At 59.6% G+C, this 113,181-nt stretch carries 101 protein-coding genes, 1 tRNA gene and 1 pseudogene (2 of these 103 cut by a window edge); 43 read left to right on the top strand and 60 right to left on the bottom strand.

Annotated features, from left to right (window positions below):
- On the top strand, positions 1–939 hold the 3' portion of the coding sequence (locus FHR98_RS02085) for an NAD(P)/FAD-dependent oxidoreductase (protein ID WP_183414961.1). The gene continues 165 nt to the left of window position 1, outside the view; 939 of the gene's 1,104 nt are visible here — the last part of the coding sequence; the start codon falls outside the window, past its left edge; its stop codon occupies positions 937–939.
- Between the two features lie 3 nt (positions 940–942).
- On the opposite strand, the gene glpK is transcribed toward FHR98_RS02085, so the two are convergent.
- Both glpK and glpD read right to left on the bottom strand, forming a co-directional pair.
- Positions 943–2,439 (bottom strand): glycerol kinase GlpK, encoded by a 1,497-nt coding sequence (glpK, locus tag FHR98_RS02080; RefSeq protein WP_183414960.1) that lies wholly within the window; start codon positions 2,437–2,439, stop codon positions 943–945.
- Complete coding sequence (glpD, locus tag FHR98_RS02075) at positions 2,436–3,965, bottom strand: glycerol-3-phosphate dehydrogenase (protein ID WP_183414959.1); 1,530 nt, start codon at positions 3,963–3,965, stop codon at positions 2,436–2,438. Before glpD ends, glpK begins: the two co-directional genes overlap by 4 nt.
- A gap of 209 nt (positions 3,966–4,174) precedes the next feature.
- Here glpD and FHR98_RS02070 point away from each other — a divergent pair, with 209 nt between their 5' ends.
- Positions 4,175–4,978, top strand: a complete 804-nt coding sequence (locus tag FHR98_RS02070; RefSeq protein ID WP_183414958.1) for a phytanoyl-CoA dioxygenase family protein — start codon at positions 4,175–4,177, stop codon at positions 4,976–4,978.
- A gap of 27 nt (positions 4,979–5,005) precedes the next feature.
- Here the strand turns inward: FHR98_RS02070 and FHR98_RS02065 are convergent, their stop codons facing one another.
- From FHR98_RS02065 to FHR98_RS02055, 3 genes are all read right to left on the bottom strand, one after another.
- A complete protein-coding gene (locus FHR98_RS02065; protein ID WP_183414957.1) occupies positions 5,006–6,160 on the bottom strand; it encodes a GGDEF domain-containing protein in 1,155 nt (384 codons plus the stop codon).
- Between the two features lie 107 nt (positions 6,161–6,267).
- Positions 6,268–6,996, bottom strand: a complete 729-nt coding sequence (locus FHR98_RS02060; RefSeq protein WP_183414956.1) for a GntR family transcriptional regulator — start codon at positions 6,994–6,996, stop codon at positions 6,268–6,270.
- A gap of 3 nt (positions 6,997–6,999) precedes the next feature.
- Positions 7,000–10,002, bottom strand: coding sequence for an FAD-binding and (Fe-S)-binding domain-containing protein (locus tag FHR98_RS02055; protein WP_183414955.1), 3,003 nt, complete (start codon positions 10,000–10,002; stop codon positions 7,000–7,002).
- A gap of 511 nt (positions 10,003–10,513) precedes the next feature.
- On the opposite strand from FHR98_RS02055, the gene FHR98_RS02050 reads away from it, so the two are divergent.
- From FHR98_RS02050 to FHR98_RS01995, 12 genes are all read left to right on the top strand, one after another.
- Positions 10,514–11,176, top strand: coding sequence for a hypothetical protein (locus FHR98_RS02050; protein WP_183415199.1), 663 nt, complete (start codon positions 10,514–10,516; stop codon positions 11,174–11,176).
- A complete protein-coding gene (locus tag FHR98_RS16825; protein WP_183414954.1) occupies positions 11,074–11,355 on the top strand; it encodes a tetratricopeptide repeat protein in 282 nt (93 codons plus the stop codon). Before FHR98_RS02050 ends, FHR98_RS16825 begins: the two co-directional genes overlap by 103 nt.
- Positions 11,356–11,567: 212 nt before the next feature.
- Positions 11,568–12,776 carry a pyridoxal-phosphate-dependent aminotransferase family protein gene (locus FHR98_RS02040; protein ID WP_183414953.1) on the top strand — a complete coding sequence of 403 codons (1,209 nt, stop codon included), beginning with the start codon at positions 11,568–11,570 and terminating at the stop codon, positions 12,774–12,776.
- Positions 12,777–12,882: 106 nt separating this feature from the next.
- The gene (locus tag FHR98_RS02035; protein WP_322091203.1) at positions 12,883–13,869 is read left to right on the top strand and encodes a DctP family TRAP transporter solute-binding subunit; all 987 of its coding nucleotides are present in this window, start codon (positions 12,883–12,885) and stop codon (positions 13,867–13,869) included.
- 152 nt (positions 13,870–14,021) lie between these two features.
- Positions 14,022–14,570 carry a TRAP transporter small permease gene (locus FHR98_RS02030; protein WP_183414952.1) on the top strand — a complete coding sequence of 183 codons (549 nt, stop codon included), beginning with the start codon at positions 14,022–14,024 and terminating at the stop codon, positions 14,568–14,570.
- Positions 14,567–15,850, top strand: coding sequence for a TRAP transporter large permease (locus FHR98_RS02025; RefSeq protein ID WP_183414951.1), 1,284 nt, complete (start codon positions 14,567–14,569; stop codon positions 15,848–15,850). Before FHR98_RS02030 ends, FHR98_RS02025 begins: the two co-directional genes overlap by 4 nt.
- Before the next feature lie 28 nt (positions 15,851–15,878).
- Positions 15,879–16,658: an enoyl-CoA hydratase/isomerase family protein gene (locus FHR98_RS02020; protein ID WP_183414950.1), complete on the top strand. Its 780-nt coding sequence runs from the start codon at positions 15,879–15,881 to the stop codon at positions 16,656–16,658.
- A 3-nt stretch (positions 16,659–16,661) separates the two neighbouring features.
- On the top strand, positions 16,662–17,885 hold the full coding sequence (locus tag FHR98_RS02015) for a CaiB/BaiF CoA transferase family protein (protein ID WP_183414949.1): 1,224 nt from the start codon (positions 16,662–16,664) through the stop codon (positions 17,883–17,885).
- 225 nt (positions 17,886–18,110) lie between these two features.
- Positions 18,111–18,971: an FAD binding domain-containing protein gene (locus FHR98_RS02010; RefSeq protein WP_183414948.1), complete on the top strand. Its 861-nt coding sequence runs from the start codon at positions 18,111–18,113 to the stop codon at positions 18,969–18,971.
- Complete coding sequence (locus FHR98_RS02005; RefSeq protein ID WP_183414947.1) at positions 18,971–19,447, top strand: (2Fe-2S)-binding protein; 477 nt, start codon at positions 18,971–18,973, stop codon at positions 19,445–19,447. The genes FHR98_RS02010 and FHR98_RS02005 overlap by 1 nt, the downstream gene beginning before the upstream one ends.
- A gap of 3 nt (positions 19,448–19,450) precedes the next feature.
- Positions 19,451–21,694, top strand: a complete 2,244-nt coding sequence (locus FHR98_RS02000) for a xanthine dehydrogenase family protein molybdopterin-binding subunit (RefSeq protein WP_183414946.1) — start codon at positions 19,451–19,453, stop codon at positions 21,692–21,694.
- Between the two features lie 39 nt (positions 21,695–21,733).
- On the top strand, positions 21,734–21,979 hold the full coding sequence (locus FHR98_RS01995) for a MoaD/ThiS family protein (protein WP_183414945.1): 246 nt from the start codon (positions 21,734–21,736) through the stop codon (positions 21,977–21,979).
- 13 nt (positions 21,980–21,992) lie between these two features.
- Here the strand turns inward: FHR98_RS01995 and FHR98_RS01990 are convergent, their stop codons facing one another.
- Positions 21,993–22,496: a GreA/GreB family elongation factor gene (locus FHR98_RS01990; protein ID WP_183414944.1), complete on the bottom strand. Its 504-nt coding sequence runs from the start codon at positions 22,494–22,496 to the stop codon at positions 21,993–21,995.
- A 132-nt stretch (positions 22,497–22,628) separates the two neighbouring features.
- Here FHR98_RS01990 and FHR98_RS01985 point away from each other — a divergent pair, with 132 nt between their 5' ends.
- The 4 genes from FHR98_RS01985 (at position 22,629) to FHR98_RS01970 (ending at position 27,274) form a co-directional block, all read left to right on the top strand.
- Positions 22,629–24,065: an amidase gene (locus FHR98_RS01985; RefSeq protein WP_183414943.1), complete on the top strand. Its 1,437-nt coding sequence runs from the start codon at positions 22,629–22,631 to the stop codon at positions 24,063–24,065.
- 187 nt (positions 24,066–24,252) lie between these two features.
- Positions 24,253–24,786 carry a peroxiredoxin gene (locus tag FHR98_RS01980; protein WP_183414942.1) on the top strand — a complete coding sequence of 178 codons (534 nt, stop codon included), beginning with the start codon at positions 24,253–24,255 and terminating at the stop codon, positions 24,784–24,786.
- A gap of 132 nt (positions 24,787–24,918) precedes the next feature.
- Positions 24,919–25,608, top strand: a complete 690-nt coding sequence (gene mtgA, locus FHR98_RS01975; RefSeq protein WP_183414941.1) for a monofunctional biosynthetic peptidoglycan transglycosylase — start codon at positions 24,919–24,921, stop codon at positions 25,606–25,608.
- Positions 25,609–25,753: 145 nt separating this feature from the next.
- Positions 25,754–27,274, top strand: coding sequence for an aminotransferase-like domain-containing protein (locus tag FHR98_RS01970; protein ID WP_183414940.1), 1,521 nt, complete (start codon positions 25,754–25,756; stop codon positions 27,272–27,274).
- A 415-nt stretch (positions 27,275–27,689) separates the two neighbouring features.
- Here the strand turns inward: FHR98_RS01970 and FHR98_RS01965 are convergent, their stop codons facing one another.
- Complete coding sequence (locus FHR98_RS01965; protein WP_183414939.1) at positions 27,690–28,091, bottom strand: GFA family protein; 402 nt, start codon at positions 28,089–28,091, stop codon at positions 27,690–27,692.
- 167 nt (positions 28,092–28,258) lie between these two features.
- Here FHR98_RS01965 and FHR98_RS01960 point away from each other — a divergent pair, with 167 nt between their 5' ends.
- Positions 28,259–29,473, top strand: coding sequence for an aromatic ring-hydroxylating oxygenase subunit alpha (locus FHR98_RS01960; protein WP_183414938.1), 1,215 nt, complete (start codon positions 28,259–28,261; stop codon positions 29,471–29,473).
- A gap of 22 nt (positions 29,474–29,495) precedes the next feature.
- Here the strand turns inward: FHR98_RS01960 and FHR98_RS01955 are convergent, their stop codons facing one another.
- Genes FHR98_RS01955 through FHR98_RS01935 form a run of 5 tightly spaced genes read right to left on the bottom strand, consistent with a single transcriptional unit; the run spans position 29,496 to position 36,763 of the window.
- A complete protein-coding gene (locus tag FHR98_RS01955) occupies positions 29,496–30,281 on the bottom strand; it encodes a methyltransferase domain-containing protein (protein WP_183414937.1) in 786 nt (261 codons plus the stop codon).
- A 33-nt stretch (positions 30,282–30,314) separates the two neighbouring features.
- Positions 30,315–32,366 (bottom strand): oxidoreductase, encoded by a 2,052-nt coding sequence (locus tag FHR98_RS01950; RefSeq protein ID WP_183414936.1) that lies wholly within the window; start codon positions 32,364–32,366, stop codon positions 30,315–30,317.
- Positions 32,367–32,419: 53 nt separating this feature from the next.
- Positions 32,420–33,577 carry an aminomethyl transferase family protein gene (locus FHR98_RS01945; RefSeq protein ID WP_183414935.1) on the bottom strand — a complete coding sequence of 386 codons (1,158 nt, stop codon included), beginning with the start codon at positions 33,575–33,577 and terminating at the stop codon, positions 32,420–32,422.
- 1 nt (position 33,578) lies between these two features.
- A complete protein-coding gene (locus FHR98_RS01940) occupies positions 33,579–35,171 on the bottom strand; it encodes a phytoene desaturase family protein (RefSeq protein ID WP_183414934.1) in 1,593 nt (530 codons plus the stop codon).
- Entirely contained in the window at positions 35,171–36,763 is a 1,593-nt protein-coding gene (locus FHR98_RS01935; RefSeq protein ID WP_183414933.1) for a phytoene desaturase family protein, read from the bottom strand. Before FHR98_RS01935 ends, FHR98_RS01940 begins: the two co-directional genes overlap by 1 nt.
- A 212-nt stretch (positions 36,764–36,975) precedes the next feature.
- Between FHR98_RS01935 and FHR98_RS01930 the strand changes: the two genes are divergently transcribed.
- Both FHR98_RS01930 and FHR98_RS01925 read left to right on the top strand, forming a co-directional pair.
- On the top strand, positions 36,976–38,151 hold the full coding sequence (locus tag FHR98_RS01930; protein ID WP_221205670.1) for an acyl-CoA dehydrogenase family protein: 1,176 nt from the start codon (positions 36,976–36,978) through the stop codon (positions 38,149–38,151).
- A gap of 162 nt (positions 38,152–38,313) precedes the next feature.
- Positions 38,314–39,429, top strand: coding sequence for an ABC transporter substrate-binding protein (locus tag FHR98_RS01925; protein ID WP_183414931.1), 1,116 nt, complete (start codon positions 38,314–38,316; stop codon positions 39,427–39,429).
- Positions 39,430–39,509: 80 nt separating this feature from the next.
- Here the strand turns inward: FHR98_RS01925 and FHR98_RS01920 are convergent, their stop codons facing one another.
- Genes FHR98_RS01920 through FHR98_RS01905 form a run of 4 tightly spaced genes read right to left on the bottom strand, consistent with a single transcriptional unit; the run spans position 39,510 to position 43,079 of the window.
- Complete coding sequence (locus tag FHR98_RS01920) at positions 39,510–40,637, bottom strand: ABC transporter ATP-binding protein (protein WP_183414930.1); 1,128 nt, start codon at positions 40,635–40,637, stop codon at positions 39,510–39,512.
- Complete coding sequence (locus FHR98_RS01915) at positions 40,634–41,452, bottom strand: ABC transporter permease (RefSeq protein WP_183414929.1); 819 nt, start codon at positions 41,450–41,452, stop codon at positions 40,634–40,636. The genes FHR98_RS01920 and FHR98_RS01915 overlap by 4 nt, the downstream gene beginning before the upstream one ends.
- The gene (locus FHR98_RS01910; protein ID WP_246377315.1) at positions 41,449–42,378 is read right to left on the bottom strand and encodes an ABC transporter permease; all 930 of its coding nucleotides are present in this window, start codon (positions 42,376–42,378) and stop codon (positions 41,449–41,451) included. The genes FHR98_RS01915 and FHR98_RS01910 overlap by 4 nt, the downstream gene beginning before the upstream one ends.
- Positions 42,375–43,079: a TetR family transcriptional regulator C-terminal domain-containing protein gene (locus FHR98_RS01905; protein WP_183414928.1), complete on the bottom strand. Its 705-nt coding sequence runs from the start codon at positions 43,077–43,079 to the stop codon at positions 42,375–42,377. Before FHR98_RS01905 ends, FHR98_RS01910 begins: the two co-directional genes overlap by 4 nt.
- Positions 43,080–43,291: 212 nt before the next feature.
- On the opposite strand from FHR98_RS01905, the gene FHR98_RS01900 reads away from it, so the two are divergent.
- Positions 43,292–43,891, top strand: a complete 600-nt coding sequence (locus FHR98_RS01900) for an META domain-containing protein (RefSeq protein WP_183414927.1) — start codon at positions 43,292–43,294, stop codon at positions 43,889–43,891.
- 118 nt (positions 43,892–44,009) lie between these two features.
- Here FHR98_RS01900 and FHR98_RS01895 read toward each other — a convergent pair whose 3' ends face one another.
- The 4 genes from FHR98_RS01895 to FHR98_RS01880 form a co-directional block, all read right to left on the bottom strand.
- Positions 44,010–44,453, bottom strand: coding sequence for a DoxX family protein (locus FHR98_RS01895; RefSeq protein WP_183414926.1), 444 nt, complete (start codon positions 44,451–44,453; stop codon positions 44,010–44,012).
- Between the two features lie 198 nt (positions 44,454–44,651).
- Positions 44,652–46,595, bottom strand: a complete 1,944-nt coding sequence (gene acs / locus FHR98_RS01890) for an acetate--CoA ligase (RefSeq protein WP_183414925.1) — start codon at positions 46,593–46,595, stop codon at positions 44,652–44,654.
- A gap of 154 nt (positions 46,596–46,749) precedes the next feature.
- A complete protein-coding gene (locus FHR98_RS01885) occupies positions 46,750–47,118 on the bottom strand; it encodes a Rieske (2Fe-2S) protein (protein ID WP_183414924.1) in 369 nt (122 codons plus the stop codon).
- A 7-nt stretch (positions 47,119–47,125) separates the two neighbouring features.
- Positions 47,126–47,539 carry an EVE domain-containing protein gene (locus FHR98_RS01880; RefSeq protein WP_183414923.1) on the bottom strand — a complete coding sequence of 138 codons (414 nt, stop codon included), beginning with the start codon at positions 47,537–47,539 and terminating at the stop codon, positions 47,126–47,128.
- 238 nt (positions 47,540–47,777) lie between these two features.
- On the opposite strand from FHR98_RS01880, the gene FHR98_RS01875 reads away from it, so the two are divergent.
- Both FHR98_RS01875 and FHR98_RS01870 read left to right on the top strand, forming a co-directional pair.
- Positions 47,778–49,016, top strand: coding sequence for an MFS transporter (locus FHR98_RS01875; RefSeq protein ID WP_246377312.1), 1,239 nt, complete (start codon positions 47,778–47,780; stop codon positions 49,014–49,016).
- Positions 49,017–49,040: 24 nt separating this feature from the next.
- Positions 49,041–49,790, top strand: a complete 750-nt coding sequence (locus tag FHR98_RS01870) for a creatininase family protein (RefSeq protein WP_183414922.1) — start codon at positions 49,041–49,043, stop codon at positions 49,788–49,790.
- Between the two features lie 33 nt (positions 49,791–49,823).
- Here FHR98_RS01870 and FHR98_RS01865 read toward each other — a convergent pair whose 3' ends face one another.
- The 3 genes from FHR98_RS01865 to tsaD are packed head-to-tail and all read right to left on the bottom strand — an operon-like array spanning position 49,824 to position 52,394.
- Entirely contained in the window at positions 49,824–50,792 is a 969-nt protein-coding gene (locus FHR98_RS01865; protein ID WP_183414921.1) for an NAD(P)H-dependent glycerol-3-phosphate dehydrogenase, read from the bottom strand.
- Positions 50,789–51,355: a hypothetical protein gene (locus FHR98_RS01860; RefSeq protein WP_183414920.1), complete on the bottom strand. Its 567-nt coding sequence runs from the start codon at positions 51,353–51,355 to the stop codon at positions 50,789–50,791. The genes FHR98_RS01865 and FHR98_RS01860 overlap by 4 nt, the downstream gene beginning before the upstream one ends.
- A gap of 1 nt (position 51,356) precedes the next feature.
- The gene (gene tsaD, locus FHR98_RS01855; RefSeq protein ID WP_183414919.1) at positions 51,357–52,394 is read right to left on the bottom strand and encodes a tRNA (adenosine(37)-N6)-threonylcarbamoyltransferase complex transferase subunit TsaD; all 1,038 of its coding nucleotides are present in this window, start codon (positions 52,392–52,394) and stop codon (positions 51,357–51,359) included.
- 82 nt (positions 52,395–52,476) lie between these two features.
- Between tsaD and hemC the strand changes: the two genes are divergently transcribed.
- From hemC to FHR98_RS01830, 5 genes are all read left to right on the top strand, one after another.
- Complete coding sequence (gene hemC, locus FHR98_RS01850; RefSeq protein ID WP_183414918.1) at positions 52,477–53,415, top strand: hydroxymethylbilane synthase; 939 nt, start codon at positions 52,477–52,479, stop codon at positions 53,413–53,415.
- Between the two features lie 4 nt (positions 53,416–53,419).
- Positions 53,420–54,136 (top strand): uroporphyrinogen-III synthase, encoded by a 717-nt coding sequence (locus tag FHR98_RS01845; RefSeq protein ID WP_183414917.1) that lies wholly within the window; start codon positions 53,420–53,422, stop codon positions 54,134–54,136.
- A 44-nt stretch (positions 54,137–54,180) separates the two neighbouring features.
- A complete protein-coding gene (locus tag FHR98_RS01840) occupies positions 54,181–55,554 on the top strand; it encodes a COG4223 family protein (RefSeq protein WP_183414916.1) in 1,374 nt (457 codons plus the stop codon).
- Between the two features lie 14 nt (positions 55,555–55,568).
- Positions 55,569–56,996, top strand: coding sequence for a heme biosynthesis protein HemY (locus FHR98_RS01835; RefSeq protein WP_183414915.1), 1,428 nt, complete (start codon positions 55,569–55,571; stop codon positions 56,994–56,996).
- 58 nt (positions 56,997–57,054) lie between these two features.
- Positions 57,055–57,130: transfer RNA gene (locus FHR98_RS01830), tRNA-Thr, on the top strand.
- 33 nt (positions 57,131–57,163) lie between these two features.
- Here the strand turns inward: FHR98_RS01830 and FHR98_RS01825 are convergent.
- Together FHR98_RS01825 and FHR98_RS01820 are read right to left on the bottom strand one after the other, a co-directional pair.
- Entirely contained in the window at positions 57,164–57,544 is a 381-nt protein-coding gene (locus FHR98_RS01825) for a cupin domain-containing protein (RefSeq protein ID WP_183414914.1), read from the bottom strand.
- A gap of 126 nt (positions 57,545–57,670) precedes the next feature.
- A complete protein-coding gene (locus tag FHR98_RS01820) occupies positions 57,671–58,126 on the bottom strand; it encodes a peptidoglycan-binding domain-containing protein (RefSeq protein WP_183414913.1) in 456 nt (151 codons plus the stop codon).
- Positions 58,127–58,350: 224 nt separating this feature from the next.
- On the opposite strand from FHR98_RS01820, the gene FHR98_RS01815 reads away from it, so the two are divergent.
- The 4 genes from FHR98_RS01815 to FHR98_RS01800 all read left to right on the top strand — a co-directional run bounded on the left by FHR98_RS01815 (position 58,351) and on the right by FHR98_RS01800 (position 60,756).
- Entirely contained in the window at positions 58,351–58,782 is a 432-nt protein-coding gene (locus FHR98_RS01815) for a GlcG/HbpS family heme-binding protein (protein ID WP_183414912.1), read from the top strand.
- Between the two features lie 121 nt (positions 58,783–58,903).
- The gene (locus FHR98_RS01810; RefSeq protein ID WP_183414911.1) at positions 58,904–59,395 is read left to right on the top strand and encodes a hypothetical protein; all 492 of its coding nucleotides are present in this window, start codon (positions 58,904–58,906) and stop codon (positions 59,393–59,395) included.
- Positions 59,396–59,424: 29 nt separating this feature from the next.
- Positions 59,425–59,856 (top strand): thermonuclease family protein, encoded by a 432-nt coding sequence (locus tag FHR98_RS01805; RefSeq protein ID WP_183414910.1) that lies wholly within the window; start codon positions 59,425–59,427, stop codon positions 59,854–59,856.
- Positions 59,857–59,997: 141 nt separating this feature from the next.
- Positions 59,998–60,756 carry an SDR family oxidoreductase gene (locus tag FHR98_RS01800; protein WP_183414909.1) on the top strand — a complete coding sequence of 253 codons (759 nt, stop codon included), beginning with the start codon at positions 59,998–60,000 and terminating at the stop codon, positions 60,754–60,756.
- On the opposite strand, the gene FHR98_RS01795 is transcribed toward FHR98_RS01800, so the two are convergent.
- From FHR98_RS01795 to FHR98_RS01745, 11 genes are all read right to left on the bottom strand, one after another.
- The gene (locus FHR98_RS01795) at positions 60,753–61,793 is read right to left on the bottom strand and encodes a hypothetical protein (protein WP_183414908.1); all 1,041 of its coding nucleotides are present in this window, start codon (positions 61,791–61,793) and stop codon (positions 60,753–60,755) included. The two genes, FHR98_RS01800 and FHR98_RS01795, sit on opposite strands and share 4 nt — an antisense overlap.
- Positions 61,794–61,983: 190 nt before the next feature.
- Positions 61,984–62,712 carry a Bax inhibitor-1/YccA family protein gene (locus FHR98_RS01790; RefSeq protein WP_183414907.1) on the bottom strand — a complete coding sequence of 243 codons (729 nt, stop codon included), beginning with the start codon at positions 62,710–62,712 and terminating at the stop codon, positions 61,984–61,986.
- Positions 62,713–62,875: 163 nt separating this feature from the next.
- The gene (locus FHR98_RS01785) at positions 62,876–65,458 is read right to left on the bottom strand and encodes an ABC transporter permease (protein ID WP_246377309.1); all 2,583 of its coding nucleotides are present in this window, start codon (positions 65,456–65,458) and stop codon (positions 62,876–62,878) included.
- Positions 65,459–65,463: 5 nt separating this feature from the next.
- Positions 65,464–66,165 (bottom strand): ABC transporter ATP-binding protein, encoded by a 702-nt coding sequence (locus tag FHR98_RS01780; RefSeq protein WP_183414906.1) that lies wholly within the window; start codon positions 66,163–66,165, stop codon positions 65,464–65,466.
- Between the two features lie 73 nt (positions 66,166–66,238).
- Entirely contained in the window at positions 66,239–66,982 is a 744-nt protein-coding gene (gene phoB / locus FHR98_RS01775) for a phosphate regulon transcriptional regulator PhoB (RefSeq protein WP_183414905.1), read from the bottom strand.
- Positions 66,975–67,733, bottom strand: a complete 759-nt coding sequence (gene phoU, locus FHR98_RS01770) for a phosphate signaling complex protein PhoU (protein ID WP_183414904.1) — start codon at positions 67,731–67,733, stop codon at positions 66,975–66,977. The genes phoB and phoU overlap by 8 nt, the downstream gene beginning before the upstream one ends.
- Positions 67,734–67,781: 48 nt before the next feature.
- Complete coding sequence (gene pstB, locus FHR98_RS01765) at positions 67,782–68,528, bottom strand: phosphate ABC transporter ATP-binding protein PstB (RefSeq protein ID WP_246377362.1); 747 nt, start codon at positions 68,526–68,528, stop codon at positions 67,782–67,784.
- Positions 68,529–68,638: 110 nt separating this feature from the next.
- Positions 68,639–69,931 carry a phosphate ABC transporter permease PstA gene (gene pstA / locus FHR98_RS01760; protein ID WP_183414902.1) on the bottom strand — a complete coding sequence of 431 codons (1,293 nt, stop codon included), beginning with the start codon at positions 69,929–69,931 and terminating at the stop codon, positions 68,639–68,641.
- Complete coding sequence (gene pstC / locus FHR98_RS01755) at positions 69,931–71,310, bottom strand: phosphate ABC transporter permease subunit PstC (protein WP_183414901.1); 1,380 nt, start codon at positions 71,308–71,310, stop codon at positions 69,931–69,933. Before pstC ends, pstA begins: the two co-directional genes overlap by 1 nt.
- Positions 71,311–71,427: 117 nt before the next feature.
- Positions 71,428–72,459: a substrate-binding domain-containing protein gene (locus FHR98_RS01750; RefSeq protein WP_183414900.1), complete on the bottom strand. Its 1,032-nt coding sequence runs from the start codon at positions 72,457–72,459 to the stop codon at positions 71,428–71,430.
- Positions 72,460–72,653: 194 nt separating this feature from the next.
- Complete coding sequence (locus tag FHR98_RS01745; protein WP_183414899.1) at positions 72,654–74,117, bottom strand: ATP-binding protein; 1,464 nt, start codon at positions 74,115–74,117, stop codon at positions 72,654–72,656.
- 170 nt (positions 74,118–74,287) lie between these two features.
- Here FHR98_RS01745 and FHR98_RS01740 point away from each other — a divergent pair, with 170 nt between their 5' ends.
- Entirely contained in the window at positions 74,288–75,169 is an 882-nt protein-coding gene (locus FHR98_RS01740; protein ID WP_183414898.1) for a hypothetical protein, read from the top strand.
- A 35-nt stretch (positions 75,170–75,204) separates the two neighbouring features.
- On the opposite strand, the gene FHR98_RS01735 is transcribed toward FHR98_RS01740, so the two are convergent.
- A complete protein-coding gene (locus FHR98_RS01735; RefSeq protein ID WP_183414897.1) occupies positions 75,205–77,493 on the bottom strand; it encodes an NADP-dependent malic enzyme in 2,289 nt (762 codons plus the stop codon).
- 211 nt (positions 77,494–77,704) lie between these two features.
- On the opposite strand from FHR98_RS01735, the gene mutS reads away from it, so the two are divergent.
- The gene (mutS, locus tag FHR98_RS01730; RefSeq protein WP_183415176.1) at positions 77,705–80,329 is read left to right on the top strand and encodes a DNA mismatch repair protein MutS; all 2,625 of its coding nucleotides are present in this window, start codon (positions 77,705–77,707) and stop codon (positions 80,327–80,329) included.
- 63 nt (positions 80,330–80,392) lie between these two features.
- On the top strand, positions 80,393–83,272 hold the full coding sequence (locus tag FHR98_RS01725; RefSeq protein WP_183414896.1) for a [protein-PII] uridylyltransferase: 2,880 nt from the start codon (positions 80,393–80,395) through the stop codon (positions 83,270–83,272).
- 8 nt (positions 83,273–83,280) lie between these two features.
- Here the strand turns inward: FHR98_RS01725 and FHR98_RS01720 are convergent, their stop codons facing one another.
- The 7 genes from FHR98_RS01720 to FHR98_RS01690 form a co-directional block, all read right to left on the bottom strand.
- On the bottom strand, positions 83,281–83,958 hold the full coding sequence (locus FHR98_RS01720; RefSeq protein WP_183414895.1) for a thioesterase family protein: 678 nt from the start codon (positions 83,956–83,958) through the stop codon (positions 83,281–83,283).
- A gap of 23 nt (positions 83,959–83,981) precedes the next feature.
- Positions 83,982–85,772: an acyl-CoA dehydrogenase C-terminal domain-containing protein gene (locus FHR98_RS01715; RefSeq protein ID WP_183414894.1), complete on the bottom strand. Its 1,791-nt coding sequence runs from the start codon at positions 85,770–85,772 to the stop codon at positions 83,982–83,984.
- Between the two features lie 31 nt (positions 85,773–85,803).
- Positions 85,804–88,146, bottom strand: a complete 2,343-nt coding sequence (locus FHR98_RS01710) for a 3-hydroxyacyl-CoA dehydrogenase/enoyl-CoA hydratase family protein (protein WP_183414893.1) — start codon at positions 88,144–88,146, stop codon at positions 85,804–85,806.
- A 17-nt stretch (positions 88,147–88,163) separates the two neighbouring features.
- On the bottom strand, positions 88,164–89,303 hold the full coding sequence (locus FHR98_RS01705; protein WP_183414892.1) for a thiolase family protein: 1,140 nt from the start codon (positions 89,301–89,303) through the stop codon (positions 88,164–88,166).
- Between the two features lie 16 nt (positions 89,304–89,319).
- Entirely contained in the window at positions 89,320–89,724 is a 405-nt protein-coding gene (locus tag FHR98_RS01700) for a MerR family transcriptional regulator (RefSeq protein WP_183414891.1), read from the bottom strand.
- A gap of 69 nt (positions 89,725–89,793) precedes the next feature.
- The gene (locus tag FHR98_RS01695; protein ID WP_183414890.1) at positions 89,794–91,482 is read right to left on the bottom strand and encodes a long-chain-fatty-acid--CoA ligase; all 1,689 of its coding nucleotides are present in this window, start codon (positions 91,480–91,482) and stop codon (positions 89,794–89,796) included.
- A 206-nt stretch (positions 91,483–91,688) separates the two neighbouring features.
- Positions 91,689–92,960 (bottom strand): OmpP1/FadL family transporter, encoded by a 1,272-nt coding sequence (locus FHR98_RS01690; protein WP_183414889.1) that lies wholly within the window; start codon positions 92,958–92,960, stop codon positions 91,689–91,691.
- A gap of 486 nt (positions 92,961–93,446) precedes the next feature.
- On the opposite strand from FHR98_RS01690, the gene FHR98_RS01685 reads away from it, so the two are divergent.
- Positions 93,447–94,655: a phosphoglycerate kinase gene (locus tag FHR98_RS01685; protein WP_183414888.1), complete on the top strand. Its 1,209-nt coding sequence runs from the start codon at positions 93,447–93,449 to the stop codon at positions 94,653–94,655.
- A 4-nt stretch (positions 94,656–94,659) separates the two neighbouring features.
- Here the strand turns inward: FHR98_RS01685 and FHR98_RS01680 are convergent, their stop codons facing one another.
- The 3 genes from FHR98_RS01680 to FHR98_RS01670 all read right to left on the bottom strand — a co-directional run bounded on the left by FHR98_RS01680 (position 94,660) and on the right by FHR98_RS01670 (position 96,489).
- Complete coding sequence (locus FHR98_RS01680; protein WP_183414887.1) at positions 94,660–95,010, bottom strand: AzlD domain-containing protein; 351 nt, start codon at positions 95,008–95,010, stop codon at positions 94,660–94,662.
- Positions 95,007–95,741, bottom strand: coding sequence for an AzlC family ABC transporter permease (locus tag FHR98_RS01675; RefSeq protein WP_183414886.1), 735 nt, complete (start codon positions 95,739–95,741; stop codon positions 95,007–95,009). Before FHR98_RS01675 ends, FHR98_RS01680 begins: the two co-directional genes overlap by 4 nt.
- A gap of 61 nt (positions 95,742–95,802) precedes the next feature.
- Positions 95,803–96,489: a DUF1684 domain-containing protein gene (locus FHR98_RS01670; protein ID WP_246377306.1), complete on the bottom strand. Its 687-nt coding sequence runs from the start codon at positions 96,487–96,489 to the stop codon at positions 95,803–95,805.
- Between the two features lie 192 nt (positions 96,490–96,681).
- Between FHR98_RS01670 and FHR98_RS01665 the strand changes: the two genes are divergently transcribed.
- Positions 96,682–97,950, top strand: coding sequence for a PQQ-dependent sugar dehydrogenase (locus FHR98_RS01665; RefSeq protein ID WP_221205668.1), 1,269 nt, complete (start codon positions 96,682–96,684; stop codon positions 97,948–97,950).
- 95 nt (positions 97,951–98,045) lie between these two features.
- On the opposite strand, the gene FHR98_RS01660 is transcribed toward FHR98_RS01665, so the two are convergent.
- Positions 98,046–98,531 carry a hypothetical protein gene (locus tag FHR98_RS01660; RefSeq protein ID WP_183414885.1) on the bottom strand — a complete coding sequence of 162 codons (486 nt, stop codon included), beginning with the start codon at positions 98,529–98,531 and terminating at the stop codon, positions 98,046–98,048.
- A 119-nt stretch (positions 98,532–98,650) separates the two neighbouring features.
- Entirely contained in the window at positions 98,651–100,174 is a 1,524-nt protein-coding gene (locus tag FHR98_RS01655) for a YifB family Mg chelatase-like AAA ATPase (RefSeq protein WP_183414884.1), read from the bottom strand.
- A 170-nt stretch (positions 100,175–100,344) separates the two neighbouring features.
- Here FHR98_RS01655 and FHR98_RS01650 point away from each other — a divergent pair, with 170 nt between their 5' ends.
- Entirely contained in the window at positions 100,345–101,502 is a 1,158-nt protein-coding gene (locus FHR98_RS01650) for a tetratricopeptide repeat protein (protein ID WP_183414883.1), read from the top strand.
- A gap of 114 nt (positions 101,503–101,616) precedes the next feature.
- A complete protein-coding gene (locus FHR98_RS01645; protein ID WP_183414882.1) occupies positions 101,617–103,401 on the top strand; it encodes a B12-binding domain-containing radical SAM protein in 1,785 nt (594 codons plus the stop codon).
- A 16-nt stretch (positions 103,402–103,417) separates the two neighbouring features.
- Here the strand turns inward: FHR98_RS01645 and FHR98_RS01640 are convergent, their stop codons facing one another.
- From FHR98_RS01640 to hisB, 8 genes and pseudogenes are all read right to left on the bottom strand, one after another.
- Entirely contained in the window at positions 103,418–103,966 is a 549-nt protein-coding gene (locus FHR98_RS01640) for an NUDIX hydrolase (protein WP_183414881.1), read from the bottom strand.
- A gap of 53 nt (positions 103,967–104,019) precedes the next feature.
- Positions 104,020–104,388: a histidine triad nucleotide-binding protein gene (locus tag FHR98_RS01635; RefSeq protein ID WP_183414880.1), complete on the bottom strand. Its 369-nt coding sequence runs from the start codon at positions 104,386–104,388 to the stop codon at positions 104,020–104,022.
- A gap of 3 nt (positions 104,389–104,391) precedes the next feature.
- Positions 104,392–104,733: a phosphoribosyl-ATP diphosphatase gene (locus FHR98_RS16610; protein WP_246377360.1), complete on the bottom strand. Its 342-nt coding sequence runs from the start codon at positions 104,731–104,733 to the stop codon at positions 104,392–104,394.
- Positions 104,734–104,754: 21 nt separating this feature from the next.
- A pseudogene (gene hisF / locus FHR98_RS01630) lies at positions 104,755–105,510 on the bottom strand (imidazole glycerol phosphate synthase subunit HisF); the annotation flags it as partial.
- Positions 105,510–106,241 carry a 1-(5-phosphoribosyl)-5-[(5-phosphoribosylamino)methylideneamino]imidazole-4-carboxamide isomerase gene (hisA, locus tag FHR98_RS01625; RefSeq protein ID WP_183414878.1) on the bottom strand — a complete coding sequence of 244 codons (732 nt, stop codon included), beginning with the start codon at positions 106,239–106,241 and terminating at the stop codon, positions 105,510–105,512. The gene hisA and the pseudogene hisF, both read right to left, overlap by 1 nt.
- On the bottom strand, positions 106,238–106,801 hold the full coding sequence (locus FHR98_RS01620; RefSeq protein WP_183414877.1) for a GNAT family N-acetyltransferase: 564 nt from the start codon (positions 106,799–106,801) through the stop codon (positions 106,238–106,240). Before FHR98_RS01620 ends, hisA begins: the two co-directional genes overlap by 4 nt.
- A complete protein-coding gene (gene hisH / locus FHR98_RS01615) occupies positions 106,798–107,442 on the bottom strand; it encodes an imidazole glycerol phosphate synthase subunit HisH (protein WP_183414876.1) in 645 nt (214 codons plus the stop codon). Before hisH ends, FHR98_RS01620 begins: the two co-directional genes overlap by 4 nt.
- A 25-nt stretch (positions 107,443–107,467) precedes the next feature.
- Positions 107,468–108,082 (bottom strand): imidazoleglycerol-phosphate dehydratase HisB, encoded by a 615-nt coding sequence (hisB, locus tag FHR98_RS01610; RefSeq protein WP_183414875.1) that lies wholly within the window; start codon positions 108,080–108,082, stop codon positions 107,468–107,470.
- A gap of 207 nt (positions 108,083–108,289) precedes the next feature.
- Here hisB and FHR98_RS01605 point away from each other — a divergent pair, with 207 nt between their 5' ends.
- From FHR98_RS01605 to hslU, 3 genes are all read left to right on the top strand, one after another.
- Positions 108,290–109,615, top strand: coding sequence for a S1C family serine protease (locus FHR98_RS01605; RefSeq protein ID WP_183414874.1), 1,326 nt, complete (start codon positions 108,290–108,292; stop codon positions 109,613–109,615).
- A 69-nt stretch (positions 109,616–109,684) separates the two neighbouring features.
- Positions 109,685–110,251 carry an ATP-dependent protease subunit HslV gene (gene hslV, locus FHR98_RS01600; protein ID WP_183414873.1) on the top strand — a complete coding sequence of 189 codons (567 nt, stop codon included), beginning with the start codon at positions 109,685–109,687 and terminating at the stop codon, positions 110,249–110,251.
- Positions 110,252–110,273: 22 nt separating this feature from the next.
- Entirely contained in the window at positions 110,274–111,593 is a 1,320-nt protein-coding gene (gene hslU, locus FHR98_RS01595; RefSeq protein ID WP_322091202.1) for an ATP-dependent protease ATPase subunit HslU, read from the top strand.
- On the opposite strand, the gene FHR98_RS01590 is transcribed toward hslU, so the two are convergent.
- The 3 genes in view from FHR98_RS01590 to FHR98_RS01580 are tightly spaced (at most 31 nt apart) and all read right to left on the bottom strand, a layout consistent with a single transcriptional unit that may run on beyond the window.
- Positions 111,590–112,504, bottom strand: a complete 915-nt coding sequence (locus FHR98_RS01590) for a DMT family transporter (protein WP_183414871.1) — start codon at positions 112,502–112,504, stop codon at positions 111,590–111,592. The two genes, hslU and FHR98_RS01590, sit on opposite strands and share 4 nt — an antisense overlap.
- Positions 112,504–112,848, bottom strand: a complete 345-nt coding sequence (locus FHR98_RS01585) for a helix-turn-helix domain-containing protein (RefSeq protein WP_437126606.1) — start codon at positions 112,846–112,848, stop codon at positions 112,504–112,506. The genes FHR98_RS01590 and FHR98_RS01585 overlap by 1 nt, the downstream gene beginning before the upstream one ends.
- A gap of 31 nt (positions 112,849–112,879) precedes the next feature.
- On the bottom strand, positions 112,880–113,181 hold the 3' portion of the coding sequence (locus FHR98_RS01580; RefSeq protein WP_183414869.1) for a Smr/MutS family protein. The gene runs 286 nt beyond the window's last position; the window shows 302 of its 588 coding nt (coding positions 287–588); its start codon lies beyond the right edge, outside the window — the gene reads right to left on this strand; its stop codon occupies positions 112,880–112,882.

Below are 113,181 nucleotides of genomic sequence, written 5' to 3'. Positions count from 1 at the left end.
TACCCTCCCGGAAGCTTGAAGGCACGGCTTTGCGTCGCTGGCAAAAAGATGCTTTACACCTACTGCGAACGCCATGGCGTCGGCTACCGACGCTGCGAAAAGCTAGTCGTCGCTTCCGCCGATGACCAACTCCCCGCACTGGATGCGATTGCAAGGCGCGCAACGGAAAATGGTGTCGAGACCCAGCGCCTGACGGCGGACGAAGCCAAAAGCCTGGAGCCTGAGTTGGAAACGGTTGGCGCTCTGCTATCGCCCTCCACGGGCATCATTAATTCCCATGATCTCATGCTCTCGTTGCAAGGTGGCCTAGAGGATTCCGGCGGTTTCCTGGCCTTCAACACCCCGGTCATGGATATCGCGTTGAGCGAAGATGGCCATACCGTCAGAACGGGCGGCGCGGAGCCCATGACCTTGAAAACCAGCATCCTGGTGAACGCCGCGGGGCTTTACGCAGAGCAGATCGCCCGCAAAATGGCTGGCCTGGATCCACGGCACGTCGCCCATCAACGGTTTGCGCGGGGATGTTACTTCACGCTGCAAGGCCGTTCGCCCTTCTCCAGGCTGGTGTACCCAATGCCCGAAGCCGGTGTGCTTGGCATCCATCTGACATTGGACCTTGCCGGGCGCCCCCGTTTTGGCCCCGATATCGAATGGATTGACGAACCTGACGATTACCGGTTGGATCCGTCACGCGCGACGAAGTTCTATGAGTCCGTCCGCAAGTACTGGCCCGCATTGCCGGATGGCGCGCTGGAGCCAGGTTACAGCGGTATCCGCCCTAAGATTCATGCGCCTGGCGAAGCCGTACCGGATTTCCGCATCGATGGCCCGGCGCACCATGGCATAGCCGGGTTGGTCAATCTCTTTGGCATGGAAAGTCCCGGCCTGACATCGTCACTGGCGATTGGAGAATATGTCTGTCAGTTGTTGCGTCGCTAGAACCTAACGGCCGCTGCGCACACGTCCCACCGCATCTTTCCAACCGGCATATTTCGCCGCCCGTTGGTTTTCGTTCATATGCGGCATGAAACGCCGATCCAAATGCCAAAGCTTGGCGAAGTCATCCAAATCTCCATATAGCTCCACCTGGCGGCCGGCCAGGTAGGCAGCGCCCAACGCGGTGGTCTCGAGAATAGTCGGGCGATCCACGGGTGAATGAAGGATGTCGGCCAGGAACTGCAGCGTCCAATCACTCGCCACCATGCCGCCGTCAACGCGCAACACAGTCTTGGCGCCGCTGGCATCCGTCCAGTCACCCTGCATTGCTTCCAGAAGGTCGCGGGTTTGATAGCAGACCGCCTCCAGCGCTGCGCGCGCCAACTCATTCGGCCCGGTTTTCCGGGTCAGCCCGAAGAGCGCACCGCGCGCATCGGCATCCCAGTGGGGCGCGCCCAAGCCCGTAAAGGCTGGCACCAGATAAACCTGCTGCGCAGGATCGGCGAGGTCCGCCATCTCCGCGGTTTGCTCAGCGGAATCGATAACGCCCAGACCATCGCGCAACCATTGAACAGCGGCTCCGGCGATGAAAATCGACCCCTCAAGCGCATAGCTGCGCTTGCCATCGAGCTGGTAAGCAATCGTGGTCAGCATGCGATTGCGGGAGATGACGCTTTGCGGTCCCGTATTGAGCAAAGCAAAACAGCCAGTGCCGTAGGTAGATTTCATCATGCCGGGAGAAAAGCAGGCCTGTCCGACAGTGGCGGCTTGTTGGTCGCCCGCAATCCCAGCAATGCGAATAGCGCCGCCAAACAAATCAGGCAATGACTCACCGAAATCTGCCGCGCAATCGCGCACATCCGGCAGCACGGAACGCGGGACGCGGAAAATCTCCAGCAGTTCCTCGTCCCAATCTCCCTCGTGAATGTTGAACAGCAGAGTTCGTGACGCGTTGGTCGCATCGGTGGCGTGAACAGCGCCGCCGGTCAAACGCCAGAGCAAAAAGCAATCCACGGTCCCAAAGGCCAGATCACCCGCCTCGGCGCGTGCGCGCGCGCCTTCGACGTTATCAAGAATCCAGGCCACTTTGGTGCCTGAAAAATAGGGGTCCAGCAATAGGCCCGTTCTCGCCGTGACCTGTGATTCGAGCCCTTTTGCCTTGAGGGCCTGACAAATCGGCGCGGTTCTGCGGTCCTGCCAAACGATCGCGTTGTGTAGGGGCTTGCCCGACTTCCGATCCCAAACAACAGTCGTTTCCCGCTGATTGGTAATACCTATCCCGGCAATTTCCGACGCCGTTGCCCCCGCTTTTTCCATGGCTTGGCGACAGGTTTCGACGGTCGTGCGCCAGAGATCCTCCGGATCATGTTCAACCCAACCGGAATCCGGAAAGTGCTGGGCAAACTCCTGCTGTGCGGTTGCAACCACGCCGCACGCCGCGTCGAAAACGATCGCCCGCGATGACGTTGTGCCCTGATCGATGGCGAGGATATAGGACGTCATTCTGCTGCGTCTCCTCTTGAGGTTGCTCTACGGCGACTCATCCAGTCGTCTAGCGCAGCTTGCTCTTCTCGCGTCATTCGCAACACCAACTTGCTACGGCGCCATACGACGTCGCGGGCGCTGCAAGCCCATTCGCGATCCATCAGGTAGACGACCTCGGCCTCGTATACGTCGGCGCCGAACTGTTGGCCGAGGTCTTGCAACGACCTCGCCTTCCCCAGCAAGTCACGCGCCCTGGTTCCATAGGCTCGCACCAGACGCTGTGCGAGTTTGCGCTCAAGAAACGGAAAGTCCCGGCACAAGTCCAAAGCGAGCTGCTCCGCACCATCCCACGAGAAATCTCCCCCAGGAAGATGCGACTCCTTGGTCCAGGGCTGGCCAAGCGTCCCTAAACTCGCTTCCAGCTTCTCCAAGGCCGCCTCGGCCAAACGACGATAGGTCGTAATCTTGCCACCGAAAATATTGAGGAGCGGCGCCTCGTTCCCCGTGCCTTGCAGCTTCAGCACGTAATCTCGTGTGGCGGACTGGGCGGCGCTGGCCCCGTCGTCGTAAAGCGGACGCACCCCGGCATAGGTCGTCACCACATCCTCCGCGCTTATCTCAGTCTTGAAGTATCCATTAACCGCATCGATCAGGTATCCGATCTCCTTCCTGGAAATTTCCGCCGTCGCCGGGTCGCCCTCGAAATCCTCGTCGGTCGTGCCTATCAGGGTGAAATCCTGCTCGTAGGGTATTGCGAAAACAATCCGGTTGTCGGAATTCTGAAAGATGTAAGCGCGATCATGCTCAAAAAGCCGGGGCAGAATAATGTGGCTTCCCTTGACCATTCGGACTTTCGCGGCGGCATTGAGCCCCAGACCCTTCGTTAGGAACTCCGTGACCCATGGGCCTGCCGCATTCACCAGCGCACGCGCCCTGATCGTTTCACAATTTCCATTCTCGTCTTCAATTGACAGGACCCACAGCTCGTCTTCGCGGCGGGCCTTCGTGCAACGTGTTCTTGTGCGCAGATCGGCGCCCTTCTCGCGCGCGTCCAGGGCATTCAAGACTACCAGCCTGGAATCCTGAACCCAGCAATCCGAATATTCGAAAGCCCGCGTGTAGGCGTCTTTGAGTGCCGTGCCAGCGATATCCTGACGCAGATTGAGGCTCCGGGTCGCCGGAAGCAACTTGCGCCCACCGAGATGATCGTAAAGGAACAAACCGAGACGGATTAGCCAAGCTGGGCGCAAGCCCTTGTGGTGGGGCAGGACGAATCGCAGCGGCCAGATTATGTGTGGCGCCATGCGCAACAGCACCTCTCGCTCCTGCAACGCTTCGCGTACCAGACGAAACTCATAATACTCCAAGTATCGCAAGCCGCCGTGAATCAGCTTCGTAGAAGCCGAAGAGGTAGCGCTTGCAAGATCATTCTGTTCGCAAAGAAAGACAGCCAGTCCCCGACCAGCCGCATCGCGCGCTATGCCGCAACCGTTGATGCCCCCGCCGACGATGGCGATGTCATAGCTTCTTTGAACTTCTGCCATTGTGGATGTTCACTGCGTCTCTTGTTGATTTTCTATCCCGATATAGGAATTCAGCGTCTTCGTAATGCCCCCGGCAAGGGCAAACCTATCACGAAAACCCGATGTCATGGAAAGAGCCCTTCAGCCGTCGCGATCCTTGCCTGTCATCGATCTTGATGCTGAACTATTCTTTGCCTATGAGAGGGCGTGCTATCGGGAGAAAATGGATCATGAAGCTGACAGGCGAACAACTGAGAACGTTCGAGGAGGAGGGTTATCTTTTCCTGCCGGAGTGTTTCTCCCGGACGGCGGCGGCCTATCTCCTGGAACAGGCACAGAAAATCTACGGCCTGGACCGCAAGGAGGTCTGGCGCGAAAGCAGCGGCGTTGCCCGCACCGCCTTTGCGGCACATCGATACAACGAGGGGTTTCGGCGCTTGGGCGCCCATCCGCGATTGATCGAACCAATCGAGCAGATCCTCGGTGAGCAAGTTTACATGCATCAGTACAAGGTCAACGCAAAGGCAGCGTTCGACGGCGCCGTCTGGCAGTGGCACCAGGACTATGGCACTTGGCAACGTGATGATGCGATGCCTGAACCTCGCGCCATGAACATTGCTGTGTTTCTGGAGGATGTAACTGCCGTAAATGGGCCCTTGATGTTCATTCCTCGGAGCCACAAGAGCGGCGTCCTGCAAGCCGGGCACGATCTGGAAACGACCTCCTACCCCCTCTGGACCCTGGATCGCGAAACCGTTTCGCGCCTGGCTGATGAAGGCGGCGTCGTGGCGCCGCTGGGACCGGCCGGTTCGGTCTTATTGTTCCATGGCAATCTGGTCCACGCCAGTCCGCCGAACATCAGCCCTTACAACCGAACCATCGTTTATCTTAGCCTTTGTGCCGTCTCGAACCACATCCGCCAATTCAAACGGGAAGAATGGATCGCACACCGGGATTTCGACCCGATTATACCGCTTTCCGATGACTGTTTGGATGCATTGCTGGCCGAAGAGGGATATCGCCAACCGACCTAGGGGCTAGCCTGAGAGTACCAAAGAAAGTCACGCCGCCTCTATACGATCACGGCCGCCTTCCTTGGCCCGATACAAAGAGGCATCCGCCTGCCGCAAAATAGAGGCGAGGAGGGTCTCTTCAGTTTCCTCGCTGTCCGCCAAAGGCGGCTGTACGAAGGATAGACCGACACTGATGGTGATTTTTTGCGGTTTTCCGTCTTCCAGGACGAAGCGGTGATTTGCGACCTCCTGCCGCAATCGCTCGCTGACAAGAAGCGCATCGGTGCGATCCGTATCGGGCAGCAGGATCACGAATTCCTCGCCGCCATAGCGAGCCAAAAAGTCGGCTGAACGAACCATGCGCTGACAAACTGCTGAAAACTCTCGCAAAATGCCGTCGCCTTGTTCATGGCCGTAACGGTCATTGATCGATTTGAAATGATCGATGTCCAACAAAAGTACCGCAAAGGGTGAGTCGCTGCGCAGCGCTCGGGCAAAAAGCCTCCTGGCGTGGTCTTCCAAGTACCGGCGATTTGGAAGTTTGGTCAGCTCATCGAACATCGCCTGATAGTGCAAATCGGCAAAAAGCCGCTCAACGGTCAACATCATCAACAAGAAGGCTTCGGTAATCAGGAAGATAAGCAACCAGTACTTGACCGCCAGCGTGGCGGCGCCGCGCATCTCGGACAAGACCCCACCGAGAAGCGATTCCAGCACCATGAAGAAACAGGCGTTGATGGCGAACAAGACCAACGCCGCAGCCCGTAGGATCGAAAAACGTCCGTCGGACTTGTAGATCTGATGCGCGACCAGCACCGAGATCATGGCGGCGATCAAGCCGATAAAGACCGCGCTCGCCTGATGCATGAACGCCAAGGCGCTCACGCCGACCAATCCCCCGAACGTGTAAAGCAGGAAGTTCTTGGAGCGCTTGTCCTGACGCCCCGAGAAACCTTGATGCACCCCAAGAAACACCAGCAAAAGGTGGATCGTCAGACCGCTCTTAAGGAGATTCATCTGCTCCTGACCAATCAGTTTTGGCAGGAAAGAATTAGCCATGGCGATAATCGCCATCGACAGCATGGCCGCGGACCACAATGCCAAGGAAAGAGACGCTTTCTCGACAAACCAGGTAAGGATAAAGGCGCCGGACAACACCATCGTTATCAACGCGATCATAAAATTGATGGCAACGTCATCCATTGAGCGAGCGTTCCACAATATATGGTGGGTTACATTTCAATAATGTACCACAAATGGAGTAATGGCGAAGCGCAAAACACATGACGGTGTTATTGCGCTTGATCCATCTATCGCCCGCTCGCACCCGTTGGGCCACCTTGCCCGGATTCAGCGAGAAGAGCCTCCTTGACCGTTTCGCATTTGTTTTGCAGGTGCTGCTTTAAGATGCGACCTAAGCGTTCCGCGTCGCGTGCGGTCAGGGCTTTGAGAATCTCTTCGTGCTCTTCGACCGCGTGTTTCCAGCGACCCGCAGACATGTTTGCCTGGTAGCGCGCCCGTCTGACGCGACCCGCCAGGCTGCGGTGCTGATCCAGAAGCGTCGCATTCCCGGCAACCGCCATGATTTTCTCGTGTATGGCTTGATTGAGTCGGAAATACTCGGGCAGCTCGCTGCGCTGATAGTGCAACACCATTTGATAGTGCAGCGCCCTGACCTCGGCGAGGTCTTCTTCGGTGACGTGTTTGCAAGCCAGTTCGCCTGCCAAACCTTCCAATGCGCCCAAAACCGGAAACACCTCTTCCAGATCCTCGAGTGTCAGACAGGGCACGACCGCACCACGATGAGGTGTCAGTTCCAGCAAGCCTTCAGACGCCAGGACCTTCATCGCCTCGCGCAAAGGTGTTCGGGAAACCGCAAAGCGCTCGCAAAGAACGCGCTCGGGAACACGGCTTCCCGGCGTTAGATCACCTTCGATCACCATCGACCGTAAGCGTTGGACAAGTTCGTCATGCAGCGACTGACGGCTTATCGGCGCCGAACGATCGGTCTCAACTGTTTCAGAAGCATTGTCGTTCACAGATCAGGCTCCCCCTGGTTGATCTTTGTCGAGGGCCGCAGCAAGGACCCTGGCGACATGGAGTGCCGCCCGCCCCGCACCGTCCGCAATCTGATGGCGACAGGAGGTGCCGTCCGCCACAATCCACTCGTCATCACCCGCTTGCCGCACTTTAGGAAGCAGCGCCGACTCAGCCATCGCCATGGATATAGCATAGGTTTCGGCTTGATACCCGAATGCCCCGGCCATGCCGCAACAAGACGAGGGAATCAAACGCACGTCTGAACCCGGAATCCGCCCAAGAACGCGCTGGACCGGCCCCATGACATTGAAGGCCTTCTGGTGGCAGTGCCCATGCAGCCACAGGCGTTGCGCGGGCAGCGCATGGAGAGGTAGCTTGAGATGGCCTGCATCCATTTCCCGATCCAGAAACTCCTCGAACAGCAACGCCTGCTCTCCGAGCTTGCGGCTGTCATCGCCGGGCAGCATGGCCTGCAGTTCATCGCGCAGCGTGAACAAGCAGGAAGGCTCCAGCCCAATGATGGGAACGTCGCGATCGACATAAGGCTTAAAGGTCGCCACCAGTCGGCGTGCCTCGGTACGCGCCTCATCAACGAGACCTGCTGCCAGAAATGTTCGTCCGCAGCACAAAGGGCGTTTACCGCCCTCGACGGCATCGGCGGGGCGCAGAAGATGCACCCGGTATCCACCTGCGGTGAGCACTCGCAAAGCAGCTTTCAGGTTCTCAGGCTCGAAGGCACGGTTGAAGGTATCCGCGAAAAGAACGACTTCACGTCCCCCGTCTGGACCAAAGGTTTCCCCATCCTGATTGAAGGAGTCCCGGCGCCACTTCGGTAAACGTCGATGCGCCGACAAGCCCAGCAACCGCTCGCTCAACGCAGCCAAGCCCGGCAGGCGGTCGCGTAAGTTGAGAAATGGTCCGAAATGCCGGGCCCAAGGGGCGTATCGCGGCAGATAGGCAACGAGCCTGTCGCGCAGGCTCAAGCGATGAGTCTTGCTGCGTTGATATTGCACTTCAATCTTCATGCGGGCCATATCGACGCCGGTGGGACATTCGCGCTTACAGCCCTTGCAGGAGACGCAAAGATCGAGTGCTTCCCTCATGGCGTCGCTTGTCAACGCGCCGGTGCCCAACTGGCCCGAGATCGCAAGGCGCAAGCTGTTTGCCCTGCCCCTGGTCAAATGCTGTTCGTCTCTCGTGACACGATAGGAAGGACACATAACGCCTGCATCCAGCTTGCGGCAGGCGCCGTTGTTGTTGCACATCTCCACAGCGCCGGCGAAACCGCCCCAATCCGACCAATCCAAAGCGGTTTCCAAGGGCTCGGTCTTGTAGCCCGGCTTATACCGAAAGAGGCTTCGGTCATCCATCTTCGGCGGATCGACAATCTTGCCGGGATTCATCCGACCGTCCGGGTCGAACAGATTTTTGACCTCCTTGAAGGACTCCACCATGCGCGCGCCGAACATCGGCTGGTGAAACTCGGAGCGTACAAGGCCATCGCCGTGCTCGCCCGAGTGCGAGCCTTTGTACTCTCGAACCAACGCGAAGGCCTCCTCCGCGATGGCACGCATCTTACCGACCTCGATTTCGCTTTTCATGTTCAAGACCGGCCGAACATGAAGGCATCCGACGGAGGCATGGGCGTACCAGGTTCCCTTGGTGCCATGCTGCGCAAAAACCTCGTCCAGACGGGCCGTGTAGTCGGCCAAGTCTTCCAGCGCCACTGCGCAATCTTCGATGAAGGACACTGGTTTGCCGTCGCCTTTCATCGACATCATGATGTTGAGGCCTTGTTTGCGGACCTCCCAGATCGATTGCTGGAACTCGGGCTCCAGCGCCTCTACGACACCGCCTCGGAAGCCAAGGTCTCCCATCAACTCACCCAAGGCGGCCAGCCGGCGCAGATTTTCCTCGTGATCGTCTCCGGCAAACTCGACCAGCAGAATTGCCTCGGGCCGCCCTCGCACGAAACGGTCCACCACCGGCCTGAACAAAGGAATCTCACGACCCAGTTCGATCATGGTGCGATCAACCAGCTCCACCGCGCTCGGCCCCAGTTTGACGATGTGCTGCGGTGCGCTCATGGCCTGGTAGAACGAGGGGAAATGGCAAACTCCCAGAACTTTCTTGGTCGGTATCCTCGCCAGTTTCACATCAATGGCGCTGGAAAAGGCCAGCGTGCCCTCCGACCCGACGAGCAAGTGTGCGAGATTGGGCCGCGCGTGTTCCGGCGTGAGGGCATCGATATTGTATCCTCCGACCCGGCGCATGAGCTTTGGAAACCGCGCGTCGATCTCCGCGGCTTCTCGATCGCCCAGAGACAGCAAACGGATGATCAGCTCGCGGACTTGCGATGGTTCATTCCGGCCATATTTAATCTGGTCGCGCCCCACCTCCTCGAAGCGCGCCGGCGTTCCGTCCGCCAGGATGGCGTCGATAGCCGCCACGTTGTCGCGCATTGTTCCGTAACGCAGCGATCTCGACCCACAGGAATTGTTCCCGGACATGCCGCCGATAGTGGCCCGACTGCTTGTGGAAACGTCGACGGGAAAGAACAACCCTTCGGGCTTCAAGAAGGCGTTCAGACTATCCAGCACAATTCCGGGCTGAACACGCGCCGTTGCGGAACCGGGGTCGAAGTCGATGACGTTGTTCAGGTATTTGGAGACATCCAGAACCAAGGCTTCGCCGACCGTCTGACCACACTGCGAGGAGCCGCCGCCCCGCGGCAGCAGTGGCAGCCCTTCTTCACGGGCAATTTCGATTACCGCAGCAACGTCAGCGATCGTCTTCGGAACGACGACTCCCACAGGCTCAATCTGATAGACCGAGGCGTCGGTCGAATAACGGCCCCGACTGAAGGCATCGAAATGGACCTCGCCCTCGATGGCGCGGCCAATCCGGGCTGCTATTCGCGGATCGCCCTTGGCCCCTGCTTGGCGCGCTGATTTTCCGGCGGCACCTTCGGTGTCAGACCTTCCGGCAGTGGACCTAATGGTCATGGGCAGTGAACTCCCGTTAATCAGATCACGCTGATACCATTTTGTATGCAAAATGACAATTCCCGGGAATGCCATTGACAGCGCATCCATAACGCTTTGATTTATCTTTGGTAATTGTTGCTGTGCAAGAGGTCATGGGAATTCCGCGGCAGCGTTTTGTATGCAAAGTGAAATCGCAAGGATGGTCTCAGTCGAAAAATCAACCCGGAGGCAGGGCCGACTTTACGCTCAGTGGCCTCAAAAATCTCCTGCGAAAAGATCTCGTCATCCACTTCCCTACCGAAATGGGTACTGACTTCTGAACTCAAGACATCGCCGTGACAAGGGCCTGTCACCTTGGCAAGATTGGCGTTCGTCGCGCAAAACGAAAAAAGGGTTTGGTCTATGCTGGGGGGGTCGTCGAGTCATTATCCACGCTGGCTTTCATAAAAGTGGCACTACTTTCCTCCAATCGACTCTGTTCGCCAATCGAGGCGTTCTTCAAGAACGCGGTATTGATTATTTCCCCTTCATGACCAACCATAGTTGGCCAATCTATCTACGTTTCGCCGATCACCCCTTGGGGCACCATCTTAGCCTCCGGCACAAGCTTGGATCGAAGGATCACCTGAATCTGGTTCAAGATCTGGTCGAACAATCTCTGCGGCGATTTCTCGCAAACGGCTCGACGAACACCAAGATAATATCTGGCGAGAGCATAAGTGACCTGAGCGAGGCCGCGCTGGAGAGACTGCGAGATTTCCTATTGGAATTCTGCGACGACGTCACCGTTGTGATTTACTGCAGAAACTACTTCGAGTACCTGGACAGCGTCGTTCAAGAGCACATCAAAAACGGCGCTTCCATGGAGGAGGCAAGAAGCGCCCTCTTATCAGGCATGAACCCTCATTCCGACATTTGCATGCCAGGGTATTTTCCAAACTACCGTATTAAGATCGAAAAGTTCGATAACGTATTTGGAGAACCCAACACAGTTGCGCGCGCCTTCCATCCGGAGGCTTTCCACGACGGCGATCTCCTGAGCGACTTCTGCGCGGCCATTGACTTTGAAGGGATTGCATCAACCCTGAATTGTCTGGAAACCGGCCGCAACGCCTCGCAGAGGATCTTCTTGCGCAATCCGACGTTGATCCGGTCGCTTGGCGACAGCTGGGGATCAGCCTTGGCGGGCTGAACCAAATTGAGCAGGCCCGGAAAGCGCTGGCGCGCGCCATCGAGCTCGCACCAAAAGATCCGCAGAATCACTTCCAGTTAGGCAACCTATTGCTCAAAGTAGGGCGCTTTGCCGACGCCGAGCAGGCTATTCGAGCAGCGCTCTCCTTGTCCCCCGGCGATGACCGGTCCAATGAGTAAAGTCGACTGGACCCGACGACTCTAAAGCGTATTCCGCACGATAATTTTTGTATGCAATATATTTTCGGTTCAACAGCCAGTTGGTAATTGGTCTCCTTAGGCTTTGAATTTTACCGACTTTCTGACGTATTCAGGAAAATTCAAAATCCTTGTCGCCCTCCATATTGTATGCATAATTCATTTTCTGCTTTTGCTCTAATCAGAGGGTCGGCATGACGCTGCATACTGGACGCCACTTCCTTCAGATTCCCGGCCCAACGAACGTACCAGATCGAATTCTGCGCGCCATAGACCGACCCACGATCGACCATCGCGGACCGGAGTTTCAGGAACTGGGCGCCAGCGTACTCGCCGGCATCCGGCGTATTTTCCAGACAGAGTCTCCCGTCATCATCTATCCGGCTTCCGGCACCGGGGCATGGGAGGCAGCGCTCGTAAACTGCCTGTCGTCAGGGGACCGGGTCTTGATGGCCGAAACCGGGCATTTTGCCAGTCTGTGGCATAAGATGGCCCAGCGCCTCGGACTGAAGGTGGAGTTCATTCCCGGGGATTGGCGCCGCGGCGTTGACCCGGCCGCCGTCGCCGAGCGCCTTGCCAAAGACAAGGCCCATACGATCAAGGCCGTGTGCTGTGTCCACAACGAAACCTCGACGGGTGTCACCTCGCGCATCGCCGAGGTGCGTAAGGCGATGGATGCTGAACGGCACCCGGCATTGCTCATGGTGGACACAATCTCATCCCTCGGATCCATCGAGTATCGGCATGATGCCTGGGGTGTCGATGTGACGGTCGGCGGCTCGCAGAAAGGTTTGATGCTGCCGCCGGGTTTGAGCTTCAACGCGATCAGCAAGAAAGCCTTGGCTGCCGCCGAGAAAGGCGGCATGGCGCGGTCCTTCTGGGATTGGTCCGATATGTTGGGCCCGAATGAGAAGGGCTTCTTTCCCTACACGCCGGCCACAAACTTGCTTTATGGTTTGCAGGAAGCGATCGCCATGCTCGAAGAGGAGGGGTTGGAGAACGTCTTTGCCAGACACGCCCGCCACGGTGAGGCGACTCGTCAGGCCGTACAGTCCTGGGGGCTTGAAGTTCTTTGCCAGGACGAACGCGAATACTCGGATGCACTGACAGCTGTCGTGCTCCCCGACGGACACGATGCCGATGCCTTTAGAGCGGCCGTTCTGGAAGCCTTCGACATGTCCTTGGGAAGCGGCCTGGGAAAACTCCAGGGCCGCGTGTTCCGGATCGGCCATCTGGGTTCTTTCAACGACCTGATGCTGATGGGAACATTGGCGGGTGTTGAGATGGGATTATCTCTCGCGGGCGTCCCGCACCAAAGAGGTGGAGCTCAGAGGGCTATGGATTATCTGGCTTCCACCTCCGGCAACAGCGCTGCAGAACCGAAATTGCGGGTAAAGGCCTGAAGGAGGCCCGAGGGGAACCCAAGAGTTTATACGAGACCCAAAAGAGCGTGACGCTAAACGCCTAAGATCGATTGCAACGGCCAATTTCAACGGGAGGAAAGAACCAATGTCTATTCGAAAACTGGCACTAGCGATGGGGTTTGCGGCTGCAGCCGCCTTCGCCACAGTCTCCGCCGAAGCGCAAACCGAACTCACCTTCGGTCATGTAGGAGAGCCCGGCTCGCTCTTTGAAGCTTCGGCCAACCACTTCGCCGAGGTTGCCAACGCCAAGCTCGCGGGAACGGGATACAGCGTTGCAACCTACGGATCGAGTCAGCTCGGCAAGGACAGCGAGTTGCTGAGCAAACTGAAGCTCGGCACGGTGGATTTCGCTCTGCCATCGAGCGTGATGTCGTCTGTGGCTCCAGAGTTCGGCGTTTTCGAGATGCCCTATCTGGTAAAGGATCGCGAACACATGAAACGGATCGAGGCCGAAGTATTTTGGCCGCAGATCGCTCCTGCGGCCGAAGCGCAGGGTTTCAAGGTCTTGGCAATCTGGGAGAACGGATTCCGTCACATCACCAACAATGTTCGCCCGATAACGGTCCCCGACGACTTGAAGGGTATCAAGCTGCGGACGCCCAAGGGCGAATGGCGCGTCAAGATGTTCCAGTCCTACGGCGCAAACCCAACACCGATGGCTTTCTCCGAGGTTTTCGTGGCGCTGCAGACCGGGGTCATCGACGGACAGGAAAACCCCTTCGCACAGATTACCAGCGCGAAATTCCAGGAAGTGCAGAAGTACCTGTCCCTGACCGGCCACGTCTACACACCTGCTTACATCACCGTGGGGATGAACAAATTCTCGTCCCTGCCTGAGAATGTGCAGGCACTGCTGAGTGAAGCCGCTAAGGAAACCCAAGCCTTCGTCTACGAGACGGCGGCAAATCTGGAAGTCGAGCTTCTGCAAGTCCTCAAGGACGGTGGCATGGCGGTCAACGATGCGGACAAGGACGCCTTCGTGAAAGCCAGCGCCGGGATTTATGAAGAGTTCGCAACTCAGGTGCCCGGCGGCAAAGAGATGGTCGATAAGGCCCTGTCTCTGGCCAACTGAACCGCGGCTTGATCTCTGGCGGCAATCCTTGGAGCCCCGGTCGGTCTGTCCCTTCCGGCCAGGGCTCCAAGGGCAACCGCAACGACCACTGTCATGGGGGTCGACGATTTCTGCGCTTTCCCAGGCACTCCAGTAAGGGTCCATAAACATTCATGGCTAAGCCTCTGTCGTCCTTCTCACGCTGGCTCGAACGCCTGCTTGTCGGCATCTCTCTTCTGTTGATGGTCGGCCTGACCGCACTGGTCATTATCGCCGTGGTTTACAGAAAGCTCGGCGCATCCCTGTCCTGGTATGACGAAGTGGCTTCGATCATGCTGGCATGGCTCACGTACTACGGGGCAGCCCTTGCAGCTTTGAAGCGCGCGCACATCGGGTTTGATGGCTTCCTGCTTTCCTTACCGCCGCGCATTCGCATGAGCGCGGCTGTGCTGGCCGAAGTCTTCGTTATCGGGTTTTTCCTGATCATGACCTGGACCGGCTGGCAAGTCGTCCAAGTCCTGCAGGGCTCGTCCCTGATCAGCCTGACCTGGGTCTCGCAGCAAATCACTCAATCGGTCATTCCCATAGGTGGAGCGCTTTTCATCCTGACCGAGCTCGTTAGCCTTCCGGCGTATCTGCGAAACTTGATGGACGGCGGCGATAGGATCGATCCGACCGCCCCTAACGTGACGCCCTGCAAGCCAGCGGGGGACTTCCTATGACCCTCCTCCTCATGCTTCTGGGGCTCGTTGCCCTCATCCTGATCAACGTACCGATCGCCGTCGCCCTTGGGGTTGTTGCCGTGGTGGCCATGGTGACGACTCAAGGCCTTTGGATACTGCCGAACGTCGCACTGGTGATGTTCGACGGCGCGACAAACTTTCCGCTGCTCGCCATTCCGATGTTCATCCTGGCAGGCGCGATCATGAACTCAACCGGCCTATCGCGCCGGATTATCGCCTTTGCCTCGGCGTTGTTAGGCTTTGTGCGCGGCGGCCTGGCGATGGTCAACGTGGGGGTTTCGCTCTTCTTTGCGGAGATCTCCGGATCTGCCGTGGCGGATGTCGCGGCCATCGGCTCGATCCTCATCCCGGCGATGCGCAAACGCGGTTACCCCAAAGCTTTCTCGGCCGCACTGACCTCTTCATCGGCCAGCCTCGCCATCATCATTCCACCGTCAATCCCGATGATCCTTTATGCTGTCATGGCGGATAGTTCCGTGGTGCAGCTGTTCGTGGCCGGCATCGTCCCCGGCCTGCTGGGCGGCCTTGGTATGATGGTCATGATCTACTATCTCGCCAAACGTCATAACTGGCCGGTTGAAGAGACCTTCCAGGTGTCCCGTGTCTGGGAGACGTTCAAAGAGGCCTCCTGGGCTTTGCTACTGCCCCTCATTATCCTGGGGTCGATTTTCGGCGGTGTCGTCACGGCGACCGAAGGCGGCGGCTTTGCCGTTCTGGCAGCCATCCTGATCGGCGGCCTGATCTACCGGGAGGTCGATTGGCGGTTCCTGAAGGAAGCCATGGTCGAGGGGGCGATGCAGACTGCGGTGGTCATGCTGCTGGTGGCGGCGTCCGCCCTGGTCGGCGTTTATCTGACCGAGCAGAAACTGCCGCAGCAGTTGGCCAACGGCATTCTGTCTTTCACCGAGAACAAGTACATGATCCTGGCGTTGCTCAACGTCTTCTTCCTGATCATCGGTTTGTTCCTGCATTCGGCGGCCGCCATTATCCTGGTCGTGCCCGTGGTTTTGCCCCTGATCAAGGCCGTGGGTATCGACCCCGTGCACTTTGGCTTGGTCGTTACGCTGAACCTGGCTATCGGCCAACAGACGCCTCCGGTCGCCAGCGTTCTAATCACGGCCTGCTCCATCGCCAAGGCGAATGTCTGGGAAGTCAGCAAAGCCAATGTGCACTTTATCGGCATCCTGCTGTTCGTGTTGCTGATCGTGACCTACGTACCCTGGATACCCATGGCGCTGGTCGAGTACTTCTATCGTTGAGCGGGCGCTGAGAAAGGAAACATGAGCAATGAGCGATGCCATTTTGGTTGAGCGAAAGGGCAACGTGGCGACGGTTACTTTGAATCGCCCGCACAAGCTCAACGCCCTGACCAAACCCCTGTGGCAACGTCTTGGCGACTTATTGATCGAACTGGGCGCGGATGAATCACTTCGCTGTATTGTCCTGCGCGGCGCAGGCGGCAAGGCCTTTTCTCCGGGCAACGACATCAGCGAGTTCGAAACGGACCGGAGCAATCCCGAGCAGGCAAAGGCTTATGGTAAGCTCATGCACAGGACCCTCCAGGCCCTCCGTGATTGCCCGGTACCCACACTGGCGCTCATAGAGGGTATCTGCGTGGGTGGCGGCATGGAGATTGCCGGACTTTGTGATTTGCGCATCTGCGGACGCTCTAGCCGCTTCGGCGCGCCGATCAATCGATTGGGTCTCGTCATGGCCTATCCCGAAATCGAGAGTCTGCGCGATCTTGTGGGCGAGAAGCGGGCGCTTGAGATTCTTCTGGAAGGCCGAATTTTCGGCGCCGAGGAAGCCCAAGATATGGGCATCGTAACCCGCGTGGTCGACGATGATGCGGTAGAATCCGAGGCCTATGCCACCGCTGAAAGAATAGCGGACGGCGCGCCGCTGGTGGCAAGATGGCATAAGAAATTCCTCAAACGCCTGCGAAACGCGGCGCCGCTGAGCGAGGCTGAGTTCGATGAGGGTTTCGCCTGTTACGGAACCGAGGATTTCGGCATCGGCTATCGGGCGTTCCTGGCCAAGGAAAAACCGGACTTCAAAGGACGCTGATCTATGTCTGGCAAGGCAAAGAACCAAGCGCGCAAGGGGCCGCTGAGCGGCCTTCGCGTGATCGAAATGGCGCACATCATGGCTGGTCCGGTTTGCGGCATGATGCTGGCCGACATGGGCGCAGATGTAATCAAGGTCGAAAAGGTTCCCGGCGGCGACGATACCCGACGCATGGTGCCGCCCAAACAGGGCGGTGAGTCGGCGGCTTACATGATGATGAATCGCAACAAGCGTGCGATCGCCGTAGATCTCAAGCAGCCCGAGGGCGTTACACTTTTACGCCGCCTCATCGATGGCGCGGACATCGTCATCGAGAACTACCGAAAAGGGACCATGGAGAAACTGGGCCTGGGTTATGACACTTTGGCCGCGACAAATCCCGGGATCATCTATTGCTCGCTGTCGGGCTTCGGCCGCAGCGGCCCCTTCGCCGACAAGGGCGGTTTCGACTTGATAGCCCAGGGCATGAGCGGCCTTATGTCGATCACCGGCGAGGGGCAAGGACGGCCGCCGGTCAAAGTCGGCGCACCGGTCAGTGACATCACTGCTGGAATCCTGGCCGCGATGGGCGTGCTGGCGGCACTTGCTGAACGCGGACGTAGCGGCAAGGGCCAGATTGTCGATACCTCGCTTTTCGAGGCCGGTATCACCCATACCTATTGGCAGTCCGCGATTTGCTTTGCGACCGGTCAATCTCCTGGCCCAATGGGTTCGGCACATCCGCTCAACGCGCCCTATCAGGCGCTTAGAACGGCCGACGGCTATATCAACGTAGGCGCCGCCAACCAGGCGAATTGGGAGCGCCTTCTAAAAGCTATAGACGCCGAACTGCTCTCGAGCGACCCACGCTTCCTCGACAACGCCAGCCGCATGGCCAACCTGAATACGCTTGTCGAGGAGTTAGAATCGGTGTTCGTCCAGCACCCCACCAACTACTGGATGGAGCGGTTAAATTCAGCAGGCGTTCCTGCCGGTCCGGTTCTATCGGTTGGCGAAATGCACACACATCCCCAGACCCTCGCGCGCGACATGGTGGTGGAGTTGCGTCACCCCTCGGCAGGCAGCGTCCGCAGCCTCGGGTTGCCGGTAAAATTCTCGCGCACGCCGGGTGCCGTCGATTCAGCGGCGCCACTGTACGGCCAGCACAATGCCGAAGTTCTAAAGGAGCTTGGCTTGGATGATCGAGCGATCGCCGAGCTCGCCGGCAAAGGCGTTCTTGCCTCCTGACCACGCACGAAGATCGCTGAACGCTTGCTCGACAATGGTCGCGCCTGCTAGCCTCCGGCGCGCGACATTGCCATGCCCATAAAAAGGCGCGACAAATCGGTTGCGCGGCTTGCATCGCCAGGGCTACCACCCCTAACCTGAGTGGAAAAAGATTCAATGCCCCGGGGGGTTGTTCGAGGCGGTTATTTGGGTTCGTTTTAGGTCAGTTCCTTGAGGGATTCTAACATGCGATATGAAGCGCCAAGTTCGATTGAGGGAGCCGTCAAACTCTTGGCGGCCGAAGCGGGTATGGCCCGTGTATTGGCTGGGGGCACCGATCTTCTGGTGCAACTCCGGTCAGGACGCTTCGAACCCGACCTCATTGTCGATCTGAAGCGCATCGACGGAATGCACGACATTCGCAAGGAAAATGGTGGCTACCGGATCGGTGCGGCGGTCAGCGGCGCGGAGTTAAATGAGCACGCAGGCCTGATTGCGCTCTGGCCGGGGGTCGTGGAGGCCGCCGGCCTGATCGGCTCGACCCAGGTTCAGGGGCGCGCCACCATGTCCGGCAACCTTTGCAATGCCTCGCCAGCTGCCGACAGCGTTCCCGCGCTGATTGCCGCTGGCGCCCTTGCGCGGATCGCAGGGCCCGAGGGTGAACGCGATGTTCCTGTGGAAGAGGTGCCCACCGGGCCCGGTAAGACATCGCTGAAGAAGGGCGAGTTTGTGACATCGCTGTTCTTGCCTGGCCGTCCCCCGCATTCAGGCGATGCCTACTTGAGGTTCATTCCACGCACGGAGATGGATATCGCCGTTGTGGGTTCAGGCGTCAGCCTTTCGTTGGATGATGACGGGCGGGTCGCATCTGCGCGTGTTGCGTTGGGCGCGGTCGCCGCACAGGTCTTGTTGGTCGAGGAAGCCGCAGCGGCCATCATTGGCACGAGCCTGGAAGCGGCCGCGTTGGAAAAGCTTGCGAAAGCGGCCTCTGCAGCCTGTAGGCCAATTGATGACAAGCGCGGCACCAAAGAATTTCGGATCAAAGTCGCGGGCGTTCTGACGCGCCGCGCCGCACTGATAGCTTACGAACGCGCGAGGGCAAAGTAATGAAGCAGATGACTGTCTCTACAACAATCAATGGCGACGTGGTGGAGTTTCTCTGCGAGCCGGACGAGACCTTGCTCGATGTTCTGCGCAACCGCCTCAACCTGACCGGCAGCAAAGAAGGCTGTGGCACCGGCGACTGCGGCGCCTGCAGCGTGACGCTGGACGGACGCCTGGTTTGTTCGTGCTTGGTCTTGGGAGCGGAGGTGAACGGGCGCGAGATCGGCACCATCGAGGGTGTCGCCGACGGCGATACCCTGCATCCGCTGCAGAGCAAATTCCTGGAGCATGCTGCCTTGCAATGCGGCATCTGTACGCCGGGCATCCTTGTTGCGGCGAAGTCATTGCTGGAACGCAATCCGGACCCCACGGAGACCGAGGTCCGTTACTGGCTTGCCGGCAACCTTTGCCGCTGCACCGGTTATGACAAGATTATCCGTGCGGTTCTCGACACCGCCGCCGAGATGAGGGGAGCCTGAGCCATGCCCTTGGACAACAATAATCGCGTATTCAAATCCGTCGGCACCAGCCCGCTGCGGCCCGACGGTCTGGACAAGGTCACAGGACGTGCCCGCTTCGGCGCCGACGCCACGGCCTCCGGCATGCTTTGGGGCCGAATCGTCCGCAGCCCCCATGCCCATGCCCGCATCCGCTCGATCGATACCAGCAAGGCCGAGGCGTTACCGGGCGTAAAGGCTGTGGTGACCCGGGCCGACTTTGCGACCGGTCTGGACGGCGACATCGGCGATATCCTGGAAAATGTCATGGCCAGTGAGAAAGCGCTCTATCAGGGCCATGCCGTTGCTGCCGTTGCGGCCACCAGTCCATCGATTGCGCGTAAGGCGGCGAAACTCATCGTGGTGGATTACGAGGTTCTGCCGCATGTCACCGACGTGGACGAGGCTATGAAGCCGGACGCGCCGGTCCTGAACGAAAAGATATTCACCGAGGGGCTGGCGGAGAAGCCGACGAAACCTTCCAACGTGGTCAAGCGGATCGAGATCGGCCATGGGGACGTGGAAAAAGGCTTCGCCGCCGCCGATGTGATCATCGAACACAGCTTCCGCACCGAGGCAACACACCAGGGCTACATTGAACCGCACGCCTGTCTGGCAAGCGCCGGACCGGACGGCCAGGGCGAACTGTGGTGCTGCACTCAGGGTCATTTCATGGTGCGCGACACCTGTGCCCAACTGCTGGGCATGGATGTCTCCAAGCTGCGCGTCACTGCTTCCGAGATTGGTGGCGGCTTCGGCGGCAAGACCACGGTTTTCATCGAACCGACGGCCTTGGCGCTATCGCGCAAGGCAAACCGCCCCGTGAAGATCGTGATGCCTCGCGAGGAGGTTTTTGTGGCCTCCGGCCCCACCGCTTCAAGCAGTATCGACATCAAGATTGGCGCCACTAAGGATGGGCGCATTACCGCCGCCGATGCGGTTTTGCGGTATCAGGGCGGCGCTTTCCCCGGCTCCCCGGTGGAGATGGGGGCCATGACAGCTTTTGCCTGTTATGAACTGGAGCATGTTCGCTGCATTGGCTTTGAGGTCGTGACCAATCGGCCAAAAGCGGCCGCCTACCGTGCGCCAGGCGCGCCAATGTCAGCCTTCGCGGTTGAAAGCGTCATCGCCGAATTAGCCGAAAAACTGAATATCGACCCGATCGAGCTGCGTTTGAAGAACGCGGTGAAGGAGGGTAGCCGGTCTTCTTACGGGCCGGTCTTTGGGCCAATCGGTCTGATCGAAACGCTGGAGGCCGCGAAAGCGCATCCGCACTATTCCGCACCTTTGGGACCGAACCAGGGCCGCGGCGTGGCCAGCGGCTTTTGGTTCAACTTCGGTGGTCAGACCTGCACCAGCTTGAACGTCAACATCGACGGCACGGTGACGCTGTCGGTCGGCACGCCCGACATCGGCGGGTCACGGGCCTCGATGTGCCTTATGGCGGCCGAGGAATTGGGTATTCCTTATGAGAGTGTGCGCACGATCATCGCCGATACCTCGTCGCTTGGTTACAACGATGTGACGGATGGCAGCCGCGTGACTTTCGCCAGCGGGCTTGCCACCATTGCCGCAGCACGCAACGCCATCAAGGTGCTCTGTGAAAGGGCGGCAAAGATGTGGGGCATTCCCGCCGACGCCGTCATCTGGGAAGAGGGTTATGCCAAGCCCGCCGGAGCGAATGCGGGTGAGTTCGAGCCGTTATCCCTGGCGGATATCGCCAAGGTTGCCGGGAACACCGGCGGCCCGATCGCCGGGCACCATGAGGTTAACATCGAGACTGCAGGACCCAGCTTCGCCACGCACATCGTCGACGCCGAGGTCGATCCGGAAACCGGACGCACCCAGATCACACGCTACACCGTGGTTCAAGATGCTGGAAAGGCCGTTCACCGCGCCTACGTGGAGGGCCAATTCCAGGGCGGCGCCGTACAGGGTATCGGCTGGGTTCTGAACGAATGCTACATCTACGGCGAGGACGGCGTGCTTCAAAACGCAGGGTTCCTGGATTATCGCATCCCGGTGGCCTCGGACCTGCCCATGATAGATACCGTGATCGTGGAAGTGCCGAACCCCGGCCATCCTTACGGCGTCCGTGGGGTCGGCGAAACAAGTATTGTGCCGCCGTTGGCTGCGGTTGCGAATGCCGTCTCCGCAGCAGCGGGCGTGCGTCTGACGGAGTTACCAATGTCGCCGCCTCGCATCCTCGTAGCCTTGGAGGAGCGGTAAGCGCGCGCTTGGACCAGCGACGCAAAAGGACCGGTTGAGATGATCAAGGTGGTGCTGCAAGGAAGTCTGAAAGCAGCCGCGGGCGGGCGCAGCGAATTCGCGCTTGAGGCCACCAACATCCGTCAGTTGCTCGATCGCCTGGGAGAAGCCGATCCGGCCTTACTGCCCGTTTTGGAGCGCGGCGTCGCGGTTTCCATAGACGGGCAGCTTTACCGGGACGCCTGGTATCAGGCGATCCCGCCGGACAGTGAAGTTTTCTTGTTCGGCAAAATGGCAGGCGGATAGCCGCCACACCCCGCTAATCGGCAGGATAGACGAACGACAGAACCTCCAGTTCAACATCCCCGCTGGGCTTCTTCCAGATCACAAGATCACCGGCGCCAGCGCCTAACAGCGCCTGGGCGAGAGGAGACACATAGGAAATAAGGCCGGCTTCCGGATCGGCTTCGTCCTCGCCGACGATGCGATAGGCATGCTCTTGGCCCTGGTCGTCGGCAACGGTCACCAATGCACCAAAAGCAATCTCATCATCCGTTTGGTCCGCATGATCGATTCTGATGGCACGTTTGATTCTCTCTTCGAGGTAATGCAGGCGGCGCTCGGTTGTGGCCAGCAGTATTTGGCTATCGATCTCATCTTTGCGAGCGCGCAATGCGGCCAGTTCGTCCGCCGCCTGATCAAGAGCAGCCTGCAGCTTGCGCAGCCCGGATGCCGTCACGTAATTCGGATGAGGGCTTTGCGGTAGATCGGGGAGTTGCTCACCCTGCGATCCATCGTCTTCCTTCACGAATGCCCGACTCATCTGCCTGTCCTTTCTTCTACCGGTAAGAGTCTCGCGCCTTTTGGGGGTCGGTGACAAGGGCATCGCTTGCGGCAAACCCTCGGAGTTATCTATGGTTGGGAATAAAACTCTGGCTGGAGCCTACGCCAAATCATGTCGGACCTTTGCGACCTCACCGCCCTTGAGCTGCAAACGAGCATTGCCAAGAAGGCGATCTCACCTGTCGATTTATGGAACGCTTGCGTAGCAAGGATCAAGACCACCAACACCGCACTTAACGCCGTTGTTACGCTCGACGAGGACGCTGGCCGCAAGGCTGCCAAGGAGGCGGAAGCAAAGGTGGTGCGCGGCGATCCTCTGGGCCCTCTCCACGGCCTCCCGATTGGCATAAAGGACCTGAACGAAACCAAAGGCCTGCGCACGACTTGGGGTTCCGAGCTGTTCGCTGACCATATTCCGGTCCGCGACGATACGCTCGTCACAAGCATCCGTGCGAACGGTGGGATTATCGCGGTAAAAACCAATACTCCGGAGTTTGGCGCAGGTGCAAACACCTGGAATCGCGTGTTCGGCGCGACCGGCAATCCCTTCAACACCTCCTTGACCTGCGGCGGCTCTTCCGGCGGCTCGGCCGTAGCTCTCGCTGCATCGATGGTGCCCTTGGCGAGCGGATCAGACCTGGCTGGTTCCCTGCGCACGCCTGCCGCGTTTTGCGGCGTGGTCGGCATGCGGCCGACGCCGGGTTTGGTCCCAACCACAGATAGCGTGCTTGCATTTTCACCCTTGGCGGTCGAGGGGCCGATGGCGCGCAACGTCCGGGATTTGCACCTTTTCCTCCAAGCGATTGCCGGCAACAACCATCTCGATCCCTTCAGCCGCCCTGCCGACAGTGGAACCGGAATCGCAGAACTGAAGCCTGCGAACCTGCGCGGGCTGAAGGTTCGATTCAGCACGGATCTCGGTTTTGCCCCGGTCTCCAACAATGTCCGAGCCTTGTTCGGAACCAGGATCGCGGCATTGGAGGGGTGTTTCGCGAGCCTGGAGGAACGCGACCCTCCCATGCAGGGAGCCGACGAAACATTTCAGGTATTGCGTGCCGTTCGATTCATTGCCGCTCACCTGGATCGCGTTCGGAACCATGCAGCCAAGGTGGGGCCGAATGTCACCTCGAATGTCGAACTGGGGCTGACCTTCGACGCCGAGCAGATTGCACGGGCGGAAGCGGCCCATAGCGATCACTACCGGCGCTTCATTCGCTTCATGGACGATTGTGACCTGTTGATTACCCCTGTCGCCGCCGTTCAGCCCTTCGACAAGACCCAGAACGCGCCGACAGAGATCGATGGGCAGACCTTGCAGAACTACGTGTCATGGCTTGGATTGGCCTTCGGTATAACCATGACCGCTCACCCGGTGATATCCCTGCCCTGCGGCCATGACTCCCAAGGCCTTCCCTTCGGATTGCAGTTGATTGGGAAGCGACATGGTGACCAACGCCTGCTGGAAATCGCCCTGGCGCTTGAGGACGTTCTGGCAAACAGTATTGAAACCCGGCGTCCTCTCGTCGATTTTGCTGGGCTCGCCGGATAGCCGGGAACCCTGGCGTTCCGGCCCCCTAACAACGATTCTTTGACGCAGCGCAACTTTCCTGCTGCGATTCTCCAAAATTTGAAATCATTTTCTGTTGAAATTCAATCTTGAAACCACTATTTCATAATCATTCTAATTCGCATGCTGCACTGCATCGACTGTCTGACATAGCAAGGAGAAGACGCAAATGATTGGCCGCACCGTTCCCCAGGTAACCTTCAAGACCCGTGTCCGCGACGAGTCTATTGAAGGCCCGAACCCCTACCGCTGGCAGGACGTAACCAGCGACGATTTCTTCAAAGGCAAGCGCGTCGTGATGTTCTCGCTGCCTGGCGCCTTCACGCCGACTTGCTCGACGTACCAGCTTCCCAACTTCGAAAAGCTGGCCGAGACCTTCAAGGAGAAGGGGATTGAGGATATTTATTGTATCTCTGTCAACGATGCCTTCGTGATGAACGCGTGGGGTAAGCAGCAGGGACTGACGAACGTGAAGCTGATTCCCGACGGCTCGGGCGAGTTCACCCGCAAGATGGGGATGTTGGTTTGCAAGGACAACTTGGGCTTCGGCATGCGCTCCTGGCGTTATGCGGCCATTGTCAACGACGGCAAGATCGAATCCTGGTACGAAGAGCCTGGCTTCTCCGACAACTGTGAGACCGATCCGTACGGCGAGTCCTCACCGGAGAATCTGCTGGAGAATCTCGAAAAGCTCGCAGCCTGATCTCAGGGTGTAACGAGGCAACGGTTTTGTTTTGAGCGCCGATCCGCGAGAACCGCGGGTCGGCGTTCTTTCTTTAACGCGCGCGCCTGCCTATGCTTGCCCAATGACGGCTATAGGCGATAACTCCGAACCATGAAGCGACTCTTCAAACGCTCCGCACGATTCCTGCTTCGTGGCGCCCTTCTTTGTTTCGTCGTCTCGCTGCTCTGGGTAGGGCTTTATCGCATTGTCGATCCGCCCGGCACACCCTTGATGGTGATCCGCTGGGTCGAGGGCCATCCGCCCCATCGTGACAGGGTAGCGCTTAGCCAGATATCACCACACCTGGTTCGGGCCGTGATCGGCGCAGAAGACAGCCGATTTTGTCTGCACAGCGGATTCGATTGGCAGGCAATAGAAAGGGCCTGGGATAACAATCAATCCGGCGGGCGCCTGAAGGGTGCTAGCACGCTTACGATGCAGACCGCCAAGAACCTGTACCTTTGGCCCGGTCGAAGCTGGTTGCGCAAGGGACTTGAGGCTTACTTCACACTCCTGGTCGAAGCGGCCTGGAGCAAATCCCGTATCCTGGAGTTGTACCTGAACAACGCGGAATGGGGGCCGGGAATTTATGGTGCTGAGGCGGCGGCACGCCATCACTTTTCCCGTAGCGCCGCCGACCTGAGCCGCCAGCAGGCTGCCCAACTCGCCGCGGTCCTGCCGTCGCCGCTCAACTGGTCGGCCAGCAACCCCAGCAAGAACGTGCTCAATCGCGCCGCGACCTACCGACAGCGGATGGCCATTGTCGAGCGGGACCGATTGGACGCTTGCTTGCACGATTGAGCCGACAACCAAAGGCTTCAATCAACCCTGTAAAATTGGTTACAAGGCCTCACTCTATGTATTATAAGTTGTGGGTCCAATTTAATGGTGCCCATTGATCGGCCCTACTTGGGTGAATGACCGCGGCAGGAATGAGAAACATAGAATGAGTGGAGCATGGATTTGGATTGAGGACCTGCGCGATGCCCTTCGCCATGACGAAGAACTGCCGCACTACCAAATCCTCAGCAACAGTCTGCGTGACCTTATTTTACAAGGCAATCTCGCACCTGGAACGAAGCTGCCGCCTACCCGCAATCTCGCCGACGATCTGCAATGTTCACGAAATACGGTGATTGGCGCTTTCCAACTCCTCATAGAAGCCGGATTCATTGAAAGCCGTGTTGGGTCTGGCACCTATGTGTCCAAGGTTTTGCCGACGTCCGTGTTGGAGATGCGGCGAGATCAAGCTCCGAAGCATTCGCAGCGCAAGCGTTTCCTTTCCGACCGAGGAGAGCGTTTGTCTCGCTTCACGCCGCCGTTCAAAGGCCCGCGCAAACCTGCATTCATCCCGGGTTTGGCGGATGGCTCCCTTTTCCCTTTCGATGTCTGGGCACGTCTTGTGATGAGCACACAGCAGGAACTCGGCGGTGCGCTCCTAGAGAGTACTAGCCCAAGTGGATACTGGCCGCTTCGCGAGGCCATCGCAGACCACCTCCATAAGACCCAAGGCATTCGACGCTTGCCTCAGCAGATCATAATGACCGGCCTGTCCGTTCAGGCCGTCGATCTCATAGCCCGTATGCTTGCGGATCCCGGCGACAGCATCTGGGTTGAGGACCCTGGGCCACGGCATCTGCGAGAGCCGCTGCTGGCCGCGGATATGGTCATGGTCCCGGTGCCGGTTGACGATGAAGGTTTGATGGTCGAGCACGGCATAGGGTTGGCGCCAGATGCCCGCCTCGCGGTGGTAAACCCTTCCAATCACTTTCCGCTTGGCGTCAATCTTTCATTGAGCCGGAAGCTCAAGCTTTTGGGCTGGGCCGCCGAGACCGGCGCTTGGATCATCGAGGACGGAATACCCGAAGTGCGCGGATCGGGCCACCAACCGGACGATTCTCTGCTGCGTCTGGATACTAGGAGTCGGGGTGGCTACGACCGGGTCCTGCGCATCGGGAGTTTCTCGAGGACCTGCCTGCCGGATATAAAAATGGGCTACGTCGTTGTACCGGAGGATCTCGTAGACTCTTTCGAGCGCGCGCGCGCCGGGGCTGACTACTCGATATCGACACTGATTCAGCCGGCGTTCTCGCGCTTCCTCGATCAAGGCCATTTCGCAGCACACCTCCGGCGCGTGCGGACTCATCTCGCCGAACGACATACGGCGATGGTTGAGGGGTTGGGGCAGCACCTCGACGACCTGCTCGAGCCGGTACCCAGTCAGCCCGGTAGCGAGATTTGCTGTTACCTGACAAATGGGGTTGCCGCCAAAGTCAGCGATGGCGAGATCGAAAAAGCCTGCGCTTCCGCCGGAATTACCGTAACCGCGGTTTCCAAACACTACCTGGAAGCACGTAGAAAGCAGGGATTGGTTCTTGGGTACACAGCGGTACCGGCAGAAAAAATCACAACTTACCTTAAGGAACTTGAACAGGTGATCCGAAAGCTGATCGCGACGAGAGCGTAAAAAAAGCCCCGGCCGAGAAGCCAGGGCTTGAACGTCGAGCATACATCAGGATCGTTGACCGATCTTCTCACGAGATATGCCACCTGACCCCCCAAGGCCCAACCTACCAATGTATGGATTACGGCGACTTTTCTGTTTTGCCCAAACATCGGAAGTTGGCACGGCATTCTCAGTTTTTAATTCCGTCTTGGTCGTCCCCCGTGTGCCGTCTCGTTGTCTCGTCGGTTAGTACTATGCATATAATTTGGTTCTAATCAATACGTTTTTTGTCGTTGTAAAATAGAACCATTGTGTTTGGCTTTACACTGTCCGGATGAGTCGCACTTGGCCCCGCAATACAATGCCGGCCAGGCCTGTTTGATTGTGAGGTCGACCGGATTTAGCGGAGTTCCAAATTTTCAGGTCTGTCTCTCGGCTATTCGTCATGCGGCGGTGGGCCAGGGTACCGCGGCAAGTCGTCCACTAATGTCAACCAATTCAGTTTCCGCGCCGCAAACCCGTGGGCCGAGGGCGACACCTGCTCCGGATCATCCAAACCGGCAATGGCGATGCCGATCGACCGACCCTCGTCGTCCGACATATAGACCTGAGCGCCGCACCTTGCGCAGAAGTGACGGTGACTTCCTGGCGCTGCGGTGAAGTGCCGTACATTGCCAGAAAGCAGTGTGAATTGCGCGGGCGGAACCTGCAGCCAGGCAACCACTGGCGCCCCACTTGCTCGTCGGCAGTAAACACAGTGACAGTAATCCGCGACCCCTCCCGCAGTTTCAATGCTGTAGCGCAGATCGCCGCAAAGGCAGCCTCCCTTGAGCAACATCGATTCAATCCTTCCCATTCCCGAATCATTGCGTCAGTCTATTCCTGTCGTATCATTCGACGACAGATGGAAGTCGGCACTTCACTTGACAAAATCACATAATTTCGCTATACGTTTGTTCAATAAACTTCATTTAATCATAAACCTTACAAACGTTTGAGGGCGCTATGTCATACGATGAGGAGCTTAAGCCGGAAGCGGAAAACGATACGCCGCTGAGGGCCGGGCTGCCTGCCTGGACCTATGGCAACGCCGAGATGCTGGAGCTTGAGTACCAGCGCGTGCTCCTACCGTCCTGGCAGATTGCCTGTCACGTTTCCGACGTGGCCGCCCCCGGCAGCTATTTCACCCTGCAACTAATGCGCGACAGCATTCTGATCGTACGCGATGAGACCGGCGCCTTGCGTGCGTTCCAGAACGTTTGCCGGCACCGCGCCTCCAAGCTGCTGGAGGGAGAAGGCCGCTGCAAAAAGCGGATCATCTGCCCTTATCATGGCTGGAACTATCGCCTCGACGGCCGCCTCGCGGCAGTGCCGTCCGAGGCCAGCTTCCCTGGGCTTGTGAAAGAAGATCACGGCTTGCGTCAGGTCGACCTTGAGGTACTGCACGGCTTCATCTTCGTGCGTGTCGCCGCCGCCGATGATCCCGAAGGTGGGCCCAGCGTCGCCGACATATGGGGTGACTTCGCCAAATTGCTGGCGCCCTACGACATTCCCAGCATGGAACGGCTGGAGGAAAGCTGGGAAGATATTTGGGAGGTCAACTGGAAGGTCGCAATCGACAACAATCTTGAAAACTACCACATTCCAATTGGCCACCCCGGATATCACCGTATGCTGGACAATGACCTGTTGGGCGAAGCGAACGCCCACGGTGTGGCCTATTCGATATCGCGGATGAAAGATCGGCCCTCATCCAACTGGAGCGAACGTCACTATCAGGCGCTATCAGGCAAAGCCTTGTCACACCTGTCCGGCGAGCGCGCCAAACGTTGGATGTTCTTTTCCATGCCGCCCAATCTCGGAATCGACGTCTATCCGGACTGTGTGGATTTCTTCCAGATCCTTCCGCTCGGCCCGAAGCGTTCGAAAGTCCGAACCTTGGTTTACGGCCACGCCGATAGCCGCCGGGAGATGCGCGCGCTTCGTTACCTCAATGGCCGAATAAACGGTCAGGTCGCCGCGGAGGATTTTCAGCTTTGTCACCGCGTGCAGCAAGGCTTGGGAAGTCACGGATACGAACTCGGCCCCCTGTCGGAATACGAAACCTCGGTTCGGCATTTCCATGACTTGATACATGAAGCCGTTCCTGGTTCCCGATTGCCGGAGCCTCCGGCCCCCGGCGAACTTGCAAAGCTGGACCGCGAGCACTATCAGGACTGAATGGCTGGTTCTCCGTCCCTGGCTAGGCTGGTTTCCTAGCGCGCAGGTGGTGCGGGCAATGTTCGCCGCTGCGCAGGACTTTCAGCATCGATTCCCAGGTTCGAATGTTGTGATCGACCGTTTCCCGGCCCGCCGCCTCGCAGGCCGGTCCGTAAAGCTCCCCGGCGATGGCGGATAGCTCGCGCTCCGCCACCGATCGGTACCAGGCATTCCGATTGCTGAGCGCAACCTCGACAAACCCGGCGCTTTCGAGCGCTTTGGCATAGCGCTGCGGAGAGGCCATGCCAAAACTCAAGCCCTCCAGTGCTACGTAGGCTTTCATGTCGTCCGATGGTTCGCCGTCGTGACTGATGAGCCAGTCGCTGGCAACAAACCAACCGCCGGGCTTGAGGACCCGGAAGACGTCGGCAAAAAGGGCCTCCTTGTCTGGTATATGGATCATCGAGTCTTTGCTGAAAACGATATCGAAAGCCGTCTCTTTGAATGGGAGCGGTCCAGGCGCCACCTTGCGCAATGTGATGCGGTCGGCAAGGCCAGCGGCGGCAATGCGTGTCTCTGCGCGTTTGAGAACGCCGGCTTCCACATCAATCCCGACGACAGCCCCCGCCGCATAGCGAGTTACCAACTCCATCGCGATTCCTCCCGAACCGCATCCGATATCCAGCACACGCCGACCAGCAAGAGACAGGCCTTCCAGAATCCGCGAGACCTCCTCGCCACCGCCCGGAGAGAGGTAGCCTTCGCCCCAAACCACCTCCAGGAAATCGATCAGGCTATCGCTGTACTCTTCCTCATGCTGACCACTCATGGTTTTCTCCCTTTGATCCGATTTCCACCCGTTTCATGGGGCGGCTAGCTCACGTCTTGCGGCGTCCCAGGGCTTGGATGCATCGAGTTCCCGGGCGAACCTATGCCCCGCATGTACCGCATGGGCGATCAGCGCCGGCGCCAGACAATCACCGACCCGCTGCAGCAACCTGATCCCCGAGTCCCGCAACGCCGCCGGGTTCTGGATAAGCTGCCGATAGAGTAAATCCTCCGGGCTGCGTGCCGTTACCGTCACAAGCCCGACAGCGGCCAATACTTCTCGACGATCGGAGAAGAGACAAGACACCTCCGCACCCGCGCCATCGAAGGACACAACGGCGCTGCTGGTGCGAAGCGTCACGCCTAGCGATAACAAACGCGCGTTGGTCCGATCCAGCTCCTCGGTGAAATAGGCCCAGGCGGCAGCCGTCCCACCCGTTGTCACAAGCGTTACCGCCCGCCCTCCAAGAGCGAGCTTCTCGGCCAACACCGCCGCCATGTAATAGCGGTCATCGTCATAGATGACGACAGGACCGGGTGGCAGGTCGGGGACCTCAGGTGACATCAGGTCGTCCGGCGTCAAAACGGCCGCCGAGTCGAACCCAGGCTGCGGCGCACGGTGCAGTCGGCCGATGCCGTCACGTCGCCACGCCGCCCCCGTGGCCAGTGCCACCACCGGCGCGCCAAATCCAAGCACATCCGCCGCACTCATGCGGCTCGCCGGATAGACTTGCAGGTTCGGCAGCCCCTTCATCAGTTCCAAACGATGATCGCGTACCCGTCCCCAGGCCGCGAGGCCCGGCAAGCGGCTTTCGCGGGTAACCCGCCCGCCAAGGGTGTCGGAAGCTTCGGCCAAGGTCACCGCATAACCGCGACGCGCCAAGGCGACGGCGGCCTCCAGCCCGGCGGGCCCCGCCCCGACGACCAGAATGGAATCCTTGGAGCCGGCGGGTTCAATCTGTTCAGGGTGCCAGCCACTTCGCCACTCTTCGCCCATCGTCGGATTCTGCGTGCACCGAATGGGGTTGCCGCGCGAGTTCGAGGCATAACAGATGTTGCAGCCAATACACTCGCGAATCTCCTCTAACCGACCTTCCTCGATCTTGCGCGGCAAGAAAGGGTCGGCGATCGAGGGGCGCGCCGCGCCGATGAAATCCAGGACGCCGCGTTTTACCATGCCGACCATGGTGTCCGGCGAGGTGAAGCGACCCACGCCGACCACGGGCTTGCCGAGCAACTGACGCAGGCCCGCCAAGTATGATTCTTGCGCACCTTCCTCGACGAACCGGGAGCTACCCATCTCCAGCGTGTAGTCATCCACCACCAAATCCCAGATATCTGCTAGTGGCCCAAGGATCGACAGCATCTCGCGCAGCTCTTCGGTCGGGGCGCCTTTTCCTCCCAGATTCGCCGCCGTGAAGCGCACCGCCAAGGCACGGTCCGGGCCGATGGCCTCACGGGTTTCAATGAGCAATTCGCGGAGGATGCGCACGCGGTTCTCCAGGGAGCCCCCGTACTCATCCGTTCTTTGATTGCTCACCGGTGAAAGAAAGTGATCAAGCAAGTAGGCGTGGGTCGCATAGACGTAAACAAGGTCGAATCCAGCCTCGACGGCGCGTTTGGCGGCGTCGCTGTGCCAGCGCCGCAGAGCGCGTATATCGTCCTTGTAAAGAACCCGGCTCTGCACCGGATCGGTACGGGAAGGCAGACTCATAATATCGATAGGCGGCTCGCGGCTTGCGAGATTCCCCACATAGTTTCCGCCATGCCACAGCTCTACGCCGGCCAGCGCTCCTTGATCATGAACGGCCTCGGTCATCCGCGCATTGGCCCGCACATCGCCCGCATCCCAAAGACTGGCGTAAGGGTAGGGCGTGTCGTCCGATGAGGGATGGATGGAACAGTATTCGGTATTCACCACGGCCCAGCCGCCCGCGGCCTTCATGGCCCGCATAGCTGCCAATGCTTGAGGCCAAGCCCTTCCCATACCTGAACAGTGTGGCACTTGGTAGAAGCGATTGCGCGCCGTCAAGGGCCCGATCCGAACCGGCTCAAAAAGCACATCGTAACGAGGGTCGCGGGTCATGGTGTTCCTGACTTAAGACTTACGTTGCAAAGACGACCTCCAAACACGCCCAATCAAAGCCGTCGGTGATCCGGCTGATAGAATCTGTGATCCACGACCCTTACCGATGCTTCCACCTTCGCCTGGGTAATCTCTTTCACGTAGTAAATCTCAGCGCTCAACATCGTGCCCGGGGTTGCAAAAGCGGCATCGACCGTTGCCAACGCGATGTTGCGTTTGAGAACCGGCGACCAGGTGGCGGAGGTAACCTGACCGACTTCTCTTTTCCCATCATACAAGTAAGCGCCGTCTGCGGGTTTGCGGCCCTGGATATCGATCCCAACCAAGCGTTTGGGTGGACCGCCCTTTGCCCGTTCCTTGATCAGCGCACGACGGCCGTTGAAATGCGGTTTTTCCAGGTGCACCGCCCAACCCAAACCCAGCCCATAGGGGCTGCGCATCTGCGACTCACGTACAGCAAGATGTGCGGGTACGTACTCCGCACGAACCTGAATATGGCCAGCTTCGATACGGGCCGTATTCAAGGCCCTTGCGCCTATAACCCGAATGTAGCGGCGGTGCCTCATCTCCATGATGCGATCCCAAAGGGCGAGGGCATCTTCCGGCGCCACCCAGAGTTCATATCCCAAATCTCCGGTAAACCCGGTCCGGCTGACCAAGATTCCATGGCTGCCAAAGTCGAAGCGCTCTAACCCGAGGTAAGGAAGACTTGCGGCGCCTTCCAAACCCAGGTCTTGCAAGAGCGCGCGCGAAAGAGGCCCTTGCAGGGCCAATCCCGCGATCTCGTCGCTTTCGTCGCGCACCTGACAGTCAAAACCCCAAGCCGACGCCTCGAACCATGTCAGCAGATGTTCGGCGCAATTGATCCGGAAATCATTTTCTCCCAGGCGGAAAATCGTACCTTCCTCGATCACCCGGCCCTTGCCGTCGCACCAAGGACTGTATGCCGCCCGACCCGGCATCAGCTTGGATATGTCACGCGTCATGATGCGATCAACGACCCGGGCCGCATCACGTCCGGTCAGCCGATACTTGATCATCGGTGATACGTCATAGAGCGAGGCGCCGGTCCGGATACCAAAATACTCGTCCTGCTCCGAATAGAGCACGCTGGCCGTCGTCCAGCCTTGCCAGGGTTCCCAGGCATTGAGGAGATTGAGTGGCGCGATACGCGCGTGGAAGGGTGTCCGCTTGAGAACTGGCGGTTCCACATCAACCTCCTTTTGCGCGTAGTGTCTTGTTCCGGGCCTTGTGGTGCAGTAGCGCCCGATGGGCTGCGTTGGCGCCAGCGGCGCCTTGCAATCCGCCGCCTGGATGGCAACCGGCCCCGCAGAGAAAAAACCCTTCGACTGGCGTGCTGTACTGACCCCAACCGGGCAGGGGTCGCAGAAGATAGATCTGATCGAGCCCCAGTTCGAGATGATGCCAGTGACCGCCGGGTAAACCGTAGGACGCAGCCAAATCCGACGGGGTCTGCATCCTGACGCCTTCGACACAGGCATTGAAGCCTGGATAGGCCTCCTCCAGGCGCCGGAGGATCGATCTCTGAAGTTTCTCTCCCTCTTGCTGCCAACTGGATACCTTGAGGTTCTCCGGGCAGTACTGCGCCGTCACCTGCATGCGGAACGTCCCGGGTTTCTCGCCTGTGGATACGCTCGCTTCGAAAGGCGGATCATCAGGCAGCTCGCCATACTTTGCGCTGTCGTGAGCCGCCTCCAGTGCTCGGATACCGCCGGCAAACACAAAGCGGCGGCGCAGCCATCCAGCAGCGCTTCCCTCGGTCTCGGGCAGGCCGGCAAGCGAAAGAGTCAACGCCGCATTGACCCCACGCCCGCGGGCGTGCTGCAGATTGCGGACCCAATCGGCGTCCATATGCTCGACACCCAAAAGATCTAGGCAGGAGCGGCCGGGGTGCAGGCTCGATAGGATCAGCGGCGCGCCGACTTCTTCGCCACTTGTCAGACGAACCGCGGCAGCACGATCATCGACAAGCAACACGCGCTCGACTTCGGCTTCGGACCTCAGAACGGCTCCCAAGCTGCGCGCCTGGCGCACCAGCGCGCCAACCAAGGCGTGTGCGCCGCCAAGCGGCCGCACAGGCGAACCGCTTGCGCCATCAAAGGCCGTCGCCCAACGGTAAAGGAGCGTGAAGACCGTGTTGGGTGAACGGGGACCGAAGAGATTTCCCAAGACGCCATCGAAGGCGAACAGGCTTTGCGCGGCCTCTGATTCAAAGACTTCTTCGAGCAAGTCTGCCTCATTCATGGCTATGATCCGCAGAAAATCGCGAAGATCGGCCCGGCCAAGGCGCTTCAGGGAAACCCCCAAGCGCAAAAGCTCCAGGCGATCCGCGAGCACCATTTCGGCCAAGCGCGGCGGCGTCCGCTCCAGAAAGGGTTTCAGAGCCGACGCCAAGCGCGTAAGCCGCGCTCTGAAGACCGGCAACCTGTCCGCGTCCCTGGGGCTGAACCGACTCATGACAGCCTGCTGCTGGTCCGCGTCCCCGGCAAAGAGCCTGAAGCTGTCATAGCCTGGATGATGAAATTCCTGATCCAGCCGTTCAGGCTGAACGCTCAGGCCCTGGCTGCTTAGATTCAGACTCCGGAAAACCGAGGGCGAAATCATACCGCTCTGCGCCAGGCTGGGCGCCTGCGGTTGTCCTTCCGCATCAACCTGTGCGGCTAACCCGCCAAAACCACCGCCCGCCTCCAGCAAAAGCGTTGACAGGCCAGCCTTCTGAAGCAATCCCGTGGTCACGAGCCCGTTGATGCCGCCACCGATGATTATTGCGTCGTATTGCGCCATCAGACGACCCTCCGGCCAATATCGACCAGGACTTCCCTCGCGGCATTGGCGCCCGGCGCGCCCATGACACCGCCGCCCGGGTGCGTACTGGAGCCGCACATATAAAGACCGCGCAGCGGCCCTCGGTATTGCGCATAACCCGGCAGCGGCCGGTTAAAGAGCAGTTGGTCAAGCGTCAGTTCGCCCTGAAAGATGTTACCTTCGGTCAAGCCGACCTCATTCTCCAGATCCCAGGGCGTGCGCACCCAACAATCGAGAATGCTTTCCCGAATGCCGGGACAATGGGCCTCGATCGTGGACAGCACCGTCTCGCCAAAAGCATCGCGCTTTTCCGGCGTCCAGTCGCCATCGGCAAGCTTGGCCGGAACGTACTGCACGAAGACGCTCATATAATGTTGATCGGGAGGCGCCATGGTCGGATCGAGCGTGGAAGGCAAAACGATATCGAGGAAGGGCTTCTTCGACCAGGCGCCGCGCTTCCAGTCGTCGTATCCGCGTTCCATGTACTCCATGGACTCGCTGATCATGATGCCACCGCGCTTGAGGGTCGGTTCGTCGCGCAGCGCCGGAAAGTCGGGCAGCCGGTCGAGCGCTATGTTCAGCTTGCCGCTGGAACCCCTTATCTTGAAGTTACGAACGCCCTCCAGGAAATCGGGTGCCAACTCCTTTTCAGGCACCAACTTCAGGAAGGTTCGCTTGAAGTCGAGATTTGAGACAACGTGGCGCGCGCGAATCTCCTCACCATTGGCAAGGACCACGCCTTGAACCTCGCCGTCACGGATCAAGAATTGATCGACTTCCGCTCCTGTCCGGATCTCCGCGCCGTGACTCCCGGCGGCGGCGGCGAGCGCCTGGCTGATGGCGCCCATTCCACCGACCGCAAAGCCCCAGGCCCCAACATGGCCGTCCAACTCTCCCATCACGTGGTGCAGCAACACATAGGCACTGCCGGGCGAATAGGGGCCGAGCGCGGTACCGATGATGGAGTTTCCGGCCAGGCTCCCCTTCAGCAGATCGGACTCGAAGTAGCGGTCCAAAAAATCGCCGCAACTCATGGTCCAGAATTGCATGGCTTGGTAGATGCCATCTTCGCCCAGCTGCCCAAACGCCCTGCCTAGATCAAGCAGTCTCCTGAGATCGCGCGGCTTCATGGACGTCGGGTCGGGCGGTGTCTTCAGCAGCAAAGGGCGGATCAGGCGGCACTGTCGGTAAATATCCCGGTTAAAGGTTTCGTATGCCTCCGCGTCGCGCGGCGAAAGTCGTGCCAGGGAGCGCCGCGTGCGGTCGTGGTCCGCATAGAAACCGACATAGCGGCCATCCCGGCCGAGTGTTGTTGAGTTTTCATAGGGAATGATACGCAAGCCGAAACGCGAAAGCTCAAGATCGCGCATGATCTCTGCCCGTAGAAGGCTGCAAACATAAGAGCAGGATGAATAGAGGAATCCTTCGTGGCGTTCCTCACTAACCGCTGCGCCGCCGACAATATCCCGGCGTTCAAGCACTAGAACCGACAATCCGGCACGCGCCAGATAAGCCGCAGCCGTAAGACCATTGTGACCGGCCCCAACGACGATGGCGTCCCATTGCTTCATGCGCGACGTCCCTCAGACTAGGGGACGGCACCTTAACAGCACCGCACCCCCGTGGCTCCGACATCCCACCATTTGTAGGGCAACTCACCCATACTGTCCAGTCGCTGATTGACCCTTCATTCAATGACTTTTGTTAAAATGTAGTTATTTCATTGTGCTAATCGTAATTTGCTCATAATATTCAAATGTGGATTATTGAGGAGACAAGGCCCTTGGCATACCCCTTGCCCGCATCGGTCCGAAAGCAACAGAAGAGCGTTCGCACGTTCGTGGATCAGGAGCTGATCCCGCACGAAATCTATGCGGAGATGCACGAAGGTGAGTTTCCGCCCGGCGTCCAGGCCCGGTTGGAACGGCAAGTCAGCGATCTCGGCTTGCGGGCAATGAACATTCCGCGCGATCTGGGCGGCGGCGGGCTGAGCTTCCTCGAACAGGCAGTGGTATCCGAGCAGATTGGGCGTGTGACCAACGGCCTGGGATGGATCGTCACCACGCCCGCCCGCTGTATCGTTGAGGCCGCGACCCCCAAGCAGATGAAAACCTGGGTGGAGCCGACAATCCGCGGCGACCGTAGCGAATGCTATGCGATTACCGAGGCCGAAGCAGGGTCGGATGTCGACGCTATACGTACAACGGCGCGACCGAGCAGCGGCGGCTATTTTATCGACGGCGAGAAGTGGCACGTAACAAGTTTCAATCACGCCGACCATCTGATTGTGCAGGCCAAGATCGACGGCGGACCAAACGATGGCGCCCACGCATTGTTTTTCATCGACAAGGACTCACAGGGCGTCGATGTGCTGCGCACGCCGGCCTACAGCCACACCTATAGCCACCATCATCCGGTGGTCGCCTTCAATTCGGTGAAGGTACCCGCCGAGAATCTGATTGGGCGGGAAGGCCAGGGCATGAACTTCACGCATGACTGGTTCCGCTACGAGCGTCTCATGATCGCCGCTCGCTGCTGCGGCGCTGCCGAGCGCCTGATCGACGAGGCCAGCAGCTTTGCCAAAGAGCGAAAGGCGTTCGGTCGGCCGGTCATCGAAAATCAGTTGATCCAGGCCATGCTGGCGGACAGCGTAACGGAGCTTTGGGCGGCGCGCCTCATGACCTATCGTCTGGCAGAGGCCCATGACGCAGGAGAAGACGTGAAGTTGCTGCACGCGCAATGCTCGATGGCCAAGCTCTATGCTTCGGAAATGGCAAACCGGGTCGCCGACAGGGCTGTACAGATATTCGGCGGTCGCGGCTACATGCGCGAGAACGTCGCCGAGCGGTTTTACCGTGAATTGCGGGTCGATCGCATCTGGGAAGGCACAAGTGAAATCCAGCGCATCATTATCGCCGGACAGTTGGCAAAGCGGGGTGCGGGTGCGCTAGTTGGGTAAGGACGAAGAGCCGACGGGCGCTGCCAATTGCGTCCCTTTCACTGAACGATTGGACAACGAAACAACTTTATGGGAAGCTTTTGCCATCATGGGCCGCCGACAAAAGGCAAGAGCAGCAGATCAGCAAACCCAACACATAGGCGGCAAGGGAAGGAGGCTTCGATGAAACGGAGAAACATCCAACAGGCGCTGATGAAGGCGGGCTTGAACCGGCGCGAATTCGGCAAGGTCATGGCCGCTGCCGGAGCGACGCTGGTCGCGACATCGCCAACCGCGCGGCGCGCTTTCGCCGCACCGAACCTGACGGTCTTTGAATGGTCCGGCTACGACGATCCGACGCTCTGCCAAGAGTTCGTCGATAAGCACGGCGAGCCGCCCAACTATGCGATCTTTGCCGAGGAAGAGGAGGCCTACCAGAAGCTGCGCGCTGGCTTCAAGGTCGACATGTCTCATCCCTGCACCCTTTCGGTAGCGCGCTGGCGGGATTCCGGGCTCTTGAAGCCCATTGATACGAGCCGCGTACCCCGTTGGAACGAGATTCCCTCGGATATGCTGGGGGCCAAGGGCATCCAGCATGACGGCAAGATTTGGATGATGCCCTTCGATTGGGGAAATTCCACCATCATCTACCGAGACGACGAGTTGCCTAACGCAGCGCAGAGCTACAATCTCTTGCTCGATCCAGCCTTGCGCGGCCGCGTTTCGATCTTCGATTCGGTTGACGAGGCCTTCGTCATCGCGGCCGGTATCCTGGGCTACGAAAGCCACATGGATCTCAGCGACGACGAGATGCAGAAGTGCGCCGAAGTGCTGCGCGAGCTACATAAGAATATCCGCTTCTACTGGGGCGACCCGACGGCATTGCAACAGTCCATCGCCGCTGGTGAAATTCTCGCGGCCTGGGCCTGGACGGACAGCTACATCTCACTGCGCTGGGAAGAGGTGCCGGTCAAGTTCATGTTCCCGACGGAAGGCCTCTCGACCTGGATGTGCGGTTTCGTGCTGAACGCCGATGGGCCAGGTGACGAGAATCTTGCCTACGAATACCTCAATGCCACGCTGGACCCGAACGTCGGCAAGGTCTTGATCGATGAATGGGGTTACGGCCACGCGAACGCGCAATCCTACAAGATCTCCGAATCCGATCTGGCCAAGGAGCTTGGTCTAACCGACGACCTGACGAAGTTCCTCAAGGGAACTCGGTTCCAGGGTGAGATCGTGCCGGAGAAGCGCGAGAAGATGATTGAAATCTTCGAGACGGTTAAGCTGGGCGGTTGATCCTGTTCAGAGCTGATCGAAAGAGGAAAGGGCCCGGCTTCTAGTCGGGCCCTTTTTCCAAGGGCAGAGACTGCTCCGGCTCACCCGTCCTGATCGGCGGGCAAGACCACCAATGCGTTATCTGACCAGGTGACCCAGACATCGACGCCGGCTTCGAGCCATCCCTCGACGCTACGGTCGGCATTCTGCGCAGAGACCGCCAGGGGACTGTCGACGCCCTCAAGCTTGACGTAGTAGTGGCTGCGGTCGCCAAGGTAGGCCGCCGCGGCGACCTTGCCGTTGACCGAATGCAGGCCCTGGCGTTCGGGCCGCTCGGTGGTCAGACCAAGTTTCTCCGGACGCACGGCCACCATGATTCTGTCGCCAGCATTCCAGGCGTGGCCATTGGCCGAAGCGTTCACCGCCCCGAATCCCGCGGCCTGAACCGCCAGCCGGTCGCCCTCCAGGCCGCGCACTTCGGCCGGCGCGAAGTTCATCGAGCCTATGAACGCCGCGACGCGTGCGCAATTGGGTCGTTCGTAGAGTCCGTGCGGGTCGGCAACCTGGAGGATTTTGCCCGCGTGCATGACCGCGATGCGGTCCGACATGGTCAGGGCCTCTTCCTGATCGTGGGTTACAAACACAAAGGTGATGCCTAGCCGCTCCTGTAACTCTCGCAACTCAAGCTGCATCTGTTCGCGCAGTTTCTTGTCCAGGGCACCGAGCGGTTCATCGAGCAGCAGAACCTTGGGCTGGCGAATCAGCGCGCGCGCCAGAGCTACCCGCTGCCGCTGCCCACCGGAAAGCTGGTCTGCGCGCCGCTCGGCGTAGCCGGGAAGCTTGATAAGCGCCAGCATCTCCTCAACCTGCTTTTGGACATCCGAGGCAGGCAGGCGCAACTTGCGAAGGCCATAAGCTATGTTCTGCCCCACGTTCAGATGCGGGAATATGGCGTAGCTTTGAAACACCATATTCGTGGGACGCAGATGTGGCGGAACCGCCGACATCGGTTGTTGGTCGATATAGATTTCACCTTCACTGGGCGCTTCGAATCCTGCCAGCATGCGCAGCAAAGTCGTCTTGCCGCAGCCGGACGGCCCCAACAGCGAAAAGAACTCGCCGCGACGAATGGTTAAGTCGACGTTGTCCACGGCGCGGACCGCACTGAAGTTCTTGGTGACTTGTTGGATGTCGATGAAGCGCGTGATGTCGCTGGTTTGATTTGTCATAGGGGTGTCTGGCCTCCGATGCCACTGCCGCGACGGCGCACCCACTCCGCAAGCGCCACGACAAAGAATGAGGAGAGGAGGATCAAGGCGCCTAGCGCCAGAGTACCCGGCAGCTTATTCGGGAAGCGAAGCTGGCTCCAGATGAACACTGGCAAGGTGCCTTCGGTTGAAGAAAGGAAGAAGGCTATGATGAATTCATCGAAAGATATCGTGAAGGTCAAAAGCAGGCTGGCGACGATACCGGGCATGACCAGGGGGAAGGTTACCCGCCAGAAAGTCATCCAACCGGTCTCACCCAAGTCCTGGGAGGCTTCTTCCAAGCTTTTGTCGAACCCTTCGAGCCGGGACATCAATACGGCAACCGCAAAAGGCAGGCAGATGAGCGTGTGACCCACCGCCACCGAATGCAGGCCCAGCCCGATCCCGACCTGCGAAAACAGCACCAGCAGTGAAACCCCGACGATAATCTCCGGCATGACCATTGGCAGCATGACCAAGCCCAGAACCGGCCGCTGGCCTCGAAAACTGTAGCGGGTGAATGCGCGGGCCGCGAACATGGCCAGGGCCGTCGAAAGCACGGCAGCGGTAACGGCGACCTTCAATGAGTTCCCAAGCGCTGCATGCATCTGTTCATTCGTCCAAAGCGTTGCGTACCACTTGAACGTCAGGTCCTTAAGCGGCAGGGCTATGTAAATGGAGTCGTTCAACGAAAAGAGCGGCAGAAACAGCACCGGGACATAGAGAAAGCCCAGATAGAAAAAGGCATAACCGCCACGCCAACGCCGTCCTGCTTTCTCGAAAGTCGTGACACTCATCCGATGCGCTCCGTCAGCTTCTTGGCAATCAATACGAAGGCGCAGGCTATCAAGGTCACGGTCACCATCGAGGCAACCGCCAAAGCTGCGCCCAAGGGCCAGTCGTTGGCCTTGCTAAACTGTGTCTGAATCAGATTGGCGATCATCAACCCGCTCGGACCGCCCACCAATGTCGGGGTCACATAGTCGCCGACTGTCGGTATGAAGATAACGATCGAGGCGGCAATCACACCGGGCAACGACAACGGAAAGGTGATGCGCCAGAACCGGGCAACCGGACCATCACCGAGGTCTGTTGCCGCTTCCAGGTAAGAACGGTCGATCTTTTCAAGGGATACGTAGATGGGCAGGATGGCGAAGGCAGCCCAGGCGTGCGCCAGAGTGATGATGACCGCCGTCGGGTTGTAGAGCAAAAACTCAAGCGGTTCTCGTATGACACCAAGCCAGGCGAGGCCGGAATTAATGACCCCGTCATAACCCAGGATAATTTTCCAGGCGAAAACCCTGAGCAAATAGCTGGTCCAAAAAGGCAGGGTTATGAGAATCAGCCAGATAACCTTGCGGCGCTTCACATCGAAGGCAACATAGTAGGCTAACGGATAGGCTAACAGGACGGTGAGCAGCGTCACCAGTCCCGAAATTCCCACCGAACGCAGAAAAACCTTCAGATAGATCGTTCTGGAAGCAATCTTCTCGTAGTTTGCCGTCGTCAGATTGGTATCGATATCGACGTAGTTCTGAGTCCAGAAGCTGTAAAGGACCAGCAGCGCGATAGGCATGGCCAGGAGTGTTACGACGACGAAGAGGGCCGGTGAAGCCAAGGTCAAACCACGCAGCGCCTGGCTTGCTCGGTAGAAACGGCTCAAACGCCGACGAAGGCCGCTTGGCGTTCCGTGACCGGGCTTTGTCATCGCAACATCGCTCATCCATCGCCCTCTGTCTGCAAGCGGTCGCTGTCATCATCAGTGGAGGTCGCACCGGGTTCAGCACTTGGCCGATCGATATGCTTCGGGAAGAGTTGATGGGCGAAAAGGCGACACAAGCGCTTCGAACGCTCGCGGTCAAAACTTGCCGGAGACAGCAGAAGCTCTAGCCACTGTCCGTCAATCAGCGACCGCAATCCCCTGGCGGCGAGGTCCGGATCAACATCATACTTACCTTCCAAGACGATCTGCGTACAAAGGCTCTCCAACATTTGCGCGAAAGCGCCGTCAGCCTTGGCGCTGATTGCCATGTAAATGGGCCTCGATTTCGCCTCACCCCAAAAGGCATACCAAACAGCGATTTTTTTGCGATTACAGACCTGAGGATGAAAATCCGCCTGGATCAAAGCCACCAAACGCTGGGCCGGGCTGTACTCCGGTTTCTCGACGGCCCTTCGCCAGAAGGTCAGGTATTCCTGAGTGAGATGCCGCAGCGTTTCGATCAGCAGCTGATCCTTGCTTTCGAAGTGAAAGTTGACCAGGCCGCGGGAGACCTTAGCGCGCTCGGACACCTTTGAAAGCGTCGTTTCCGCAAAACCGCTGGCCGCTATGCAATCGATCGTCGCAGCGATCAACTGTTGCCGCGTCGCCTCCTTGCGTTCGGCCCGTCTGGTCGGCGCTGTGCCCGCGTTTCTCTGATGCATACTGAGCGTTGATTCCTCCTCTGGTTCCTGGCCCCAGAACACGCCGAGATCATATCTGGAACAGGAAAACACGGCACCATAGCGACTTTCACCGCCTCAGGCATTCATCTATCATCATGCGATAAAGGCCGAAGGGATCAAAGAAAATTTTTGGCTGAATGTTTGTTCAATTATAGAGCCTGTGGTTCACGAACTCGGGGAAGGTAGGGTTGATGCCGCCAACATGGATCACCGCAGCGTCACGAAGCCTGCAACTGCTCTTTGCCCTCCGCTCCGCTTCACATGGATGCCGCTTGATGCTCGCCCTGCCGTTGGTTGCCGTACTCTCCGGCAATATCGCATCAAATGCGCTTGCGGGTGGTGATCCTTTTGAACCCTTTCTCGGCGCTTGGCGCATGGCCGTTCAGCCAAACGCCAACAGCGCCCAAGGAGAGACTGCAGCCAATGAAGAGCCATGGCTGCAACTTGATACCGAAGGCGCTATTCACGGCTGGACGGGGTGCAATCGCGTTACGGGAAAGCTTCGAAGGACGCATGACGGGATGTTGACTGCCGCTCCGCTCGCCACCACGCGGATGGCCTGCTTCGCCAGGGAGGGCACGTCCGAGAAAGAATTTCTCGCTGCACTCGGGAAAATGCGGGACTTGCGGCGTGTGGATGGGCGGTTGGAGTTGCTGGACGGTGCCGGTCGGGTGCTTTTAGCGATGGAGCCGTCGCAGGTCGGCCAAGCCAACGCAGGCACCGGCAAAAATAAGCCTTTTCCAGGGCGTCTCAAGTGCCAAAGCTGCGGCGTGCCGACCGCGGATCCGTGATCGCCGCCGACATCACCACAAACACGGTATCGCGTGAGGTCGCTCGCTCTGTTTTTATGAGTTGAACCTCTCGCGATCCCACTGCTTGGCCCCCGACAATTGTCGTTCGGCGTATCTCCTAAGCCTCAACCCGCTCCGCGGCGACACCTGCCTCCGAAAGGCGAAACGATGGCTTCAAGGCACAGCTACCATCCCCCAAGAGGAACTGACTGACCGACAGCACGACAAGGTACAGCGGGTATTCCCATCCGCCGTTTTGCGCCGTGAACACCCAGCCATTGCCGATGTGAACCCAAGTGGCCCCCACAAGGATTGGCGTCAGAGCCAGCGCCACCCACCGCGCCTGTATGCCTAGGATCAGCATGACACCGCCCACGACCTCCATCGCGAACACGAGATAGGCCAGCGCGCCGGGCAGGCCGATAGAGGTAAAAAACTGTGCGGTTCCAGGCAACGTGAAGACGATCAGCTTAAGGATCACCGAATGGGCGAGGAACATGATCCCCAGGGAGACGCGTAACAGCAACACCGCATGAGGTCCTAACTTTTTATCGAGGGGCATTGTCTCATCCTCCATTAGATGCATTTGCATGTAATATAACGAGGGAGTGCCTCGGCGTCAATATAATTGCAATTGCATATATATTGACGCAACAGAGCCCGCAGGTTTTCCCAAAGGAAAAGGCGGCGGGACTCGATCCCGCCGCCTGTGGGTTCCGTAACAGCAGCGCCTGCGCAGGTCGCTTGCTGCGGAGCGTACTCAGCCTTGGTTCATGCGATTCTCAACCAGATCCGCAACCACGCTCGGGTCCGCCAGCGTCGAGGTATCACCGAGGTTTGAAGCATCGTTCTCAGCGATCTTGCGCAGAATCCTGCGCATGATCTTGCCGGAGCGGGTTTTCGGCAACCCTGGCGCCCACTGAATCAGGTCCGGGCTGGCGATCGGGCCGATATCCTTGCGTACCCACTGAACGAGCTCCTTACGAAGCTCCTCCGTCGGCTCTTCGCCCACGAGCAGCGTGACATAGGCGTAGATACCCTGTCCTTTGATATCGTGCGGATATCCAACGACCGCCGCCTCGGAAACCTTCGGGTGGGCAACGAGCGAACTCTCGACCTCGGCGGTTCCCATCCGGTGGCCCGAGACATTGATTACATCGTCCACGCGCCCGGTAATCCAGTAGTAGCCGTCCTCGTCCCGTCGGCATCCATCCCCTGTAAAATAGCGCCCAGGATAGGTGGAAAAATAGGTCTGTACGAAGCGTTCATGATCGCCGAAGACCGTCCGCATCTGCCCCGGCCAAGAGGTAGTCATGCATAGATTGCCCTCGCAAGCGCCTTCGAGAGGCTTGCCATCGGCATCGACGATCTGAGGCTGCACCCCGAAGAACGGCCGGGTCGCCGAACCGGGCTTCAGGGGCGTTGCGCCAGGCAGGGGCGTGATGAGAATGCCACCGGTTTCGGTCTGCCACCAAGTATCAACAATTGGGCAGCGCTCGTCTCCGACAACCTCGTGGTACCACTTCCAGGCCTCTGGGTTGATAGGTTCACCGACCGACCCCAGCAACCGGAGTGAGGAGCGATCAGTGGATTTCACCGGTTCCTCGCCTTCGCGCATCAAGGCTCGGATCGCCGTCGGCGCGGTGTAAAAAATATTGACCTTGTGCTTGTCGCAAACCTGCCAGAAACGAGAGGCGTCCGGGTAATTTGGGACGCCTTCGAACATCAGTGTGACCGCCCCGTTGGCCAGCGGTCCATAAACGATGTAGCTGTGCCCCGTCACCCAACCCACGTCTGCGGTGCACCAATAAATGTCACCGTCGTGATAATCGAACACGTACTTGTGGGTCATGGCGCTGAACAGCAGATACCCGCCCGTGGTGTGCAACACACCCTTGGGCTTACCGGTGGAACCGGAGGTATAGAGAATGAACAGAGGGTCCTCGGCGCTCATTTCCGCGGCGGGCGTATCCGGCGACGCCTGAGCACAAAGTTCGTGGTGCCAGACGTCCCGCCCGCTCTGCCAGCCTATGTCGCCGCCGGTCCGCTTGACGACGACGCAGTGCTTGATCGACGGACAATTGGCCATTGCCGCATCCGCATTCTTCTTCAGCGGCACCTTGCGGCCACCACGCAATCCTTCGTCGGCGGTGATCAAAATATTGGAGTCGCAGTCCTGAATACGATTGGCCAGCGAATCCGGCGAAAAACCACCAAAAACCACCGAATGAATTGCACCGATCCGCGCACAGGCCAGCATTGCTGCAGCAGCCTCGGGAATCATCGGCATGTAGATGGTAATGCGATCGCCTTTCTTGGCACCCAGTGATTTCAACCCCCCGGCCAGTCGGCAAACCATCTCGTGAAGCTCACGATAGGTGATCTTCTTGTCTTCGCCGGGATCGTCGCCTTCCCAGATAATCGCTGTCTGATCGCCACGCTCAGCCAAATGACGGTCGAGACAGTTGTATGAGGCGTTGAGTGTGCCGTCCTCAAACCACTTGATCGACACATTGTCTGGCTCGAAGCTCGCGTTCTTGACCTTGGTGTACGGCTTGATCCAATCCAATTGCTTGCCTTGTTCGCCCCAAAAGGCGTCTGGGTTCTTGATCGACTTTTCGTACATCTCGAAATATTTGGATTCGTCGATCCAGGCGCGCTGACTTGCGTTGGTTGACACCGGATAGGTCTTGACCTCACTCATGATCGTTTCCTCGTCTGGTTTTCTGCTGCCGTCGCCCAACCCCGAGAGACCATCGGGGATCTTAAGGAACGCCAAAGGCGCCGCAGCCCGTTTCATTCTTTGGCGATTAAAACGGGAAATGTCTCACGAGACAAGGAGGCGCCCGCATCCTGCGTCAATGCGCTTCGGAATCTGCAGGATCGGGCGCGCTAAGGTGGACCGCCCCTTCATCATCGACACGCAACGCAACGGGCTTCAGATTCGAACCGGCGCAGGGGCCGGAAATACAATGGCCTGTCTCCACCTCGAACAGTGCGCCATGGGTCGCACAGAGTATGTAGGAGCCGTCCGCGCTCATGAACTGGTCGGGCACCCAATCCAACGGCGTCCCGATATGCGGGCAGGAATTCACATACCCGAAAAGCGCTTCGCCCTCGCGAACCACGAATATCTCCCACCTCGAATCGCCGCTACCGAAGGTGAACCCCTTGGCTTCACCGTCCTCAATGTCGTGCCGATGGCAAAGATAGCGTGGCGAAACCATTCCTGGATCAAGCCTTCTTGCTGCCCATCTTTAGGATCAATTCCCACTGCGCCTTCGTGACCGGCATGACGGACAATCGGGACTGTCGGATAAGGGGCATGTCAGCCAGCGCTTCGGTCGCTTTGATTTGCGCCAGCGTCACGGGGTTGGCAATCGGCTCCACCATCTTGACGTCGACCATTCCGAAACGGCCGGAAGGATCGCTGTCATCAGGGTAGTATTCCTTCACCACCTCGACAATTCCGACGATCCGCTTCTCGTTTACGGAGTGATAAAAGAAACACAGATCGCCGATCTTCATGGCCTTGAGATTGTTCGACGCCTGGTAGTTACGCACACCGTTCCAGTGCGTTGTACCGTCACGCACCTGATCGTCCCACGACCAAGCGCCCGGTTCCGATTTGATCAGCCAATAGGCCATACTGTCTTCCTTCCCTTCGATCGCCCCCAAATTCGCCCCTCTGATGCCTGCAACACACACGGCCTGGGAAAAATCATCGCGCTTTTGTGAGAAACCCAGTGCGCAGGCATGATGCAAGCTAGCGCCTCAAGTGATAACCAAAAGCTGTAGGGAATCAACCGGGTGAGGGACAGCGTCCGCTCGAACAGGGTTTTTCGCCGGCTCCCAATCGGGTAAAGACCAGGCGAAGAGCGGACATTTGAGGAGAGGTTTCCTGATCGGAACGAAATGGCCTGCGCTATTGTTGCTGGCACTGTCGGAGGTTGCCGCAATGGCTCTATGGTTCTCCGCCTCTGCCGTTCTGCCCGTACTGACGGCCCAGTACGATCTAAGTCCCTTCCAGCAATCCCTCTTCACCTCAGCCGTGCAGGTGGGGTTTGTTTGCGGAAGCCTGGCCAGCGCCTTCTTCGGCCTGGCTGATCGCCTAGACGCTCGCCGCTTCTTCTCCGGCGCGGCAATCACAGCCGCGCTGGCCAATGCCGGATTGCTGCTGGTCGAACCCACCTCGCCCATCGTGCCGCTCTTCCGGTTCATCACGGGCGCCGCCATGGCCGGTGTTTACCCCGTCGGCATGAAGATGGCCGCTTCTTGGGCCAAAGGCGATATGGGACTGCTGGTCGGCCTTTTGGTTGGCGCCTTGACGCTAGGTTCGGCGGCGCCACACCTTTTCAACGCGATGGGCGGGCTGGACTGGCGCTTTACGTTGGGTACCGCATCGATGTCGGCGGTTGCGGCGGCCGTCTCTATACACTTTTTCACGATGGGCCCGAATGTCACCGCCGCACCCCGATTTCGACCGGACAACATGCTTTGGGCCTGGCGAATCAAGCCGCTGAGGCTGACGAATTTCGGATATCTGGGACATATGTGGGAACTCTATGCCATGTGGGCTTGGATCGGTGTCTTCCTTTCGGCGTCCTTCGAACTGTGGGGCGCAGGGAATGGCAACGTGGGGGACGACAGCGCGACCGCCGCCAAGCTCGCAACCTTCGCCACCATTGGCGCCGGAGCCGTTGGCTGTCTGGCGGGTGGCTATCTTGCCGATCGCATCGGCCGGACGGCCCTGACTATGGCTGCCATGACAGTAAGCGGCGCTTGTGCTTTGACAGTCGGCCTGCTGTTCGGCGCGTCCCCCTGGTTGCTGGTGCCGCTCTGCATCGTTTGGGGTATTTCCATCGTGGCCGATTCAGCGCAATTCTCAGCCGCCGTCGCGGAGTTGTCGAACCGCTTTCTGGTAGGCACAATGCTGACCTTGCAGACAGCGGTTGGCTTCACACTGACCTTGGTCACGATTCATCTGATGCCGGTGTGGGTCGACTCTTTGGGATGGCACTACGCCTTCATGCCGCTGGCCATTGGACCCTTCCTCGGTGTCGTGGCCATGTGGCGCCTGCGTTTGCATCGGGATTCACACCGCATGGCCGGCGGCCGGCGGTAACTACTGAAGGACTCGGACCCAATCATGCAGCTACAAACAGCGACCTGGCAGGAAGTTGAAAGCTACCTCAAGCGTTCTTCCGCCATCATCATCCCCATCGGTTCGACCGAGCAGCACGGCCCCAATGGCTTCATTGGCACAGATGCGCTTTGCCCGCAGGTTTTGGCGCAGGGGATCGGTGAGACTACAGGGGCTCTCGTCGCCCCCACGATCTCCGTCGGCATGGCTCAGCATCATCTGGGGTTTGCCGGATCCATAACCCTCCGGCCTTCGACCTTGATGGCGGTCGTGCAGGATCAGGTCAACTCCCTTGCGCGCCACGGGTTCGACCGCATCTACTTCTTAAACGGCCACGGCGGCAACATCGCCACGGTCACGGCTGCTTTCTCTGAAATCTATGCCGAAAGCAGCCTGGGAACGGCGGGACACAATCGGCCGGCGCTGCGCTGCAAGCTCCGCAACTGGTGGGACGCAGAGGGTGTGGCGGAGGTTTCCAAGCGCCGTTTTGGCGCGGCAGAGGGAAGCCACGCCACCTGTTCGGAAGTCTCGCTTACTTACTTCGCTTATCCAGACTTCGTAAAGAAGGTCGCCATGACGCCGGAAATTGCACCCAACGGCCCGATTTACGACGCCGATGATTACCGCCGCCGTTTCGCCGATGGCCGAATTGGTTCGAATCCTGCTCTGGCTTCAGTTGAAGCGGGTGAGGAACTTTACAATGTGGCGGTGCGCGATCTGAGCCGCGATTACCTGGCTTTCGCCCAGGAGGACTGAAACCGGCGACAAAAAGCAACGTCCTGTCGGTCCCTATTCGTTGCGTAACGGACGCGAGAGCAGGCGCTCTATCTGCGGCGCTAACGCAGCCCCGTCGTGAAGGACTGCATGAACGGCTTCGCAGATCGGCATCTCAACGTTTAACGACTTGGCCAACCCAAGGACCGCAGGCGCTGAATAGTACCCCTCCGTAAGCAGCGATGACCGGCTCTCACCGCTAGCCACACAGTATCCCAGGCTGAAGTTGCGGGACTGTCGGGAGTTACAGGAAAGCGTGATGTCGCCCAATCCGCTCAAACCCATCAGGGTTGCAGGGCGGCCTCCTTTCGCGACAGCAAGACGGGTTACTTCCGCCAAGCCCCGCGTGATCAACGCGCTGCGCGCATTCTCCCCCAGTCCCAGCCCTTCGACAATACCACAGGCGATAGCCAGCACGTTTTTGACCGCGCCGCCGATTTCCGCCCCGATCGGATCGTCGCTCGCGTAGGGGCGAAAGCTCCGCGTACCAAGCTGCGCTGCCAGTGCTTCGGCCCTCGTCAGTGTCGCGGAAGCCAAGGTCACTGCGGTCGGCAGCCCCCGTGCGACTTCACCAGCAAAGGTTGGACCCGATAACACCGCACAGCTGTGTCCGGGCAGCTCTTGGGCCGCGACCTCGCTCATCAGCGCGAGGGTCTTTTGCTCAACCCCTTTTGCAGCAAGCAACAAGGCGGCGTTATTGCGGATGACGGGCCGCAACGCCGCAAGAATGGCGCGGGTGGCTTGCGCTGGGACGACGATTACCAGCAGATCGCAGTCGGCGAGATCGGTCATAAGGGCGGTTGGCGCAATCTCAGGCAACAGCGGTACATCCGGCAGATAGCGCACATTCTGCCCGGCTTGGATCATCGTATCGATCAGTTCTTGATCGCGACCCCACAATCGCGTGTTGTTTCCAGCCGCTGCCGCCACCTGCGCCAACGCCGTACCCCAGGCCCCTGCCCCCACGATGCCGATTGTCGTCATGATGCGCGCTGCTCCGGCCAAGCCATCAAGCTAGCGAGCACCGATGACTGCCACAGGACGTGGACAGCATAAAGGCCCGTCAATTCGAATACCGGGATCAGCTCGACCGCAGTCCCGGCGACGGCACCTGCAAGGGCCGCGAGGCCCAACCGTTTGGCAAGATGCGGCAATCTCACCGAACAGAAAAACGGACCCAGGGTGATAATCGCGCCCAGCGCGCCGGCAATTGCACCGCCTGCAGCCAGGGACTCAGATACGCCGCCAATCTCGAGCGCCACAATGTAGGCCACCCAATAGCTCAATACGCTGCTGGGAAAGATCAAAAGTAACCGGCGTCCCGCGTAGGGCCAAAGCCGATGGAGAATCCAATATCCGACACCTGCAAAGATCAGCGACAGGACCCAAAACTGCGGATACAGCAGCGCGAGCCAGTTGTCGCCGGGAAAGCCGCCGTTGCCGAAGATTCGCTCAAGCGGGTCGCCGATCCGCACTCCCAGCAAGCCGCTGACGCTACCGCCGAGCAAGGCGACCGCCAAGTTCGTTTGTTCTCGAGTCAGGCGCATTTCAGGCGTCCCGGGCAAGGGTTGGATCATCCAGGGGCCAGCGCGGCCGCGGCGCAAAATCCAAAGGATCGACCAGCCCAAGCTGTAAGCGCTCCAACCCGGCCCAAGCAATCATGGCGCCGTTATCTGTGCAAAGCGCCGGCGGCGGCGCATGAAACCCGGAGCCGGCCGCAGCCGCGGTTTCCTCCAGAGCGCTGCGCAAGGTCAGGTTGGAGGCCACGCCGCCAGCCACGACCAGCGGGCCTGGCTGTCCGGTTTCCCGAGCAAAACGCCGCAATGCTCCGGTCACCCGGTCGGACAACACTTCCGCAACGGCCTGCTGAAACTCCGCGGCCAGGTCGCTGACCGCCTGCGCGTCTTCCAGGTTCAATGATTCCGCTTGCTGACGCAGCGCCGTTTTCAAGCCTGAAAACGAGAAATCAAGCTCCGGTCGGCCTTTCATCGGGCGCGGCAAAGTGAAGCAGCCCGCCTTGCCACCCGCCGCCGCGCGCTCGACCGCCGGCCCTCCTGGATAACCAAGCCCAAGCATCTTTGCCGTCTTGTCGAAGGCCTCGCCGACCGCATCGTCAATTGTCGAGCCATAGCGGCGATACTTTCCAACACCCTCGACCGCCAGCAACTGGCAGTGCCCACCGGAGATCAGCAAAAGAAGATACGGAAACGCGATGCCGTCCGTCAGCCGGACAGTCAATGCATGCCCCTCGAGATGATTCACGGCCAGGAACGGCAGGCGCCGGGCCGCAGCGATAGCTTTGGCGGTCAGGACGCCGACAAACACGCCGCCGATCAGTCCCGGCCCTGCGGTTGCGGCGATACCATCCAACTCCTCTAGCCGCATCCCCGCCTCGTCCAACGCTTCGGCAATCAAACGATCGAGGTGATCCAGATGACTACGAGCGGCAATCTCCGGCACCACGCCGCCGTAAGGCCGGTGTTCAGCCAATTGTGATAGTACGCGATTGGACAGAATTCTGCGTCCGTCATCCACTATGGCGGCCGCGGTCTCGTCGCAACTTGTTTCCAGTCCCAGAACTCTCATCGGGCAAAGATAGGGGCTGTTGCGCTCGGGTCCAAGCCTTCACCGCTTGCAGATCATCCTCGTTGCTCTTAAAGCTACCTCCATGAGTGAAGGAACATTGAAAATTGGCACCCGCGGCTCGCCGCTGGCTCTGGTTCAAGCCGAGGAGGTACGGCGGCGTTTGACCGAGCTGAATCCGGTCTGGGGTGAGGAGGGCCGCACGGAGATCGTGGTCGTCAGGACAACCGGCGACCGGGTCCAAGATCGCCTGTTGGCTGAAATTGGCGGCAAAGGGCTCTTCACCAAGGAGATCGAGGAGGCGCTCCTCGATGGCACCATTGATATGGCGGTTCACTGCATGAAAGATATGCCAACGGTGCTACCTGATGGACTGGTGATTCCGACGATCCTGCCGCGAGAGGATCCAAGGGATGTGTTCTTTGCCCGCAATGGAGAAAAATCTCTTGCCGATCTGAAAGCGGGCGCGGTCGTCGGCACGGCCAGTCTCAGACGTCAATCGCAGGTCCTCGCAGCCCGGCCTGATCTAACCATTGCACCACTGCGCGGAAACGTCGAAACCCGGTTGCGGAAAATGCATGCCGGAGAGGTCGACGCAACGCTACTGGCGGCCGCTGGTTTGATCCGACTGGGCATGGAATTGCCACCGATTCTGACTTGCGAGGAAATGCTGCCGGCGGTGGGCCAGGGCGCCATAGGTTTGGAGGTGCGTGCGGGCGACAATCGTACGCGGGATATCATAGCGCCCCTGAACGATGTCGAGAGCGCAACAATGGTTACCGCCGAACGGGCCTGTTTAGAGGTTCTGGACGGCTCTTGCCATACGCCCATAGCCGGCCTTGCTGAACGTACAGAGGACAATCGATTACGCCTGCGCGCTTTGATCGCCTTGCTTGACGGCACCCAGGTCATACAGTGTGAACTGTTTGGCGAAATGACACAGGCGCGAGAGATTGGCGAGGAGGCCGGTCACATCTTGCGGTCCAAGGCACCGGAAGAGTTCTTCAGTCAGCTTGGGTTCTAAAGCCATGCGAATTCTCGTGACCCGGCCGCAGCCGGACAGCGCGGCGCTGGCAGCCAGCCTCGAAGCCAAAGGTCACGAGGTTCTGGTTGCGCCGCTCCTGGAGATCGGTCCTTTGGATACGCCGATTGACCTGTCTGGCGTCACAGACCTGGTTTTCACCAGCGTCAACGGCGTGCGAATGTTTGCCGAACGCTGCGCCACGGCACGCGACCTCCCGGTCCATACCGTTGGTGACGCCACCGCCGCCATGGCGCAAGCCTATGGTTTCAAGCGCGTTTTCAGCGCGAACGGCGATGCGGCAACCCTCTATGCGCAGCTTCAAAGAACGCTGCGGCCGGAAACCGCTCGGATTCTGCATGCTTGTGGCAAGCACCGGGCGTTCGATCTAGCCGCAGCGTTGCGTGAAAAGGGCTTTGCGGCTACCTCCGTGGCTCTCTACGAAGCTCATATGGCGCACGCCTTTCCGCCGTACGTACGTGCGGCCCTGGAATCTCGCCAATTAGAGGCGGTATTATTTTTCTCTCCCCGTACGGCCTTGAGCTTTGTATGCTTAGCTGAACGGGACGGCTTGGCGGAGACCTGTACAGGGCTTGTCGCGCTTTGCCTGAGCGACGCAATTGCGCAAGCAGCGAGAGCGCTGGCTTGGGCGGAGATTCTGACGGCGCCTCATCCCAGTCGCGATTCACTCCTGGACTTGCTGAACACGCTAGAACCCAGGTGAAATTCAGAAGCACCAAGGATTAACGGTACGAGGGGCAAGTGGCCATGGACCATAAGGACAGCGGCAAGACGGCGGCGGCTTTGGAAGTTATAGAGGCCTTCGGCGGCATTCGTCCGATGGCGCAGAAGCTTGGCGTCGCCGCAAGCACTGTCCAGGGCTGGAAGGAACGTCTGGCGATTCCCGAGGCCAGGCATGAATTGATTCGCAAAATCGTTGCCGAGGAAGGCATTTCCCTTGCCCCTGAGGTTTTAACCGCAAGCGCCCATCCGCCCGCGGCTGACTCCGCGGGACCGGCGGAAAGCGATGCCAAAGCGTCAAGCTATGCTGGCAGTTCCGACACAGCGTCGGTCGCCTGGACCGGCGCGGACGATGAGGCGGCAGCAATCGCTGAGGCAGACGTTGCCGATAACATCGCGGAAAGACCTGAGGCCGCGGCTGCCGGCACGAAGCCGAGCGCTCCCCACGGAAACGGCTTTTCCTTTTCCGCCTTTGTGCTGGGCGCTCTAGCCGTGTTGGTGATCGTCGGCATCACGGTAATGGCGCGCGGTTTGTGGCTGCCAGCGATCGATGGTTCCGTTGGCAATGACCGGTCCTTGGACCGATTCGAGGCCCGAATCAGCAAACTTGAGGCCCTACCGTCGCTGGCGACGGACCTCGCCAAGCTGGAGGCTGAAGTCGGCGTAGCAAAGGCTGCGGCCAATGCAGCGCGGGAAGAAGCTGCGCGCGCACTCGCGGAAAGCAGCGGCGGTGTTAGCGAATCAAATCTACAGGCCCTGGATGCCCGCCTTGCCGAACGCCTGCAGGTCGAGCTTTCCAAGGTTTCCGCGCGGCTTGACCGCATCGAGAGCCATCAGGTCGTCCGACCGGTTTCGACCGACGATCTGATTTTGACGCTGTCACTCGGCCGTCTGCGCGAAGCAATCCTGCTAGGTGACGCGTTCAAATCGCTACTGGACAGCGCCCGCAGCGCTGCGGCAAGCAACCGTCCGGCTGTCTCGCTGGAGCTAGCCGCCTTGGAGCCCTTTGCGGTAACCGGCGTGCCCCGTATTGTAACTCTACAGAGGTCTTTTGAAGACACGTCCCAAGCCATCGTCGCAGCGGCGGCGGGCGAAGGCGAAAGCGATGGCCTGCTGGCTGGCATCAAGCGTCGTCTGGCGCGGGTGGTGACGGTCCGGCCGCTATCTGCCGAGGCGACAGGCGATGGCACGGCGGCGCGGGTCGCGCGCGCCGAAAAGGCGCTGGAGGGCGGCAATCTTGCCGGCGCAGTGACCCAAATCGAAGGATTGGAGGGTTTGTCGGCGGAGGCAGCGCTGCCCTGGCTGGAAGAGGCAAAACGGCGCCTGGAAGCCGAGATGCGGCTTGCCGCAGCGACTGAAGTGTTCCTAGCCGAGCTGTCCTCGGCACCAGCAAATAATTGAAGGAGAGGCCAGCCATGCGCGCGATACTCTTCTTCTTCATAAAGCTGGCGATTGTCATCGCAGCGGCGATCTGGCTTGTCGAGCGGCCTGGACGGGTGTCCGTGGAATGGTTGGGCTACAGAATCGATTCCTCCGTAGGTGTTCTTTTGCTCGCAGTATTCCTGCTGATGATAGCCGGGACCCTGCTGTATCGATTCCTGGCAACACTCCGACGGGCACCGGGATCCATTCGTCAGGGCTTGCGCGACGGCAGGCGCGAGCGTGGATATTTGGCACTGACACAGGGCATGGTGGCGGTCGCCGCCGGTGACCCCGAGGAGGCCCGGAAGCTGGCAACCCGCGCCAATCGTTTGTTGGATGAGCCCCCCTTGACGCTGCTGCTCTCAGCGCAAGCTGCGCAATTGAACGGGGATGAAGCTGCCGCCGAGCGCTATTTCTTAGCCATGCTTGAGCGGGAGGAAACTGCCTTTCTCGGCCTTCGCGGTTTGGTCAATCAAGCCTTGAAGGCAGGCGATGAGGACAAGGCGTTGCGCTATACCCGTCAGGCACGAGACCTTCGCCCGGAAACGCCCTGGGTTGCGCAGACGCTTTTCGATCTGGAATTGCGCCATGGAAGGCTTGAAGGCGCGGCGGAAGCACTGGCGCTTGTGAAGAGCAGCAACGCCCTGAGCCACGCAGAGTGGAAAAGGCGGCGCGCGGTCCTGCTCACAGAGGAAGGCCGAACGCTTCTGGCTGCCGGCAAGAACGACGAGGCGGCGGCAAAGCTACGCGAAGCCAACCGCCTGGCGCCGACACTGACGCCTGCCGCCGCCTTGTTGGCGCAGGCCTGGGTTGCTTTGGATAGCAAGAGAAAGGCGCAGCGTTTACTGAAGAAATCTTGGACTTTGGCCCCGCATCCCAGCTTGTTGGAGCCCTTCTTCGATCTTGCCCCGGGCGAAGCACCCCTGGCTCGCGTTCGGCGCTTGGAAAAGCTAATGTCCGGTCAACCGGACCACATCGTGAGCCATATGTCGGCCGCACGGGCCGCCTTGGACGCCGAACTCTGGGGCGAGGCCCGCCGGCATCTGGAAAAGGCCGCCCAGCTAGAGACGATCGAAAGCGTATGCCGCCTCATGGCAGAACTTGAAGAGGCAGAGCATGGAAACAGCGCTGCCGCGCGGCAGTGGTTTCAGCGCGCCTCGGGGGCTGCGGCCGACCCCACGTGGGTCTGCTCTAACTGCGGCGCCGCCACATCGGACTGGGGCGCCCATTGCCGGGCTTGCGGCAGTATCGACAGCCTTGATTGGCGCGCGCCTGCTTTTGTGGGTGGTAGCCTTTTACAACCCCTTGAGAGCGACGACGAGGCCGTGGATGAGAGTGGCGAGGGGGAAACCGGTACCACGCGACGGAACTCGACAGCCAAGCCCGTGCTACCACTGGCAGCGGGCCGCTCCGCCGGATAACAGCCCACGATTGACGTACAGCGCGCCCTAGATTAGAAGAAGCCCCGTCGGTTGGTAGGCCGCCATAGCTCAGCTGGTAGAGCGGCGCATTCGTAATGCGTAGGTCGGGTGTTCGAGTCACCCTGGCGGCACCATCCCTTCTTGAAATTCACACCGCCTTTCGGGGTCTAGGGCGCGGCGTCAAGCTCTCGCGTGTCGAACTCGGCGGGGAGGGTGATCTCGATAAGCTCCAGATCATCAGAGTGCGCCACTTCACGGTGATGAATACCGGGCGGCTGATGAACGCAAGAGCCCGGTTCGAGCATTACCTCGCCCACACCCTCGTACCAGAACTTCACCCAGCCCTTCAAAACGTAAACCATCTGGAAATCCAGCCCATGGAAGTGCGCTTCGCCGCTGGCGTGCTTCCCAGGAACTGCGCGTATCACATGTGCGCCCACACGGCCGTCGGTGGCCGCTTTGATCCCAAGGTCCCGATATTCAAAGAAGCCGCGCAGTCCGCTGCCTTCAAAACCGCCGTCCTTAGCGTGACTGATGGAAAATTTCACGTCTCCGCCTCCCTGACACTCTGTTGTCAAAAGGTCAGTCTAGCAGAAACATTCCCCCTTACGAGCCAGAGTCACGCCGCAGCGGTCAAGCCCCGCGCCTAGCGGCGCCTTCACCCTCTTTGGGCCTCAACTTTGGCGGTTGATCTCATCCAGCAACGATTGGGAGGGTCGGCCATCCACCGGCAAGCCATTGTTGGCTTGGAAGGTATTGATCGCCTGCCGGGTCCGCGGCCCCATAACGCCATCCGCCGGTCCCGCGTCGTAACCCAAGCGGTTCAATCCGATCTGCGTGTCGCGGACCATGGAGCTCTGCGCCCCGTCCCTCCAAATCGGCTTGCCGAGATTAACGTCGGATTCATCGGTAAGCGCCCCCGTGGCGCCCCCGACCACCGCGCCGATCGCGGCTCCCTCGAGCAAGCTGAGGCCGGTTACCGCGCCCACAGCGGTACCGGCAGCAGCGCCGATACCCGCGCCGCTAAGCGTGCGGTCTTCCGTTGAGCTACCGCAGGCGGCCAGAACGAGTAATGCGGAAACCGCCAGGGGTGCCGTTACTCGTGGCATGAATATGTTGCGCTTCGTCATCTCGGTTCTCCTTACGACAGGTCGTTGCCCGCATCTGATATTATATCTAATCCGGTTAATGATTTCTTCGAGCATTTTCCTTGGTGATTGGACGCAAAAAACAAGGGCCGCCCGGATGGACATATCTCCACCGGCCCGGCATTCTGCCTTGGCATCACTGGACGCCAGGTTGTTCTTGAACGCCCGGCTTGCCTATCAGAACTCGACACCTGGAGATATTCACCATGCCATCGCTTACGCTTGATCAATGCCGTCAAATCATTGCTGTTGCCTTCGAGAAAGGCGCCGCGCTGAAATTGAAGCCGCTTTCCGTCGTTGTGCTGGATGCGGGTGGTCATTTGAAGGCCTTCGAGCGCCAGGACGGCGCCAGCAATCTTCGCTACCAGATCGCCAATGGAAAGGCTTACGGCGCGCTAGCTGTCGGCATGGGCTCGCGCGGACTTTTCAAGCGGGCCCAAGAGCAGGCTTACTTCGTGCAAGCGCTGAACGGCCTAGCGAACGGTGCGGTCGTCCCGGTTCCCGGCGGCGTTCTGATCAAGGATTCGGCCGGTGAGATTATCGGTGCGGTGGGTGTGACGGGCGACACGTCGGACAATGATGAAATTTGCGCTGTCGCCGCAATAGAATCGGTCGGGTTTACCGCAGATCCGGGCTGATAGCTCCACCAAGCACTGCGGCCGCCCGGGGCGGTGGTTGGTTGGTCGGTTTAGAAGCAGCCGCCCTTCAGACTACCGCATCCAAGTAAATTGTCGTAAAAGACAGGAGATGAGAGGATCCATGGACGAATCCGTAACTCCCGCAGCCCCCGGCACCTACATGACCGCCGTTCATTTTCCGACGGCCTTCAAGCAGATTCGCGAAGAGATCTTGGCTGCTCAAGGTGATCTTTCAGAACCGCCGCACCCTGTGGATTTACGTGAATGGATCAAGGAATCCTGGCGATCAATTGTTGGGATGGTGCCAGTGATCGCCTGGCGTATGGATGCCAAGACCGGGGTGCTTCCCTTGCTCGCAGGCCCCCACTCGAAAGAGCTGGATAGCTTCTACCTATATAGCGCATCCGGCGAGAAACGGCGCAGCTACAGCCGCGGATTCATCATCTTGCCAGACGGCAACTTCTGGAACGGCAGCTTGAAGGTCATGAAGGAGCCTGAGGTCGTTACCTTATGGTCGGAAGAGGTTCTGGCCGCTATCACCGCACAGATAGCAGCGGAGAAAAGGGCGCGGGGAGGGGAGCGTGCCGACGGCGGTGGGGCCGTGGAAACCTAAGCCTACACGAACTGATCCGAGGAGTTCCCATGCATAAATCACTTATTGCCCTTGGTGCAATGATCATGGCGTTGACAGCCCTGCCGGCAGCGTCCCAGCCCGTTTATTTGGAAGGTGGCGTCTTGCGCGTAACCAGCGGCGATAGTCTGCAGGCCGCCGGGTTCGATATTCAACTCGCCGGGATCTACGCGCCCGAGCCAGGTGTGCTGTACGGCCATACGGCGCAAACAAAACTGGCGGCTGTCCTGGCCGGTGAGTCGGTCCGCTGCAGCCTGACGGGACAAACCGGCGCACAAGGGCGAGAGATAGCCCACTGCACGCTTGGGGATCAGGATCTTTCCGCCGTGGCGGTCAAAGCCGGCGCAGCGCTTGACTGCACAGCGCAGTCGGGAGGGGCCTACAAGGCGATGGAGCAACAGTCTATGCGTGACCGCGTCCCGTTGCCCGCGCACTGCCGCTAGGTTTCTGCTCGACGGAACCATGGGTCTCGGTTCATCGACACTAACCCCTCCCCGTGATCATACAATGTTTGCAGCCTTGGCATTGGGTAGGTGTTCAGGACCTTGGTCGGTTCCATTCCATAGAAAGTAGGAAGATTTCGCATGCGTCTTGAAGAAAAAGTCGCCGTCATTACCGGTGCAGCCTCTGGATTTGGCGAGGGAATCGCCAAGCGTTTCGCCGAGGAAGGCGCCGCGGTCGTGGTTGCGGACCTGAACGCAACCCGCGGCGAGGCGGTCGCACAAAATCTCTCTCAATTGGGAGGGCGGGCGGCGTTCCAACGGGCTGATGTTACAAGTCGCGATGATGTCGAAACGATGATTCAGACGGCCCTGGATCGCTTCGGACGCTTGGATATTCTGGTGAACAACGCTGGATTCAGTCACAGAAATCAGCCCTTGATGGAGGTCACAGAGGCGGATTTCGACCGCACCTATGCGGTCAACGTGAAGGCGATCTACCTAGCAACACTGGCCGCTGTTCCGGCGTTCCGCTTGGGCGGCGGCGGCGTGATTATCAACACCACCTCCACCGCCGGGCTGCGCCCGCGACCGGGCCTAACCTGGTATAACGGATCCAAGGGCGCGGCGAACATTCTGACGAAATCCATGGCGGTTGAGCTTGCGCCGGAAAAGATCCGCGTCAACGCTATCTGCCCGGTGATCGGCGAAACCGGCCTTCTGGAAACGTTCATGGGATTGCCGGACACACCCGAGAACCGCGCAAAGTTCACCGCCACGATACCATTGGGCCGTATGTCGCGACCGCTCGATATCGCTAACGCCGCACTATACCTTGCCTCGGACGAGGCAGAGTTTTTGACCGGCGTCCTTCTTGAGGTCGATGGCGGACGTTGCGTCTAGATACAAGATGTTCCCATTTGATTGAGCGTCGCCAGACTAAGGCTGCCGATGCAGCGCGCCGTCGTCGAGGCCTGCGTCAGGATCGGCCCCGAAATCCCGCTGGCAAAGACCGCCACGAAATCATTGGTCCAAAGGTCCAGCGCGGCTGCGATGCCGAATAGCGACACGGAATGAACCAGAACCTGCGAACCGCCGCTCGACGAGAAGATCGCCGTCGCATTCGAATCACCCCGAATATCGATGGTTGAATCCCGCACGACAATGCCGCTGTTGCCGCCACTCAAGAAGATACCAACAGAATTACTACCGCTTGTTCTGATGAACACACTATCCAGCACGAGGTTCGCGACCCCCTGGTTTACTAGAACAGGGGTGCTGGAAGCACCGTCGCTTCTGAAAGCCAGGTCCGTCAATTGAACGTTTGGGCCGGCAACCCTGTTCACCAGCCCCAGGATCGTCGTGTTCGTTGAGCTTTCCCCGCGTATGGAGATATTGCCGGGAATTGAAATCCCACCGGAGCCGCAATCATAGACGCCCGGTTCGACCCAAAGAGCTTGAGGCGTTTGAGACGTAGCAAAACCGGACGCGGCGCTGAGCACACTCTGTAGCTGCGTGCAGTTTTGCGCTTGGGTACCAACCGGACTAACGATCCAAGTGGACTTCAGCAAGGCCGACGCCACTGCTCCAGGCGCAAACTTGGCAGCCGTAACGGCGCCGTTTGCGATAACCGAGGCGTTGATCGAACCCGGAATCAGTTTGTTTGCGCCGACTGAGCCGTTGGCGATGGTCGTGGCATTTATCGAACCCGGAATCAGTTTGTTGGGGCCGATGGAGTTGTTGGCCACGGTCGCGGCGTTGATCGAACCCGGAATCAGCTTGCCGGGACCAATGGTTCCGTTAGCGATATCGCTGCCATGAACGCAGCCGCCGCACACAACATCCGACGCCTGTGCGTAAACAGCGTTCGGCGCGAGAGCCGCCGCAATCAAGAGTACGCCAACCCCCAGAATGCCCAAAGTCGGAAAGCTCTTTCCCATAACACCCCCTCGTCCGGTCGGCGGTGCCTTTGCCGGACTATGGGCTGTAAGGGTAAAGACTAAAAAGTCGTTTAAGTGTCTTTTAATGTCCTTTTGTGTCTCTAGCGCCGCTTCGGCTTGGTCAGCAAAAAGGCCCGACGGAATCCGCCGGGCCTTTCCTTTTACCGTCAGCAAATTTTGCCGCCAGTTGTTACTCGCCGCGCATCATGCCCAGGATATTGAGAATCCAGATGAAGAGCGTGATGAAGCTGCCATAGAGCATGAACGCGCCGAAGATGGCTTTCTTCATCGTCACGTCATGGCCATCTGCCTGCAGGTACATGTTCTTGATCATCTGTGTCTCATAGGCCGTAAGGGCGGAGAACACCAGCACGACCACGACCGAGAGGAACAACTCGAAGCCTACGGACTGCACGAAGAAGATGTTCACCAAAAGGGCGATCAGGATACCGATGGTCGCCATTGAGAGAAAGGCCCCCATCGGCGCCAAGTTTTTCTTCGTTGTGTAGCCAACGAGACTCAACCCGGCAAAGGCCGCCGCGGTAATGAAGAAGGCGCGAACCAACAGCATCGGGTCCACCTGCGCATAGGCGAAGAAGGTGGGTCCCAGCAGCAAACCCCAGAGGCCGGCATAGGCCCAGAAGCAGACCTGTGCCGCGCCAACCGACTTGCTCATCATGATTCGGGGCGCAAACCAGCCCAGGCCAATGACACCGATAAACAGAATCCAGATGCCGCCGCTTGCCAGCGCCATTACAAACTGCGGGTTCATGGCGACGATCATGGCAATGGCGCCGGTAAAGGCCACGCCAAGCGACATATAGTTGTAGACCCGCAGCATGTAGCTGCGCAGCCCGGCATCAATCCCCGCGGCTTGGGCTCTGCCGCGTGAAATGGTTTGAGAATTCGGACCGAGCATCTAATTCTTCCTCCTGCTGCATACCACCTGCTTAACCGCAGATGCCGTTAACCCTTCGGTGACATCACCGATTGAGCCTAAATATTGGTCAAAGCCGTCGTCCGTTCAATAGATTCTCGCACTCCTGTTGCGTAATTTCCATAATATCCCGCGGCATTTCCAGTTATTCGTTGCGCAATAGCGGTGCCGGTTTGATCGAAAGGGCCCGCCAAGTGCCGACGAAACCGATCCCCAAGGTCAAAGCCGCAGCCAATAGTGCCGTCGGGAAGACGGCCATCGGCAGAAAGATAAATTCCGCTTTCATGACCTGCGTCACCACGACATATCCGGCCAAGGAACCAATGGCCGCGGCAATGGCCGCCGTAATCAGCCCCAACAACCCGTACTGCAACAAAAAACTGGTCGCTACACGCCGGCGGGTCGCACCCAACACCTTCAGAACAACGGAATCATAAACGCGGCGCCGGTGACCCGCCGCGAAAGCCCCCGCTAGTACCAGCACGCCCGAAAGGAGCGTCAAGCCCGCCGTCGCCCGTATGGCCACGGCGACCTTGCCGAAGAACTCCGCCGCCTGCGCCAGCGCTTCCTTGACCCGGATAGCCGATACATTAGGGAAGCGGTTGACGACCAGCCTTTCCAAGTAGTCTTCCTGGTCCGGGTCCAAAGTAACCGTCGCGATCTGACTCTGTGGTGCGCTCTCGAGCAGGCCCGGCGAGAACACCATGACGAAATCGATCTGCAGATCCTGCCAGTCGATCTCCCTGCTGTTGGCGATCTCTACCTCGACATTACGCCCCAGGATATTGACCGTAAGGGTGTCACCAAGCACGAGGCCCAACGCCTCCACGACATCGTGGTCCAGTGAAACCAGGGGTGGGCCGTTGTAGTCAGGAGTCCACCATTCACCCAGGACCAACGGTGAATCCGGCGGCATTTCCCGTGACCAAGTCAGTCCGCGATCACCTTGGAAAACCCAGGCGACATCCGATGGCAGGTCCAGCTGGTCCGGTGGCACCCTGTTTACTGCGGTAATGCGGCCTCTCAACATCGGGACACGCTGCATACGCTCCACTCCCGGCACGCTGCGCACGGTTTCCTCGAAGGCCATCGCCTGTTCGGGCTGTATATCGATAAAGTAGAAGCCCGGCGCCTCCTCTGGAATGCGCTCCGTCACTTGACGAGAAAGGTTGCCTTCGATCAATGCGATGGCAACCAGCACCGTCAGGCCCAACCCTAAGGACACGACCACGCTGGCCGTCGAAGCGCCTGGGCGGTGCAGACTGGCAACCGCAAGCCGCAATTCAACAGTACGAAAGCGTGGCAAAGCGCGCGCCGCAGCCATGACACCCGCAGCCGCGAGACGGAACACCAAAAGGCTGCCGACCGATCCGGCTACAAACCCCGCCGCGAACAGGCGGTCCGTTGAGGTGATGATTGCAAGACCGGCAAGTGCTGCCGCGGCCATCAGCGTAACGATCACAACCCATGGGGCCGGCAGACGGCGCTCGCTGCTGCCCTGCTCCCTGAAAAGCCCGGCTGCCCGTTCGGCTTGAGCACGCCCAAGGGGCCAAAGAGAGAAGGACAGGGTCACCAACAGCCCAAACAGGGCGGCAAGCAGTAAGGGCTGCGGATAAAGGCCGCCCAAGCTTGAAAGGTTAAGCCGGTCGGCCAAGAGAGGACCGACCGCCAAAGGTACGGCTGCGCCGATGGCGAGCCCTATGGCTATGCCAAGTCCGGCGATGGCAAGAATCTGCAGAAGGTATGTCAAAAAGATCTGACGGGCCGAGGCGCCGAGCGCCTTCAAGGTGGCAATCACCTTGCGCTTCTCACCCAGGTAGCTGCGCACGGCGTTGGCGACTCCGACGCCCCCAACCAGCAATGCCGTCAGCCCAACCAGAGTCATAAAAAGGGTGACACGTTCGACGAAACGCTCCATCCCAGGCGCACCACCTGCTACGTCGACGATCCGCCACCCTGCCTCGGGAAAACGCTCCTTCGTCGCATCTATCCATTGCTCCGGCGTCAATCCATCGCGCGGCTCAAGACGATAGTGGTGGTAGGCGAGGCTCCCCGGCTGCAGCAACCCACTTCCTTCGAGGCTGGCCAACCCCACAAGCACCCGCGGCCCCAGGGTAAAGGCGCGCGCCGCACGGTCAGGCTCGCGCTTGACCGTACCGCGAACCTCATAGTCGACGTTACCGATTCGCAAGGCATCGCCGGCCTCTATTTCCAGCGCCACCAACAGAGCGGTATCGACGAGCGCACCCCAGCGGCCGTCTCGATAGGCCAGAAGGTCCGGCAGGTCTGATTGCGGGTCGCTTTTGAACGCGCCATACAGCGGGTAGGTCTCATCAACCGCTTTCAACTCGACCAACCGCTGTCGCCCCTGCGTCGTGCCATCCGGTTGCAGACCGCTGCGCGCCATGGTGCGCAGGTCGGCTGTACGCGAGAGGCGCTTGCTGCTGGCACGGAACCAGGACTCCTCTGCCGCGCTGGCCTCACGATGGATCAATCGAACCTCAACGTCGCCGCCCAGGAGTGCGCGCCCGTCCGTGCGAAGCGATGAAAGCATCGCCTCGGACAACGACCCGACCCCTGCGATCGTCGCTACTCCCAGCGCCAGGCAGGCTATAAAAATCCGGAATCCCTTCAGGCCACCACGTAATTCGCGGCGTGCCAGTCTGAAAGGCTGGGCTAGGCTTCCTAGAAGCGACAAGGTTTGCTCGTTCTTTGTGATGCTGGACAAGAAATTTACTGAGCCGCCGCCGACAGACGGCTGTCCGCTTCGATGCGGCCGTCCAGGATTCGTACTTGGCGATCACAGCGCGCGGCGAGGGCAGGATCGTGCGTGATCAACAAAAGAGTCGTGCCTTGCTCGCGTTGCAAAGTGAAAAGCAGCTCTATCACCTGACGCCCCGTCTCGCCGTCCAGATTGCCTGTTGGCTCGTCGGCCAACAGCAGTCGCGGGCCTGAGGCAAACGCGCGCGCCAGAGCTACACGCTGCTGCTCACCGCCGGAAAGCTGCCAGGGGAAATGTGTAAGGCGCTGACCGAGCCCAACTTGCTCCAATACCTCGGCTGCGCGCGCAAAAGGGTCAGGTGCTGCCGCGAACTCGAGGGGCACCGCGACATTCTCCAGGGCGTTCATCGTTGGAATCAGGTGAAAATCCTGGAAAACGATGCCGATACGATCACGGCGAAAGCGCGCGAGCGCGTCTTCATTGAGATTCGTCAAATCGGTTCCATCGATTTGAACTCGGCCCGCAGTTGCCCGCTCCAGCCCAGCGATCAACATCATCATGGAGGACTTGCCGGACCCGGACGGCCCCACGATGCTCACCGTTTCGCCGGCCTCGATTTCGAGGTCGAGCCCGCGCAATATCTCCACCGGGCCGGAGGCCGCCGACAGGGTCAAACGAACGCCTTCCAACTGAATTACCTTTGATTCTTCCATAACGGATCTCACGGCGTTCGCTCCCAAATAAAGACCCTAACGATTTGGGCGCGAGGTCCGCTAAATCAAGCGGCTATTTCATGGCTATCGCGTCACCGTCTGTCATGGGCTTGTCGAGAGCATAGCCCGCCGCCCTGACCGTGCGGATCAAATCGGCCTCGTCGCCCTCGTTCAATGCCTTGCGCAAACGCCTGATGTGCACATCCACCGTACGCGGCTCAACGTAGACATCGTGTCCCCAAACGGCATCGAGAAGCTGCTCCCGGCTAAATACGCGCCCCGGGTGCTGCAACAGATGGCGCAAGAGCCGATACTCGGTCGGGCCGAGATGAACGTTGCGGCTTCCACGCCGGACCCTATGCGCAACGAGATCCATGATCATGTCTTCGAACTCAAGAGTATCCGCCGCCAAGGCCGGCTGCGCCCGACGCATGACCGCCCGCAATCGGGCGACCAGCTCCGCAGGGGAGAACGGTTTGGTAATATAATCGTCCGCGCCGCTGTTGAGCCCGCGAACCTTGTCGCCCTCTTCGCCACGCGCCGTCAGCATCACCACGGGCACATCTTTGGTATCCGGCCTGCGACGGAGTTGGCGGCACACTTCGATGCCCGATGTCAGGGGCAACATCCAGTCGAGCAGAATGATATCCGGCGTTTCCTCCTTGACCATAACCAAGGCTTCTTCACCGTCACGGGCCGCCGCCGTTCGGTATCCCTCGCGCTCCAGGTTGTAGCGCAGCAATGTCACCAAGGCGTCTTCGTCCTCAACGATGAGCACCAGCGGTTTGACGGCCTGCGAAGCGTTCCGTTCAAGCATCGTGGTTCCCACCCTCCGCCTCCTGGCTGTCTTGCGTGAATACAGTGTAGCTCGTGGTATCGCCTTTGGGGCGCCCTTCGGTCAGATGCTTGCCTGTCACCAGAAAAGTCACGACCTCGGCGATGTTAGTCGCATGATCGCCGATACGTTCGATATTCTTGGCGATGAACAGCAGGTGTGTACAGGTCGTGATTGAGCGAGGGTCTTCCATCATGTAGGTGAGAAGTTCGCGGAACAGGCTGGTGTACATCTCGTCCACTTCTTCGTCCCGTCGCCACACCTCCGCCGCGCGCTCGACATCGCGTTCCACATAGGCATCGAACACATCCTTGATGGAGGTTTCGACAAGCTGCGCCATACGCGGGATCGCGTACAGCGGTTTGATTGGCGGCAGTTGGTTGAGCGCCAGTGTGCGTTTGGCGATATTCCGGATGTAGTCGCCGATCCGTTCCGCGTCGGAGGAAATTTTCAGGGCGGAGATTACATCGCGAAGGTCGATAGCCATTGGCTGGCGAAGCGCCAGCAGCCGGACCACCATTTCGTCGACCTGGTGCTCCAGTCTGTCCAGTTCGGCGTCGTTTGCGACCACTTTCCCGGCCAGGTCGGAGTCACGCCTCACCAGCGCCTGAATCGATAGCGAAAGCTGGCTTTCGGCTATCCCGCCCATCCGCACGATCGACTGCGTCAGCAGATCCAACTGCTCGTCGAAAGACCTGACGATATGATCCTTGTGCTCGTTGCCCGTTCCCATGTTCTTCTCCCGCCTCTGCTGGTTCGGCCCTACCAAGTCTATCTTTGATCAGCCAAACCGGCCCGTGATGTATCCTTGAGTGCGTTTGTCCTTCGGAACGGTAAACACAGCGTCGGTGTCACCTTCCTCGACTAACTCGCCCAGATGGAAAAACGCCGTGCGCTGCGACACGCGCGCGGCCTGTTGCATCGAATGTGTGACTATGACGATTGTAAAGTTGCGGCGCAGGTCGTCGATCAACTCCTCGATCCGCGCAGTCGCTATGGGATCAAGAGCCGAACAGGGTTCGTCCATCAGGATCACCTCGGGGCTAACCGCTATGGCCCGGGCGATACACAGGCGCTGCTGCTGGCCGCCGGAAAGACCCGTGCCCGGCCCATCAAGCCGATCCTTCACTTCCTCCCAAAGCCCGGCCTTGCGCAGACTGGATTCGACAATCTCCTCGACGTCGGTCCGGTTGCGTCCGATCCCATGTATGCGCGGTCCATAGGCGATATTGTCGAAGATCGACTTCGGGAAAGGGTTCGGTTTCTGAAATACCATACCGACGCGCGCGCGCAGCTGTACCACGTCCAACCTGGGATCGTAGATATCTTCGTTGTCCAGATGCAGTTCGCCCGTCACGCGACACCCGTCGATCACATCGTTCATACGGTTCAAGCAGCGAAGATAGGTGGACTTGCCACAGCCGGACGGCCCGATCAGGGCAGTCACCTGGTTGGCGTTTATGTCGAGATTGACGCCGCGCAGCGCATGCTTCTCGCCATAGTGAACATTCACGTCCCGCGTCACCATCTTCGGCTTCGCGGGATTGGCAAGCGGTGCTTCACCAACGCCTTTGGAAGCCGGTAATTCTTCCTGCGCGATCTCGGCGACCTGCTCCGGCTGGGCCATCTGTTGCTCTCCTACCATTTTCGTTCCAGACGCTGACGTAGAAACACCGCCACGCCATTCATTACGATGAGAAATCCGATCAACACCAAGATCGCCGCAGAGGTTCGTGAAACGAAGCCTCGCTCTGGGCTGTCCGCCCAGATGAACACTTGCGTTGGCAGTGCGGTCGCAGGTTCGGTGATGCCGCCCGGTGCCGAGGTGATGAAGGCATTCATGCCGATCAACAACAGGGGCGCCGTCTCACCCAAAGCTTGCGCAAGACCGATGATAGTGCCGGTCAGAATGCCCGGGATGGCAAGCGGCAATACGTGGTGCATGACAACCTGGTGGCGCGAGGCACCCACACCCAACGCCGCCTCCCGGATCGAGGGAGGCACCGCCTTGAGCGCCGCCCTGGTCACGATGATCATCGTCGGCAATGTCATCAACGAAAGAACCATGCCACCAACCAGCGGCGACGAGCGCGGCAAACCGAAGAAATTCAAGAACACCGCAAGACCGAGCAACCCGAAGACGACGGACGGCACCGCGGCCAGGTTGTTGATGTTCACCTCAATCAAGTCCGTCGCCCGGTTTCTAGGCGCAAACTCCTCCAGATAGACAGCGGCGGCCACGCCAACCGGAAAGGATATGAGAAAACAAACCATGAGCGCGTAAAAGGAGCCCACCAAGGCGCCCGCCAGCCCCGCCAGTTCCGGGAAGCGACTGTCCGCATTGAAGAACAGCGCCCAGTTGAAGGGCTTGGATATGGCGCCGGAAGCGGCCATCTCGTCATACCAGGCAATCTGCTTGTCGGAGACGCGGCGCTGGCTCTCCGGTGTATCGCGGTCGATCAGACCCTTGTGGAGCTGATCCATCGGATCGGCAAAGGGGTAGGTGACCGTTATCGTCTGGCCGATCAATCGCGGATTCTCCACGACCGTATCGCGAAGCATGTACTGAGCGCCCCGACTCAGCATGTCGTGAAAGTCCCGGCCATCACGACGCGAGAGTTCTTGGGAAACCAACCCCTCGAAGCCGCGACGAACAATACCCCGGAAATCGCCTGAGCCCGGGTCTTCGGCCTCGACCTTTGCCGGGTCGACAAACACCTGGAAGGTGACGTGGCTTTGAGTAAAGGCGGGCGAGCCATTCATCATCAGAGATACCAGCAGAACGCCCAGAAGCAAAATCGCCGTGCCAATGGCCGCGATTCCATAGAACTGCAAGCGTCGATCCGCCGCGTGACGGCGTCGGCGACGGGCTTCCTGGGCCTTGCCAAACCAATCGAACTTCGCTGTTTGGGGTGATTGCATTGAGGCCATCAGTCGTACTTTTCCCTGTATTTCTGGACGATCTTCAACGCCAACACATTCAAGAACAGCGTGATGACGAAAAGCAGCAATCCGAGCGCAAAAGCGGCCAGCGTCTTCGGGTTGTCAAATTCGGTATCGCCAATCAGCAATGTGACGATCTGCACCGTCACCGTCGTTACGGAATCGGCAGGGTTAACCGTCAAAGTGGCGATCAGGCCCGCCGCCATCACCACGATCATGGTTTCGCCAATGGCGCGTGAGACCGCGAGCAGAACACCGCCGACGATGCCCGGTAGGGCTGCTGGCAGCAGCACGTTGCGGATCGTCTCTGCTTTGGTGGCGCCCATCGCGTAGGAGCCCTCGCGGAGCGATCGCGGCACTGCGGCTAACGCGTCATCAGACAACGAAGAAATGAATGGCAAAATCATGATGCCCATCACCGATCCGGCCGCCAGGGCGCTGTTCGGCGCGACATCAAGCCCGAGGGAGTTTCCAGCCTCGCGTAAGGCCGGCGCCACCACCAGAACGGCGAAAAAGCCGTAAACCACCGTCGGTATGCCCGCCAGAATTTCCATGATCGGTTTCACGATCGCGCGGACCCGGCTGTTGGCGTACTCCGCCAGATAGATAGCCGCAAAAAGCCCGATCGGCGTTGCCACCAGCATTGCAATCGCGGCAATCAACAAGGTGCCCATGAAAACCGGGATGGCGCCAAAAGCGCCCGATCCGGCAACCTGATCGGCACGGATGGGAATCTGCGGTTCCCAATTGAGGCCGAACAGGAACTCGCTCACCGGCACGCGTTCAAAGAATCGGAAAGCCTCGAACAGCAAAGACGACACGATGCCCAAGGTCACAAGTATGGCCAACACTGAGCAGGTTACCATCAGTCCGGATAATATTCTCTCCACGGCCTGACGCGCGCGGAAATGAAGGGCGATGCGTCTGTAGCTGACGAACAGGATGGCGGCAGCAAGGCCGAGAGAGGCCGCTAGCATCGACCAGGAGGCAACGGCTTTCCACGCGTTCAGCCGGGCTGCCGCTTCCACCACAAAGGGGTCCGGCTCGCCAAACACCAGACCACGCGAAACCGAGCGTATCTCGGCCAGCAGGAGGTTTTCCTCGCCCTGCAACAAGCCTTGCAGTTGCTCCGGCGGAAGTGAAGCGAGCAGGGCGGCGTCCAGGATAACAGGCTCGAGCGCCGCCCAGACCAGAACGAACAGCAGGCAGGGTACGCCAATCCAAAGCGCTACGAAGCTACCGTGGTAAGAAGGCAGGGAATGGGCGGCGGCGTTGGCTTGGGCCGCCAGACGGACAATGCGGTACCGTCCAAGGATGAAGCTGGCCAGAGAGATCGCAATCAGCAAGATGAAGGTGGTCGACAGCATCTTGAACGGGTCGCTTCCTTATGCCTGTTCGAAAGCTTGAGCAGGCTGGTTCGGGGTTCGTTTGCAAAAGACGCTCACGGCCGCCTTTTAGGGGCGACCGTGAGTTTCCCAGGTTGATTAGTTGGTGTAACGGGTCATGCCCATTGCGCCAATGACTTGCTCCTGCACCGCCTGACGCTTCTCGTCGGAAAGGGCGACCAAGCCACGCTCGTTCAAGTAACCGTCTGAGGCCAACGCTGCGTCGCTCATATACTCGGCAACGAACTCCTCAAGGCCGGGGATCACGCCGCGGTGCGCATTCTTGATGTACACGAACAGCGGGCGGGAAACGCCGTAGGATCCATCGGCAATGGTGTCAAACGTCGGCGAAACACCCGCGACCTTGATGCCCTGCAACCGGTCCTCGTTCTCGTAGAGGAACGAATAGCCGAAGATACCGTACGCATTCGGATCGGCTTCGAGGCGCTGAACGATCAGGTTATCGTTCTCGCCGGCTTCGATGAAAGGTCCGTCCTGGCGCATACGCTGGCAGACGGCTTTCTTTTCGTCCTTGGGCAGCGCATCAATGGCAGCAAAGGTCTCACAACCTTCTTCCATAACCAGTTCGACGAAAGCATCGCGGGTACCCGACGTCGGGGGCGGGCCGAAGACCTGAATCTTCGTGTCGGGGAGGCTTGCGTCGATTTCGCTCCACTTCTGGTACGGGTTGTCCACAATCTGGCCGTCGATCTCGACCTTCGCGGACAGCGCCTGGAAGAGCTGAGCTTTGGTAACGTCGATCTCTGCGCCTTCTCTGGAAACGGCGATGGACAGACCATCGAAACCGATCAGGGCCTCGGAGACGCTGGTGACGCCGTTCTTGTTGCAAAGCTCCCATTCGGACTGCTTCATGGCGCGCGACGCGCCGGTGATGTCCGGGTGCGCTTCGCCGACGCCCTGGCAGAAGATCTTCATGCCGCCACCGGTACCGGTGGACTCGACCACGGGGGCCTGCATTCCGGTCTTGTTGGCGAACTCTTCAGCGACGGCCTGAGTGTAGGGGAATACGGTGGAGGAGCCGACGATCTGGATGCGATCACGGGCCTCGGCGGCCTGCGCAACCAGAACGGCTGCTACGGCTGCTGCCGAAAAGATTACAGTCTTTTTCATAATGCGTTTGCTCCGCATGTCTGTGGGAAGTGCTTTCCACGAGGTTCTCATTCAACCGCTCTCGACCCATCGAGAACGTGAGCGGACCCTACCCACTGCCTGCAAAGTATTTACGACACTTCTGTTACAATTGTGTGACAAGACCTGAGAAAAGCGACTTTCCCGGCGCTTTTCCGCAGAGAAGTATCATCGAGTCATTCCGCCGCCTGACTTCCTCGATTGGAACCGGCAAGCGGCAGGTAAACCGTAAAGCGGCTTCCCTTCCCCAACTCGCTCTCTATCTCCAACAAACCGCGGTGGCGATTCACCAAGTGCTTGACGATCGCCAGCCCTAGCCCGGTGCCGCCCAGTTCGCGAGAGCGGGCCGGGTCTACGCGGTAGAATCGCTCCGTCAAGCGCGGCAGATGTTCTCGCGGAATGCCCTCACCTTGATCGATTACGGATATCGCTAGGCTCGGTTGATCGAGACGACGACCGCGGCGCGTTGTGCCGTCGCTTACGGGCCATGCTTCAATACGCACATGGCTGCCCTTGCGCCCATACTTGAGGGCGTTCTCTATCAGATTCTGGAATATCTGCGTCAATGCCTCGGTATCCCCGACAACCGCAGGCAACTGTGAGTAGGTGCGTTCGACGGTTATCTGTCGCTCCCCGGCTCGTATCTGCAAACCATTGACAATGCCGTCGAGCACGGCGCCAACCTCGATAGCCGCCGTCGGCTGGGTATGTTCTTCCATTTCGATCCGCGACAAGCTCATAAGGTCGGAAACCAAGCGCGACATCCGTACCGCCTGATCATGCATGATCCCCAAAAATCGGTCCCGAGCTTCCGCATCATCGGCCGCCGGGCCTCGCAGCGTCTCCAGAAAGCCGATCAGACTGGACAATGGTGTACGAAGTTCGTGGCTCGCATTGGCAACAAAATCGGCTCGCATGCGCTCGGCTCGCTTGATGCCGGTGACATCATGAAGGGTCAACAAAACGACCGATCCCTCCAGGCTCGCTTCATTCAAGCGGACCACGCGCGCGATCATATGACGATCAATCTTGCCGGTGATCGGAAAGGTAACAACCTGCTCCTCGCCACCTGCCAACACCCGATCCACTGCATTGGTCAGTGTCGGATTCCGCAGCAGGCTGGAAATATCTCTGTTTAGAAGACGCTCGCCAAAGATCGCCTGGGCCGCCGGATTCATGCGAACGACACGACGCTCCTCATCCAGCAGGATAAGCGGATCAGGCAAGCTCGACAGGATGGCCTGATTTCCGTTCAGGGCTGCCTGCAGCTCAGCGCGGCGCTTTTGCCGCTCCACGCTGGCGGCGACAATTACGTCCGCCAGGCCCGTCGCCAAGAGCTTCCCGCCGCGATCCGAAGGCGGCGGCGGAAGTTGGCCAGGCGAGCCGCGTTCAGGCAATCCCATTGCACCGAGTGCTTCCACATAGTCTTGCAATTCCGCAATATGCCTGAAGTGACGGTAAAGAAGCGCCGCCACGCCTCCGGTAGCTAACAAAGCGGTCGCCGCCGCATAGCTAGGTGCCAACGAACCCGCGACGACAAGGGCGGCAGACGCCAGGACAAACGGCGCGGAGAAGACTGCACTCGTACCCAGCCAGTGCCTCAACAGCCTTTGCCGTCGCTGTTTTTGCGTCGGAGTCATGCCTCCGCCCTCTATCCAAAGCAAACCCATCCCGCCCGCAGCGGATTTGGGACGATTGATAGCAGAAGAATATCACAGTTCAATGAAAGCCCGCTCGGCCTTCTGCCCGGACGGACTTTGTGGGATGATACCTAGAGAAACGCCTCAATGAACGAGAAAGGAGCAACGCCATGCCCGCATTCCTTCTGGCCGTTGCCTTAGTCCTGATGACTGCTGTAAGTACCCCGGCCCGCGCCGCCAACGACGAGGCGCAGATCGACAGCATGATTGAGGACTTGCAAGGTCTGGTCGATAAAGCCGAAAGAGAGAAGCTGGCCGACCCGTGGTTTATCGAAGATCTGCGCGGGCTGATCTCCCGCTACAGCGAAACCTGGCCAGTTGTGCTCCTGGATCATTCCTTCGACAGCCGCGAGGCCGCGCCGAAGGCACCCTGGCAGATTCGCCAAGGCAAGATGCAGATGGACTGGTCGCGCGGCCTGAGGTCCCGTGTTGAGTTGAGCAAGCCGACCCAATCGGACAACGAGGTTGTGGGGCAAATCATCGGCGGGCTCTTGAACCAAGCGCTTACCGGCCAGCAGGCCGCCCCCGCGGACGATCCGACGGTCCCCGCCATCGCCTCCGCGACCCTTGCCGTCTCCAATGCCTTCCATCTGGAGACAGTGATGACCGCGCGGCCGCTGGAGCGCGGCTCGGAGGGCGGACTTGAAATTGGTGTCTTCCAGAAAGACGGAAATGCAGGCTATCGCCTGACCATCGCCCCAACGGCCGACGGCCAAGGCGGCACCCTGGAAATGTTCGTTATCTCATCGCGTGGAACCTCTCGCCTTGTGGAAACAGCGAGTTTCACCGGCGGATTCCTGGATGATCAGCCGCTCAAGGTAGCCCTCTCCAGAGACCCGGCTGGCCGCATGCGCGCCGCCCTCGACGATGTGGAACTGATTTCCGTCGAAGACCGCAGCTTCCGCGATCCTTTTTCCGGTATCCTGATCGTCAACAAGGGGGGCGACTATGCCCTCAAAACCATGCTCGTAAAGGGCACCGCACCGAATTAATCACCACGCTCTGTCGAACGGCCGGTTGCCGGGGGTCAAACCCCGGGCAACCGGCTATCAGCCTGCAACGCATCGTGCGCCACGAGCGCTGCAGCCGTGACCAGATCATGGACGGTTGAACCCATCGGCACGATCTGAACTGGCTTGCTCATGCCAATCAGCAACGGCCCGATTACCGAACCGCCGCCCAGACGCGACAACAGCTTGGCGGAAATGTTCGCCGAGTGCAGGGCCGGCATAATGAGAATGTTGGCCGGGCCGGACAGACGACAGAAAGGATAAAGGTCGCGCATTAACTGATAGTCCAGCGCAACATCCGCCTGCATCTCGCCGTCGTACTCAAAGTCGACTCGCTTGGCGTCCAGTAAGGCCACCGTGTCTCGGATGCGCTTGGCTTTCTCGCGCATCGGCTGGCCGAAGTTGGAGAAGGACAAGAACGCAACGCGGGGTTCATGACCGAGCAAGCGGGCCTGGTGAGCGCTTTGAATTGCGATGTCGGCAAGCTCTTGCGGTTCCGGCAGTTCATGCACCGAGGTGTCCCCGATGAAGACCGTGCGCCCACGCTGCACAACAATGGACAGTCCAAACACGATGTTGCCGGGCTTCGGATCCAAGGCCTTCTGCACATCCTGAAAGGAGATACCGAAGGACCGCGTGAGCCCGGTGACCAACGCATCGACCTCGCCATTGGCCAGCATGCAAGCGCCAAACACGTTGCGATCCTGGTTCACCATCCGCTGACAATCACGATAGAGCAGCCCTTCGCGCTGATGCCGTCCATAGAGGTAATCGGTATAGCGCTCATTGTTTTCAGACAAACGGGCGTTGTGAATCTCCAGGTGTTCGGCCGAAACGCCGATGCTCTTCATCGTCTCCCGAATGCGATGTTCGCGGCCAATCAACACCGGATGCCCATAGCCGGCTTGCTGAAAGGCGATGGCGGCGCGAATGACGCGCTCTTCCTCTCCCTCCGCAAAACAGACCCGCTGCGGATAGTCGCGGACCTGGTCAAATATCTTCTGTAGAGCCGCAGCCGTGGGATCGAGACGCGCGGTAAGTTGGCGCTCGTAGTCGCGCATATGCTTGGGCGGCTTGCCGGCGACGCCCGTCTTGATGGCGGCCTGTGCAACTGCGCGCGGGATGGCCACAATCAGACGCGGATCGAAGGGTGTGGGGATAATGTAATCGCGCCCGTACCGCAAACGGCGGCCGGAATAGGCGGCATCTACCTCGTCAGGCACATCCTCGCGCGCGAGCGCCGCCAAGGCTTCCGCCGCGGCGATCTTCATCTCCATGTTGATGGTCCGCGCCCGAACATCCAGCGCCCCCCGGAAAATATAGGGAAAGCCCAGCACGTTGTTGATCTGGTTCGGATAGTCAGATCGGCCCGTGGCAATAATCGCATCCTCGCGAACCGCCAGGATTTCCTCCGGCAGAATTTCGGGATCCGGGTTAGCCATCGGGAAAATGATAGGCTGATCCGCCATCGACCGGATCATATCCTGCGTCACGGCCCCTTTCGCCGACACGCCAAAGAAAACGTCCGCGCCCTCCAGCGCCTCGGCCAGGCTCCGCCGATCAGATTCCGCCGAATGAGCAGATTTCCATTGGTTCATGCCTTCCTGGCGGCCGTGATAAATGACGCCGCGCGTATCGCAAAGCAGGACGTTGTTCGCCGGAATGCCCATGGCCTTGACGATCTCCGCGCAGGCGATTCCCGCCGACCCGGCGCCGTTGATGACCATCTTGGTTGTCTTGATATCGCGATCGGTCAGGTGCAAGGCGTTGATGAGCCCGGCCGCGGCAATGATTGCCGTCCCATGCTGATCATCATGGAAGACAGGAATATCAAGCAGCTCCTTCAGGCGCTCTTCAATGATGAAACACTCCGGCGCTTTGATGTCTTCAAGATTGATGCCGCCAAAGGATGGGCCCAGGAACCGGACGCAATTGATCAGCTCGTCCACATCACGCGTATCGACGCAAAGATCGATGGCGTCGATATCGGCAAAGCGCTTGAAAAGAACCGCCTTTCCCTCCATTACCGGCTTGGAGGCCAGCGCGCCTAGATCGCCTAAACCCAACACGGCCGTACCGTTGGACACCACCGCCACAAGGTTTCCCTTGGCGGTGAGATCATAGGCGCTCCCGGGATCTTCCTGGATCTTCAAGCAAGGCGCGGCAACGCCGGGCGAATAAGCAAGCGACAGTTCCCGCTGTGTTGTCAGGGGCTTAGACGCCGTGATTTCGAGCTTTCCCGGGCGGCCTTGCGCATGAAACCGGATAGCATCCTCGTAAAGCGTCTTACTTTTTTCTTCTGACATGCCTGTCGTTTCCTCGTTGGTCTTCGATGGATTAGGGGCGCTATCCTAGGACCCGAAGCCGTACTCGCCAAGCCACGTTGTTGACCCATAGGACGGGGGGCTGCCATGTGCTAGGGTCTCGCCTCGCGACCTCAAGACGACAGAGACATGCCCCGTGCCAGATAGCGCAAAGAGCAAGCAAAGTACCGCAAGCGCCTCCGCGATGACGCCGATGATGGCGCAGTATCTCAGCATAAAGGAATCTCATCAGGACTGTCTCCTGTTCTACCGAATGGGCGATTTCTATGAGCTATTCTTCGATGATGCCGTCGCTGCGGCCGAAGCGCTCGACATCACGCTGACCAAGCGGGGCCAGCACCTGGGCGAGGAGATTCCCATGTGCGGCGTACCGGTCCATTCTCATGAAAGTTACCTATCGCGTCTGATTCGGCAGGGATTCCGCGTTGCTGTATGCGAGCAGATGGAAGACCCGGCAGAAGCCAAGAAGCGCGGCAGCAAGTCCGTCGTAGCCCGCGACGTGGTCCGAATCATCACGCCGGGTACAATCACGGAGGATGCGCTTTTAGAAGCCCGCGCCAATCACTATCTGGCGGCGCTCACGCAGGTCGGCGGCGAGCTGGCTTTCGCCTGGCTTGATATCTCGACCGGCGCGTTCGAAGTCGAGGCCTTGGCCGCCGGCGATCTGGGTTCGTCGCTGGCGCGGGTGGCGCCGCGGGAAGTTTTGCTGCCTGACCGTCTGCTTGAACAGCCGGAGCTTTCGGAAAAGCTGGCCGATTGGCGTGATATCCTCGTGCCGCTTCCCTCGCCTCGCTTCGACAGCGCCAATGCCGAAGCGCGACTCAAAAAACTCTATGACGTCGGATCGCTGGACGCTTTCGGTAGTTTCCGGCGCGCCGAAGTCGCCGCTTGCGGCGCTTTAGTCGACTATCTAACCCTGACTCAGAAGGGTCGTCTGCCTCGCCTGATGCCGCCTCGCCCGTTCCTCAAAGGCAGCCGTATGGTGATCGATACGGCGACGCGGCGGAACCTTGAGTTGACGGAAACGCTGGGCGGCGGCCGAAAAGGCTCGTTGCTGGCGACAATAGACCGGACCGTAACAGGCGCCGGCGCCCGACTTCTTGCTGGCCGGCTGGCGGCCCCTTTAGCCGAAAGCGCGGCCATCGAAAGCCGCCTGGACGCTGTCGATTTTTTGACAACCGAGGAAAGCTTGCGGGCAGATCTTCGGGAAGCGCTCAAGGCTTGCCCCGATTTGGAGCGCGCCCTATCGCGCATATCCCTGCAACGCGGTGGGCCACGGGACTTGGCAGGTGTCAGGGATGCGCTCAACCAGGGTCAGGCCATACGCGCCCTGCTCGCAGACAGCCGTCTGAGGTCCGCGCCCGCGATTATCGTCGCGGCGGCCCGTAAGCTGGGCGGCCAGGACGAATTGGTTGATCGTCTGGAGCGCGCCCTGGCGCCCGACCTGCCCTTGCTGGCCCGAGACGGCGGTTTCATTGCGGCGCAGTACGCCCCTCAGCTCGACGAACTCCGCGGATTGCGTGATGAAAGTCGGCGGCTGATCGCCGGATTGCAAAGCGGCTACGTCGAGAAAACCGGCATCGCGAGCCTAAAGATTCGCCACAACAATGTGCTGGGTTATTACATCGAGGTGTCGGCAGCCCAGGCAGAAAAAATGCCGAGCGATCCCGAGTCCGGCTTCATTCACCGCCAGACCCTGGCCAGCGCAGTGCGTTACACGACCGTTGAGTTGAACGAACTGGAGCAAAAGATCGCCAGCGCCGGGGACAAAGCCCTGGCCTTGGAGCTGGAGCTTTTTGAAGAGTTGGCCGAACAGGTGCGTGCACGGCTCGATCCCCTGGCGGAGACCGCGGCCGCCCTCGCCGAGCTGGATGTCACGGCCGGCCTGGCCGAGATCGCGATACAGGAGAGCTGGTGTCGGCCGCAAATCGAAGAGTCGCGCGTGTTCGACGTCAAGGGCGGCCGCCATCCGGTGGTAGAAGCCGCGCTTCGCAGCAGCCAAGGCGGGCGCTTCGTAGCCAATGACTGCGATCTTGGCGAAGCCGGTCGCCTCTGGTTGGTGACCGGCCCCAACATGGCGGGAAAATCCACGTTCCTGCGCCAGAACGCTCTGATCGCCCTGATGGCTCAGACCGGCTCCTTTGTTCCCGCGGATTCCTGCAGACTCGGCTTGGTTGACAGGCTGTTTAGCCGCGTAGGCGCCGCTGATGATCTGGCGCGCGGACGCTCGACCTTCATGGTGGAGATGGTCGAGACCGCCGCCATCCTCAATCAGGCCAGTGAGCGTTCGCTGGTCATCCTGGACGAAATCGGTCGCGGCACCGCGACATTCGACGGCCTTTCCATCGCCTGGGCGGCGGTAGAGCATCTGCACGAAGTCAACCGCTGCCGGGCGCTCTTTGCCACCCACTATCACGAGCTGACCGCGCTAACCGCACGGCTCAGCGCCTTGTCTTGCCATTCCATGCGCGTGAAAGAGTGGGAGGGCGATGTCGTTTTCTTGCACGAGGTCACGGCCGGCACGGCCGATCGGTCCTATGGAATCCATGTCGGCAAGTTGGCGGGCTTGCCGCCCGCCGTCATCGCCCGCGCGGAGGAGGTCCTGAAGATGCTCGAACAAGGGGAGCAGGCCGGGAACCTGGCCCGACTAGCCGACGACCTGCCGCTCTTCGCCGCCAAGGCGGCGCCTCGCCCGGCGGTATCGGAGTCCGGCCCATCAGATTTGGAAGCCCGGCTTGCCGCCTGCGATCCGGATGCCCTGACGCCGCGCGAGGCTCTGGAACTGCTTTACGAGTTGCGCAGCCTTTTGAAAGACTAGGACTTTGGGTGTTATTCTGGCAGGTCCGCTGCTCACTCCAGTGGTTGCGGTAAGGGAGACCAAATGGACGTAAGCCTTCTTGACAGCGCGCAGCTCAAAGAGGTCAAAGGTCGGCGGGCTATCATTAACCGCGCCGTCCTCGAGACACGCCTCAAGGAGATTTACGAATCCGGACTGCCGGCAGGCGAAGCGCGCGCTCAGGTCCTCAGCCTCCTGCGCGGGTCCCTTGATCAGGGGCGCGGTGAAGTTCGTCGACGCTTCCTGGAAGAAGGCGAGACCGGCCACGCCACCGTCCGGGCAAACTGCTTTTTGATCGATCAGTTGTTGCGGCTTCTTTACGACCACGTAACGCAGCGCTTGTATCCGCTCCCCAACCCTTCGGCAGGCGAGCGCCTGGCTTTGATCGCTACCGGCGGCTATGGCAGAGGCGAGCTTGCGCCTGGGTCGGATATCGATTTGCTGTTCCTCTATTCCTACAAGCTGACCGCGCGCACCGAACAGGTAATCGAGGAACTCCTGTACTTTTTGTGGGACTTGGGGCTGAAGGTCGGGCAGGCAGCGCGATCGGTCGACGATAGCCTGCGCCAGGCGCGCGCCGATCTGACCATCCGGACAACGCTTCTCGAAATGCGCTATCTATGGGGCGACCAGGATCTCTACAAGGAGTTGAAGACCCGCTATCAGGGCGAGATTCGGGGGAAGGACCCAGCCCGCTTCATCGAAGCCAAGCTCGGCGAACGCGATCAGCGCCACAAGAAACACGGTTCATCGCGCTATATTCTCGAACCCAACATCAAAGACGGCAAAGGGGGGTTGCGCGACCTACACACGCTTTTCTGGATTGCCAAGGATGTCTACCGTGTCGATGAGATTCCAAGCCTGATCGACAAAGGTGTTTTCACCCGCGCCGAAGTCCGTAGTTTTGAGAAAGCGCAAGAGTTTCTCTGGACATTGCGCTGCCAGCTTCACTACCAGACCGGGCGCGCCGAAGAGCGTCTGACCTTCGACTTTCAGACCATCATCGCGGAGGCCATGGGCTATGTGGCGCACGCCGGCACCCAGGCGGTCGAGCGTTTGATGAAGCATTACTTTTTGGTGGCCAAGGACGTCGGCGACCTGACGCGCATCTTCTGCGCAGCGCTCGAGGCCCAGCACAATCGGCGCTCGCGATTCCGCTTGCTGCCCTTGGGCCGCCGCCGGTCGGTTGGCGGTTTTACCATCGACGGCGACCGATTGAGCGCGGCCGGCCCGGAGACCTTCATCAAGGATCCTTGCAATCTGCTGCGCATCTTTCACGTCGCCCAACAGCATGATCTGGATATCCACCCGCAGACTTTGCACTGGGTGACGCGCAACCTAAAACTGATAGATCGGGACCTGCGGAAGGATCCCGAGGCCAACGGCCTGTTCCTGGAAATGCTGACCAGCAAGAAAGGTCCGGAAACAACCTTGAGGCGCCTCAACGAGGCTGGCGTGTTCGGCCGTTTCGTTCCGGATTTCGGCCGTGTAGTAGCCCAGATGCAGTACAACATGTACCACCACTACACGGTCGATGAGCACACGATCTTTGCGATCGGCATTCTACATGCGGTCGAGCAAGGCCACCTGAAAGAAGAGGTGCCCATAGCCAGCGAAGTGATCCACAAAGTCCTTTCGCGCCGCGTTCTTTATTGCGCCGTGCTGCTGCATGACATCGCCAAGGGGCGCCCCGGCGACCATTCGGAGTTAGGCGCCGAAGTCGCCTTGAAACTATGTCCGCGTCTGGGCTTGAACGAAGAGGAGACGGAAACGGTCGCCTGGCTGGTTCGTTGGCACCTGCTGATGAGCGAAACCGCTTTCAGACGCGACATCAGCGACGCCAAAACGATCCGGGACTTTGCCGACCAGGTGCAATCCCTGGAGCGCTTGCGGCTGCTCTTGATCCTGACGGTTGTCGATATCCGCGCTGTCGGCCCGGGCACATGGACGGCCTGGAAAGCGGCCTTGTTACGCGACCTTTATTGGTTGACCGAGGAGGTCCTTGCCGGCGGCTTCCTGACCGAAGGCCGGGAAGCCCGTATCGAGGTTGCCCAGCAGGCGCTGCGCGAGGGCCTTACCGACTGGGAACCGGCGGAAATCGAAAAACACCTTCGGCGCGGATACCCGTCCTACTGGCTGTCATGCGACACGTCCACCCATCTCCACCACGCGCGCCTGGTGCGCGAGGCTGAGCAGTTCGGCCGCCCCCTGACCGTCGATACGCGAATCGACCGCTACCGGGAAACGACCGAGGTCACGGTTTATACCGCGGATCATCCCGGCCTGTTCAGCCGCATCGCGGGCGCTATGGCCGTGGCCGGGGCTTCGATCGAGGCCGCGCGTATCTTTACGCTCTCCAACGGCATGGCTTTGGACATTTTCTGGATTCATGGGGCGAACGGCGAACCCTTTGAGCGTCCGGATCAGCGCGCACGTCTCTCGGCGGCTATCGAGCGCTCGCTGGGTGGCAAGATGAGACCCCTGACGGAACTCAAGAAACGGCAGAGTGTACTCCCCAGCCGCCTCAAGGTCTTCAAGGTCCGACCCCGCGTGCTGATCGACAACGGTGCCAGCGCAGGCCACACGGTTGTCGAGATCAACGGGCGCGATCGCCCGGGATTGCTGTTCCAGGTAACGCTTGCGCTTTCCAAGCTGGGGCTGGTCATTCACAGCGCCCTTATTTCGACCTACGGCGAAAGCGTCGTCGATGCTTTCTACCTACGCGACGCCCTTGGCAGCAAGATCACCGACGAAACTAGGTTGAAGCGAATTCGCGAAAAGCTGCTGGAGGCGTTGCAGGATCCGGACTGTAAGCCGGAGCCCCCTCGAAAGGTCGCGGCAAGGCGCAAACGTCGTGCCGCCGCGACCGCCAACCGCAAAGCGGTCGAGGATATGAAGTTGGAAAAGGCTAAGGAGTCCGAATGACCTGTTTTCTAGGAAACGGCCTGTTCGTCCTCTTCCGTGCCCCTTGTCGCCCGCTTGTCGGCTTTCTTCCGGGCCTTCTTCTCAGCCTTGCGGTGCGCCTTGGCCAGCGCCGGCGTTTCGGTCAAAGGCGATTCGGCATTTAACGACGGGTGCTCACTATGCGGATCGTCCATCCACTCGGCCGCCAATGCCCAAGCCTTTATGCCCGGTGGGATCGGTGGAGATTTCCGCTTTTTGATGCCCAATGCTACGAAAAGCTCCTCGGTCTTGACGCTACGCGTTTTACTGATGATCGCCGCCCGCACCAAGGCCCGCGCAGCGACCTTGCCGTTAGCCTTTGCAAAGACCTGCTCCAGATACAAGAAACGCTCGTCCCAACAGAGCAGGCGGGTCGTGAGTTCGTAGCGCTCAAGCGGGGTCAAGGAGCGTTTGAAGGAGATGGTCTGTGCAGCCACCACCGGCATCCAGCGACGCTTGCGGAAACCGCCCAGCGTTCCCATACGGGCCATCATGTCCAGACGCCCCAGGTCCATCACCGTCAGGTAGCGGCCATTGTTCATATGCCGGTTGAAATCGAGGTCGTTGAGCCAGACACGCAACCGCAGCACCGAGGGCTCGAACAAGCCAAGGGGCTTGCGGAACCTCGCCGCCATCAGAACCCAGAAAAGCCTGAACACCAGGTTCATTCACATTGATCCTTCAGCCGGTTCTAGAAGTCATCGGCCGCCATGGCCATCAGGGGCTTCTTACCCGCCATGATCTGCTGAAACAGAGCGTTCGACTCCGGCAGTATCCGTGCCATATAGAAATCCGCGGTGTTGATCTTCGCCCGATAAAATCCGCCACTGTCACCTTCCTGTTTGGCCAAGCAAAGCTTGGCTGTGCGGGCCCAAACGTAAGCCAGCGCCACAAGCGCGAAAAGCCGCAAGTAGTCGCTGGCCGCCGCGCCCGCCTCTTCGGGATCGCGAAGGCCTTGCTGAGCGACCCAGGCCGTCGCCTGCTGCAAACGACTGAAGGCCTTGGCAAGAGGCAACACATAAATCGCCAGGGTAGGGTCCGTCTGATTTTCTTCTATGAAACCGTGAACAGGGTGGAAAAAACGCCGCAAAAGCCGACCCATGTTCTGGCCCAGTTTACGGCCGACCAGATCCAGCGCCTGGATGCCGTTGGTACCCTCATAGATCTGTGTGATTCTGGCGTCGCGCACCAATTGCTCGATACCTTGCTCCTTGATGTAGCCGTGTCCGCCATAGATTTGCTGTGCCCGAGTGGCGGCATCGAACCCATGGTCGGTGCAAAACGCCTTGATGACCGGCGTCATCAGCGCGACAAAGTCATCGGCCTCCTGACGGCGCGTCATGTCCGGGTGTCGCTCGGCCACATCCAGTTCCATGCCCACCCAGATTGCCAAGGCGCGGCTGCCCTCGTTCAGCGCTCTCATCGTCATCAGGTTCTTCCGTACGTCCGGATGTACGATAATCGGGTCGGCCTTCTGCTGCGGTTCGGCAGGACCAGCGAGTGAGCGCCCCTGGCGGCGTTCGCGCGCATAGGCGACCGCCGATTGATAGGCGGTTTCGGCAAGACCCAGCCCCTGTATCCCAACGCCGAGGCGTGCGGCATTCATCATCGTGAACATGGCTTTCATACCGCCATGAGGCTCACCGACCAGATAGCCTTCAGCGCCATCGAAGTTCATGACGCAGGTTGAGGAAGCCTTGATCCCCATTTTTTCCTCGATCGACCCGCAACTGACACCGTTGCGCTGGCCCAGGTCGTCGCCACTCTCGCCGAGCAAGAACTTCGGCACCAGAAACAGCGATATACCCCTGGTTCCCGAGGGCGCATCCGGAAGCCTCGCCAGCACTAGATGCAATATATTCTCGGTCAGGTCGTGTTCGCCCGCCGAGATGAAGATTTTTTGGCCCGTGATGCCATACCGCTGACCTTCCAGGGGCTCCGCCCGAGTGTGAATCAAACCTAGGTCGGTACCGCAATGGGGCTCGGTCAGGCACATGGTCCCCGCCCAACGACCATCCGCCAGATGTGGCAAGGTACGCGCCTTGAGATCATCGCTTCCCCAGGTTTCCAGCGCATTGTAGGCGCCGTGGGAAAGCCCGGGATACATACCGAATGACATGTTGGTGGAGCAGATCAACTCCTGAACCAGAAACTCCAGAGTTTTGGGCAGGCCTTGCCCGCCATAAATCGGGTCGGCGGCAAGGCCGGTCCAACCGGCGACCCGATAAGCTGCGTACGCCTCCTTGAATCCCTTGGGCGTACGTACAACACCCTTATCGAAATGGCAGCCCTCGCTATCGCCGCTTTGGTTGAGCGGAAGAAGCTCGTTCTCGCAAAAGCGAGCGCCTTCCTCCAGGATGGCGTCCACCACGTCACGCGTGGCCTCCTCGCACCCTGGCAGTGTCGTGACGCGATCGTCATAGCCGAGCAGGTCGTAGAGGCAGAAGCGGATGTCATCGAGGGGCGCTTTGTAGCTCACCATTGGTTCGCTCCGTCCATTCGTGGTGCCATTGCTAGTTCCGCAGCGGCTTACCGGTGGTCAGCATGTGCTCCATTCGAGCCAGCGTGGCTTCGTTGCGGACCAACCGCATGAAGGCCTCGCGTTCGAGATCCAGAATTCTCGCCTCCGGCGTCGGGGTTGTGTGGTCGGCCTCCGGACCGCCGATCAGCACGCCGATCAGTTCGTTGACCACGGTCCTGTCGTGCGGCGTGACGAGACCTTTTAGCGCCAGGTCGTGGACGGCGAAGTCTAAAGACGCCATTCCATTTGGCCCCGGCAGCGAAAGTTCCGCGGGATCGGGTGCCCGGTAGCCCTCGGCCAGAACCAGGGCACGCGCCTTGGCCGCAGCCAACAATCGATCCCGATTGAAAGTGATGCCGTCGGTATCTCTCAAGAACCCAAGTTCCCGGGCCTCAAAGGCGGATTTCGCCACCTTCGCGGTGCCTATGGTTTCGAAAGCTTCGACAACGGGGGGCATCGGCCCTTTGGGACGCCGCCGGTCCGCCGCAAGACGCGCCAGCAATTCTGTACAGCCGCCCCAACCGGGGATCACCCCGACGCCGACCTCCACCAAACCCATGTAGGTCTCGGCGTGGGCCTCGATGGCGTCGGCGGCAAGACAGATCTCGCAACCGCCGCCAAGCGCCAGACCCGACGGGGCCGCCACCACCGGGAAGGGCGCATACTTGAGCTTGCGGTATAGTTTCTGGCCTTGGACTACCAAGTCTTCGATCATCGGCCAGAGGGCCGTGTTCGCAGCGAAGAGCGCCAATCCCAAGTTCGCGCCTGCGGAGAAGTGGCTTGCCTCGTTGTAAATGACCAGCGCCCTATGGTTTTTCGGAACGATCTCCAAAGCTTTTGCGATGATGGCGAACACGTCTTGGTCGATGGTATTGAGCTTGGTGTGAACTTCGAGGCAAACCACGCCGTCACCAACGTCCCAAAGGCTGGCCGACGCGTTTCCAGCCATGCGTTCGGTACGACGCTTTACATCTTCCAGCAAAACGACCCCTGGGGGCCGCTCCAGATTCTGATACACGCCATCGGGAAGCAGTTGCTGCAAGGCCCCGTCGTGTTCGCGGTAGAAGCCTTCCTTCCCCGCGGCGGTTTCGAGAAGCGCCGGGACGGTCATCTTTTCTGCTTTGAGGCGTTCGACGAACGGCACTGCACCAATTTGGTCGAGCAGTTGGAAGGGACCAAGCTTCCAGTTGTATCCAAGGGTCATAGCACGGTCGATCGCGGCAATGTCGCTCGCGATCTGTGGAACCAGAGAGGCCGCATAGCCAAGGGTTTTCGACAGAACGGCCCAGGCGTAGGCCCCTCCTTTGTCAGGGTGGGTTACCAAAGTCCGTGCGGCGTGCTTGCGACCAGCCGCCTTGGCGGCAGACAGACTATCCAAGATGGGCTTGCGAACGGGTGCATACTTCCCGGTCGTCAGATCGACGGCCTCTTTCACCTTGCCGCCGTCGCCGCGATTGATCCGGTAAAAGCCGCCCTTGCCCTTACGGCCGGTGAAGCCTTCTTGGATCATACGCGCGACTACCGGCAAATCCCGGCGCAACGCATGATAGGGGTCGTCCGACGGCAGATTCTCCGCAAGGCTGCGGTCGACGTGCGGCATCAAATCTATGCCTACGAGGTCCATCAGCCCAAAGACGCCGGTTTTCGGGAAGCCCAGGTATTTACTCATGACCGCGTCGGCTTCCTCGACGGAAAGGCCGCGATCAATCGCTTCGGTTACGGCGGCTTGAATCCAGAAGGTACCGATCCGATTGGCCACGAAGCCTGGCGTGTCCTTGCAAACCACGACGCCCTTGCCGAGACGGCGATCAGCAAAATCCATCAATTCTTGCGTCGCCTCGTCGCGTGTATCCGGTCCGCTGACGATCTCCAGCAAGCGCATGTAGCGGGGCGGATTGAAGAAGTGTGTGATCAAAAAATCCCGCCGGAGCCCCTCGGGTTGCCCATCCATGAGGCGGGCCAACGGTAGCGTCGAGGTGTTTGACGAAACCAGCGAGCCGGGTTTGCGGTGTTTTTCGATCTTCGTATAGAGGTCCTGCTTCACTTCCAATCGTTCAATCACCGCTTCGATGATCCAGTCACACGCGTCCAGCCGCGCAAGATCGTCTTCGATGTTGCCGGCTTGGATTCGTCGAGCCGCCCCCTTCGACATGAACGGCGCCGGGTCTTCCTTCAGCATTTTTGCCAGCGCTGACTCGGCGACAATACTGCGATTTTCCGCATCCTCGGGCACCAGATCGAGAAGCAGCACTTCCAGCCCGGCGTTGGCAATCTGGGCGGCGATCCCAGCACCCATTACGCCCGCACCGATGACCGCAACTCTCTCGATAGCCATAGTCGCTCTCCCGCCTGTCAGACCGCTTCGAGTATGGTGGCGATCCCCTGGCCGCCGCCGATGCACTGGGTTGCCAGCGCGAACTGCTTGCCCTCGCGTGCCAGAAGCTGCGCAGCCTTGCCGGTGATGCGTGCGCCCGTCGCACCCAATGGATGGCCAAGCGCCAAGGCGCCCCCATCCAGATTGATCCGCGACCAATCGAGACCCAACGCGTCCGCACAGGCCAAAGCCTGTGAGGCGAAGGCTTCGTTCAGCTCAATAACGTCGAGGTGCGACGCCTCCAAGCCAGCTCGCTTCAAAGCTTTTTGAGAGGCTGCCACCGGCCCCATGCCCATTATTTCCGGCATGCAGCCCGCCACCGCGACGGATTTGATCCGCGCAAGGATCGGCAGGCCCCGCGCCTTGGCATAGGTCTCGGATACAACGAGACAAGCCGACGCTCCGTCGGTCAGGGGCGATGAGGTCCCTGCGGTCACGCTGCCATCGTCCTTGAAGGCTGGTTTCAAATCAGCCAGGTCCTGGAGGTTGGCTTCAGCGCGTATACAGCCGTCGTTCTCGATCGTCCGGTTGCCCTGGCGAATAGCGACGATCTCCTCCGTGAACTTGCCGGCGGCCCGCGCTGACGCTGCCCGCTTGTGGCTTTCCAAGGCCAGGTCTTCCTGGCGGCGACGGTCGATACCGTACTTCGCGGCAACATTCTCGGCGGTTTCGCCCATCGACATGTACGCTGCGGGATAGCTTTGGGCGAGGTCCGGGTTCAGCATCGGGTTGAAGCCCGCCATCGGGACGCGGCTCATGGACTCAATGCCCGCGCAGATGAAAACGTCACCCGCGCCCAAGCTGATCGCCCCCGCTGCCATGTGAATGGCTTGCATTGACGAGCCACAGAAACGATTGACTGTCGTACCTGCTACGGCAAGGGGCAGATCGGCAAGGAATCCTATTAGTCGGGCGACATTCAGCCCCTGCTCGCCTTCAGGAAAAGCGCAGCCGACGATCAAGTCCTCGATATCGTCCTTTGCAACGCCCGTTCGCGTGACCAATTGCGCGACTACCTGTGCGGCCAGATCGTCGGGCCTGACCCGCGTCAGGTCGCCTTTCTTGGCAAAATGAAACGGCGAACGCGCATAACCTGCGATAACCACGGACCTGTTCATCTAACCACCTCTTTGGCTACTGCTTTGATTTCCGTTTTGAAGTCTCTGCGGTCCGGCTCAAATGGTCCGTAGCTTGCCTCTGAATTTCCCGCAGTTCCGTCAACGTTGCTTCGATATCCCGCTTCTGGCTTTCCAGTTGTGCAGTCCGCTTGTCGATCTTTTCAAGCAACACGCGAGTCTGCGCAGTTTGGCTGGGATCTGCATCGTAAAGGTCCAGCCAGTCGCGGATTTCCTTCAGGCTGAAACCAAGGCGCTTGCCGCGTAGGATCAAGATCAGCCTTGCGCGGTCTCGCGCCGTGAAAACCCTGGTCGCTCCTGCCCGCTCGGGCGAGATCAAGCCCTTGTCCTCATAGAACCGGATGCTGCGTGCTGTAACCGCCAACTCGCTGGCTAACTGGCTGACCGCGTAAAGCTTCCGCATGGCCTAATTCTCCTTGCTCAACACAATGTGGTGCCAGTCGCACTAAACGTCAATTCGTTTACGTTTACGTTAAGTATGATCATTTGCGCGTTTAGCGGCCTCTTCGGCAATCAGTTCCTTTTTCGAGAGCTTCCCGATCATCGTTTTCGGCAGGCTGTCGCGAAACTCAACCTCGCGAGGTAACTCAATCGGGGATAAACGAGCGGACAGAAAGGCCAACAGCGTTTCGGCATCTGTTCCTTGATGGCCATCGCGCAGCTTTACGAAGGCTTTGGGCGACTGGCCACGGTAGGAATCGGGTATGCCAATGACCGTTACCTCGACGACATCGGGATGCTCGTAAAGCGCCTCTTCGACGATGCGCGGGTAAACTTTGTAGCCGCCACAAAGAATGACGTCCTTGATCCGATCGACGAGGAATACGTACCCATCTTCATCCATGTATCCGACGTCGCCGGTATGAAGCCACCCGTCCCGAAGCGTAGCAGCGGTAGCGTCGTTTTTTTGCCAGTAGCCCTTCATTACTTGAGGCCCCTTGATGCAGATTTCGCCGTTCTCACCAAGCGGGACGCAGGTTCGAGAGTCTTCCAGGTCGCGCACTTCGACCTCGGTTCCGACGAAAGGCAGCCCGATGGAGTTCGGCTTGTTTAGGCCAAACACAGGGTTGCAGGTCACAACCGGCGATGCCTCGGATAGTCCATAGCCTTCGACAACCCGGCAGCCGGTTCGCGCTTCGAAGGCCTGCTTCACCTCCAACGGCAAGGGCGCGCCGCCGGAAATACAGAAATTTAGGCTGGAGAGGTCATAACGGGCGATGTCGGGATGGCTGTTTATCGCGTTGAAAATCGTGGGCACGGCTGGAAACAAGGTCGGCTTTTTCCGGTCAATGACACGCAAGAGGTCTTGGAGCTCGAACCGCGGGAGCAAGATCATTTCCGCGGCAATGGCAACGGCCAGATTCATGGCGACGGTCATTGCAAAGACATGGAAGAAGGGCAACACGCTCAACATCCGCTCTTCGCCGTCTATGAGACGGGGGTCCCAGCTGCGCACCTGGCTGCGATTGGCGGAGACGTTCGCGTGAGTCAGCATGGCGCCCTTGGGAATGCCAGTCGTTCCGCCGGTGTATTGCAGGACAGCAAGGTCCTCCCGCGGATTGAGCGCCACCGAGCGGAGAACCGTCCCGCTTTTCAGAAGTGCGTCGAAGGGGACATAGGCCGGAGCGTTGGGAACCTTCGCCAAACTACTCCTTTTCAATAGGGAAAACAGAAGACCCTTTGGAAATGGCAAGGCATCGGTGAACTTGCAGACCACTACCTTTTCCAAGTCGCCGCTGGCGACAAGACCTGCCAATTTGGGCAGCATCAATGTCATGTCGAGGGTGATCATTACACGGCAACCGGAATCGCGTGTTTGCCGCTCAACCTCCGGCTGGCTGTAGAGCGGGTTGAAATTAACCACAACCGCGCCCGCTTTCAGCGCACCATAGTAACTGATCACGAAAAACGGTGTGTTGGGTAAAAACACCCCAACGCGGTCCCCTTTCTTGACGCCGAGCGCCTGAAGGCCCGCAGCCGCCTGATCCACCAGCGCGCCGATCTCGGCATAACTGTATTTGCGTCCGAGGAAATCTATGCAGGATCGGGTCGGGTAGGCGGCAACGGCGCGATCCATCGCCACGTGCACAAGCTCAGGCAAAATCTCCTGATCCCACTGGATATCTTCAGGATAGCTGGCGATCCAAGGCTTATCGGTCATGCGCAGCACCTCCAAAAGCAAAGCGCGATGAAAACCGGCTTCACTTCCTAGATTTGGTGAGGCGCAGACGCATAAACCAGTGACAAAGAGTCACCATTTCGGGAGCCGAGGACCACAGCAGCAATTGCGCTCAGGTCGAGCACCGGCCTTTCGGCGATTTGCCGAAAGGCCCCCAAGCGCGCGCAATACCGATTAGCGGTTAGCGGTTAGAAGCTAATCTTCCCCTGCACCGACAAGATATCGACATGGCTTTCGTACTCGGCGGTAAGGCTACCGCGGAGCAGGTTTTCACCAGCGCCGCTCAGATTGACATCCGAATCTTCCACAAAGATATGGGCATATCCGGCATCCACCGTGAACCAGTCACTGACTTGATAGCTCGCGCCGACGGTGACCCAATAGCGGTTGGCGTCGGGAATACGCGGCGTGCGGAAGTTATCCGGCACCGGCGATTCATCGAAAGCCACGCCAAAACGGAAGGTCCAGTCTTCATCCATCTTGTAGGTCGCGCCCGCTGCGACGAAAACGGAGTCGTCCCAGTTCTCAGTCGTAACGTTGTCCGGCATTCCGTTGTCGAACTGAATTCTGATTTCGTTGAACTTATGCCACATGGTCAACTGAGCTTCGCCCATGACCGACCAGTTGGAGTTGATATCGTACACAAAACCGAGGCTGAAGCTGTCGGGAAGGGTCACATCCGCCTGCGCGCCCAAAGTCGGCAGATTGCCGATTCCGGGGACAAAGATATTAACGTCACCTTCCAGTGTCGACTTCACCTGAGAGCGATAAGCGGCGCCCAATTGAAGTTGGTCGAACGGCTTGACGAGAATACCGAGGTTGAACCCGTAGCCCCAATCATCGCCCTCCAGGCTTGCGTGGCCTTCACCGACTTGCGTCAAAGTCGCATTCGTTAAGTCGGCTTCGATATACTGAATCTGCGCTCCTGCACCGATGGAAACCTTGTCGGTTATCTGCCACCCGATCGCCGGATTCACATTAATCGTCAGCAATTCGGATCGAACGCCATGAAAGCGCCCCACCCAGTCCGGTGAGTACTCCGTCTCCAACCCGAAAGGCGTATTGATAGCCAAGCCGAAGTTGATGTCCTCGGTCAGGGGTATGGCGCCGTAGAACGCCGGCAGCGCCGCACCCGACCCAATATCGTTCTGAGTCGATGGGCCTGTCAGGGCGCCCCCCGCGAAGGCATTGAAACCGCTAGAACTCTTCAATTCTGAAACCGGGCGAATATAGCTTGCGACTGTCAGTGCCTGAACACCTTCAACCTCGGCCAACGCCGCCGGATTGAAAAACATGTAGCTCAAGTCCTCAGCACCCGCCGTCGCGCCTGCAAAGGCATTGCCCAATCCCGAAGCGCTCTGCTCCTTGAGTGCAAACCCCGCCGCGTCCGCCCCCGTGGCTACGAAGGGAAGGCCAGCCAGAACACACAACGATGCTCCGTACTTGATCCAGCTTCTCATTTCACCAAAGTCCCCTGTTTTTATTATAAACCGCCCGCGCAACGAAATCTGAACGTCGGTGTCGATATCCCATTCCATCAATCCGACCGCTCAGCCTTCCCGAGGGCTCGTTCAGAAAACCCAAACTCCTTAACGTACTCATAACTTATCTAATACAATAGTAAAAGAAGTGTGAACAAGCCACTGGATTCGCACAGTTTTACAAACTCGTGCATTTCTGCGAATCGGCTTATGCCGTTTTTTCAGGGTGTAGGGAATTAAGATGGCGGTCGAAAATGCCCGCGCTCGAATCCCGCTGCGGCCAATTCGACCTGAGGGCGGCTTGCGATCAATCCGCCGTTGGTCCTTGCGGTGCAACGGGCCTTGGCTGGCATCCGTCGCATCGTGTATCACTCCAATTGGCTGAAATCGCCACGAGCCTGGTCCGCCTTGCCGCGCCCCTTTGACCACATCCCTTTGACCGCAAACAGAGAGACCTGCTGAGAAATGACGAGCTACAAAACCTTGGACGACCTTGATCCCGCGGGTCAGCGCGCTCTCGTACGCGTAGATTTCAACGTGCCGATGAAAGACGGCAGGGTAAGCGATGCTTCTAGGATCGAGCGCGCGGCGGTTACAATTCGAGAGTTGCGGGATAAGGGAGCACGTGTGGTCTTGCTCTCGCACTTCGGACGCCCGAAAGGTCAACGTGTCGCCGAAATGTCCCTGAAACCGGTTGCAGCCAGCCTCGAGGCCATTTTAGGTCATCCGGTCGCCTTCGCCGACGATTGCATTGGTCCGGAAGCGGAAGCCACGGTCGCAGCTTTGGCAAACGGCGAGGTAGCGTTGTTGGAAAATTTGCGGTTCCACCCCGGGGAAGAAGCGAACGACGATGCCTTTTCGGATGCCCTTGCAAAGCTCGGCGATCTTTTCGTGAGCGACGCCTTTTCCGCGGCCCACCGCGCCCACGCCAGCGTCGAAGGCTTGGCACGACGGCTGCCCACGGCAGCAGGGCGTTTGATGGAAACTGAGCTTACGCACCTGGCGCAGGCGTTGGAACGACCCGAACGTCCGCTTGCCGCCGTAGTGGGCGGCGCCAAGGTATCAAGCAAGCTGGCTTTGCTGGACAACCTGGTACAAAAGGTCGATGTGTTGATCATCGGCGGCGGCATGGCCAACACCTTCCTGTACGCGCAAGGGTACGAGATTGGAAAGTCCCTTTGCGAAAAGGAGATGGCGGATACGGCGCGACAGATCTTGGAAACCGCAAAAGCAGCGGGTTGCGACGTCTTGTTGCCGAGCGATGTGGTGGCTGCCGAGGCTTTTTCCGTCAATGCCCCCCATAGAACGGTTGCCACGAACGAGGTCCCTGCGGAGTCCATGATACTGGACGTCGGCCTTGAAAGTCTGGCCACGCTCAAAGCGCGCCTTGCCGACTGTCGAACGTGCGTTTGGAACGGGCCTCTAGGCGCTTTCGAGATAGCGCCGTTCGACCATGGAACCAACGTACTGGCAAAGGAAGTCGCGGATTTGACCCGTGCCGGGAAGATTCTTTCGGTGGCCGGCGGTGGCGACACGGTCGCAGCCCTCGCTCATGCTGGTGTCGTCGAGGATTTTTCCTACGTGTCGGCCGCCGGCGGCGCCTTCCTGGAATGGCTTGAGGGGAAAACTCTTCCTGGCGTCCGCGCTTTGCGGGATGCAGCGGTTAAAGCTTGATCGGTTACGGCGTCAACCACCCGGAAAAACTGAGCATGACGAGAACTGCGACACCCCCGGCAACGCCCAGCAGAATGTTGCGGCGGGTCAGGAAGAAAATCACTAATGCCAGCCCCGTTGCCGTCAGGCGGTAGGTGAGTGGCGTTTCAGTCAACGGTGGTCCTAGCGGCAGGACGATCATGCGGGCAATCAATGCAGCAAGCAGAGCGTAAGCAACCGCACCGACCCACTCGAAAAGATTGCTATCCGGATCAATTCTGCCGGACAACAAGACGCCGATGAACCGCCAGAAGTATGTTGCCAGCGCCCCAACGGTCAAAACGCCGGCGAGGGTCCAGAATCCCAACCCGCTCATACCGATCGCCTCTTGAGTAAACGATCGACGGCGAAAGCGAGCGATCCTGCCAGGAACCCAGCAATAACCAACCCCCAGTCCGGCGTTGCCAGATGCAGCAATGGCCCCAGGACCGCACCGAAGGCGAGCGCCAAAATCTTGGCGCGCTGCCGCAGGTCCGCCGCGAACACGAGCATGAAGTAAATGGGGTTGATGAAAACCAACCCAAGCGTCACATAGGCCGGTAGGCCGCCCGCCATCAGGAAGCCGACAGCCGTTGCGATCAGCGTCGCCGCCCAGAGCGTGATGGCATAACCGAAGAAATAGGGCAGTCTCCAAGCCCGGTCGATGGCGTGTCCGTTGCGCATCAATTCGGCCCAGGCCGTCACCGCGATCCAATGGGACGCCACGTAGTAAACCCATCGTCGGTACCCCGGAACACGTAGAAGCGGCACCAGGGCGACCGTCATCGGCAAGAGCCGGGCATTGGTCAAGGCAACCACAGAAATGATCGCCACAATCGAAGCGCCGACCGACAGCAACTCCACCAAAGCCACCTGACCCGGCAAGGCCCAGCCCGTAGCCGTGGAAGCCAGCCCGAACCAAAGCGGGAAGCCACTTTCACGAACCAGCGCGCCAAAGCCTAGAAAGCTTGCTGCCATGACGACGGCGGGCACACCCATTGCCTCGCGCACGCCGCGCCGCACAGCCTGGCTCTGTGTGTCAAATTGAAAGGAACGTGTCTGCCTCATGCGGCCTAGAGGCTATAGAGGTACGTGTCGTTAAAAAAGCCCCTGAGTTGCATAAGGGTTATCACAGCGCCGCATGGCTTATCCCGCTCGATCCGGACGCGCGTGGCGCTTTCTCGCCGGCCATCACCGGCCGGGTCAGTTTGTTTTCGGGTGGAGCGAGCGGACAGGTCCAATCCGGAGAATAAGCGCATGACGGGTTGTAGGCGAAGTTGAAGTCCAGTAGCAGGCGCCCTTCCCGAAAGCCCAGATCTGCGCTCTTGATTGAATCCAGAAGGTATCTGCCGCCGCCATAGGTTTGCCTTGCGCTGGTTGCATCGCTAAAGGGCATGAAGAGCCCGCCGCCGTAACCCAGCAACCAATAAAGCGTCAATTCCGCCCCAAGGGCGGCCGCCAGCCCTGCTGTACGTGCCACCGCCTGCAAGCGCAGCGTACCATCTGCACCGATCTCCCAGGCTTCCTCAGAACCATCGACCGCTGCCAGATCCACAGTGAAACGATACGCCGGATCATAGTCGAAGAAGGGCAGTGGCAGAGCCCTCCCACGCTCCGACTCAACCAAAGGGGACGCCGTGTGATCGCGGATCAGGGCATCGCGACCTTCGCGCCATTCCCTCCACGCAACCTCGCTATCGCCTTTCCGGCGTGCTGCTGCGAAGAGTTCCGCCATTTGACGGCGCCAATCCGCAACCGCCAAGATCGGGAACCGTTCAAACAACAAGCTGTTTTCCGGGCGACCCATGCCGTCCATTGCGCTCTCCTTCCTCTCGACATTCGGTTTCGATCCTGCCAATCGTTCCGGCGCGTCGTCCAGGTTCCTCGATCTTCCTGCGATCAATAGCGCGTGAGGATGCTTGCCTAGAACAGTTCCCGGCGGTCTCATGGAAACGCCTGTTGATGTAGAAAGGACCCGGCGACTGTTTATCAAGGGAGGCGCGGACCGATGAGTATCAAGGCGCTATTGTCGGCCTGTTTGCGTATGGTCGTGTTGTCGATGGCAATCGCGTATTGGCCATCCTTCGCTGTTATTCCCACTCAGGCGGCAGATCCGGTGCCGGGGACGCAATTTTCGATATCGGCGGAAGAACTACCACAGCCCTATGCCTCGCCCAGCGCTTCCAACAGCCCGCGTCTGGTAAGAAGGCCCTCGAACCAGAAGCCCGACGTTCCAGATGGGTTTGAAGTAACGCTTTTCGCCGAAGACCTGGACCATCCGCGCAACCTCATTGTGGCGGACAATGGTGACGTACTGCTGGCCGAATCGCGCCCGGGCCGTATCACCTTGCTGCGGGACAGCGACGGCGATGGTCGGGCCGACCTGATCGACACTTTCGTCGCCGGTTTCAGGTTGCCGCACGGCTTGGCGCTAGCCGAAGGTGCGCTCTATATCGCAGATGCACGCGCAATCTGGCGGCTTCCCTATCATCCGGGTGATGAGAGCGCCCGAGGTCGGGCCACACGCATTACTGCCAAAGGCGCGTTCGGCGATCCAGGCGGGCATTGGACGCGGAACCTGGCGATCCACCCGCTAGACGGCCGCCTGTTCGTCTCCATTGGTTCGGAAGGCAACCTGGCGGAAGAGCCGCTGCCGAGAGCGAGCATTCAAGTCTTCGACCCCGACGGGTCCGGGCAGCGAACCTACGCCAGCGGTCTTCGGAATCCGGTCGGCATTGCCTTCCATCCAAGCAGCGGCGCGCTCTACACGGTCGTGAACGAGCGCGATGGGTTGGGTGACGAGTTGGTTCCTGATTACCTGACCGCCGTCGAGGAGGGCGCCTTTTACGGCTGGCCTTACGCCTATAGCGGCAATCACCCACAACCAGGCTTTGCCGATCTGCGCCCCGATTTGGTCGCCGCCGCCCGTTTACCCGATCTGCTGTTTCGCAGCCATTCGGCGCCGATCGGCTTAGCCTTCTATGACGGCGCGTCGTTTCCGCAAGACTATCGCGGGGACGCTTTTGTCGCACTCCGGGGCTCGTGGAACGCCGATTTGCCCAGGGGTTATTTCGTCGCCCGCGTTCCCTTCCGGAACGGCCGACCTTTAGGTGGATACGAGGTTTTTATGTCAGGGTTCCGACTGGACGACAAACCAGCCGGCCGGGCTGAAGTCTGGGGGCGGCCAACGGGTGTTGCGGTCACCCCCGGCGGTGGCCTTTTGGTCTCCGACGACAGCGGCGGCACCCTTTGGCTGGTCCGCTGGCGTGGTGAATGAACCCGAAGGCCTGAAAGAGAAGAGGCGGCGCAACACAGGCCGCGCCGCCCCCTCACTGATAGTATGTGAGTAGTATGTGAGGCGCTTTAGCGCCATTAACGGTATGAGTACCCGATGAAGAGGTACTTGATCAGATAGCGGCTCCTATCGGAAATATATCCACGCCCATACCTGTCGTAGCACTGAATGCCGCCGATCTTGGCCGGATGCCCGCGCCAATATCCCTTGGTTACGACCTTGTGGCATTTCTTGCTGTGGCCATAAGCGTATCCGTGCCCGTAACCATGGCCGTGATTGTGGTGGCCACCGTAATATCCATAACCGTTATGATGGCGCCTGCCGCGTTCATAACGCCCATGCTTACCGTCATGGTCGTGACGCCGGTGGTATCTGCGATCGCCGGACCTATCGTGATCGCGCCGACGGTCATAGTCGTGATTGCCGTGCTGGCTCTGATAGCGGTCACTCCGACGGTCCTCACCGCGATCCGCCGCTGCGTCGCTGGGAAGGGCAACGCTAAGCGCAAATGCCGAAAGCACACCCAGGGCCATCCCTTTGATTGTCTGCGTCATTGCATTCATCGTTATCTCTCCTTTCGTCGAGCATCGAAGCGCCCATCCCCGGCCTCCTAACCTAGTGGTACGAAACGACCCCTGGGAAACATCCCCTTGCGCGGCTTTGCGTCGTCGGAGAAGTGGGCTTATCGGCCCGGCTGCAAGCGGCGGTAAGCCATTGCTTCTGCGATGTGGAGGCGCCGAACCGTGGGCGAGGATTCCAGATCGGCCAACGTGCGTGCGACCCGGAGCACGCGGTGATACCCACGCGCCGACAATCGCAGCTGTGCCGCCGCTTCCGTCAGCAGGCGGCGGCCTTCAGAATCCGGGGCCGCGACTTCCTCGAGCAGTCGTCCGTCCGCTTCCGCGTTGCTTCGTGGTAGGTCTGCCGCCTCGCCAAGGCGGGCATAACGTTCCCGCTGCACACGGCGCGCCGCCGCCACCCGTGCGGCGATGACCGCGCTATCCTCGGCGGGTGGCGGCAGCGACAAATCGGCTGGGCTGACGGCCGCGACCTCGACATGCAGGTCGATGCGATCAAACAGCGGACCCGAGATGCGGGCTTGATAATCCTGGGCACAGCGCGGTGCGCGGTTACAGGCCTGCGCCGCGTCGCCCAGATAACCGCAGCGGCAGGGGTTCATGGCTGCGACAAGCTGGACCCGCGCAGGGTAGGTGATGTGGGCATTGGCCCGCGCCACGGTCACGCGACCCGCCTCCAGCGGCTGGCGCAAGGACTCCAGAGCCTGGCGGCTGAACTCCGGCAATTCATCCAGGAAAAGGACCCCTCGGTGCGCTAACGAAACCTCGCCGGGGCGCGCGCGCAGACCGCCGCCGGTCAGGGCCGCGATGGACGCCGAGTGATGCGGCGCCCGATAAGGCCTAATGCGGAGCAGCCCACCGGCGGCAAGGGCCCCGGCGACCGAGTGGATCATGGAAACTTCCAGCGCCTCGGCAGGTTCAAGCGGTGGCAAGAGGCCCGGCAGGCGCGCCGCAAGCAACGACTTTCCTGCTCCTGGGGGTCCCAGCATCAGCAGATTGTGACCGCCCGCCGCCGCCACCTCCAGTGCCCGTTTGGCGCTTTCCTGTCCTTTGACATCGCGCAGATCGAGTGTGCGCTCCTCGCTCGGCGCCAGGGTTGGCGTCGGGGCGGTGAGAAGCTGGCTACCCTTGAAGTGGTTGACGAGGCTCAGCAGATCGCCCGCGGCCAGCACGTCCAGACCCCCGGCCCAGGCGGCCTCGCCGCCTTGCGCGGCAGGGCAGATGAAACCCTTGTCTCGCCCCAGGGCATGCACCGCCGCCGGCAGCACGCCGGCCACGGCGCTGATGCGCCCGTCCAGGGCCAACTCGCCCAACGCCACGAATTCGGTGATCTCCTCGGCCGGCAGAACCCCCATTGCGGCCAGCAGGGCGATTGCAATGGGCAGGTCAAAATGACTGCCTTCCTTGAGTTGATCGGCGGGGGCTAGATTGACGGTAATACGTTGCGGCGGCAGCGCCAGACCCAGCGCGGCAAAGGCCGCCTTCACGCGCTCCCGGCTTTCCCCCACCGCTTTATCCGGCAATCCGACGACGGTAAAGGCGGGCAGGCCCGCCGCAAGCTGCGCCTGCACATCGACCTCGATCACCTCGATACCCAGAAACGCGACCGTGCCGACGCGCGCGACCATGCCAGACCCCCCAGTTAGAATTTCCGGCCCTCTTCGGAGGGCTCGTTGCCCTCGCTTCTACCATGGGGCGTTAAAGTCCGCAAAGTTTGCGCGCCAGTGTCATTGAGCCGCTTCATCTTACCCTGTACCCATGTTTTACTGTCGCGCGGGGCAAGCGTGGGGGAGAAGGTATGGAGCCGGAACACAGGGAAGCCTTGAAGCTATCGGAGGCTGGGCGCTTCAGTGATGCAGAGGCACTGCTGCGCGACCTGATCGCCAAACGGCGCGCTGGCGGCAAGGCCCATTTGCAGGACCACTTGCTGCTGGGCCTCAGCCTTTTCAACGCCGGGCGCTTCGAGGACACCGTCGCGGTTTTCAAGGAGGCAACCAAGCTCTTTCCGGAGGAACCCAGCGTCTTCGAGAACCAGGGCGTGACGCTGATCCGGCTCGGCAGAATCCAGGAAGCCGTGCAGGCCTTGGAGAAGTCACGCTCACTCGGCAACCGCACGCCTAACTTGATGGATGGTCTCGCCAATTGTTATGGACGTCTTGGCCGCCTGGCAGAGGCGCGCGCGGAGGGTGCCGCCGCCCTGCTGGCCAAGGACCAACAAGCCTGCAAGGAAGGAAAGGCCTTCCCGCTACCCAAGGAAGCGCCTTCGCTTTTCGATCCGACCCAACCGCATCGGAACATTATTTCCTTCAGCTTGTGGGGCAGCGATCCCCGCTATACGCAAGGCGCGCTCCGGAATGCGCTGCTGACGCCGGATATCTATCCCGGTTGGACCGCGCGTTTCTATGTCGATGACAGCGTCCCCGAGACCGTCACCAAACAGCTAACATCGCTTCGCGCCGAAGTTGTTCAGCGACCCAAACCCAAAGTTTTCTATGAGGGCCTTTTGTGGCGCTTCGAGGTGGCAAGCGATCCGGAGGTGCGGCGTTTTCTAGTGCGCGACGCCGACGCCGTCATCAATACCCAAGAGCGGGCCGCCGTCGATGAGTGGCTGTCAAGCGGGCGCTATTTTCACATCATGCGCGACTGGATCAGCCATACCGACCTGATCCTGGCCGGGCTATGGGGCGGCGTGGGCGGCGTTCTGCCGCCGGTCACCGAGCTGCTCGCCGCTTTCCGAAACTTCCGCGCCGCGTCACCGACGTTCGATCAAGACCTGCTGCGTTTCATGGTTTGGCCGACGGCACGGCTAAGCTGCCTGATTCACGACAGCCATTTTGATTGCCTGGACAGCCGCCCCTTCCCAAAAGTGGGGCGCCTGCCGCCGGGCATGCATGTCGGACAGGACGCCCGCGCCAGAAAGATTCGCAAGCCACGCCGAGAAGACGGTCGCCGCTAACTCCGTGCCTTGCGCGGGCTGGCCTTCACTTACGGCCGTTTGCGCAGATGCCCGGCTATAGCTAGACTAGCGGCGCGCCCGTTTTATGAGGCGCTGTATAGGGGGGCCTGTCGCATGGGCAAAAATGCCGCTGCCGGTACAGGGAAGAACCACGCAAAGAAATCCTTCCGGCTGATTCTCGTTAAACCGTCGCATTACGACGACGACGGCTATGTCATTCAGTGGCTGCGTTCGGCCATTCCGTCGAACACGCTGGCGCAGCTCTACGGCCTTGCGCGGCTGTGCAAGAACGAAGGCGTCCTGGGGCCGGACGTAGAAGTCACAATCGACGCCTATGACGAGACCAACCGCGTGCTGCCGATAAAGCGCATGCTGCGCAATCTTGCCGGCGCGGATGGCGGTATGCTCTGTTTGGTTGGCGTACAGTCCAACCAGTTTCCGCGCGCCATCGATATCGCCAGACCCTTCAGGGACGCCGGGCTGCAGGTGGGAATCGGCGGCTTTCACGTCAGCGGTTGTCTCTCGATGCTGCCGGAGCTACCGCTTGATATCCGCCAAGCCCAGGAAATGGGCATTTCGCTTTTCGCCGGGGAGGCGGAAGGGCGGTTCGACCTCATTCTCAAGGACTGTTACGCCGGAGCCCTGAACCCGCTTTACAATTTCATGGCCGATCTACCCAATCTGGAAGGTGCGGTCGTGCCGTTCCTGCCCGCTGACGTGGTGGCACATACGGCGGGAGCCAACACCTCTTTCGATGCCGGGCGCGGCTGCCCTTTCCAATGTTCCTTTTGCACGATCATCAACGTGCAGGGCCGTAAGTCACGCACTCGCTCGCCCGACGACGTGGAGGCCATCGTCCGCGAGAATCTGGAGCAGGGCATCAAGCGATTCTTCATCACCGACGACAACTTCGCGCGTAATCGCAGCTGGGAGGAGATCATGGATCGCCTTATCCATCTGCGCGAAGAGGAGAAGCTCAAGTTCTCCATTGTCATTCAGGTCGACACGCTCTGCCACAAGACGCCGAACTTTATCGAAAAATGCGCTCGTGCAGGCGTTAAGCGGGTCTTCATCGGCCTGGAGAACATCAATCCGGACAATCTTGTCGCCGCCAAAAAGCGCCAGAACAAGATCTGGGAGTATCGCAAGATGCTGCAAGCCTGGAAGGCCCAGGGCGTGCTGACCTATGCAGGGTACATTTTAGGATTTCCCGAGGACACACCGGAGAAGATCAGGCGCGATATCGAGATCATCAAACACGAACTGCCCGTCGACCTGCTTGAGTTCTTCTTCCTGACACCCTTGCCGGGCTCGGAGGATCACAAGACCCTCTATTTGAAGCAAGTCTGGATGGACCCGGACATGAACAAGTACGACCTCAACCACCGTACGACCCATCATCCGAGCATGTCGGACGCCGCGTGGGAAGCCATCTACGCCGAGGTTTGGGAGTCTTACTATGCGCTGGATCACGTCGAAACCATCATGCGCCGAGCGGCTGCCTGCCGCATGAATGTCGGCAACCTGATGTTCCTGATGCTCTGGTTTTACGGCTGTGTATCGATCGAAAGGCTGCATCCCCTGGAAGGTGGCTGGTTCCGGCGCCGGGTGCGCAGCCAGCGACGCCATGGAATGCCGATCGAGTCTGCCCTGACATTCTGGCCCAAACGCTTTGCCCAAGTCCTGCACAATCAGGCGTCCTGGCTGTTGCTGCTTTACCGCTTCGGCATGATTCGTCGCCGTATCAAGAAAGACCCCAAGGCGCGGGACTATATGGACGCTTCTTTGAGGCCCGTCACCGACGAGGAGGAACTGGAGACCGAGTTGATGCAGACGCACATCGATGCGCTGCCCAACACTTACGGCGCGCCGCACCGTAAGGTTGCGGCCGGCGTTTGAGCCGCTGACTACGCGATCAATAGACGCCGGTTTCGCCTTCGGGGTTTGAGAAGGGTGTAAAACTCTCCTGATCCCGGCTTTCCCGGTAATGGCCGAGCGCCCAATGGACCGAAGGGAAGGCGATTTCCTTCCAAGGAACCTCAGACCAATCGAAAAGCGCCACCTCCTGGCTTTCCGGTCCGGCCTCGAAACTGGGCTCGGCAAGACTGGCGCGATAGATAAGCTGGACCTGACTGATCCGCGGTATGGAATAAACGGCCAGAAGTCGTTCGATCTGGATTGCCGCCCGCGCTTCCTCCCAGGCTTCGCGGCGGGCCCCGGTCTCCGGGTCCTCATTCAATTCCATATAACCGGCCGGCAAGGTCCAGTAACCGATGCGCGGCCCGATGGCGCGGCGGCAGAGCAGTATCCGATCGCCGAAAGTCACGACCGACCCCACGACAACCTTCGGATTCTCGTACTGGATGAAGCCGCAATCGCTACAGACCAGGCGTTCCTGATCATCGCCCCGCGGCACACGCCGCTCGAATTTCCTCTTGGCCTTGTAGTTTTCGTCAGTTGTCATGCCGCACAGTCTGGCCGAGCCCGGAAGCGCTCGCAAGTCCGTCGATCCAGGGGCTAGCTCCGGTTCGGCTTGATCATGCGCCCCATGTCCTCGCCCCCGCAAATATGCAGGTGAAAGTGCGGCACCTCTTGGCGAGCGTCGCGGCCATGATTGGCGATTATTCTGTAACCCGGTTCATCCAAGCCCAAATCGCTAGCGATGCGACCGACAGCCCGCGTAAAGGCAAGTATTTCGAGGTCGCTGGCCTGTTGCGAGAAATCGACGTACGACTGGTACTCTCCTTTGGGAATGACCAAAACGTGCGTCGGCGTTTGCGGATTGATGTCCCTGAACGCTAGAACGTGGTCGTCCTCATAAACCTTGTCGCAGGGAATTTCGCCGCGAACGATCTTGGCGAAGATGTTGCTGCTGTCATAGCCCATGGTTCACGCCTTCTTCCTACTAGCCTTTTCCGTCAAGCCGGAGGTCGCGGTCCGCTCCTCCAGCTTCTCCCACACCGACCGCGGATCAAGGTCGCGCGCTGCCCAAAGCACCATCAGGTGGTAAAGCAAATCGGCGCTCTCGCCCGCCAAGGCCTTTTTATCTTCAACCAAGCCGGCGATGATCGTTTCCGCAGCCTCCTCGCCAAGCTTTTGTGTAATTTTCTTAAGCCCCTTTGCGTAGAGCTTCGCGGTATAGGAACTCTTGGGATCAGCGCCCTTACGCGAAAGCACAACGTCATGGAGGCGGTCCAGGATATGGTCGCCGCTACAATTGCTGTTGTCCATCACGTCCCCCTCTGCCTTGGCTGGCCGCACGGCTATTCCCGCCGACTGCAAGGCGTCTTTTGCTTCCGCGATAGTATGTTGACCAAAATGAAAAATCGAGGCCGCCAGAACGGCCGCCGCATGACCATCTTTAACGCCTGCGACCAGATGCTCAAGCGTACCGACACCCCCGGAAGCGATCACCGGTACGCGTACAGCGTCGGATACCGCTCTGGTCAATGCCAAGTCGTAACCGATCTTTGTGCCATCCCGGTCCATCGAAGTCAGCAGGATCTCGCCGGCGCCAAAGCTTTCCATCTTTCGCGCCCACTCGACCGCGTCAATGCCCGTCGCGTTGCGACCGCCATGCGTGAAGATCTCAAACTTGCCCGGACTCACTTGCTTCGCGTCAATGGCCACCACGATGCACTGGGTGCCGAACTTTTCCGCCGCCTCGCGCACGAACTCAGGATTGGTTATCGCTGCGGTATTGATCGAGACTTTGTCGGCGCCCGCCAGCAGAAGCTTGCGGATATCCTCCAGCGTACGCACACCTCCGCCCACCGTAAGCGGCATGAAGCACTGTTCAGCCGTGGCACGCACGACATCTAGGATAATGCCGCGATTTTCGTTGCTGGCCGTGATGTCCAGAAAGCAAAGCTCATCGGCCCCGGCGGCGTCGTAAATTCGCGCCTGCTCGACCGGATCCCCGGCATCACGCAAGCCGACGAAGTTCACGCCCTTCACGACACGTCCGTCTTTAACGTCCAGACAGGGGATTATGCGGGCCTTCAACATCACGCGGCCTTTCGAGCCAACGCCAGGGCCGCTGCCGGATCCAACCTGCCGTCGTAAAGGGCCCGACCGCAAATCGCGCCCGCGATGCCGCTTTCCTCACGCGCCTTGAGCGCCCGTATGTCCTCGATGGAGGCAAGACCGCCAGAAGCTATGACCGGAATACTGACGGCTTTGGCAAGAGCTTCCGTCGCCTCCAGGTTGATACCCTGTAGCGCGCCGTCCCGGTCGATATCCGTATAGACGATGGCGGCCACGCCCACGTCCTCGAACCGGCGCGCCAATTCGTCGGCCTGGAGACTGCTCGCCTCCGCCCAACCCTCGACCGCCACCCGGCCCGCGCGCGCATCGATACCGACGACCACCGCTCCCGGATGCGCTTTACAGGCCTCGATAACCAAGGCCGGGTCGCGTACGGCGATGGTGCCAAGAATGACCCGCGTGATACCTGCTTCCAGCCAGCGCTCAATGGTCGCCCTATCCCGTATGCCGCCACCCAATTGCATCGGCAGGGTGACACGGGCGCGGATCGCCTCGACGGCTGCAGCGTTCACGGGCTTGCCCGCAAAAGCGCCATTGAGGTCAACCAAGTGCAACCACTCGAAACCCATGGCCTCGAACTTGGCCGCCTGATCGGCGGGATCGTCATTGAAGACGGTCGCTTGGTCCATCTCGCCGCGCAGCAAACGCACGGCTTGGCCGTCCTTCAGATCAATGGCCGGATAGAGAATCATGCGGCCGACCCTTCTTCCTGATCCAGCGACTTCGTGAAGTACAGTCCACCGACCCAAGTGCCATCCGCCCGCGCATAACGAGGGTGGTGCCCCCATTGCTTGAAACCAAGGCTTTGATAGACCTGGATGGCACGCTCTTGGGTTTCGCGCACGTCCAGGTTCAATACTTTGACTCCCGCGGCGCGCGCCGCGGCTTCGATGGCCTCGATCATTTGCCCGGCCAAGCCATGCCCGCGGGCCCAGGGTGCCAGGAAGTGCGAGGTGATCTGCCCAACCTCGGCTTGGGCCTCGTTATTGCGGGCGTTGCGCTGAAGCTGGGCCGATCCGGCAATGACCTTGTCGAGCCTGGCAACGAAGAGCTTGCGCTCGGGAACCAACAGAACGCCTTTCCAGTAGGTCTCGAGAGTCTGACGGGGCGGGGGTGAAAGCCAACCGAAACCGCCGCCCGCATCAATCGCTGCCTCGGTCGCATCGCACAGGTCGTGCAAATCACGTCCGGACAGACTCTCGATCCGCTCTACAGCGGTGAGAGGTTCGATGACGGATAGGCGCTCACTCATGGTTTCCACTCCAGAAAATTCCCCAGCAGGCGCAAGCCCGCCGCTTGACTCTTCTCGGGATGAAACTGCGTCCCGATGATGTTGTCTCGCCCGACGACGGCGGTAACCGAGCCGCCATAATCGACCCACGCGAGGCGTACAGCCGGATCCTTGGGCAAGAGATGGTAGCTATGCACGAAGTAAACGTGGGTCCCCTCGGCCAAGCCGCCAAGGACCGGATGGTCCGGTCTGTCGATCACAAGTTCGTTCCAGCCCATGTGCGGTATCTTGAGAGCCCGATCAGCAGGGCATAGCGCAACGACTTCCCCGGCAATCCAATCGAAGCCCGCCGTGTCGCGGTGCTCGCGACCGACACTCGCCATCAACTGCATGCCCACGCAGATACCCAAAAACGGCTTGGCCTGGACCATCGCCGCTTCTTGCACGGCTTCCATCATGCCTGAAAGCGCGTCCAAGCCCCGGCGGCAATCGGCAAAAGCGCCAACACCCGGCAAGACGACGCGGTCGGCCTTGCGAACCACGTCTGGCTCACTGGTCACGACTACTTCCATCCCCAGCCCTCGGTCCCTGGCCGCGCGCTCAAGAGCCTTTGCTGCCGACCGCAGGTTCCCGGAGCCGTAATCTATGACGGCGACGCTCATTGCTTTCCCCTTCGAGGCGGCTGGCCTAGAGCAAGGTGCCCTTGGTCGAAGCAATCTCACCATCCAATCGCGGATCGATTTCGACCGCCTGCCTCAGGGCGCGCGCAAGCGCCTTAAAGCTCGATTCGATGATGTGGTGGCTGTTCTCGCCGTAGAGATTCTCCACGTGCAGCGTAATGCCGCCATGCTGAGCGAAGGCCTGGAAAAACTCCCGGAAGAGCTCTGTATCCATTTCGCCAAGCTTGTCCCGCGTGAAACCCACTTTCCAGATAAGATAGGGCCGGCCGGAAACATCCAAGGCACAGCGTGTCAGAGTCTCATCCATCGGAATGTAGGCGTGGCCATAACGGCGAATGCCCGCCCGGTCGCCCAGAGCATTGGCCACGGCCTTGCCCAGCACGATACCGCAATCTTCCGTGGTGTGATGGCCGTCGATATGGAGGTCACCTTCGCAATCCAGTTCGATGTCAATCAGGCTATGCCGTGCGAGCTGTTCGATCATGTGATCGAGAAACCCGATACCGGTCGAAACGTCGTACCGGCCGGTTCCATCCAGATCCACCTTTGCGGTGATCTGCGTTTCCTTGGTCTGGCGCTCCACCCGCGCCTGGCGCTGTGTCTTCGCTGCTTCGCTGCCCATCGTCCTTTGCCGCCTCTCCTCGTCAGGCTACCCCCAATGATGGCGGGACTTTTACCAGCTTGCGTGGCACTTGGCCACGGCACAATCGCATCCTGACGCGTTACGTGAAAATTTGTCTTCAAAGCACAAGGCCTGGTTGATCCGCCGCGGCCAGTCTGCTTTCTTTCCCTTAAGAAAAACAAAATAAGAACGACTGAAGGGGGGATCATGCCAAGATACCTTTTACGAAGCCTTATTCTAGTGCCATTTCTTGCCGTAGCCGCATGTCAATCGACCGCGCCAAAGATCAATGCGCCCTTGCCGCAGCCATCTAACCCGGTTGCACCGCTCCCGGTGCGCGAGAATTTGGCGCCAATAGCATATGACGGCACATTGGTTGACCTACCGAGAGGCGCCAATATCGGCGGGTACGAGTTTGTGCTCTACGAATGCTTCGCGGCTGATACCCACATCATTTGGGAACCGGGTCGCATTAACGACGACGACGCTGAGGTCTCTACGGAAGTGGAGAAGGTGCTTTGGAACAAGGGGTTGAACGTACCGGGTGGTTCGGGTGGACTTTTTACGCAATCCTTCAATCGCGCAGAAAGCCCCCTGTTTCTGCTTGGTGCAAAGGTCAAAAATATCTCGGCATCGCTTTGCCGGGACTGGGATACCTGGAAAGGCGTTTGGAGCGGCAAAGAGAGCGGTAAAGCGCTCCTTTCCATAGAATGGCAACTTTTCTCGGTTTTCGAGCGGCGCGTGGTGTTCGAAAAATCACTGCCGGGTTACTACGAAGTTACGGAACCACGGGAAAGTCAGAGTTTTCTCTTTTCATTGTTCGTTGGCGCGATAGCGGACTCTGCGCAAACTCTTGTCGCTGACGAAGCGTTTATCGGCACACTGCAACGCAACACCGGGCTTCAAACCGGAGGCGCCGAACCGACGACCGAGCCGCTTATTCTGGAACAGCGGAAACGCTTCAATGCGCCGGTCGCGGAGCAAATCGAAGACATCCGTGATGGCGTGGTCGTCGTCGGAGCTGGAAAGGGACACGGATCCGGCTTTTTCATTACACCGACGCTTCTTCTCACAAATTACCATGTTGTCGGTGAATCCAGAGAAGCGCCGATCGAGTTCCGAGACGGCAGGCGAGTGATCGCTACGGTGCTGAGGCGTGACGCAAGGCGTGACGTCGCCCTGTTACAGCTACAAGAAGGTGAAGGAAAACCTCTCCCTGTTCGTACTGAACCGCTCGCCGTGACCGAGGAAGTGCTTGCGGTCGGTGCGCCGCTTTTTGAAAGCCTATCCGGGACAGTCACTCGTGGAATCGTGAGCAATTTCATCCTAAACCAGGAAGGTTTGCCGGTTATCCAAGCGGACGTCGACATACAAGGCGGCAACAGCGGAGGAGCGTTGATCGATGCTAACGGAAACGCTGTCGGGATTTCTTATGCCGGGGTAGACGGCGGACGTTCGGGAACTTCGATAGGTGTCAATTTCTTCATCCCGATCCTGGAGGGCCTGAAACACCTGAACGTGCAATTGAATTAGCCTTCCCTGGTGCTTGTTTTCATGTGATCGCTTGACCCGGCGGCGGTGTCGGGCCATCTATGCCGGGTCATGAGCGAACAACAAAACCAATCCGGTCCCGTCTGGCATGGGACAACAATCCTTTCGGTCCGCAAGGGTGACCGCGTGGTCATTGCGGGCGATGGGCAGGTAACGCTAGGAAACACCGTTATCAAGTCCAACGCACGCAAGGTGCGACCGCTGGGCGACGGACGCGTGATCGCAGGATTTGCAGGCGCGACCGCGGATGCCTTCACCTTGTTCGAACGGTTGGAGGCGAAGCTTGAAAAGCATCCCGGCCAGCTCGTACGCGCTTGCGTCGAACTTGCAAAAGACTGGCGCACCGACCGCTATCTGCGCCGCCTGGAAGCGATGATGGCGGTGGCCGATGCGGAGCATTCCTTGGTACTGACCGGTACCGGCGACGTGCTGGAGCCGGAAGATGGCCTGATCGGCATCGGTTCCGGTGGTTCCTTTGCACTGTCGGCGGCCAGAGCGCTTATCGACATCGACGGGCTGGAGGCCGAAGCCATAGCCCGAAAAGCCCTGAAAATCGCAGCGGAAATTTGTATTTACACCAATGACTCAATCGTCGTCGAAAGCCTTCCGGCCAAATAGCGGAGAGCGTCAGGCCTCCGCCGTGAGCGCCTTCTCGCCCCGCGAAACGGTTTCGGAACTGGACCGCTTCATCGTCGGACAAGCCGACGCCAAGCGCGCCGTCGCCATTGCGCTCAGAAACCGCTGGCGGCGACAGCAGTTGCCCGAGGCCCTGCGCGAGGAGGTTCTGCCGAAGAACATCCTCATGATCGGCCCGACCGGCGTCGGCAAGACCGAGATCGCCCGCCGGCTGGCCCGGCTCGCCAATGCGCCCTTCCTCAAGATCGAGGCCACCAAGTTCACTGAAGTTGGTTATGTCGGTCGCGATGTGGAATCCATCATCCGTGACTTGGTGGAAATCTCGATCACCATGACCCGCGAACGTCTGCGCCGCGAGGTTAGCGCCAAGGCAGAGTTGCAGGCCGAAGAGCGTGTGCTGGATGTGCTGGTGGGAGAGAATGCCTCGGCTGAGACACGCCAGAAGTTCCGCAAGATGCTGCGCGAAGGCAGTCTGGACGACAAGGAGGTCGAGATTCAGGTGGCAGCGGCCGGTGGCCTGCAGATGCCAACGCTCGACGTTCCCGGCATGCCGGGCGCTCAGATGGGCATGATCGATCTGGGCGACATCTTCGGCAAGGCGCTGGGCGGCGGCGGTACCAAGCCGCGGCGGCTGAAGATCAGCGACGCGATGACGGTTCTGACGGAACAGGAGGCCGACAAGCTGCTCGATGAAGAGCGGGTGAAGAGCGAGGCCCTGCGTGCCGTCGAGCAGAACGGTATCGTATTCCTGGACGAGATCGACAAGATCACCGCCCGCTCGGAAGGCGCGCGCGGCGGTGCGGACGTGAGTCGCGAGGGCGTGCAGCGCGATTTGCTGCCTTTGATCGAAGGCACCCAGGTCGCGACCAAGCACGGGACCGTCAAAACCGACTTCATTTTGTTCATTGCCTCGGGCGCCTTTCACCTCGCCAAGCCCAGCGACCTGTTGCCCGAGCTACAGGGGCGATTGCCGATCCGCGTTGAGTTGCAGCCGCTGACCCGCGAGGATTTCAAGCGCATCCTGACGGAGCCGGAAGCCAGCCTCATTACCCAGTATATCGCCCTGATGGGTACTGAAGACGTGACCCTGAGCTTCACCGACGACGCCATCGACGCCATCGCTGGCCTATCCGCCGAGATCAACGAGACGGTTGAGAACATCGGCGCGCGGCGCTTGCAGACGGTCATGGAAAAGCTGCTGGAGGAAATTTCCTTCACCGCAACAGATCGCGGCGGCGAGACTATCGAAATTCAGGCAAGCGACGTACAGGACCGCGTTGGGCATTTGGTCAAGGACGCCGATCTCTCTAAGTTTATCCTCTAGCTGGCCCTACGCACCACCAGGGCGACACCGACGGCGGCCACCAGCATTCCTGCCAGTGCGAGCAGGCCCAGGGTTTCGCCAAATATTAGGAAGGCGATCACCGCCGTACAGGGCGGCACGAGGTAGAAATAGCTGGAGACCTTCGATACCTCGCCCATGCGGATCATGAACATCAGCAGGCTGACGGCGCCAATCGACAGGACCAACACCAACCAGCCCAGCGCGAAGATAAACTCGCCGGTCCAGACCACCCGCATATCCTCGGTCGTCCAGGCGACGAACAAGGCTGCGACCGCAGCGACCCAATATTGCAGCGCCGTGCCGCTGCGCAGGTCCGCAGCCATGCCGAATCGCTTCTGGTAGATCGTCGAGGCGGTGATGGCCAGAAGCGACAAGGCGCAAAGACCAACCTCGACAAATCCAAACCCCTCTTGATCGGGCAGGGACGCCGGATCGATCTTTTCCACGACCACCAGAAAGACGCCGATTACACCCAGAACGAAGCCCAGCCACTGCCGGCGCGACACCCGTTCGCCAAGGGTCAAGCCGGCGAGCAGAGCAACGGTCAGGGGCTGCAGGCTGACAATCAACGCCGAAGGCCCGGCGGGCATCCCGCGTGAAACCGCAACGAAGACCCCGCCCAGGTAGACCGCCTGGAGCAGCAGTCCAACGACGGCGATATGACCCAAGGCTTTCCAGGAACTGGGCCAGGGCGCGCCCGTTGCCAGCGCCAGGAGAGTCAACAGGGTGCCAGCGGCAACAAACCGCAGGGTCAGGAAGGTCATCGGTTCGGCATAGGGTACGCCGAGCTTGGCGCCGATAAACCCGGTCGACCAAAGCAAGACAAACAATCCGGGCGCCGTCAGACCCAGAATCCGCTTCGTCCGCTCGCCTCCCGGAAGGTTAGCCATCAGGTCCGCTCATTACCGGCATCAACCAGAAGCAGCAGCGACTGCAGTTTTTCTTCGGAAAGCTCTCCTATGCGTTCAGCGAGCCGGTTTGCCAATAGCGTCGCGGTGGGTGTCAATCCACTGGTATCCACCACCACCCGGGGGTGCGATATGTCGGCAAGGCGCTGTATCTCTTCCGCGTCGTCCCAGATGATGCCCAGGTACTGGCAAACCCGGTGGACAAAGCGGCGGTTTGGCCTCCCGCGACGACCGTGTTCGAGCGCCGAAAGATAGGCAGCGGAAACTCCCAACCCGGCCGCCATCTCTTGCAGGGTCTCGCCGCGCACAGCCCTTAGGGCGCGCATCTTTTCTCCGAAAGGTGTCATCGCTGGGAGTTTAGCCGCGCAGACGCTTCAGGAGAATGTAAAAGGCGCCGCCGCCGCCATGTTTCGGCTGCGCCCGTGCGAAAGCGACAACACGGCCCCTATTAGGTTCGGCATTAAGCCAATCCCCCAAGCGTTGGCGCAGTATTCCGTCCTCCGAGCCCAAGCGGCCCTTTCCGGTAATGACCAGCACACAACGCTTGCCTGCTGCTTGGCTGGCGGCAAGAAAACGGGCGAGGGCGTCCTCGGCTTCAAACTGTCGATGACCGTGTAGATCGAGTTTAGCCTCCAACTCGAGCTGGCCTCTGCGCAGTC

The sequence above is a fragment of the Limibacillus halophilus genome, from assembly GCF_014191775.1.
Taxonomy (GTDB): domain Bacteria; phylum Pseudomonadota; class Alphaproteobacteria; order Kiloniellales; family CECT-8803; genus Limibacillus; species Limibacillus halophilus.
The sequence above is the reverse complement of the archived record's forward strand: the minus strand, read 5'-3'. Positions and strand labels throughout refer to the sequence as shown.

What these genes read in the sequence shown, in the direction of transcription:
- glpK (WP_183414960.1), bottom strand. Translation starts at nt 2,439, where the DNA reads ATGACGTCCTATATCCTCGCCATCGATCAGGGCACAACGTCATCGCGG.
- glpD (WP_183414959.1), bottom strand. Translation starts at nt 3,965, where the DNA reads ATGGCAGAAGTTCAAAGAAGCTATGACATCGCCATCGTCGGCGGGGGC.
- FHR98_RS02070 (WP_183414958.1), top strand. Translation starts at nt 4,175, where the DNA reads ATGAAGCTGACAGGCGAACAACTGAGAACGTTCGAGGAGGAGGGTTAT.
- FHR98_RS02065 (WP_183414957.1), bottom strand. Translation starts at nt 6,160, where the DNA reads ATGGATGACGTTGCCATCAATTTTATGATCGCGTTGATAACGATGGTG.
- FHR98_RS02055 (WP_183414955.1), bottom strand. Translation starts at nt 10,002, where the DNA reads ATGACCATTAGGTCCACTGCCGGAAGGTCTGACACCGAAGGTGCCGCC.
- FHR98_RS02050 (WP_183415199.1), top strand. Translation starts at nt 10,514, where the DNA reads ATGACCAACCATAGTTGGCCAATCTATCTACGTTTCGCCGATCACCCC.
- FHR98_RS02040 (WP_183414953.1), top strand. Translation starts at nt 11,568, where the DNA reads ATGACGCTGCATACTGGACGCCACTTCCTTCAGATTCCCGGCCCAACG.
- FHR98_RS02035 (WP_322091203.1), top strand. Translation starts at nt 12,883, where the DNA reads ATGTCTATTCGAAAACTGGCACTAGCGATGGGGTTTGCGGCTGCAGCC.
- FHR98_RS02030 (WP_183414952.1), top strand. Translation starts at nt 14,022, where the DNA reads ATGGCTAAGCCTCTGTCGTCCTTCTCACGCTGGCTCGAACGCCTGCTT.
- FHR98_RS02025 (WP_183414951.1), top strand. Translation starts at nt 14,567, where the DNA reads ATGACCCTCCTCCTCATGCTTCTGGGGCTCGTTGCCCTCATCCTGATC.
- FHR98_RS02020 (WP_183414950.1), top strand. Translation starts at nt 15,879, where the DNA reads ATGAGCGATGCCATTTTGGTTGAGCGAAAGGGCAACGTGGCGACGGTT.
- FHR98_RS02015 (WP_183414949.1), top strand. Translation starts at nt 16,662, where the DNA reads ATGTCTGGCAAGGCAAAGAACCAAGCGCGCAAGGGGCCGCTGAGCGGC.
- FHR98_RS02010 (WP_183414948.1), top strand. Translation starts at nt 18,111, where the DNA reads ATGCGATATGAAGCGCCAAGTTCGATTGAGGGAGCCGTCAAACTCTTG.
- FHR98_RS02005 (WP_183414947.1), top strand. Translation starts at nt 18,971, where the DNA reads ATGAAGCAGATGACTGTCTCTACAACAATCAATGGCGACGTGGTGGAG.
- FHR98_RS02000 (WP_183414946.1), top strand. Translation starts at nt 19,451, where the DNA reads ATGCCCTTGGACAACAATAATCGCGTATTCAAATCCGTCGGCACCAGC.
- FHR98_RS01995 (WP_183414945.1), top strand. Translation starts at nt 21,734, where the DNA reads ATGATCAAGGTGGTGCTGCAAGGAAGTCTGAAAGCAGCCGCGGGCGGG.
- FHR98_RS01990 (WP_183414944.1), bottom strand. Translation starts at nt 22,496, where the DNA reads ATGAGTCGGGCATTCGTGAAGGAAGACGATGGATCGCAGGGTGAGCAA.
- FHR98_RS01985 (WP_183414943.1), top strand. Translation starts at nt 22,629, where the DNA reads ATGTCGGACCTTTGCGACCTCACCGCCCTTGAGCTGCAAACGAGCATT.
- FHR98_RS01980 (WP_183414942.1), top strand. Translation starts at nt 24,253, where the DNA reads ATGATTGGCCGCACCGTTCCCCAGGTAACCTTCAAGACCCGTGTCCGC.
- mtgA (WP_183414941.1), top strand. Translation starts at nt 24,919, where the DNA reads ATGAAGCGACTCTTCAAACGCTCCGCACGATTCCTGCTTCGTGGCGCC.
- FHR98_RS01970 (WP_183414940.1), top strand. Translation starts at nt 25,754, where the DNA reads ATGAGTGGAGCATGGATTTGGATTGAGGACCTGCGCGATGCCCTTCGC.
- FHR98_RS01965 (WP_183414939.1), bottom strand. Translation starts at nt 28,091, where the DNA reads ATGTTGCTCAAGGGAGGCTGCCTTTGCGGCGATCTGCGCTACAGCATT.
- FHR98_RS01960 (WP_183414938.1), top strand. Translation starts at nt 28,259, where the DNA reads ATGTCATACGATGAGGAGCTTAAGCCGGAAGCGGAAAACGATACGCCG.
- FHR98_RS01955 (WP_183414937.1), bottom strand. Translation starts at nt 30,281, where the DNA reads ATGAGTGGTCAGCATGAGGAAGAGTACAGCGATAGCCTGATCGATTTC.
- FHR98_RS01950 (WP_183414936.1), bottom strand. Translation starts at nt 32,366, where the DNA reads ATGACCCGCGACCCTCGTTACGATGTGCTTTTTGAGCCGGTTCGGATC.
- FHR98_RS01940 (WP_183414934.1), bottom strand. Translation starts at nt 35,171, where the DNA reads ATGGCGCAATACGACGCAATAATCATCGGTGGCGGCATCAACGGGCTC.
- FHR98_RS01935 (WP_183414933.1), bottom strand. Translation starts at nt 36,763, where the DNA reads ATGAAGCAATGGGACGCCATCGTCGTTGGGGCCGGTCACAATGGTCTT.
- FHR98_RS01925 (WP_183414931.1), top strand. Translation starts at nt 38,314, where the DNA reads ATGAAACGGAGAAACATCCAACAGGCGCTGATGAAGGCGGGCTTGAAC.
- FHR98_RS01920 (WP_183414930.1), bottom strand. Translation starts at nt 40,637, where the DNA reads ATGACAAATCAAACCAGCGACATCACGCGCTTCATCGACATCCAACAA.
- FHR98_RS01915 (WP_183414929.1), bottom strand. Translation starts at nt 41,452, where the DNA reads ATGAGTGTCACGACTTTCGAGAAAGCAGGACGGCGTTGGCGTGGCGGT.
- FHR98_RS01910 (WP_246377315.1), bottom strand. Translation starts at nt 42,378, where the DNA reads ATGAGCGATGTTGCGATGACAAAGCCCGGTCACGGAACGCCAAGCGGC.
- FHR98_RS01905 (WP_183414928.1), bottom strand. Translation starts at nt 43,079, where the DNA reads ATGCATCAGAGAAACGCGGGCACAGCGCCGACCAGACGGGCCGAACGC.
- FHR98_RS01900 (WP_183414927.1), top strand. Translation starts at nt 43,292, where the DNA reads ATGCCGCCAACATGGATCACCGCAGCGTCACGAAGCCTGCAACTGCTC.
- FHR98_RS01895 (WP_183414926.1), bottom strand. Translation starts at nt 44,453, where the DNA reads ATGCCCCTCGATAAAAAGTTAGGACCTCATGCGGTGTTGCTGTTACGC.
- acs (WP_183414925.1), bottom strand. Translation starts at nt 46,595, where the DNA reads ATGAGTGAGGTCAAGACCTATCCGGTGTCAACCAACGCAAGTCAGCGC.
- FHR98_RS01885 (WP_183414924.1), bottom strand. Translation starts at nt 47,118, where the DNA reads ATGGTTTCGCCACGCTATCTTTGCCATCGGCACGACATTGAGGACGGT.
- FHR98_RS01880 (WP_183414923.1), bottom strand. Translation starts at nt 47,539, where the DNA reads ATGGCCTATTGGCTGATCAAATCGGAACCGGGCGCTTGGTCGTGGGAC.
- FHR98_RS01870 (WP_183414922.1), top strand. Translation starts at nt 49,041, where the DNA reads ATGCAGCTACAAACAGCGACCTGGCAGGAAGTTGAAAGCTACCTCAAG.
- FHR98_RS01865 (WP_183414921.1), bottom strand. Translation starts at nt 50,792, where the DNA reads ATGACGACAATCGGCATCGTGGGGGCAGGGGCCTGGGGTACGGCGTTG.
- FHR98_RS01860 (WP_183414920.1), bottom strand. Translation starts at nt 51,355, where the DNA reads ATGCGCCTGACTCGAGAACAAACGAACTTGGCGGTCGCCTTGCTCGGC.
- tsaD (WP_183414919.1), bottom strand. Translation starts at nt 52,394, where the DNA reads ATGAGAGTTCTGGGACTGGAAACAAGTTGCGACGAGACCGCGGCCGCC.
- hemC (WP_183414918.1), top strand. Translation starts at nt 52,477, where the DNA reads ATGAGTGAAGGAACATTGAAAATTGGCACCCGCGGCTCGCCGCTGGCT.
- FHR98_RS01845 (WP_183414917.1), top strand. Translation starts at nt 53,420, where the DNA reads ATGCGAATTCTCGTGACCCGGCCGCAGCCGGACAGCGCGGCGCTGGCA.
- FHR98_RS01840 (WP_183414916.1), top strand. Translation starts at nt 54,181, where the DNA reads ATGGACCATAAGGACAGCGGCAAGACGGCGGCGGCTTTGGAAGTTATA.
- FHR98_RS01835 (WP_183414915.1), top strand. Translation starts at nt 55,569, where the DNA reads ATGCGCGCGATACTCTTCTTCTTCATAAAGCTGGCGATTGTCATCGCA.
- FHR98_RS01820 (WP_183414913.1), bottom strand. Translation starts at nt 58,126, where the DNA reads ATGACGAAGCGCAACATATTCATGCCACGAGTAACGGCACCCCTGGCG.
- FHR98_RS01815 (WP_183414912.1), top strand. Translation starts at nt 58,351, where the DNA reads ATGCCATCGCTTACGCTTGATCAATGCCGTCAAATCATTGCTGTTGCC.
- FHR98_RS01810 (WP_183414911.1), top strand. Translation starts at nt 58,904, where the DNA reads ATGGACGAATCCGTAACTCCCGCAGCCCCCGGCACCTACATGACCGCC.
- FHR98_RS01805 (WP_183414910.1), top strand. Translation starts at nt 59,425, where the DNA reads ATGCATAAATCACTTATTGCCCTTGGTGCAATGATCATGGCGTTGACA.
- FHR98_RS01800 (WP_183414909.1), top strand. Translation starts at nt 59,998, where the DNA reads ATGCGTCTTGAAGAAAAAGTCGCCGTCATTACCGGTGCAGCCTCTGGA.
- FHR98_RS01795 (WP_183414908.1), bottom strand. Translation starts at nt 61,793, where the DNA reads ATGGGAAAGAGCTTTCCGACTTTGGGCATTCTGGGGGTTGGCGTACTC.
- FHR98_RS01790 (WP_183414907.1), bottom strand. Translation starts at nt 62,712, where the DNA reads ATGCTCGGTCCGAATTCTCAAACCATTTCACGCGGCAGAGCCCAAGCC.
- FHR98_RS01780 (WP_183414906.1), bottom strand. Translation starts at nt 66,165, where the DNA reads ATGGAAGAATCAAAGGTAATTCAGTTGGAAGGCGTTCGTTTGACCCTG.
- phoB (WP_183414905.1), bottom strand. Translation starts at nt 66,982, where the DNA reads ATGCTTGAACGGAACGCTTCGCAGGCCGTCAAACCGCTGGTGCTCATC.
- phoU (WP_183414904.1), bottom strand. Translation starts at nt 67,733, where the DNA reads ATGGGAACGGGCAACGAGCACAAGGATCATATCGTCAGGTCTTTCGAC.
- pstB (WP_246377362.1), bottom strand. Translation starts at nt 68,528, where the DNA reads ATGGTGACGCGGGACGTGAATGTTCACTATGGCGAGAAGCATGCGCTG.
- pstA (WP_183414902.1), bottom strand. Translation starts at nt 69,931, where the DNA reads ATGGCCTCAATGCAATCACCCCAAACAGCGAAGTTCGATTGGTTTGGC.
- pstC (WP_183414901.1), bottom strand. Translation starts at nt 71,310, where the DNA reads ATGCTGTCGACCACCTTCATCTTGCTGATTGCGATCTCTCTGGCCAGC.
- FHR98_RS01750 (WP_183414900.1), bottom strand. Translation starts at nt 72,459, where the DNA reads ATGAAAAAGACTGTAATCTTTTCGGCAGCAGCCGTAGCAGCCGTTCTG.
- FHR98_RS01745 (WP_183414899.1), bottom strand. Translation starts at nt 74,117, where the DNA reads ATGACTCCGACGCAAAAACAGCGACGGCAAAGGCTGTTGAGGCACTGG.
- FHR98_RS01740 (WP_183414898.1), top strand. Translation starts at nt 74,288, where the DNA reads ATGCCCGCATTCCTTCTGGCCGTTGCCTTAGTCCTGATGACTGCTGTA.
- FHR98_RS01735 (WP_183414897.1), bottom strand. Translation starts at nt 77,493, where the DNA reads ATGTCAGAAGAAAAAAGTAAGACGCTTTACGAGGATGCTATCCGGTTT.
- mutS (WP_183415176.1), top strand. Translation starts at nt 77,705, where the DNA reads ATGATGGCGCAGTATCTCAGCATAAAGGAATCTCATCAGGACTGTCTC.
- FHR98_RS01725 (WP_183414896.1), top strand. Translation starts at nt 80,393, where the DNA reads ATGGACGTAAGCCTTCTTGACAGCGCGCAGCTCAAAGAGGTCAAAGGT.
- FHR98_RS01720 (WP_183414895.1), bottom strand. Translation starts at nt 83,958, where the DNA reads ATGAACCTGGTGTTCAGGCTTTTCTGGGTTCTGATGGCGGCGAGGTTC.
- FHR98_RS01715 (WP_183414894.1), bottom strand. Translation starts at nt 85,772, where the DNA reads ATGGTGAGCTACAAAGCGCCCCTCGATGACATCCGCTTCTGCCTCTAC.
- FHR98_RS01710 (WP_183414893.1), bottom strand. Translation starts at nt 88,146, where the DNA reads ATGGCTATCGAGAGAGTTGCGGTCATCGGTGCGGGCGTAATGGGTGCT.
- FHR98_RS01705 (WP_183414892.1), bottom strand. Translation starts at nt 89,303, where the DNA reads ATGAACAGGTCCGTGGTTATCGCAGGTTATGCGCGTTCGCCGTTTCAT.
- FHR98_RS01700 (WP_183414891.1), bottom strand. Translation starts at nt 89,724, where the DNA reads ATGCGGAAGCTTTACGCGGTCAGCCAGTTAGCCAGCGAGTTGGCGGTT.
- FHR98_RS01695 (WP_183414890.1), bottom strand. Translation starts at nt 91,482, where the DNA reads ATGACCGATAAGCCTTGGATCGCCAGCTATCCTGAAGATATCCAGTGG.
- FHR98_RS01690 (WP_183414889.1), bottom strand. Translation starts at nt 92,960, where the DNA reads ATGAGAAGCTGGATCAAGTACGGAGCATCGTTGTGTGTTCTGGCTGGC.
- FHR98_RS01685 (WP_183414888.1), top strand. Translation starts at nt 93,447, where the DNA reads ATGACGAGCTACAAAACCTTGGACGACCTTGATCCCGCGGGTCAGCGC.
- FHR98_RS01680 (WP_183414887.1), bottom strand. Translation starts at nt 95,010, where the DNA reads ATGAGCGGGTTGGGATTCTGGACCCTCGCCGGCGTTTTGACCGTTGGG.
- FHR98_RS01675 (WP_183414886.1), bottom strand. Translation starts at nt 95,741, where the DNA reads ATGAGGCAGACACGTTCCTTTCAATTTGACACACAGAGCCAGGCTGTG.
- FHR98_RS01670 (WP_246377306.1), bottom strand. Translation starts at nt 96,489, where the DNA reads ATGGACGGCATGGGTCGCCCGGAAAACAGCTTGTTGTTTGAACGGTTC.
- FHR98_RS01665 (WP_221205668.1), top strand. Translation starts at nt 96,682, where the DNA reads ATGAGTATCAAGGCGCTATTGTCGGCCTGTTTGCGTATGGTCGTGTTG.
- FHR98_RS01660 (WP_183414885.1), bottom strand. Translation starts at nt 98,531, where the DNA reads ATGAATGCAATGACGCAGACAATCAAAGGGATGGCCCTGGGTGTGCTT.
- FHR98_RS01655 (WP_183414884.1), bottom strand. Translation starts at nt 100,174, where the DNA reads ATGGTCGCGCGCGTCGGCACGGTCGCGTTTCTGGGTATCGAGGTGATC.
- FHR98_RS01650 (WP_183414883.1), top strand. Translation starts at nt 100,345, where the DNA reads ATGGAGCCGGAACACAGGGAAGCCTTGAAGCTATCGGAGGCTGGGCGC.
- FHR98_RS01645 (WP_183414882.1), top strand. Translation starts at nt 101,617, where the DNA reads ATGGGCAAAAATGCCGCTGCCGGTACAGGGAAGAACCACGCAAAGAAA.
- FHR98_RS01640 (WP_183414881.1), bottom strand. Translation starts at nt 103,966, where the DNA reads ATGACAACTGACGAAAACTACAAGGCCAAGAGGAAATTCGAGCGGCGT.
- FHR98_RS01635 (WP_183414880.1), bottom strand. Translation starts at nt 104,388, where the DNA reads ATGGGCTATGACAGCAGCAACATCTTCGCCAAGATCGTTCGCGGCGAA.
- FHR98_RS16610 (WP_246377360.1), bottom strand. Translation starts at nt 104,733, where the DNA reads ATGGACAACAGCAATTGTAGCGGCGACCATATCCTGGACCGCCTCCAT.
- hisA (WP_183414878.1), bottom strand. Translation starts at nt 106,241, where the DNA reads ATGATTCTCTATCCGGCCATTGATCTGAAGGACGGCCAAGCCGTGCGT.
- FHR98_RS01620 (WP_183414877.1), bottom strand. Translation starts at nt 106,801, where the DNA reads ATGAGTGAGCGCCTATCCGTCATCGAACCTCTCACCGCTGTAGAGCGG.
- hisH (WP_183414876.1), bottom strand. Translation starts at nt 107,442, where the DNA reads ATGAGCGTCGCCGTCATAGATTACGGCTCCGGGAACCTGCGGTCGGCA.
- hisB (WP_183414875.1), bottom strand. Translation starts at nt 108,082, where the DNA reads ATGGGCAGCGAAGCAGCGAAGACACAGCGCCAGGCGCGGGTGGAGCGC.
- FHR98_RS01605 (WP_183414874.1), top strand. Translation starts at nt 108,290, where the DNA reads ATGCCAAGATACCTTTTACGAAGCCTTATTCTAGTGCCATTTCTTGCC.
- hslV (WP_183414873.1), top strand. Translation starts at nt 109,685, where the DNA reads ATGAGCGAACAACAAAACCAATCCGGTCCCGTCTGGCATGGGACAACA.
- FHR98_RS01590 (WP_183414871.1), bottom strand. Translation starts at nt 112,504, where the DNA reads ATGGCTAACCTTCCGGGAGGCGAGCGGACGAAGCGGATTCTGGGTCTG.
- FHR98_RS01585 (WP_437126606.1), bottom strand. Translation starts at nt 112,848, where the DNA reads ATGCGCGCCCTAAGGGCTGTGCGCGGCGAGACCCTGCAAGAGATGGCG.